Genomic DNA, 114,822 nt, shown 5'->3' with positions numbered 1-114,822 from the left:
CGATGTATGATCTGGAATTGGAAGGGATCAAAGTGAATGCCCCGATCCCCCCAGCCTATGAAGAAATTTTAACAGCAGGGGCACTTTCGTTTATTGGCAAATTAGCCAGGGCTTTTACCGCCCGGCGGGATCGGTTGTTATGTAACAGGATGAAACGGCAGGCTGATCTGGATCGCGGGATTTGGCCCGACTTCCTCGAGGAAACCAAAGCGGTGCGGGAAGGGGATTGGGCGATTTCCGATCTGCCGGAAGACTTGAAGGACCGGCGAGTTGAAATCACCGGGCCGGCCGGAGACCGAAAAATGGTCATCAATGCGCTCAACTCCGGGGCGAAGGTGTTTATGGCCGATTTTGAAGACGCCAGTTCTCCCACATGGAAGAACATGATTCAAGGTCAGATCAATTTGCGCGATGCGATTCGCGGGACGATTCAATTTACCAGCGAAAACGGGAAAACCTATCGCCTGCAGGAAAATCCGGCGGTACTGGTTGTCAGACCCCGCGGGCTTCATCTGGATGAACACCATATTTGGGTTGACGGCCAGCCGGTTCCGGGAGGATTGGTGGACTTCGGTCTTTATTTTTACCATAATGCCAGCCTGCTCATAAAAAGGGGATCCGGGCCCTATTTTTACTTGCCCAAGCTGGAAAGCCATCTGGAGGCGCGTTTCTGGAATGATGTCTTTTTGTTCGCCCAGCACGAATTGGGCATTCCGCGCGGAACGATCAAGGCCACTGTTTTGATTGAGACGATCATGGCTGCGTTTGAAATGGATGAAATTCTTTACGAACTGCGTGAGCATTCAGCCGGTTTAAATTGCGGGCGCTGGGATTATATCTTCAGTTTTATCAAAAGATTAAGGAATTTTCCTGAGGTGATCTTGCCGGACCGGGCCAGTGTGACCATGACCGCACCCTTCATGCGGGCGTACAGTTTGCTGGCGATCAAAACTTGCCACCGTCGTAACGCCCCCTGCATCGGCGGAATGGCTGCGCAAATTCCGGTCAAAAACGACCCCGGGGCAAATGAGCGCGCGAAAAACTCGGTCCGGCTCGACAAAGAGCGGGAAGCGAAAGACGGGCATGACGGCACCTGGGTGGCTCATCCCGGTTTGGTTCCCGTCGCCAGGGAAGTATTTGACCGGTTTATGCCCGGACCGAATCAGATCGGGAAGCAGCGGGAGGATGTCGCCGTTTCCGCGAAAGACCTGCTGAAAGTTCCCAAAGGCAAGATCACGGAGAAGGGATTGCGCACAAATATCCGTGTGGCCATTTTATATCTCGAAGCCTGGATTCGCGGATTCGGGGCGGTCGGAATCGACCATCTGATGGAAGACGCGGCAACCGCGGAAATCTCCCGGGCTCAGGTGTGGCAATGGATTCGCCATGAAAAAGGGGTGCTGGAGGATGGGCGGAACATCAGCCCGGCATTGGTGCGCGAGATGATCGGTGAAGAGATGGAAAAATTGAAAAATGAAGTGGGTGAACAGCAGTGGCCGGATCGGAAATTCGAGGAAGCGCGCCGTCTGTTTTCTGAATTGGTGTTCGATAGTGAATTTGCGGAATTCCTGACACTCCCGGGTTCCGGACTTCTTTTCCAATTCGATCAGAAAGGATGACGATCAATGAGATATGCTGAACAGGCAGAGATGTTGCGAAAAGATTGGAAGGAAAATCCCCGTTGGAAAGGGATTTCCCGTACCTACACGCCGGAGCAGGTGCTGCGTCTGCGCGGATCGGTTCAAATCGAATACACATTGGCCAGAAGAGGGGCGGAACGTCTTTGGGATTTGCTGCACCGCGAGCCCTTTATCCGCGCATTGGGTGCCTTGACCGGGAACCAGGCAGTACAACAGGTAAAAGCGGGGTTAAAAGCGATTTATTTGAGTGGATGGCAAGTTGCGGCTGATGCCAATCTGGCCGGACAGATGTATCCGGATCAAAGTCTCTACCCGGCCAACAGTGTTCCCGAGGTGGTGAAACGGATCAATCGGGCGCTTCAGCGGGCCGACCAGATTGAGCATGTGGAAGGCAAAACGGACCGGGAATGGTTTGTTCCGATCGTGGCGGATGCGGAGGCGGGATTTGGAGGGCCGCTCAATGTGTTTGAGCTGATGAAAGCGATGATTGAAGCCGGGGCTGCCGGTGTTCATTTTGAAGACCAATTGGCTTCCGAAAAGAAATGCGGGCATCTCGGCGGGAAAGTGCTGATTCCCACCTCACAAGCAGTGCGCAATCTGATTGCGGCGAGGCTGGCCGCAGATGTGATGGGGGTGCCGACCGTGCTGATTGCCCGCACGGATGCCAATGCCGCCCAATTGATTACCAGTGACATCGATCCACGTGATCACGAGTTTATCACCGGTGAACGAACGGCGGAGGGATTCTACCGGATTCGCAACGGACTGAAAACAGCGATTGCCCGCGGGCTTGCTTACGCACCGTATGCCGATCTCATCTGGTGTGAAACGTCGGAGCCCGATCTGGAGGAAGCACGGCAGTTCGCTGAAGCGATTCATGCCAAGTTTCCGGGGAAAATGCTGGCTTACAACTGCTCTCCGTCGTTCAATTGGAAAAAGAAATTGGATGAAAAAACGATTCTCCGCTTCCAAGAGGAGCTCGGGAAAATGGGATACAAATTCCAATTTGTGACCTTGGCCGGCTTCCATGCCCTGAACCACAGCATGTTCCGGCTGGCCAAAGAGTACAACAGAGAGGGAATGGCCGCCTACTCCAGGCTGCAACAGGCCGAATTTGCACTGGAGAACGAAGGGTACAGCGCCACGCGCCATCAGCGGGAAGTGGGTACGGGCTACTTTGATGAAGTTTCCATGGTCATCTCCGGAGGAACCTCTTCAACCACTGCCATGTCAGGTTCGACAGAAGAAGAACAGTTTACGGCGTGACCGGGAGATTGTCTGGAAGAAAGCCGTCCGGGTTGCTGCGGGCGGCTTCTTTGATGTGTCCGGCAGGCAAGAGTTGATCCCGGATCGAACAGTTTATAGAAGAGTTCCTTAGGGGGATGAATCAATGAACCATTTTTCAACATGGCCCGAAGTGAAAAACGTGGAGATCGCCTTTTTGCCCATCGGTTCGCTGGAGCAGCATGGGTATCATTTGCCAATCGCTGCCGACAGCATCATTGCCGAAGCGATTGCACATGAATGCGCCAAAAGATTTGACCACTCGTTTGTCTGCCCGGTGCTTCCTTATTCCGCATCATTCGAGCATGCGGGCTTTCCTGGTTCGATCTCGTTGCAGTCCATTACGATTATCATGGTTGTCAAGGATATTATCCGCTCATTGGAGCGCATGGGCGTGGACAAGATCGTGATGATCAACGGGCACGGCGGAAACTATTTGTTGGGGAATATTGCACAGGAGATGAATGTGGATCATTCACGCATTTTGCTTGCGCCCAGCCGCAAACATTGGGAAAAGGCGTATGAACAGGCCGGGATTTCGGCCGCTCCTTCGCGTGACATGCATGCGGGGGAGGGAGAAACATCCATTCTCATGTACTTGGATGAGGCATTGGTGAGGATGGAGCAGAGGGTGGATGTGGATTCGCCGGAACGCGATCTGCTGACGGCATGCGGAATAAAACCTTATACGGAAACGGGAGCGATTGGATTTCCGACCCGGGCCAGTGCAGACAAAGGGAGAATCCTCCTGCAAGCTTTGGGGGAGCAAATTTCAATGACAGTTCGGAAATTCATGGAAGGAACATGATAAGCAAGACTTAAAGCCAACCAAAACAAAGAGCGACACAAAACCGGGGCAAACCCCGTTTGCGTCGCTCTTTGTTTTGGATTCTCATCCGGTTCATCGCATCCTAATCGTGGTGGCCATTTTCCGCTTTGATCGATTCATAGATATCATGCAAAAGCTGTTGTTTCGTCTGCCATAAGTTTTCTGATAGATCCACATGGTATTCTTCTGGATTTAATATGCGCAAATGCTCCTCCCAGAAGAGAGAGAGCTGCTGTTGATGATAACGGCGGATTTCGTCCAATGAAGGCAGCTCGTAAACCCGTTCGCCGTTTTTAAAAATCGGTTGCAAGAGGGGAATGGCCCGGAAATGTTTCACCTTTTTGCGTCGGAAAGGTTGCAGCGGGTGAAACAGAACCAGCGGTTTGGATTCATCCACTTGTTCTTCAAGCAGGGTGAGCAGATCGCCGCGGGCTTTTCCGTTCTTGCGGTCCACAATGCGATAAATGTTTTTGAGGCCCGGAGTCGTCACTTTCGACGGATTGGAAGAAATTTTAATCGTCGGTTTCCATTCGCCGTTTTCATAACGGGAGACCATTTTGTACACAGCGCCCAATGCCGGTTTGTCATAGGCGGTGATCAATTTGGTGCCGACGCCCCATGCGTCGATCTTCGCCCCCTGCGATTTCAGATTTAAAATGGTGAATTCGTCCAAATCGCTGGAAGCGACGATTTTGGTTTCCGTAAGTCCGGCTTCGTCCAACATTTTCCGGGCTTTTTTGGAAAGGTAAGCGAGGTCGCCGCTGTCCAGACGGATTCCGGCCAGGGTTTTTCCTTGCTGTTTTAACTCCAGTCCCACCTGAATGGCGTGCGGAATACCGCTTTTCAAGGTGTCGTAGGTGTCGACGAGAAGCACCGCTTGATCCGGAAAAGCAGCGGCATAGGCCCGGAACGCTTCCAACTCGCTGTCAAAGTCCTGCACCCAGGAGTGCGAATGCGTGCCCGATGTGGGAATGCCGAACACATTGCCGGCCAGTGTGTTGGAGGTGGCGTCAAACCCGCCGATATAGGCGGCCCTGGCTCCCCAGACGGCGGCATCCATTTCCTGGGCGCGGCGTGTCCCGAATTCCAGAAGCATGTCGTCTTTGGCAATATGGCGAATACGGGCTGCCTTGGTGGCGATCAGTGACTGGTAACCGATGAAATTGAGGAGCGCCGTTTCAATCAACTGAAGCTCGATCACCGTTCCCTCCAGCCTGACCAGGGGTTCATCGGGAAAAACGATGGTTCCCTCCGGCATGGCATGGATATTTCCGGTAAAGCGGAACGAACGTAACAGATCAAAAAATTCCGGTTCAAAGTGTTCATTCATTGAACGCAGGTATTCGATGTCTTCTTCGGTGAAACGCAGATTCTCCAGATAATGAACGGCTCTTTCCAAACCGGCGAAGACAACATATCCGTTGCCGAACGGCAGGCTGCGAAAATACAGGTCAAATGCCCGCCGGTGATGATGCGTTTTGTTTTTGAAGTGTGCGTACATCATGGTGATTTGGTATTTATCCGTATGCAGTGCGGAAATCGGTGGCAAATTCATTTTTTGTAAACTCCTGTCTGTCTGTATTGCCATGGGATTAATCAGTGATTTTATAAATGATCGGGATCGCTTGGTTTTTCTTTATATAGTAAGCGCCTAGTTGCACTTGTTTATCCTTCAGGGAAAGAATCCAAAAACTTTTGTGGACAAAATGCCAGCCTGAGCGGTCGCGGGCCGATGGATAAGCATCGCTGAGCGGATGGGAATGCAAAACGCCGAGCCATTCCAGCTGAAGGGAACGGATTTTTTTGACGGCTTCAAAGTAGGCACGCGGTTCAAAATCAAGGAAACAAGGGCCGCTGTTTTGTCCGGGGATTGGAAAAAAATGCGTGATCACGGACCCGTGGCCGGCCAAAAAACCGTATCCCTGATGCGGATACTGATTCAGGCAGTACTCCTTCATCTGTTCAATTACATAAGAGTAAATGGTAAGAAAGGATGGCTTCATCCCTCAGCTCTCCCCGCCGGATTTGATCAACCCAATCTATGAATCTCCCATTATTTTATATTTCTCTGAAGATGAAGTCTATGGGCAACTTGCGTGATTGGGAGAAAACGATCAGGGATTTCCGGCATAAGCGGTTGATGGAACAAGCTTAAGCAAACTTGCAACACACTTTTGAAGAATACGCGACCTGACGTTTTTTTCCGATATCACTAATGGTAGAATGAAGGGAGAAGCTCATTATTTACGGAATTTTACCAGAAAGGCAGATTTCTGATGAGTAGAATAGTAAACCCGGTTCAAGTGGGTTTATGCGGATGGGGAGATCATGATTTGTACCCGCCGGGAACGGGATCGCGGGAGAAGCTGGCGATTTACGCCGGTTATTTTCCTGTAGTGGAAGTGGACAGCACCTATCATGCGATCGCCCCGAAGGAGCGGATGGAGCGATGGGCAGAGGAGACACCGGAGTCATTTCGCTTTGTCGTCAAGGCTTACCGCGAATTGACCGGTCACGGGCGAACGGAGCGGGCGCCGGTACGCTCCTGGACGCAGCTGGTCGAAGAAATGATCGAATCGGTTATGCCGATGATGAAGTCGGGCAAACTATCAATGTTACTTTTTCAGTTCCCTCCTTGGTATGATTGTAGCCAAAAACATGTGAAATATATTCGCCGGGTTCGGGAAGCGTTTCGCGATTTTCCGGTGGCGATCGAGTTCCGCAACCAGAGCTGGTTCCGGGCGGAGTTTCATGATAAAACGCTGCAATTTTTGGAGCGGGAAAAATTGATACACGTTATTTGCGATGAACCCCAGGCCGGGGAAGGTTCGGTTCCGGTTGTACTGGCGGTGACGAATCCGGAGCAGGTACTGATTCGCTTTCACGGACGCAATCGGTCTGGATGGAATAATACCGGCCAGCCCAACTGGCGGGACGTCCGTTATGCATACCGTTATTCCGATCAGGAGCTGGAGGAATGGGTCGGGCCGATTCGGGAATTGCAGAAAAAAGCGAAGAACATTACGATCCTTTTTAATAACAATTCGCAGGGGGATGCCAAGGACAGCGCCATGAAAATGATCGGGAAATTGGGATTGCAGTTCGAGGGGTTGGCGCCGAGACAGCTGGCCTTTTTTGAATAACCGGATGTGAAAGCCGGCCGGCAAGAGAGCCGACTTAAGGGAGGTTTTTTGTGGGCTTGATAAAACGATTCCACCTTTTGCATACCAATGATTTGCACAGCCGTTTGGACGGGGCGGCGCAAATTCACCATCTGGTCACTTCGCTTCGGGAGAAATGGGCCGCGCAGGGAGAAGAAGGACTTTTAATCGATGTCGGCGATCATATGGATCGCATGCGCATGGAAACGGAAGGGACGGATGGGTGGGTAAACCGGGCGATTTTGGAGAAAACCGGCTATGATTTGTTTACATTTGGCAACAATGAATTGCTCACTTTTTCCAAGGATCATCTTGATGCTCTCTTCCGTGATGCTTCTTTTTCGGTGATCAGCAGCAATGTTTTTGAATACGGAAGCGATCGCCAGCCCGGTTGGCTTTCGCCGTACAAGATCAAGGAAGTAGCCGGGGTGAAATTTGGTTTCCTGGCGGCGACGATTCCGTACCCGCTGGTGTATGAGCAAATGGGCTGGACCGTGAAAGATCCGCTGACCGTTCTGAAAGAGGCCGTTCATTCTCTGCGGGGGCAGGTGGATTTGCTCATTTTGCTGTCGCATTTGGGATTGCCGAACGACCGGTTGCTGGCAGGCCAACTGGAGGGAATTGATATGATTCTCGGTGCGCACACGCACCATTTGCTCCCCGAACCGGAGCGGGAGAAGGGGACATGGATCGCGGCGGCCGGCAAGTTTGCCGAGTATCTCGGCCATGTTTCCTTGGAAATCGATCTTGAGCAGAAGCGTTTAATCCGTGTGGAGGGGCGCTGTTATGAGCTGAAAGGCCAGGAGGCATCGGCTGAAATTCTCCGTTTGATTGACCGCTACCGGGAAGAGGCGGAACGTAATTTGTCCGAACCCATCACTTATTTGCCCGAACCGTTGATTACCGACTGGTATGGTGAAGCGCCATTTGCCAATCTGCTGGCTGACAGCCTGCGTGACTGGGTGCAGGCCGACATCGCCCTGGTGAACAGCGGCCAATTGCTCAAGTCGGTCCGTTCCGGCCTGATTACCCGCAAAGATTTGCACCGGGTTTGTCCGCACCCGATCAACCCGGCTTTAATCAGGATTAAAGGAAAAGCAATCAAGGAGACGCTGGAAGAATCGCTGTTGCCCGAATTTCAGGAACAGCCGATTCGCGGATTTGGCTTTCGGGGAAAAGTTCTCGGATCGATGGCTGTGTCAGGAATGAAGGTAGAGTATGATTCCCGTGCTAAACCGCATGAAAAAATTCTTCGCATCATGGTAGGGCCGAGGGAACTGAATGAGGAAGAAGAATATGAGCTGGCCACCATCGACATGTTTACCTTTGGTGCCGGATACCTCGGCTTGAAAGAAGGGGAGATCATTCGCTTTTATCTGCCTGAGTTTTTGCGGGATTTGCTGGCAGTGCAGCTCAAAAAAACAGATGCGCTCCAAAGATGCAGGGAGCCGAGATGGATTGATGAAACAAGGAAACATTCATGTCTTTTCGGCACAACCCAAGTGTGAAAGCACAAGCAAAATCAGGTGGGGTGCGGGAACCGCGCTTCGGATTGCGATGGCTCTTTCTGAGATGGATTCCGTGGATCATTCTTGAAACGCATTAATAAACCATTTATTGTTAACCTAAAGGAAAAACCTCGCAAAAGGATAAGCACTGTTCTACAATATACATAAGGGAGGTTGCCGCGATGAGTTTTGTGGATGAAGTATATTCGCTATACAGGGATCAGTTAAATGATGATGAAGAAGATGCGGTTGCGATCGTTCTCAGCATTCTGGAAGAGCAGTCACGCGAGAATGTACTCCAGTTGATTGATGAGATGAGCGATGATGAGATTATGCAGATGCTGGGTGTCTATTTGGTGGAGATGCTGAAAATGAAAATGATTCAGGATGGAAAGCTCCAGCCGCACAGGTCGTTGTTAACTCCGTCCCGGTATCATTGATTCATAAAAAAATTGGCGCATTCTCTCACTTTTTTGGGCGTTTGCTCATACTTTGTTGTAAGAAGTAAGGGCTGAGGAGGGAATGCGCTTGATTGAGATGAAGCCGATTGACATCGATGGTCGCCAGGTTCTCGGAATCGAGGTTAAGTTGCCGAAAACAACATTGCTGGTGATCACAACCGATAAGGGATATATCATGTGTGGAGCATTGGATATCGCTTTATTGAACGAACGTCTTTCCGACCGCAACATAATTGCGGCAAGGGCAGTGGGAGTCCGTACATTGGAACAGCTGCTCGATGCTCCCCTCGAATCGGTTACGCACACGGCCGAGTCGATGGGAATTACTTCGGGAATGACGGGCAAAGAAGCACTGGTCAAGATGATGTGAAGAATACCTTTGTTGATTTTTGTCTACAGCCTCACCTTCGGATGTGATGTTCCGAAGGTTTTTCATTTTCCGCGAAAGTGGATTGCCGGTCAGGCCGTCCTGTCTCACGGATCAGTATGGCAGCAAAGCCGCAATCGATCTGCCGCCTGTTTCATATCGTCCGGAAGCGGGGAGGTGAAACGCATTTCTTTCCCCTGCAAGGGATGGAGGAAAGAGAGCACGCTGGAATGAAGCGCTTGCCTTTTGATCAGGGAAAGTTCCCCTTGATACAAGCTGTCTCCCATAAGGGGAGCTTGTAAATGAGCAAAGTGGACGCGAATTTGATGCGTTCGTCCGGTTTCCAGGCGCACCTCGACCAAGGCTCCCTGTTCATTTTGGTCTCGCACTTGATAATGGGTAACCGCATGCTCTCCGCCCTTCTTTATCTTCCGGCGGGTGGGGTGGCCGGGATCACGACCGATCGGGGCATCAATCGTGCCGGCAAGACGGGGCAGAGGGCGGCCGAGCAGCGCCAAATATCGGCGTTCGATTTTTTTCTGCCGCAGTTGCCGGTCGAGCAGCTGGTGCATGTATGCATTTTTGGCAATCAGGATCAAACCCGAGGTATTCCGGTCGAGGCGGTGAACGGGTCTCGGTACGCCCGAAAACCCTTGCTGTTCCCATACATGCAGGATGCCGTGAACCAGAGTGCTCCTGTCATCGGGACGGACGGGATGAACGGTCACCCCGGCCGGTTTGTCGATTACCATCAGATCGAGATCTTCATAAACGATGGTGAACGGCACCGGCTCGGGTTGCAGATCGGATTTCTCGAGCGGGCGAACGGCAGCCTTGATCTGATCGCCTGTTTTCACTTTTTGTTTCATCCAGGGGGAACGTCCGTTTAACAGAATTCCCTTCCGCCGGGTTAACCGATTGATCATGCGGCCGGACAGCTGGAGGGGGCCTTTGAGAATTTCTTCAACGGTCATCCCTTCCAAATCGGCCTTGATCGTATAGGTAATCCATTTATTGTTCATTGTTTTCACCATGGCGTTTTCCCTTTTCCAAAGATGTGATAAAGAATATGGTTTAACTACAGTTTAACTCCATTCAAACAAAAGGCAAATGTACCATGAAACATAAATGTGAATGTCTTTTTGGGAAAAACCGGGGATGGAAGAAAAAATGAGCGGAGAGTGCTGCCCCTTGACTGATCATTCGGAACCGGGGGAGCTCAAGGCGGAAGAACAGAGAGGGTGGGTAAAATGAATGGGAGGAATTTCCCGTTTGCGGTGATTTTTTTCGACGGGGTATGCAACTTCTGCAATCATTGGGTGCAATTTTTGCTTAAAAAGGATAAGGCCGGTGTTTTTCGTTTTGCCTCGTTGCAATCCAAAGTGGCCTGTTCCGTTTTGCCTGGATATGGAATTGAACCGGGGGCGCTGGAATCGATCGTTTTACTGGAAAACGGACGATGTTACACAGAATCTGCAGCAGTCCTGAGGATTTGCCGGCGGCTGAAAGGAGGATGGAGATGGTTTTCCCTCCTTGGAGCGATTCCGCGTCCGTTTCGCGATTATCTGTACCGCCAGGTGGCCAAACGGCGTTACCGTTGGTTTGGGCGTACCGAGAGCTGCATGGTGCCGGACAAGGAGATGCGGGACCGCTTTCTTGAAGATTTTTAAACCAATTCGATCGGCCGCACCACATCCCTCTGTCGAAAAATCGCCTTCCGATTTTTTCACGAATTGCTGAAGGTGTCCGGAGATCGGGGAGGGCGGGAGGCGGTCGGAAAATATGCGTTCGCCAGGGAATGTGTGAAGTCGTTAACAGGTGAGAGAAATTGATGCAAGGGGAGATTACCGAGATGTCATCCTGAAGCGATGAACCCGGAGGCGCGATTGATCCGAAAGTCTCCATACCAAGGGAAAAGTTGCCGCAAACGGATAAAGGGAAGGCTCCCTTTCATGATGGGAATGGTTCGGTACCCAAGAGCACCAAAATTTTTCTTTCACACACGAGTAAGGAAGCCCTCCATTTTTTAATCAATCGGTTCGGTATCACTTGGAGGATCGCCGAAAACGCCGAGATACACCACAGGAAGCCCCTCCTTTTTCAACTTACCCCTTGGCCAGTTGGAAGTATTGCTTCGAGTATTTTGCGTAGTTGGGTTCATCATTGAGTGCCAGATAGGCTTGTGCCAGTCCAAACAATGCTTCAAGCTTGCTGCTGGTATCCGTATCTAACTCATAGACTTTTAATAAATATTTGATTGCATCGGATGTTTTTTGTTCTGCAAGTAAGATTTTTGCTATATATAGCAATGTTTTAGAGTATTTTAACATATCATTTTCTCTATTTGCAATTTTCGATGCTTTCTGTAATATGTCGTGAGAAAGCTGGAATTCTTTTTTCTCAAAATAGACAATTCCGAGCTTTTGATATGCTTCCAGGAGGAGCCAGTGTCTTCGCGAGATTTTGCTTTTCAAATCAATGGCTGCTTTCAGGCATTTTTCGGCGCGGTCAAGTTCTCTACGCCCGCGGTAAATGTCGGCCAAGGTGATGTACAGCTCGAGTTGCCGTTCAAAATTATCGTTAATTCTCGCAATTTCCAGTCCTCTTTGCGCACAGGCGGCCGCTTCGTCATAGAGTTTGATCTCCATTTTCAGTTTTGCCTGCAGATCATAGATGCCGATCGCTGTTTCGATATTGATATCAAGTGAATCCACGGTGATTTGCTCCAGGGTTTTCAGTGCTTCCTCCGCTCTCCCCAATGCGCGCAGATAGATCGCCTTATTGGTTAAAAGGATGGTGTAATAATATTTTCGCTCCCCGCCAGGATCAAAACTTTTGATTCCTTCTTCCACATAGCGCAAGGCTTTCTCTTTGTTTTTGGTGTGTTTAAACTCGATGACCGACAGGTTGTTCAAAATGCAGGGTTTTAAATTATGCGGTTGATAGTCGACAGTTTTTTCGATCTCCTGCAAGGCCTTGTGAAAATACTCAACGGCTTTGTTGTTTTGCTTTAATTTGAAGTGACATCTTCCTTTTAAAAAGTGAAGAAGTGGGCCATCGTAGGAAGGGGGGAGGTTGGAGAGTTCTGCAAGGGTTTTTTTGGGGTCGGCGTACAGCTTGTTCTCCAGGATCAGCAAATCCAGCCGGCGTTCTTCGGCTTCTTCCTGATCTTTTTTGGAAAGTTCGCTGAGAGACAGATCCAGCTTACGGAGAAGGTAGCGAACCTTGACATGATTTTGCGTCAATCCGCGTTCAATTGAGGAGAGAGTGGCCCGGGGAATATAGTCATCAGCCAGATCGTCAAGGGTCATCCCGCGTTCCTTGCGAGTTTTGCGGATCAGTTGCCCGACCTTGACAAAATCCATTAAGCTTGGATACCTCCTTCTCTACTATTCGCATTTTTCTAACAAAATATATCACAACGTGTGTGGCAGTTACAACATGATTTTTGATATTTTTTGCAGTATAAAATTAATTATTACTGCACTTCCAGAAATATACGAGATATTTTTTTTATTTTTTGGCAGAAAAAATACCATAGAAGAATATTTCCGCAATATAGAAAATATTTATCTAATTCTAATAATTGATTGAATCAACCTTCAGCTCTTCTTTATACTAAGTTTGTAAGGGAAGAAAAGAAGCAAGAGTCCCAAAAAGATTGGATCCAGACAAAAGAAAAAGCGAATTCTTGATCGCCTCTTCCTTCCGGGAAGAGAAGCGAATGGATAAATCCGTTCCCGATTTTTTGGTGAAAGGAAGTGTCACGGGTGAAAAGGATGATCTTTTTAAATTTGAATAATGACCTTAAACGGGTTTTGTTGCAAGCGCTTCAGAAACAGATGGAATATTTTTATAACAAGAGTTTGCAAGAACCCCGCAAATTTTTGTCCGCCGTCTATTATGAAGAGGCGAAAATGCTGGAGGAAGCCATGTCACAAATTCAGACACAATGGACGGAGGCTCTTCCCAGCGCACAGGTGGTATCTCCCCCGCCCTCCGATTTGTGTGCGGAAGATGAGCGCCAATTCTATGTATCCTTTTGTGAACTGAAAAACAAAAAAATCGGCTCTCTGTTTGCTTTTACAGAGGAAGCGGAGCCGATCGAGGTCACGTACGACAACAAAAAGGGATTTACGATTAAGGTAAATAATTGCATTTCTGCACAAACTTACGATCTGGATACCGCCTTTTTCACGTTCCTGGACTTGATTGAGGAATAACCTTGCCGGTTGCATGATTAAAAAAGCACTTTCCCTAAGGAAAGTGCTTTTTTGTGGCTTGAGTTTAGCGGACTTGGTTCAAGCGAACAACGTTGGCGGATTGGGGTCCGCGTTCACCCTCTACGATATCGAACTCAACCGGTTCGCCTTCTTCGAGGGTTTTGAATCCATCGGCTTGGATCGCGGAGTAGTGTACGAATACATCGCCACCGTCTTCGCGCTCGATGAATCCATAACCTTTTTCAGCATTGAACCATTTAACCTTACCCTTCATCTTAGGGCCTCCTTCTTCCATTAAAAAGCGGTCAAACTCAAGCACTTGAAAACCTTTTGTTACGCTAAACAAGAGGCCACAAGATGAAACTTGACTTGCATCCGACTTTTTAACGCTTAATTATAAACACATCATAACACGCCCGTCGAAACGGTTCAAGTTTTTTCCTTCCTTATTGGAATAAATGTTGATAGGCGGAAAGATCGATCTGTTTTTTTTGCAGTGTTTTGATCAACCACTTGTGATCCCGTTTGGGTGTGGCCAAAATGTAACCTTTCACGATATGTTCTTCCGTTAATTTTTCAGCCTGTTCATGAAAAACCAGTTCACCGATTTTTCCGGCAATTTTTTGTTTGGCCACATCGCGGAACAGTTTGGGCACGGGTTCAACCAGTTCATTTAACAGCGCTTTTTGTTCATCCGACCAGAGATGCAGCGTTTGGTTTATATAATACTCCTGCCAATCGAGGATCGATTTCCCGTCTTCCTTGGGCAGTGCTTTTAAAAACTTGCGGAACATGAAGTAACCGCCGATTGCCAGGAAAAGGAGAAACACGATCCAGAAGAACAGATAGAACCATTCAAGCCATGCAGGTACTGTCACAGAAGGCCACACCTCTTTTCTCGTTCTCTTTCAAAAATTCATTATAACGAAGGGGAAAGTACAGCTGCAAGTCGGAGCCGAGACACACGCCGATTTCATGACGGGAAAAAGGCATAAAAAAACGCCTTCTTCCATTTATTTGGAGAAAGCGTTCCTAGGTTTTCCGCTTAGAAAAAAGTGTGGATGGCATAACCGATCAGTCCCCAGCAAGGAATACTCAAGAGAGAAGCATTGATTAAACCGACAAGTGCATTGTTCATCTGAATGACCTCCTGTGTGATTTTTTGATTTATGGCAATTCCGCTTGGAAATGATGATCCTTATCCAATCAAGAGACGAACTGCGAAATAAATGATTCCCCATACCGGAAGGCTCATGAGCGTTGCATTAAACAAACCGATTGAAGCGTTATTCATGGCTGTTTCCCTCCATCAATCTCTTGATGAGTTTATTATAGAATGGCTTTTTGCGTTTGTCCGCGATTTTACGCAATTGAAAACGAAATGTAATCTTGCGGTTACGTTAAGACGCTTTTTGAAACAAAAAAACATCCTGACAAATGAGGGCATTGCGCATCAAAAAGACTGATTTTCAAGGCTTGCAGTGGAGGTCACACCATCGTGCGCCTGTGCGGGCCCGGTAACATAAAACCGGGCTCTGAAATATTGTTGTAACATTGCCGGAAATATTGACGTTACTTCAGCGCTGGGCTATACTCTCACCCGTGCCTGTTTTTTGAAAAAATGCATGTCTTTTCGGTACAACCCAAAGGATGAAAATCCGGTAAACCCGGATGGATGAGTGCGCCCCGCCCCGACATGTGACGGCACTTTGACAGAAGAAAAAAGGAGAGCGTGAAATGCAACCAAATCAAAAAGGGATAAGACCGGTCACTCCGCAATATGATCCTTGGGATGCATGGATGACGAGAGCCGCGACAGGAAAGTACGAATTGACCAGTGTGGAATTTACGGTAACCAACCTTTGCAACTTGCGATGTGAGCATTGTGCGGTTGGAGAGACACTGGTGGAAAGGGAAGGACTGCCGATCAGCGTAGATCAGTTGATCCGTCGTCTTGATGAAGTGGAGACATTAAAAACATTAAGCATTACAGGGGGAGAGCCGATCTTAAATCCCCGTGTCGTAAAAGAAACGATTCGTCCGTTGCTTAAATATTGCCGGGAGAGGGGGATTTATACCCAGCTCAATTCCAACCTGACCTTGCCGTTAAGCCGGTACGAGGATTGGATCGAGGATTTGGATGTCTTACATATTTCCTATAACTACCGGGATGCGGAGGATTTTTACCGTATCGCTTTTCAGAAAGCAAAAAAAGACGTGGATTTTAAAACGGCGGAGACCCTGTTTAACCGGTTGAAAGAAAATGCGCGCCAATTGTCCGCACAAGGTGTTTTCATTTCAGCCGAGTCGCTGTTAAGCCCGTTTACTTCCCGCCATATCGTGAAGATGCATCAGGATATTGCGGAAATGGGCTGCAAGCGGCATGAAGTTCACCCCCTTTACCCGAGCGATTTTGCAAGGGGAATGGAGCTGCTGACACTGGATCAGTACCGGGAAACGGTGCACCGCCTGCTCGATGGACACCATCCGGAAGTATGGATCTTGTTTGGCACCCTTCCATTTTACCCGTGCAGCGACAAAGCGGAGGATCGCGAGCTGTGGCAAAGGCTTCATCGTGAGCCGAATGTGACGGTCAGACAGGATCCCGATGGACGCAACCGCCTGAATGTCAATGCGTTTACCGGAGATGTCATCGTGACGGATTTTGGGGATGTTCCCGCTCTGGGAAATATCAAAACAGACCGGCTGGACGATATTTTTCAGCAATGGCTGGAACATCCGCTGGCCAAGAAAACCCATTGTTTCTGCCTGAAAGCGAAATGTGCCGGCCCCAACCTGTTGGTCGCCCATGCTTATTATGCCGATTGGGATTTCAGCAAACGCCGTGCCAAAATTGAAATACAGTGAAGGGGAAGAGATCTGTTTTCAAGTTGCTGTCACATGACGGGGAGAGGGGCTCCTCCCCTGCTTTCCGTGATGTCGGTTTTGACTTTCTTCAGGCTGTGCCGGAAAGACATGAGTGTTTTTTGGGGAGTCAGACAAAATACGGGGAGTACACGTTTGCTCGCAACCTTTTTACCAAAATCGAAGTAAAAATATAAATATTTGAATATAATGTTCTGTATATTTATACTATTGAATATAAAACAAAAAAGGAAGTGAGATCGTTGAGCTATTCTTCTCTTCGTCAAGCCGCGCGAGATTCTTTGCGGGGGAAATGGGGCATCGCGGTCGGAGTTACAATTTTATATCTTATTTTAGTTAACGGTGTTCCGACCATTATTGATCTGTTTTTGAAGCCGAGTGATCCGCAGAACGAATTGGACGGGGTGTCGCTCCTTAACACACTGATTCAATTACTGTGGTGGATCTTTGTATATGCTCCGCTCATTATTGGATATGTCGTGTTTATCATGAAGTTGGTGCGCCGGCAAGAAGCAGAAACCGGGGATCTGTTTTCACGTTTTAAAGGGGAGTGGTATCTCCGGTCCATCGGTGTGGTTGTGTTGCAATCAATTTATATTGCATTATGGAGTATACTGTTGATCATTCCCGGGATTATCAAGTCCTATTCTTATTCCATGGCTTATTATATCCTGCTGGATCATCCCGAATATTCGGCATTCCAAGCGATTACGGAGAGCCGGAAGCTGATGAACGGCCACAAGTGGCAGCTGTTTGTGCTGCATCTCACGTTTATCGGCTGGTTCCTTTTGTCCTTCATTTCGCTGGGAATCGGGTTTTTCTGGTTAATTCCCTATTTCAATGCGGCACAGATGCAATTTTATTTGAAAATCAGCGGCCAGTCTACGGAAGCATCAATTCGCTGACAAAGAGAAACCCATCCGTCCGGTTTTCCTGGCGGATGGGTTTGTCGTGCGATTGTCGCCTGCCCGTGAGTCTTTAAATTGCGTTTCTTGATCTTATTGCCCGCGTGACGGCGACACGGGACGCAGGCGTCTGCGGGGGTTTTCCGGATCGGTACGGGGTGAATCCGTTCGGTCAAATCGAGGGCATCGGCCACTCTTCCGAGGTGATGGAATAAATTTCGTGGTCCTCCCATTTGCCGTTGATGCAAAGATAACGTTTCGAGAGGCCTTCATAACGGAATCCCGCTTTTTCGACCACGCGTTTGGAGGGGAGATTGCGCGGCATAATGGCGGCTTGGACACGGTGCAACCCGGCCGTCGCAAAAGCGTATTGAACCGCTAATTTGACTGCCTCGGTCATATATCCCTTTCCTTGCATCCGTTCATCCATAAAATATCCGATTGTGCAGTTTTGCCAGGCCCCGCGCACGACATTGCTCAGGTTGACCCGGCCGATGAGGGAATGGTTTTCCAGCAAAAAAATGCCGAAGGGATATCCCTGATCTGATTTCCATTGCCGGATCGCCTGCTCGATGGCGGAATGTTGTCCGGCGGCAGTGAAGTAGGATTCCGGCCGGATCGGTTCAAAGGGTTGAAGAAAGGAGCGGTTTCGCTGCACCAATTCCAGCATCGGTTGTACATCGTCCAGCGTCAATGGGCGAATGCGGATTTTTTCTCCGTTTAACATATCTCCCTCCGTTGCTTTTGTATTTCTCTGCGAGCAAAACATAATAACCCTTTATTTGGAACTTTGTCAACAGGCTGCTTTTTATTAATATTGTTTTTTCTGTGAGTAAAAATTCGGTGGTGTGAAAATGGAACCCGGATTCCGGACCGTTTGACAATGGGTTATGGAAATGGGTGATCCAAACAGAATATAATGAACTTAGGACGTTTATTCTTTTTACTGTGTGTGGTTGTTGACAGCAAGGTTGTAGTCATCGGAGGAGTGCATATGGATCTGTTTCAAAAATTTGTCCGGGAAAACGTGGACGGGCCGGAGCAATCGAAATCGGAACGCATTCTTTTGGTGCCGCGTCCGTTGGAAAAAGAGTTTGAGCACTTTTGCCGCAAACGCAATCTCAGTTTTAATGAAGGGTTGATCATGCTGATTGAAACAGCGCTCAACCAGGAGAAGAAGCCAAAGCAACCGGAAGAGGAGGCTGTACAGCCGAATCCGCAAATGTTTATGAACGATGCTTTGTAACCTTCGTTGTAAAGAAGCCGGAACCCGTCTGTATCCGGCTTCTTTCCGTGTGAGTGCATCGCTGGACAGGGCCGTGGGGGGCTTCCTTCGCATTTTGTTTTCTGAATTGAGATACGATTGGAACCGCTTTCCTACGCAATCATGTCCGCTTTTGCCATCCATGATTTCGCGTTTTTTCACCCGGTCTAGCACGAAAAGGAGGGACAGCATGATCGTCAGGAAGAAGGAAAACGGGTTTGTCTTGATCAAACAGCACGATCACAGTTTAGTCTCAGGGGAATTTGCTGCGCATGTAAAGCAGGAGATCGAACCGCGGGAAACAACCCTCTATGCCATCTCCCATCATGATATCGGATGGAGGGAATTGGATCAATCAGTGTTGTGGAATGATGATGCGGATGCTCCCTATTCATTTGATCAGTATCCGATGTTGCCGAAAGTGAAAGCCTACAGCGAAGGAATTTCCAAGGTAGAATCGTTCTCACCCTATGCCGGATTTTTATGCAGCAAACATTTTGCTTCGTTTTTTCAAGATGCCAAAGATCCGGTCGGACAGCAATTTCGACAGCAGGAACTGACCCGGCAACATCGTTTGCGAAAAGGTTTTACCGGGACGGAAGAAAGAAACAGCGACGCCAACTTCCGATTGTTGCAGTTCTGTGATGATCTGTCGCTCTTCCTCTGTTTGAACGATCCGGGGACCAATGAGCATCCTTGGTACAGAAACGGGATTCGCTATGGGGGAACAACATATCAATGGGTGTGGGAAGGGGAAGAGCAGCTTCGCTTGGCTCCTCAGTTCTTCAGTTCTTCCTTTGACATTGAGCTTCCGTATCAAGTGGTGGACAAGAACCGGGATATCATCGGGCGGGGAACGTATCGCTTTCGCATATCCGTTTGAACATTGGACGGGCTGGTTGACTTTTTTTCCGGGGCAGACCAGCCCGATTCGCTTTTGAGAAACATTTTGCTTCTTCGCCCGAAGGCCGCTGCAAAAAAGCCAGTCCCCATCTGCTTGCAAAAGACAATGAATCTTCCGTGTATTGTGAGTTTTGCTTGCGGCCGTTAAGGGAAATTTTTCAAAGAAAAAAGGAACAGGTGAGAATGACCGATGAAAATTACAGGATTTAATCATTTGACAATACGGGTGAACGATTTGCGGCAAAGCCTTCCCTTTTACCTCGATGTTTTGGGAATGAAGCTGGTTCATCGCGGGCGGAGCGATGTTTATCTGGAGTGGGGAGAGGCATGGATCTGCTTGATAGAGACGAAGCAGCGGCGGAGACAAGAGGGAACGGGAATCGACCATGTCGCTTTTACGATTGCGGAGGAGAATTTTTCCGAAGCCGTTTCCCGATTAAAGCAGCATGGAGTGCCCTTTGTCAGGGAACCTGTGTTTCGCGGAGGGGGATGGTCTGTCCAATTTACTGATCCGGATGGGACAGTGTTGGAATTATTTACGGGGACTTTGGAGAAGCGGATGAAAAATTGGCGATAATCGCATAAAAAAAGTATGTTGGCTGCCCTGATCACGGTCGGTCAGGGAGATGAATAATTATTAATTTTTTTGTATAAAAATTAATTGTGGGAGGGACGGTTTGAAGACATCGGTAATATGTTTGACTGGGAGACGGATTTCCGGCCGGTTTGCTTTCCGCTTAAAATTCACGGAGTGAAAGATTGTTTTTGCTGATATCCTCGGCAAAAGGAGGGAGATGTCCATTCGGGCAATGGGAATTTTTAAAATTTTAAAAGCAAAAAGTCGCCTTCTCTGCCGTTTAAAGATTCATCTTTATAGTGGAAATGTTGCTTCTTATACAGAGGAATAAAAATATATTCGTGCCGGTTTAAATAGTCGATAAAAAAAATATATCAGGAAATTTTACAAAATTGTGTTGAAAAAAGTACGATTTGTGTAATATTATAGGGAAAAGAAATGGATATTGTACATGATCTTTCCAATTGAGGCGGACCACTTTTTTCCATTGGAAGGCGGAAAATCGGACTGACAGCGTGTTCTCCTGTTGCCGGCTTTTTTGCAATGAATAATTATAAATGGAATTGCTTGTCGGCGGATTGCACCGCCTTACCCTTAAGGAGGGGGATAAAGTGAAAGATCCCAAACAAATATTGGATTCCTGGCGTACTGATATAAAGTCGCATAACCTCTTTTCCAATTTGCTCATGCAATTCGATTTGGAGTATCCCAATTCGGGCAAAAATCGTAAAAAACCGGTTCCCAAGCGGCATCTCAACCGGACGGTGGCGACTCTTTCCCTTTGCCTGGTCACTGGTTTGACCGTTGGCGCGGGTTCAGCCTTTGCGGAAAGCGAGTGGGGCAAGGATACACCGCCGCTTGACCAGCCGGCTTCTAAGGTGGGCGTCCAAGCTCAGCCTCCCCGGGCGGAGGATCGTTCAGTGGAGCAGATCATTCAGGACCGGCCGACCGAAAACGGCACAGGAAAGGATTTTCAGCAATTAAAGCCCGATGTGCCCGTTCAGGAGAAGCAGACTGAGCGGAGAAGCCTGAATAATGCGAACTCTGTGCTTGATCGGCCATCCGAATCCAGGGAGGATCAGTCCCGGGAAACCCAAACAAAACAACCGGATCACCAGCTTCAATCAGGTCAGCATCAGGAATTGCCTCCGAAGTCAAATACATCACCCCATGCGACTGACCAATCCAAAGAGGCATTATCCAAGGCGGCCAAGCACAGCCAGACCCATCATTATGTTCCGCCTGTGAGGACGGTTCAGGGACATGAACAGTCTGAAGGTTCCAAATACAGTGCTTCCCGATCCGAGATGCAGTATGCTTCAGGAGCAACCCATTCTCCAGATGTCACGGCGAATTCCAAACAGCCTTCAGAGAAACTCGCAGCGGAGCCCAAAACAGTAAACGGCGGTGCTCTTCCGAAAACAGCCAGCGGTGATTTAAATGGTGTAGTGTTCGGTGGTGCAGCTGCTCTGTTGGGGTCCGCTTATACCATGTTCAGAGGCAGGAAGGATCAAGCTTGAAATGGGATCGGTGGCTGGCTTGTCTCCTGGTTACGCTCGGTTCCGCCTATGCCGGTTATTCGGGTATCCAGTATTATGAAAAAATCAGAGCGGTTCAACATGTTTCCGCTGATCCGGCAGCGCTGGCAGGCGACCGCAAAACAGCGGATGCGACACAGAAAGCGGCAACGGATGGAGGACACGACCGGGTTGTCGTTCCGTACAGGGAACGTCCAAAGACCGGCCAACATTTTGCTGATTTGATCGTACCAAAATTAAAGGCGAAAATGCCCGTTATTGAAGGAACCGACGAAGATGAGCTTGCTGTCGGAGTCGGGCATTATGCGGGAAGTGTGCTTCCGGGTGAACCGGATAACTGCGTTTTATCCGGTCACCGCGATACAGTTTTCCGGCATGTCGGGGAGTTGAAACAGGGTGACGAGTTGCAGGTCGTTACTTCGCAAGGAACATTTGTCTATGAGATTACCAGGACATGGGTGACGGACCCTGACGATCGGTCGGTGATCGTTCCACTTGGAAGGGCTGTTCTCACATTGACCACATGTTACCCATTTTCATATATAGGGCCGGCTCCAAAGCGGTATATTATCCAGGCACAGCTGAAGGAGAAAATAACGATTCCGCAATGACGGTACAAGGAGGATGAACAATGGAACGGCCGATAATTCGTCGAAAGGTGCTCCGGTTTCTGTTTTGGGCTTTGCTTCTTTACACGGCGCTGAGCACCACCGTTGTCTGGGCGATTCAGTTTGGGTTTATTGCTGTGCCGCCCAGGGCAGCCGTCGTCGCCGGTCCGGCGAAAAACACAAGTTCCGCTGCTCCCTCATTGAGCGAGGTCGCTTTCAGCGAGCAGTTTGCCAGAGAGTATTTGCTCTGGACACACGGAAAGGAGGAGTCCCGGGCCGAAAGGCTCAAGCTGTTTTGGAAGCCCAACCTGAATGTACAGGGAGGATTGGACTTTTCAAAGGCCGGCTGGGATTCCTATGCACGAAATGTCGATGTCTGGTCAATCAAAGACCGGCCGGATCAGTCGGGAATCAAAGATGTCACCATCTATGCAGAAACCATTTTGACCAATGTCAACAACCCGAAAGAGGAAAAGCGGGTGGATCGCTATCTTGTGGTGCCGATTAAAAAAGCGGGCGATTCATACATTGTTGTCGATATCCCGCACTTTATCGCACCTCCGGTCGCGACTGTACAAGATCAGAGCGGGGATGAACCCGATCAGGATCAAGGGGAGATGGTAAATGATTCTACGCGGAGACAAGTGGAAACATTCATGAAATCTTTCTGGAAAGTATATACAACCGGTGAACCAAATGAAATTGCCTATTTTCGCAAAGATGGACAGCCGGCCTCCGGCTTGACCGGGATCATGGGATTTGTCGACTTGAAGAATTTGGCTGTCTACCGCAAGGACGACACTTATCATGCCGAATGCGATGTCACATTGCAGGATCTGGCCTCGGGGGCGCAGCTAAATTATCATTATGATTTTGATCTCGTACAGGTAGGCGACCGTTGGTATGTATCAAGAATGGGACAAGGAGAGGTTTAGTGTGATGAAATCCTATCTGCTGTGGCTGATGGTTGCGGGTCCGGGTGAGAAACTGGAGCAATCGCTGGGAGGAGAAATCGGTTCGCTGTTTTTGCTGGCGGTGATCTTTATCAGTTTGACCCTGTTTTGGAAGCGGGCCTTTACGGCTTTTATCGGATTTGCCCTGTTCGCGATGCTGGTGAGTGTCTTTATTTTCCAACCTCAACTCATTACACATCTGGGTTCCGACGGATTTCGCTGGTTGTTTGAGGCTTATCTGAAATGAAGCAGATCCGCGTCTACAATAAGGTCTTTCGCATTGAGAAAACAGTCTACTCCATTCAGGGGGTTCACCTGCCGCTGCCCGTTTCTTACCGGCAGATGGCCTTCTTCGTCGGAACCTTGATGGTGATGGTGGTCTTGAATAAATTTCCGCCCCTGTCATGGGTGGATTACTTCCTGATCAAGTTTATCGGGATTCCGGCGCTCGTCGCCTGGTTTTTTACGCGAAAGACGCTGGACGGCAAGGCGCCGCACCGCTTTCTCATGCGCGTGATCGAGCATTTTTTCAGTCCGCATCATTTTGCGCGTTACCAAGAAATCGCACGGCCCAAAAATCATGTTTACGTTTATGAAGGAGAAGTTACATATCGGAAATCCGGGGGGGATACCCAGTGACGCGCGTTCCGTTTCCGGTCAAATACTTTGAACGAAATCTGGTGTTTGGCAGTGATGAGTCGGTTTACGCTTATTATGAATTGCAACCGTTTAATTACGATTATCGGTCAACCGACGATAAGCTGAGCCTCCATGCGAATTTGGAGGCTTTTTATTGGAACATTCTCGCTGATACGCACGCTTTGGTCGTACCGGAATTCCAAAGCCTGGAGGAGCATGAGGAAGCGATGGTCGGCCGCTTGAACGGGAACGATGCACTCCGCGAGGCGGGCGTTCATCAGATCCGCGCGGTGATTGAGCATCTGAGGGGAAAAGAAGTGCACCAACACCGCTTTTTTATCGGTGTGAAGCTAAAAGAGGCGAGCGTGCAGGGATTATCCTTTTTTAACGAACTCGCTTACCTTTTGAAAGATTTTAAGCGATTCCTGCTTAATCAGTCAGGAACCGACTCACCTGAGATTTATGAAGAAGAGATTCAGGCTTATATGGTGCAGGAAGAGTTGATTTTCTCCCGCATCAATGGATTTTTGCGGGTTCGCCGGGTGACTCCGGCCGATTTGGAATGGTTGATTCGCCGCGGGTTTTACCGGGGGATTGGTGAGACGCCGCGGCGGCACAACTGGAAACCGCAGGCGATTCCGGTCACGGTAAAAGGCAAAAAAGCGCGCCGGCCGTCCCGGGATATCCTCACCCTGGCGGAAGGGAGATTCAATGATTCGCACGGCCGGCAGCTGATTGTAGAACAGCATGTGGGCGGCAAAGTGAAGAAGGGCTATATGGCTTTTTTAACGTTGTCCCATATTCCCGACAAAGCACCCTTTCCCGGACTGGAATGGCTTTACTGCCTGCAACGCCTCTCTTTTCCGGTCGAGGCTTCGGTGCGGACGGAAACGATTGAGTACAGCAAAGCCCTGACACAGGTGTTGAACAAGAAGAAGGAATTAAAAGCGGAAGATGAACATGCCTTGGAAAGCGGAGTGGAAACTTCTTACCATATTTTGCACAGCCGCCAGGAAGCGAACGAACTGGAAAGCAATTTGCGCACGGATAAATTTCCGCTGATCACAACCTCCATCGTTTTGTGTGTATCCGCGTCAACCGAGGAAGAACTCCATTTGCGCATTCAACTGGTGAAAGATTTGTACAGCGACATGCTGATCCAGGTGGAGGTTCCGTTCGGTGATCAGTGGCGGGCTTTTAATGAATTTCTGCCTGGAGCGAAACGGTACATCACGGATTATATCCATTACATGGATCCTGCGGCGGTGGCGGCCAGCATGATCGGAGCCACCCGCCAGCTGGGGGACGGGCAAGGCCATTTTATCGGGATGTCGCAAAATCTTCCCGTTTTCTTCCAACATGACCGGGGACCAAAAGATAAAAAATTGAGTTCAACGGCATCTGCGGCATTTATCGGGTCGCTGGGGGCAGGGAAATCTTTGGGGGCCAATCTGCTCGCCTATCAAGCGCTTTTAAACGGGGCTAAGGTGTTAATCTTCGACCCGAAAGACGAACGGGCGCATTGGCCTGATTTTTTGCCGGAACTAAGGGAGATCACGAGCATCGTCACTTTGCGCGCCACTCTTGAAGATCGCGGGAAATTGGATCCGTTGATGGGAGCGGCCAGCACTGCGGACCGGTTGGCGGCAGCGGAAACGGCGAAACGGATTCTGCAATTTTTGGCGCGGGCGGCTGATGGAACATATGAAGCGATTGTGATCGGAAAAGCGGTGGATCAAGTGGCCAAGGAGGATCGCCCTTCGATGATGCGGGTGATCGACCGGTTGCGTGAAGGGCTCAAATCGGCGCCGGAGAAACGGCAGGACAGCCTGGAAGAGATCGTTGATGTCTTGAGCTATCTCGCCACTTCCGGACAGGGGCAGCTGTTGTTTGGGGATGGAACGCAAAGGGCGATCGATTTGTCGATGCCGCTGACCATTTTGCAGGTGGAGGATCTGAAGCTGCCGGAAGAGAGCCAGACCGATTTCGGCCGGATGGGGATCGCGTTGTTAATGGCGATTTCCGACTTTTCGCGTCGTTTTTCCAATCAATCTTCTGATGAGTTTAAGCTGGTACTGTTTGATGAATCCTGGCGCTTGGCAAAAGTTCGCGAGGGCCGGGCGATTCTGGAGGAGCTGGTTCGTACCGGCAGAAGCAAAAATGCCGCCATTTACTTAATCAGCCAAAACGCAAAAGATATGTTGGGCGAAGAGATTCGTTCCAATCTGGGATGCCGGTTCGTCTTCCGGTGCCGGGATTTGAAAGAGGCGGAGGCGGCCTGCCAAATTCTCGGAATTGAACCCAATGAGGGAAACATCGAAACCATCAGGAATCTGCCTACGGGTACGTGTCTGATGTCGGATTTGGAAAAGAGAGTGAATGAATTGGAAATCCGCGTTCTGGAGGAAAGGCTTTTCATCGCATTTGATACCCGCCCTGGTTCGCGCGCAGAGAAAAATGCGGATCTGGTATCTCTGCCAACCCAGGAACGGAAGAATGGAATGCTGCCTGCCCGTTCGTTCCAGTGAGGAGGGCTTATCAACGAGAATGAAAAAGAAGGGGAACGGTTCATGAATCTTAGGAAAAGAAAGTGGGGGGCCGTCATCGCCCTGGTTTTGGCCATGGCGATGACCGTGAACGCAGGGGTTGTCTTTGCTGCCGACAGCACGTCCCAATCGTCGGACGGATATAGCCTGATCAGTGACCTGCTGACCATTTTTCCGCAGGATGAGATCAAAAAGGCGCGGGCCCAAGGGTATGACGTGAAGTTTGCCAAGTATTTTCCGAGTCAATATAAATTGGAAATTTACACCGAAGATGCTTCGTTTCTGGATATTGATAAGAATGTATCAAATGGCGCCTATACCTTGATGAATGAAGTGAATAACTTTATCTGGCAGGCGCTCCTGTCGTGGAACTTTACCGTGATTTTGGTTGTGGAAAACGCTTTTTCCCTGAATGTGGTGGATCAGTTTGCCACTGCGGTGCAAAAAGCGGTGCAGCAGTTGGCCGGCTTTACGGGCACGGGCTATGGAAGCCAAGGGTTGATGGGGAATTTTCTGCTGTTGATGATCATTCTCGCCGGTGCGTACATCGCCTACAAAGGCATGATCAAAAAGAAGACGACCGAAGCGCTCAACGGGATGTTGACCACGATTGCCGTATTGATTCTGGGTCTTGTCTTCTTTGCCAACGCCGGAGGAGTGATGCGGTATTTTAACGATATCAGCAGCGGTTTGAGCCAGGAGGTGATGGGAGTCGGGCTTGATTTTCAAAGCGAGCTGTCCGGCAACCAGGTTACCTACCCGGCCGATGTCTCGTCAATGGTGATCGCCGACAAATTGTATAACATGATGGTTTATGAACCTTACATCATGTTGCAATATGCCAAAACATCAAGCGACCAGCAGATGACCCCGGAACGCGTCAACAAGATTTTGGCCCACCAGCCGGGAAGCGAGGCGCGAAAGCAGGCGGTAATGCAGGAGGCCAAGGGAGATCCGACGGCAGGGATCAAACCAAATCCCATGGTGACCACTGATGGGGTATTTCAGCGGTTAACTTTGCTCCTGCTGTTGTGCGTCGCCCACTTTATCCTGGGATTGCTTTTTTTCATCATTGCCGGCGCGATGATTGTGTATCAGTTTATGTTTGTTCTCACTGCCTTATTTGCGCCGTTTGCCTTTTTGATGGCCCTGTACCCCGCCTGGTCCAGCGTGGCTGTCAACTGGTTTAAAAGATTTGTCGGATATCAGTTGATCAAGCTGATTATCGGGATTTTTTTCAGCATGTTGCTCACTATTTCGCAATTCCTCTATCAGATGAGTCCGCCGCAAAAGGTCGGATATGTCTGGACGATCGCGATGCAATTGATTTTGGTTGTCGGCGTCATCTGGAAGCGGAATGAACTGTTCAGCATCATGAAAGTCCCGGTGGGTAAGGTAGAAAACTTTACGGGTGAGCTGAATATCAAGATGCCGATGGATTATGTCAATAAATATACAACGAACTTAAGGTCTAAAGTGGGCAAAATCAAATTCCGAAGATAAAAGGCGATCGAACCGGATGGGATTGTGAAAGGAGTGCCGGCAAATGTTTCAGACGGATTTGCCCAGCCACCGCCGCCGTCTCCTCGTTTTTGTGCTGGTTGTGTTTCTCGTGGTTGGTTTTGCCGTGCGCTTTGTATTGGTGAAGCTGGGCTGGACAGACCAGCCCCGGCCGACTGCAACGGAACCAAGTGCACCTTCGGCAGAACCGTCGGAACCGGCGGCAGTCTCCTCACTGCCCCCGGAGGAGCTCAGTGCCGTGACTGAAACAGCCAATCGCTTTATCCGAGCTTACACGACGATCGATTTCAGTGACCGGTCCAAGTGGCTGCACGCTTTGGATGGATTGACCGGAAAGGAATTTTATCAGTATTTGCAGGAAGAGGCGACAGCCCGTCCTGCCGATGGTTTGACAGCGACTTCCTTTGGCAAGATTGAACGCCTGCAATGCAGCGGAAGCGGATTGACGGCTTCCTGCATCGGCGCAGTGGTTGTACAGGAACAGAAGGGGCAACAATTCACGCCTGTCGAAAGGGTGTATCAACTGTCACTCGCCAAAGAGGGTGAGCATTGGGTGGTGGAGGAGGCGGAAGTACGTGGAGACTTCGACTGAATCCGCTGTGCTGACCGAACGGATCTACGGGGCTGTTCATGACCGGATTTCTTCCAGGGTCAAGTGGGTGATCCTGAGCGCGGCGGCCGTTTTCGCGGTTATGTTCTTTTTCGCTGTCGCCGTGTTTGGCACGATTTTCACGAGTTTGTTCATCAGCCAAAACAGAGCTTCATCCGCTGATCCTTATGCGCAGTGGGAAGTGTCGCAGGGGTTCCCGCAGGCAGCCAAAAAATATTTGCCGATATACCAGGCGGCAGGCAAAAAGTACGGTGTCCCCTGGCAAATTTTAGCAGCAATTCACAAGGTGGAGACGGATTTTGGCCGGAATCTCAGCACAAGTCCGGTTGGGGCCAGAGGACAAATGCAGTTTATGGATAAAACCTGGCTGGGTTGGCGCTATCCAGGCGGAAGCAAATTGGGGGATTTGCCCGACTCCGTCAACCTGACCGATCCGCGCCTGATCCAAAAGTATGGCGGATACGGTGTGGATGCCAATGGTGATGGAAAAGCCGATCCCTATAATCCTGAGGATGCGATTTATGCGACGGCCAAATACCTGGCTGCCAATCATCAGCCTGGAGAAGACTGGTTTGCGCGCGGAGGTGCGGTTTGGCAGTACAATCACGATTATGAAAATTATGTATTGAAAGTGAAAAGTTATGCCGAACAGTTTGCCCATCCGGTGGTGACCGGGGCAGGATCCGGCTTGGCGACCGGGCAATTGGCCTGGCCGGTGTCTGGAGGGCGGATCACCTCGACATTTGGAACCCGGTTTGATCCAGTCAAAAAGGTGGTTCAGCTGCATAAAGGAATCGATATCGGAGCGCCGCTGGGAACACCGATCTTGGCAAGTGACGGAGGAGTGGTCATTGAATCGAGGGTGTCCAGCGGTTACGGCTGGATTATCGTAATCGATCACGGAAATGGTTGGCAGACTCTTTATGCCCATATGTATCCCGAGCATGTGAAAGTGCAGGTCGGGCAGAAAGTGGGTAAAGGGCAAGTGATTGCCGAGGTTGGTTCAAACGGATGGAGTACCGGGCCGCATTTGCATTTTGAAGTGCATAAAAACGGACAGTTGATTGATCCGCAACTGCTTTTGAGACGATAAAAGGGATGAGACACAGAGAGGGAGAATTTTCCTGTATCATTTATTAGGAAAGGCGGGGTTTTGTTGTTCCCTTGGAATAATGTTCCAAAAGGCGGAGACGATATCTTCAGCAAAATAGCCAAATGGTTTTTTTATCTTCTCGTCGGTTTTGCGGTGTTCATCGGTGTCTTGTATCTGTGGAAGTTATTGGCGAACCTCTTCCATGAACAGAACCATGCAGAGCGAGCGACATCAGCGATCGGAAATTTGTTTTCATGGTTGGGAACGGCTCTTTTGGCATTGCTTCCGATTTTGCTCATCCTGGCGATTCTGGGTCTGCTGGCCCTTTTTGGCAGCCAGCTGTTTACACGGTCCCATTACCGCAAACGGGCTGAAAAAGGGGTGAAGTATCTCCGCATTTTGCCGGCGGACGATACGCAGTTGGATCTGGACAAAATCTCCGAGCTGACACGGACGTTTGGCGGGATGATCCGCCCGATCCGCATGCGCCTGAAGTACGGACGGCCTTGGTTTCGCCTTCGCTTTGCCATTCCGCCGGACAGCAACGAAATCGGCATTTACATGGCGTATCCGATTGACAAGGAAAACAGCGTGAAGGATACCCTGCGCAGCGTCTATCCATCGGCCGAACTGCACGATATCACGTATGACCAATTTCCGCAGCCGCAAAAAGGCGGATCAGGCGGGCATTTCATCTTTCAACTCGGAAGGAGCAAAGGATTGCCCCTGGCCTCTTTGCAGCAAACCAAACAAAGTCAGCTGGGCAGTATTTTAAACTGTTTGCGCCCCGGTTCGTATCTGGATTTGCAGTTTGCTCCGGTCAGCTGGAAAGAGTTGGAGGAACGTTCGGAAGATGCAGTGGACAGTCTGAAAAACAAGAGGATGAAGGATATGGATCCGGAAGAGCGGATGCGGCGGGTCAGTCTGATGCAGCGGTTGACCGGTCGGGAATTGACATTCCATGTTCGCCTGTCCTTGTGGTCGAACAGCAAAAACGCGGTGTCGGTCATCCGTTCAACCGCCGAATCGGTGGAAACGGCAATGAAATACGACGGATCGATTCGCTTTATCCGCCATGACTGGTGGAATCCGCTTTCCGATGCCAATCTGATTCCCATCCCTTTTCCCTTTACGATCATGACGTGGACATGTGATGAAATCGCCAACTTATTCCATCTGCCGCCGGCCAATCACTATATTTACCAGGAACCCAAGGAAGAAGGACCAGATGCGCGCGGTTTTATTGTTCACCTTCAAGCAAACCAGCGTTCCCTGAAAGCCGATGAATTGAATGAAGGCGTGCTGATCGGGAAGGTTCATCACCCGCTGGAAAAACGGGAATTGCGCGTTTCGTATGATCAATTGAGTAAACACTTCATCCTGACGGGGGCAAGCGGGATGGGGAAATCCAGTCTGGCAGTCGAGATGATTCAATCGATTTTGGATGAATGGTTTGAAGATCCGGAGCAGAATCCGGGTTTTACCATTATCGACCCGGCGCGGGAGATCATTCCCATCATTGAAAACCGCTTGCGGATCGCTGAGCGGTTCGGTGTCAAAATCCCCCGTGAGAAAATCCATCATTTTAATTTGTCTCATGACACCACTCATGTTCCTGCACTCAATCTGTTTCACAGGGTAAAGAATCTGCCCACGAACCAGATCGCCCAACAGATCGCCACCGTTCTGGTAACACGGGAAGAGGATGAAGAAGCCTTGATGCGTACCAAGCGTTTGATGGGCATGGCCGTTCAAAGTTTGCTGGAAGATAACCAAACCCACACGATTCTCGGAGTGGACGATCTGTTTCGAAATCGAGACTTTCGGAGAAAAGTGGTCGGAAATGTGCAAGATCCCTATGTAAAAAGGTTTTGGGTAAACGTCGATGAAAATGAGCTGAAAAAAGAAGCGGAACCCGTTTTGGACCGGGTGGAGCGGATCTTGCAAAACCCGACGCTGCGCCGTTTGTTCTGCCAGAAAGAAATGAGTCTGGATATTCGGAAATATATGGAAGAGGGACATATCGTTCTTGTTGACATGTATGGACTGAAAGATTTTGATCTGCGGGTAACAGCCGGTCACTTGCTCAATCAGTATTATCAGGTGGCACGAACGAGGCCGACCGGGTCCAAGTTTCACCTGATGCTGATCGATGAAGCCCATATGGTGCAGATTCCTCTGATTACTGAAATTTTGATGGAAGACCGCAAGTATTCATTTGGCATCGGTTTAATCACCCGCGAGATCGACCAGTTTGAAGATGAACAACTGATGCAGGCGATTCGCTCCAATATCGGCATGGTGCTCAGCTGCGGCCAGACGGAAGGTTCCGACGAAGTGGAAAGCCTGACCCGCAAACATGTCAAAGCGTCGTTCGTGGAGCGATTGCCCGTACGGCATGCGGCTGTTTACATTCGTACGAAACGCAGGCAGCGGAGCGATGTCACAACCTGCGTTGTCTCCAATGAACCTCCTTATGTTTATCGGATTGACGGCAAGAAAGCCGATCATCGCACGCGGGAGAAAGATGAGGCGATGAATTGGGGGCTGGAATGGGGACTGGAAATCATGCAGGCTTCGGATGAAGTCCGTCCTATCGAGAGCGTGGACAGGGAGATCTATGACTATATGAACGAAAATCTCAACTTTGACAACTTAAGGGACGAGCGGGATGACCGCTCGCAAACTGCCAACTAGGATTTTTCTTTGATCAGCCGGCCTGAGACAGGAACCTGGCTATTTACACTTTGCCTGGCACAGGCCGGTTTGTCTCTATTTTACTTAGAAAGGGAGAGGAGCCGATTGTTTCATGTTTTTAGAAATATATTAGGTCTACTTAAAGACTTGTTTCATATAATTGAGATCATATTTTTGGCCTTTGTGTTTTTTGATTTGATCAATTCTCTTTCATTGGGAATAATCGTCTTGTTGATTTTGTTAATTGCCGCTTTCTTTTTTCATAATATTAGTAAAGCAGTGGCATGGGGGATTGTCGGCTTTTTAATTATCCCTGGCGGGGTTTTACTGAAATTGGTGATGGCTGTGTTGTTTGGCGGTGTTCGGTATCTGATCGGACATGGCTTTCGCTTTTTTAAAAAATAGTTGGCCGGTGGCTGTTATGATCGCAAAAGGCATCCGGACGGGATTTGATCCGGGTGCCTTTTTTTGATTTTTAAAAGCAAAACGATTGACTGCATAATTAGCAGAGGAAGGAAAAAAATAACATTAAAGACGGAGTTGAAGGTGACACGAAATGCCCAGATTGATTGCGATTGGGACGGCGGTTCCCGAGTATGAAGTGAAACAGGAAGAGGTACGCGCCTTTGCCAAAAAGTTGTTTGGTCCGTCCTTCCAGAATATTGACCGGTTTTTAACTGTATTTGAAAATGCCGCAATCGATCGGCGAAAGTTTTGCAAACCGCGGGAATGGTTTGAGCGCAACCATTCCTTTGCCGAAAAGAACCAAGCTTATGTGGAATCGGCCATCGCTCTGGGAGAGAAGGCCATCCGCTCCTGTCTGGACAAGGCCGGGATCGGACCGGAACAGATTGATCATCTGTTTTTTGTGTCGACGACCGGGATGTCCACACCCAGCATTGATGCTCATTTAATCAACCGCCTGCAAATGTCCGGCTCCATGAAGCGAACGCCCATCTGGGGATTGGGATGTGCCGGCGGTGTAGCCGGTTTGGCACGTGCGTATGAATATACCAAGGCGTTTCCGGAGGCAAATGTTCTTTTGCTCGCTGTGGAGTGCTGTGGTTTAACATTCCGGAACCGGGATCAGTCCAAAAGCAATTTGATCGCCACCTCGCTTTTTGCCGATGGAGCGGCAGCAGTGCTGGTGGCCGGTGATCAGGCCGCAGGTTGCTTTTCCGAAGCCGGGCCGGAGATTTTGGACAGTCAGAGCATGATGTGGCCCCATTCCCTTGACGTAATGGGGTGGGATGTGGAGGATGACGGATTAAAGGTTGTGTTTTCCCGGGATATCCCTGCATTGGTGCGGGCAAGGGTGCGTCCGGTCGTCGATGCTTTTTTGCTGCGCCATGAGCTTGATTTGAGCAATATCGGCACCTTTATCATGCATCCGGGCGGCAGGAAAGTGTTGGAGGCGTATACAGAAGCGTTTCATACAGAAAAAGAGAAGCTGAAAATGTCTTATGAAGTTTTACGGGATTATGGGAATATGTCATCCGCCACCGTGCTGTTTGTCCTGGAAAAAACGGTGACGCAAGGAGGGTGGACGGGAACGAACGGATTGATGGCAGCGATGGGGCCGGGCTTCAGCCTGGAGATGGTGTTGCTGAAATGGGAACCGAACCTGCCGAACCTGTCCATTTCCGGACGATTGGTTGCAGAGAATGAAAAGATGAAGGAAGAGGTTAAATGAAGTTGGACGGATCCCTGTTACTGCTGATTATTTTGCTCGGACAACGATGTTGGGAACTGCGGTTGTCCCGGAGAAATGCCCGTTTGCTCCGGGAAAGGGGGGCGGTGGAAATGGCGGGAAGCCATTATCCGCTCATTGTGCTGATGCATCTGCTCTTTTTTGCCGGAATTCTGGTGGAGCATTTTTATCTTGGGAGCAGAGCGCCGCAATGGTGGCCGATCCCTTTTTTCTGCCTGGTGCTGGTACAGGGACTGCGCTTCTGGAGCATTTGCTCGTTGGGAACGTTTTGGAATACGCGCATCTTTGTCATTCCGGGAAGCCGCCCGCTAACAACCGGTCCTTACCGCTGGATGCGGCATCCCAACTATGTGGTGGTAATGCTCGAATTCATTTTGATCCCCATTTTGTTCGGTGCGTATGCCACCATGGTTTGGGCTTCGCTTCTTAATGCTTTTATTCTGTTTCACATTCGCATTCCTGCAGAGGAAAAAGCGTGGAAAACACTGGGAGGTCAATCTTTGAGCAGGGGGTGACCCTTATGGCCGGACCGGCAAGGGAATGGAAAGAGACCGGCAGAAGCTGCTTGTCACTTTTTTGATGGATGGAAAAGAAACATTGCCAATGAAAGCACTTTCAGGTTACAATCATAATCAACTCACCAAAGGAGGGGGCAGACATGGCCAAGCCATATGATTTGGATGAACGCATTTCAGAATATATAAAAAAATCTTCGCCGTCGAAACTGGTGCCGCAATATCAAGTCGGCAGTAAAGTAAAGGTGAGGATCACCCGCCTTGTTGATTTTGGTGCCTTTGTTGTTACGATGGACCCTTTTGCCTTGTCGGGATTAATCCATAACCGCCATATCCCCAAAGAGCAGGAATTGCATGTTGGACAGGTAATCGAGGCAAAGGTAAAGGAAGTGAAGGAAGATAATAAGATTGAATTTCGCCTGGATGAAAATCTGACGGTTCATGAAGCTTTTGCTGACCTTGAAGTCCTTAAGGAGAAGCTGCCCGACCATAGCTCGAAGGTGAAGCCGCCTGATGAGACAAAGGAAATTATTCATTTCCTGTCCAAGGAATTCGGCATTATCTCCGATGAATCAAAAAAGAAAGTAGAAGAAATGGTTAATGAGGTGGGGGTGTTCCGGTTTACATTGTCGATGATGAAAATATTGCCGGTTTTTAAGCGGGATTTGGTTTATCATTTTCTTAAAGAAGTGGAACAAGTGAGGGATTCTCTTTAACAAACGAAAGATCGAATTTTCCCGTCATATGCGCGAGCGTTTGGCCCAGCGTTTGGGAAAGGATTGGAGCGGGAGGGAGATCGAACAAGTCATTCGGGACAGCCGTGTGCTCTTGGAAACCAAAACGCATCTCTATCTTTATCACGAAGGGTTGGATCTGAGATTTCCCTGTGTCAAGGATGGTGAGACTTGGGTTGTGAAATCGGTCATCGTTCAGGGCATGGGGATGGAAGCGCAAGAAGAATAAGCAAAGAGACAAAATCCGCCTGACAGGGCTCCTGCCGGAGTGTTTTCAGGCGGATTTTATGCTTTTTGATTTGCTTCCGTCCGCATTTTGTCATTCCCCCCAATCAATCAGATTCCGTTTTCGGGCGCGTTGGTAGACATCGTGTGGATTTTGCGGCCGTTGGGCGAGGCGTAAGCCGACTGCGAGAAAATAAATCGTGTTTTCTTCGGGATTGAAGCGGTAGATCAAGCGAAGATCGGGGCGCTGTTTTCTGCGGGGGCGGGCGACGGAAAAAAATTTTTTCTTGTAATATCCGGTTAAGGGTGCATATTTAAGCGGCGCAGCTTTGAAGGGATGACGGATGACCTGGTCGATGGCGCGGTCGATCTGTTGCAGGCATTCATTAAAACGCTTTTTGTTCATCATGGATGCCAACAAGGAAAGGTCTTCGGAAAAAAGGGGATGATATACCTCTTTAATCATGTAGAAGATCCTTTCTCCATTGAACGTAAGAATTCCATTCTCGGCGTATGATTCGGTTTCTCCAGCCAATTTTCTTTCGGCAGTTGCAAGCGTTCGCTCAGGTTATGGGCCAGTTGGATATCCTCCTGCATTTCTTCCAGTTCCTCCAGACGGTCCACCAGCTGTTCATAGGTATCAATATCAAGAATGACGGCTTTGAGCTCATTATTATGGGTGAGGCCGAGTTTCTTGAAGGAGCGGAGCATTTCGTTGAACAATTTATTCTTGTTGATCGCCTGAAGGTCGTTGGCTGATATAAATGCTTCAAATAATTTTGACATGGAGGGAAGGCCTCCTCTCTGTTCTCATTACTTATATTATAGCGTTTGGCAGGGAAAAGAGGCAAAGCGGAAGGAAAAAATCTGTTTTCAACATTCGTCTTATAAAGGGAAGGGGGTGCCTCTCTGCACCCGTCTTCCCTCAGGCGGAAGGCATCCGCCGTTGTGCATACTTGGCGAGAATCGGTTGGTTTGCCTTCAGTTCTTTCAGAAGCTGTTCAAAGGTCGCCCGGATATCCCATTGTGCTTCCGGAGAGGTGCGCAAATTGATCAGATGGTACAATTCCCACAGGCTGACTGTCGCAAAGATTTGCCGGTGATGGCTGTTTGTAACCAGATAGGGAGCCGCTTCCGGACAGACAGAAGCGATCGCGTTGAATCCTTCTTCCACTTCTTCGAGCAGGGCTTGGAACATTTCGCTGAGACCGGCTTCGGACACATGAGGGGGAATGGTCCGGCCCAAACGGATCGTGGGCTCGCCGAAGCTGAAATGGGTGCGGCGGTTGTGGCGCAGCAATTGATGCCAGTTGGCTTCGGAAACGACCATTTCCATTTGGTAGGTGAGATGGTCAAATTCGCCGATCGGATTGTCGAAAAAGCGCAGGTGAACGAGGGCCTCTTCGGCGATCTGTTCCAGTTCAGCCGATGTGTACCTGTTTGCGCGGGCGCTCGCTTCTTCATACGAGAGCGGACTCTGGCTGATGAGGAGCGCAGTCGCCAGTTTGCGCAACGCGTCTTCGTAGGCCGGCATCGAAATGAAACGGGCATGGGGACCACTGACCGGATGCCGGGGGAGCTTGCTTTGCGCAAAACGCAATTGGAGTGCTTCCCTGGTTTTCAGCAGATATTCGTTCGGTTTTACGTATTTGAGCAGGGTGGGGATCACCTGGCTGATCTCTCTCTCCATTGCCCGCGCCAATTGACGCGATTCAGCATGAGGGCTGGATAATAGCCGAACCAGCGTATCGCGGAGAGCGCGTCCGTTTCCAGTCAGCCCCAGGTTGGTCAGGGTGGCTAACGTCAACACATAACGGGCATCTTCAAATGCGATTTTTTCAATGCGGGAGCGATAGGCCCGCTCGGATTCATGTTCTGACCGCGGAAATTTTTGCGGCAGGAACTGCATCAGACCGTGCATCAGTTTTTCATAGGTGTCATATGCTTTTTCGTTGATGGAGATGAAACGCGCTTCGAGATCGGGATGGGCCCTGAGCTCTTGCGGGATATAAAAATCGCCTCGTTTGGGACGCTGATAGCGCTGGCTGTATTCGGTAAAGCTGTTAAACGAGTTGGCCAGTTCCAGTTCGGCCGAAGCAAGGCGGCTGATTTTTTCGATTCCGATATGGGCGACAGCGTGTTCCGCCACACTCGAATGCCCGTAGCCAACCACCCATTTTTCGTGGAAACGGGCGGCTTTTTCAGAATAAGTGCCCGCAAGTCCGCCTGCATTTACGCCGACCGCCAATTCGTCGTCGGCCAGCAGTTTGGCCAAATTTTCCCGGAAGCTGGCCGGGCTCCGGCTGACATAAGCAAAAATGACGGCGATCACTTCTTCCGGCAGGTTGTAGATGGCATAAACGTTTTGATCCAAATTTGAGACATAACGTGAAAGATCGATTTTGTCGCTCATTTTTATCCCTCCATCGTCCATGCCTTTCATTCTATCACGCCCATCAGGATTGGGGAATCGCCAATCGCGGCCGGAACCGGAGGAGGATGGATTTCCCATAGCGGGGAAATGCATGGTTTACGTTGACGGAATCATCGATTATGATGGGGTTAAATGATAATAGACAAACATGAGGTTACAGCATGGAAAGGGCGGATTTTGATGACTAAGCCAGTGAAAGCATTAACCATTGCCGGTTCGGACAGCAGTGGCGGAGCAGGCATTCAGGCCGACTTGAAAACATTTCAGGAACGCGGGGTCTATGGCATGACTGCGCTGACCACGATTGTGGCAATGGATCCTGACCAGGATTGGAACCATCAGGTATTTCCCGTTCCGATCCCGACCCTGAAAGCTCAGTTGAAAACGATATTGCAGGGAATCGGGGTGGATGCGCTGAAGACGGGGATGCTCGGATCGGTTGAAATCATTGAGATTGCCGCAGAGGTGATCGCATCGCAAAATATTCCGGCCGTCGTCGACCCGGTGATGGTCTGCAAGGGAACCGATGAGGTGCTTCACCCTGAATTGGCGGATGCATTAAGGGAAATTCTCGTTCCCAAGGCGACTGTTGCCACTCCCAACCTGTTTGAAGCCGGACAGCTCAGCGGACTGGGGGCGCTGAACACGGTGGAGGATATGAAAGCCGCCGCGCAAAAGATCTATGAGTCGGGGGCGAAATATGTCCTGGTAAAGGGCGGCGGCAAATTGCAGCATGAGAAGGCCGTCGACGTATTTTACGACGGGGAGACGTTTGAAGTCCTGGAGAGCGAACGCATCGAGACCACTTATACACATGGGGCGGGGTGCACTTATTCGGCCGCAATTACGGCAGAACTGGCCAAGGGCAAATCGGTCAGGGAGGCAGTGTTCACGGCCAAAGCATTCATTACGGAGGCAATTCGCCATGGTTTCCCGCTGAACCGGTTTGTGGGCCCTGTTTTGCATATGGCGCACCGGTTGCACCAAGGAAAATAACATCCCGAGCCGGCACCGATTCTCCGATGATCTGGGGATCGGTGCTTTATGTTTTGCCCGGGTGAAATGACTGTGATCATTCGCGGACTTTCCGGGAAAGCCGTCAAGGATCGAAAACGGTACGGTTTTGAAGATTAGCACCCGCCATTTTCACAGCTTAAGGGAAGAGCAAAAAAATGATGCCGGGGGAAGCTCGTCCAGTTATGTTTAACAAATGATGGCTGGCGACGGTTGGCAGCCGCTGGCTTTATGACGCGGGTAAATAAACTATTTTCCTACAGAAGGTTTTTTTGATTTGTAGATAGAATATAATTAATTGACATTATTTTTATACATTATAAAAAATGATTAATAGATAAATGGTTCAAACTATAATCCGAGGTGATCTCTTTGGCCCAACCTGTTTTGGAAATTAAGCACCTGAAGTTGCATTTTTTTACGGATAAAGGCGTGGTCAGGGCGGTGGACGGGCTGGATCTTACCGTGCAAAAAGGCGAGATTGTCGGCTTGGTTGGAGAATCGGGATGTGGAAAAAGTGTAACCTCACTGGCGATTATGGGGTTAGTGCCAAAGCCCCCGGGCAAAATTGTTGATGGTTCCATTATTTTTGCGGGGCAAGATTTGACTAAGTTAAACAATAAACAGATGCGTCAACTTCGCGGCAAAGAGATCGCCATGATTTTTCAGGAACCGATGACCTCGCTCAACCCGCTGTTTACAATCGGGAACCAACTCATCGAAGCCATTCGCACCCATGAGAAGATCTCCAAAAAAGCCGCCAGGGAGAGGGCGCTGGACATCCTGAAAAAAGTGGGCATTGCCCGCGAAGGGGTATTGGATGAGTATCCGCACCAGCTGTCCGGGGGAATGCGCCAGCGGGTGATGATCGCCATGGCCATGGTGCTGCGCCCGCGCCTGCTGATTGCCGATGAACCGACGACCGCGCTCGATGTGACCATTCAAGCGCAAATTTTGGATTTGATGAAATCCTTGAATGAGGAATTCGGCACCTCGGTTTTGTTGATCACCCATGATTTGGGAGTCGTGGCGGAAATGTGCGACCGCATTATCGTGATGTATGCGGGGCAGGTGGCGGAAGAAGCAGACCAGAGGCGCCTGTTTAAAAATCCCGCTCATCCCTATACACAAGGCCTGTTAAAGTCGATTCCCAAACTGGACGAGCAAAAGAAGCGGCTATACGCCATCCCCGGGCAAGTCCCCAGTCCGTTCAATTTGCCCGCCGGTTGCCGCTTTGCCCCGAGATGTGAATTTGCAATGGAGATCTGCCGCAAAGAGGAACCTGAAATCGTGAAAGTGGATGAAAAGCATTTCAGCCGCTGTTTCTTGAATCAAAAGGAGGCAATCGATCATGGCGCTCATGAGCGTTCGTAACCTGAAGAAAACATTTCCGATCCGCGGCGGCATTTTCGGCAAAAAGATTGGAGAAATAAAGGCCGTTGACGATGTCAGTTTCACTGTGGAAAAAGGGGAGACACTCGGGCTGGTGGGGGAGAGCGGTTGCGGCAAATCCACCACCGGACGGACGATACTCCGACTGTATGAGCCGACGGCGGGCGAGGTTGAATTTGAAGGAAAGTCGATCTTGCAATACTCTCCGGAAGAGATGCGAAAAGCGCGGCGGGAAATGCAGATGGTGTTTCAGGATCCGTTTGCTTCTCTGAATCCGAGGCAGAGAATTGGGAAGATTTTGGAAGAACCGCTTATCGTTCATGGACTGGGAGGAGCGAAGGAACGAAAAGAACAAGTGGAGGAACTGCTGAAGGTGGTCGGGCTGGACAAGTTTCACATGAACCGTTACCCACATCAGTTCAGCGGCGGCCAGCGGCAGCGGATCGGCATTGCCCGCGCGCTTTCCACCAAGCCGAAACTGATCGTTGCCGATGAACCGGTATCGGCATTGGATGTGTCGATTCAGTCGCAAGTGCTTAATTTGATGATGGATTTGCAGGAGCAATTTGAACTTACCTATATCTTTATCGCTCATGATTTGAGCGTGGTGAAACATATCAGCACCCGGGTCGGCGTGATGTATCTGGGACGGATGGTGGAACTGGCCGGACGGGACGAGTTGTATCGCAATCCGCTTCATCCTTACACCCAGGCCTTGATGTCCGCCGTGCCGATTCCCGATCCGGATGCCGGGAAGGAGCGAATCATCCTGTCCGGCGACGTGCCCAGCCCGGCCAATCCGCCGCTCGGTTGCGCGTTTCATCCGCGCTGCCCCTACGCCATGGATGTCTGCAAAGAAGTCCGTCCGGAGATGAAAGATGCAGGCGGCGGCCATCAGGTTGCCTGCCATCTGCTTGATCAATAGTTTGAAAAGGAGGTGAGTCGCCAAAGGGATCGTCCGGCAATCCAAAAACATGATGAATCCATTTAAAGGAGGATGCTTATATGCCAAAACGGCTTTGGATATTCTGTTTCACTTTTATTCTGGTTTTATCATCATTTTTAGCGGGATGTTCCAACAATAAAGCGGGCAGCCAGGAAAAAACCTTGATCTATGGCCGCGGAGCCGACTCCAAACTGCTTGATCCGATTCAAGTGACGGACGGCGAATCCCTCCATGTCACTGAACAGATTTTTGATACGCTGGTCAGATATGAACCGACATCGACCAAGGTGGAGCCGTCTTTGGCGGAGAGCTGGACAACTAGCCCTGATGGCTTAAAGTGGACGTTCAAACTGCGCCAAGGCGTCAAATTTCAGGACGGAACCCCGTTTAACGCTGATGCCGTCGTGTTTAACTTCGAGCGCTGGATGGATAAAAACAACCCCTACCACAAAGGAGGGGAATTCCCTTACTTCGGTTATATGTTTGGCGGATTCAAAGGGGATAAAGGTGCAGTTATTAAAGATGTCAAAGCATTGGACGAATACACGGTTGAGTTTGATCTCAACTATCCGCAGGGCCCGTTTTTGAGCAACCTGGCCATGTCCCCGTTTGGCATTGCTTCGCCGACCGCCATCAAAAAGGAAGGACCTGAACAATTTGCACAAAAACCCGTGGGAACCGGTCCCTTTGTCTTCGTGGAATGGAAAAAGAACGATCATATTACATTGAAGAAAAACAAGGACTATTGGCGAAAAGGTTATCCCAAGCTGGAACAAGTGATTTTCCGCTCCATTCCGGATAACACCGCTCGCTTGACCGCGCTGAAATCGGGAGATATCGATATCATGGACGGCCTGAACCCGAACTCGGTCGGACTGGTGAAAGGGGACAGCAACCTGCAACTGTTTAACCAGCCGGGGATGAATGTGGCTTATCTGGCTTTTAACACTCAGAAGAAACCGTTTGACAATCCGAAAGTGAGACAGGCGCTCAATTATGCCGTCAACAAAGAAGGGATTATCAAAAGCTTTTATTCCGGTCTGGCCGAACCGGCGGTCAATCCGATTCCTCCGTTTATGTGGGGCTATAACGGCAAAATCAAGGATTATGAATTCAATCTTGATAAAGCGAAAAAACTCTTGGCTGAAGCGGGCTACCCCAATGGTTTTGAAGTCGATTTCTATGCTCCGACCGAACCGCGCCCCTATCTGCCGGACGGCAAAAAAGTAGCGGAGTATATGCAGGCCGACTTCGCCAAAATCGGCGTAAAAACGAAAATCGTCACCTATGACTGGCAGACGTACCTGGACCGCACCGGAAAAGGGGAGCATTCGATGGCTCTCTTCGGGTGGAACGGGGATAACGGCGACCCGGACAACTTCCTGTACGTGCTCCTCGACAAAGACAATACGCGTACGCCCGATGCGGGAAACATCGCCTTCTATAAAAGCGATCCGTTGCACGATCTGTTGATCAAGGCGCAGCGTTCCAGCGATCAGGAGGAACGGACGAAACTTTATCAGCAAGCGCAGGAAATCATTAAAAACGATGCGCCGTGGGTACCGCTGGTTCATGCGACCGTACCTTATGCAGCCAAAAAAGAAGTAACCGGGTTTATCCCGCACCCGACCTCAACGCTCTACCTGGAAAATGTGGATTTGAAGTAAAAGATCGGGCCAGGAGTGGCATTGCTCTTGCGTGGGGCAATGCCACTTTCGACATAGCCAACAACGAGGTGGAAGGAAACGATGTTAGCCTATACAATTCGCCGGATTTTCATGCTGATTCCCGTCCTCATCGGGATGTCGCTCGTTACGTTTGCCATCGTCCATGCGATTCCCGGAGATCCGGCAAAAACCATTGCCGGGGAGAAAGCGTCTCCGCAGGAGTTGGCGGAAATCAGGCATAATCTGGGACTGGATCAGCCTTTTTACAAACAATATTTCCTTTATGTCAATGATTTGCTGCATGGAAATTTGGGTACTTCCCTCATCACCCATGTCCCGATTTCCGAAGAGATTCAGCCCTATCTGGCTGCGACGGCAGAGCTTTCGCTGGCGGCGATGGCGATTGCCATCTTTTTTGGTGTTAATCTGGGAATTTTATCGGCCTGGAGACAAAATTCATGGCTGGATTATTCCGGGATGGTGGTTGCTCTCCTCGGTGTCTCGATTCCGGTCTTCTGGCTGGGTTTGATGGAGCAGTGGCTGTTTGCGCAGAAGCTGGGAATATTTCCTTCCAGCGGACGAATTGATCCGCGCCTCGGCTTTGAGGGATTTTCGGGATTTTATGTGCTTGATTCCCTGTTCAGCGGAGATTTCACCGTCTTGGGAGATGTGATGATGCATTTGATTTTGCCGGCAGTCGCGCTGGGAACGATACCGATGGCGATCATCGCCAGGATGACCCGGTCCAGTGTGCTGGAGGTGCTCCGCTCCGATTTTGTGCGGACAGCCCGCGCCAAGGGATTGTCCGAATTTTGGGTGGTGTACAAACATACGTTGAAAAATGCCTGCATCCCGGTATTGACGGTGGCCGGCTTGCAAATGGGGTTGCTGCTCGGCGGTGCGGTCTTGACGGAGACGATTTTCAGTTGGCCGGGAGTGGGGCGGTATATTTACGATGCGATTGGGCAGCGCGATTACCCGGTTATTCAATCCGGCATTCTCGTGCTGGCGACGATTTTCGTGGTGATCAACCTGCTGGTCGATCTGATTTACGCTTGGATCGATCCGCGCATTCAATACGGGAAGGATTGATGTTCCATGCCATCATTGCCGGAGATGAATGAAAATTCTTCTGTCACATCGATCGATTATGCCCCCTCCATCCATGAATCGCCAGTCAGGTATTTTTTGCGGGCATTCTGGCGGCATCGTTCGGCCGCGATCGGCAGTGTCATCATTATCCTCTTTATTTTGCTGGCTGTGTTTGCTCCTGTCATCACCCCGTATCAGTATGACCAGCGCAGCAGCGCCTTATTGGCTTCACCTTCGGCCAGCCATTGGTTCGGGACGGATGATATGGGGAGGGATATTTTTACCCGCGTCATTTACGGAGCGCGCATCTCACTTCAAGTCGGTTTTTTTGCGATTGCCGGTTCGATTGTGATCGGCAGCTTCCTCGGCCTGATTGCCGGTTACTACGGCAGATGGCGGGATACGATTATCTCCCGCATTTTTGATATTTTGCTCGCCTTCCCCAGCATTTTGCTGGCCATTGCCATTGTGGCCATCTTGGGGCCGGGGTTGAACAATGCGATGATTGCCGTTGCCGTCATCAATATTCCCGCCTTCGGACGGCTGATGCGGTCACGCGTGCTGTCGGTCAAGGAAGAAGATTTTATCCTGGCGGCACGGGCCATGGGGATGAAAAACAGCCGGATTTTATGGAAACATATTTTGCCCAACTGCTGGTCGCCGATCTTGGTGCAGGGCACATTGGGATTTGCGACAGCCGTCATTGAAGCGGCCGCTCTCGGCTTCCTCGGATTGGGTGCACAGCCGCCGCAACCCGAGTGGGGGACGATGCTGTCCGATTCCCGCGAATTTATTCAATTGGCTCCTTGGACGATGATTTTTCCGGGACTGGCGATTGTGTGCACCGTACTCGGTTTCAACCTGTTGGGAGATGGCCTGAGGGACTTGTTTGATCCGAGAATGAAAGAATAGGGAATGAAGCGGTGAAATAGGTTAAAATAATAGCGTGAAAAATGCAGGCAAAGGGGCGGAACAGCGGAGGTTCCATTGCCGTTCTCAAAAAAGATCGCGATTTCAAGGAGCTGACTGAATTGGCCCAATCACATGAGATCGAATACCGCATTTATGGCGATGACATGCAGTGCGTGGAAATCGAGCTGGACCCGGGTGAAAGCGTGATCGCTGAAGCGGGCGGTTTAATGATGATGGAAGACGGAATCGAGATGGAGACCATCTTTGGCGACGGGTCTTCGTCCAGTAAGGGGCTTGTCGGCAAACTGTTCGGTGCGGGCAAAAGGCTGTTGACGGGCGAAAGCCTGTTTATGACTGTGTTTACCAATGCGGGGCAGGGGAAAAGGCATCTCACCTTTGCTGCCCCGTATCCCGGAAAAATCGTTCCGTTTGACCTGGCTGCCCTCGGGGGCAAGGTAATTTGCCAGAAGGATGCCTTTCTCTGTGCGGCGAAGGGGGTCTCGGTCGGTGTTGAATTTCAGCGGCGGCTGGGAACCGGATTTTTTGGCGGGGAAGGCTTTATTATGCAAAAACTGGAAGGGGACGGACTCTCATTTATTCACGCCGGCGGCACGATTGTGGAGAAGGAACTGGGGCCGGGTGAACTGCTGCGTGTCGATACGGGATGTCTGGTTGCGATGACGCCGACGGTCGATTATGACATCCGCTTTGTCGGGGGATTCAAAACGGCCCTGTTCGGCGGGGAAGGCCTCTTTTTCGCGACATTGAAAGGGCCGGGGAAAGTGTGGATTCAATCGCTGCCGTTCAGCCGGCTGGCCAGCCGCGTTTTTGCTGCCGCCAATTACGGAAAAAAAGATGAGGGAAGTATTCTTGGAGGTCTGGGTAACCTGTTTGAAGACTAGAAAAGCTTGTGCCGAAATCGGGCACAAGCTTTTTTTATGAACCAAAGTATTCTTTCCAGCGATCATCAACAAGTTTTTTGACTGCCGGATCAGATTCCAGTTCATCCGGATAGCCCGGTTTCATCCGGGCGTCGACTACAATGGGGAGGCGGTAATGCGGGCGGTGCTGCTTCCAATCCGACCGCGCATACAGGTCGTGGGCCGGGTCAAACCGTGTGAAGACCGTCCACAGAAACGCCGTCTGCCCCGAAGCGGCGGCAAGGTCGTCAACAAGGAATATAAACGGCCATTCCTGCAGGGCATCCCCGTATTGCTCCAGCAGATGTTCCGCCAGCCGGGGGTTTTGCTCAAACGGGTCGGCTTCCAGGACGAGCGCCCCTTTGCAGTAAACAGCCACACCTTGCACCCCTGGGAGATCGGGGCCGTGATATTCCGCGGGCAACGTGCGCCTGACCTCCCCGGTTCCAAGCAGTACCGCCTTGCTACCGTGATTGAAGCGGCGTCCCGTGTAGTCGAGCGTATCCATTGAGGTATCATGGAAAATGAACAAGTCCGATGCAGGTTCAAACCGCTCCAAAACCGTTTCAAACAAGCGGTCAAATGCGTCGAGCGAAATGCTCCGGTCAGTCAGGATCAGGAATTTTGTCAGCGAGAGCTGCCCTTCGCCCAAAATGCGGAAAGCGTGGGCCATGATCTCCCGTTTGTAACTCTCCCTGACGATGGCCGCGGCCAATGGGTGGAAGCCGGTTTCCGCATATGTCCACAAATCGCGCACACCCGGCATCACCATGGGGAAAGCGGGGGAGAGAAGGCGCTGCAAAAATTCACCGAGATAGTAATCTTCCTGGCGTGGTTTGCCGACTACTGTCGCGGGATAGATCGCATCGCGGCGATGGCGGATCTCTTTCACATGGAAGACCGGGAACGGGTGCTCCAACGAATAGTAACCGTAGTGGTCGCCAAACGGACCTTCGGGACGGCGCTCATGTGGTGGAACCACGCCGGACAGGACGAATTCCGCTTCCGCGATATAAGGGTAACCGCCATCAGACGGTCTGACGACGGGCAGCTTTTCTCCGAGAATCAGGGAAGTTAAGAGCAGTTCGGGCAAAAATTCAGGCACAGGTGCAATCGCCGAAGCAATGAGCGCGGGCGGCCCTCCCAGATGCACCCGCACAGGCAGGGCTTGATTGTGCGATTCCGCTTCATAGTGGTGAAATCCTCCGCCCTTCTGGATCTGCCAGTGCATGCCAGTGGTTTGTTTGTCGAAAATTTGCATGCGGTACATACCGAGGTTATGCTGTCCCGTAACCGGGTGTTCCGTATACACAAGAGGCAAGGTGATAAACGGCCCTCCGTCTTCTTGCCACGAAGTGATGACGGGCAACCGGGTCAGATCCACTTCAGCTTGCTTTTGTTCCAGTACAGGTGCTTTACCGGCAGAAACGGGCTGACATCCCACTTTCATCAGGTCAAACAGGATGCGCCGTTCTTTCCACAGTGCACCAAGTGTGGGCGGCATTAAAGTATGGGCCAGGGAAACGATTTTTTTCATCAGTTGCTCCGGCCGCGGGCCAAAAGCCAGTTCCACCCGTCGGGAAGTACCAAAGAGATTGGTGACAACGGGAAACGAACTTCCTTTTACGTTGGTGAAGAGCAGGGCGGGACCTTCTTCGGCGATCACGCGCCGATGAATTTCCGCCAGCTCCAGATGCGGGTCGACGGGAGCCGCTATTTCCACAATCTCTTTTTCTTGACGCAATTGTGTAAGAAAACTTCGCAGGTTTCTGTGCAAGTCGATCATCTCTCCCGAATCAGGCATGCAGATCAAACGGATGAAAATCCGCAAGCCTGCGTCTATTCAGTGTTTGGTCAAATGCCCTGATATTTTTCGTTTCTCTGTGACAAAGATAGCATATCGGGTCAGGGAAGCCAACACATCCGGATGCGGAAAACATCAATGGCCTGTCGAAGAGATTCAGGGGTCGATAAGAAAGCACTCGAAGGAGGGACCCGCCTGTCCGAGAAACTGTGGTATATTATGGTTAAGTCATCCCGGTATGGGAAATGACAGGGAGAGAGTTTTTGCCCCGCATGAAGGGAGTGTCGAACAATGAAAGTGATTGTATATTCCCGGCCGCATTGTATTGAATGCAATGTTTTGAAGCGATTTTTAAATGATTATAAAATCGAATACGAAGTACGCGATTGTGCAGAAAACCCCGCCTTTTTGGAAGATGTAAAAAAACTGGGTTTTCTGGGCGTTCCTGTTACAGTCATCGGGGATACGGCGATTCAAGGCCTGAAGCCGGACGCGATTTTAGAAGAATTAAAGAAACAAAAAGCCTAGTTTTTGAGATAACCTGCCGGAATTGGCAGGATTTTTTATTTATTTTCTTAAAGAATTTATATATAATAAGTACACATCCGATTTTTCAAAAAAATAAAAATCGGCTTATCCGAAGAGGAGGTTTTGCCGTGCAGCTATTCCGTAAAAAGAGTATTGACGCCTCGATTCAAACGAGCCGTCAGGGAACTCAGCTCAAGAGGGAGTTAAAAGCGACTGATTTGGCCATGCTGGGGATTGGTGCCATCATCGGAACCGGGATCTTTGTTCTGACGGGTGTTGGTTCGCTGACAGCGGGTCCCGCCTTGATTTTATCTTTTGTGATCGCAGGTTTGGCCTGTTTGTTTGCAGCTTTGGCCTATGCTGAATTTTCCTCGCTGGTGCCGGTTTCCGGGTCGGTGTACACTTACAGCTATGCCACGTTGGGAGAATTTGTCGCTTGGATTATCGGATGGGATTTGGTTTTGGAATATTTGTTGGCGGTTAGTGCAGTATCGTCCGGTTGGTCCGGTTATTTCAAATCGCTGTTGGAAGGGTTCGGCATACATCTGCCTGCGGCGCTAACCAATGCACCAGGGGGATCAGTGCCCGGAGCCATCGTCAATTTGCCTGCACTTGTCATTGTCTTAATTATTACTTTTTTACTTTCAATCGGTGTAAAAGAGTCAAAATGGGTTAACAACATCATGGTTGCCATTAAGTTGATTGTCGTTGCATTATTTATAATTGTTGGAATTTTCTATGTAAAACCGGCCCATTGGTCTCCGTTCATGCCTTTTGGTTTCTCCGGAGTCGGTTTGGCTGCCGCGACCGTCTTTTTCGCCTACCTCGGTTTTGATGCTGTCACCACCGCGGCGGAGGAAACGCGTGACCCGCAAAAAGATTTGCCCAAAGGCATTTTGTGGTCGCTCGGCATCTGCACGTTCCTCTATATTATTGTGACGGCCATTCTGACGGGGATTGTGCCCTATCAAAACTTTGCCAGCCATCAAGATGCTCCGGTCGCTTTCGCGATGCAATTCGTCCATCAAAACTGGCTGGTCGGACTGATCAGCCTGGGGGCATTAGTCGGGATGTTTACCGTGATGCTGGTCATGTTGTACGGACAGATTCGCATCATCTTCTCCATGTCGCGTGATGGTTTGTTGCCCCCGATTTTTTCCCATGTTCACCAGCGATATCGTACGCCTTACGTGACCACCTGGTCATTTGGGATCTTCGCTGCGTTGCTCGGAGCTTTTGTGCCGCTTGACGAATTGGCCCAATTGGTCAATCTGGGGACGCTGGCCGCATTTGTTCTGATTTCGATCGCCGTTATGGTCCTGCGCTACAAACAGCCGGATCTGCCGCGGAAATTCAAAACGCCTTTGATGCCGTTGGTGCCGATTTTGGCGATTATCTTCTGCGTCTTTTTGATGGTTCAGCTTCACGAAGCGACATGGATTCGCTTTCTGATCTGGCTGGCAGTAGGTTTGATCATCTATTTCATCTATGGTTACCACAGCTCCAACCTGAATAAAAGAAAAAGCGATGAACAAAAAGCTGGGTAAATCACAAATGGAAAAAGCATGATGGAGGGACTTAGCCATCATGCTTTTTTTTGGTTGAGGAATGGATCGGGTGAGTGGTTTCGGAACTGGCCGAACGGTGGCGGCGTTTCTTCCGTTTCCATTTCAGATAGGCCTGCCGTTCCCATTTTTTCAGCAATGGATAGGGATCAAATGAGTAGGTGCTTTTTCCGTTGAATTTGTATATTCCATAGTGAAGGTGGGGCGGGAATTTGCCGGCAGTTCCCGGCGGCCCGTAACCGGAAGAACCGACGCTGCCGATCAGATCGCCCGGTTTGACGACATCTCCTTTTTTCAGCCCTTTGCGGAAGCCGTTCAGATGGGCGAAATAGTGATAGTTATTGTTGACGTCGCGGATTCCGATGCGCCACCCCCCATAGCGGTTCCAGCCAATCAATTCAACATAGCCGTAGCAGGTGCTCAGTACGGGCGTTCCGTAGTTGGCGAAAATATCCGTTCCTTCATGGATGCGCAGACCTCCCCAGCCGCGGCGGTCTCCCCAGGTATTGTGATACGTGTAATTATATTGAAGCGGGATCGGGAAGCGGCGTTCTTCCAGATGGAGCGTTTGGTATCTGGCGTAGATTTTCGCGATGTGCGTGATCACATCCACCGTGGTCGGATGTTTGTAATAGTCCCAGATCCGTTCGCGGATTTGTTCTTCTTTCAAACCTTTTTGCGCCAGAAAGGAAGCGACGGAGTAGAGAACATCAAGGTCATCCTGTGGATCTGCCTTGCCGTCACCGTTGGCATCCTTTCCGATTCCCTGAAAAAAGGCAATCGATTCAGGCACCCGGTCATCAGGGTCAGGATTGATCCGGCCTGCCCACAAGGAGGAGGGAACCTCAATTGAAGTGAGCCTTTTCTTTCCGCTTTTTTCTTTTTTGTTTTTGGCAGCATGTGCATTTTTCTCATATTGGTCCATGGCTGCCAGATATACCCACGGCACGCCGGTTAATGTTTCCATGGTTTCATACAGGTGAAGTTTGTCCGACGCTTCCTGATCTTTGTCCGACGCGTCAACAGAACATGGAAAAGCGGAAAACAACAAAAAAAAGCTTAGCAGGATTTTACAGCTTTTTACCATCATGACCACCGATTTTTGGTTTAAAAGGTTTTACAGATAGTTTGCCTGGCATTCATCGAAAACATTTTGGCATTTTCAGGGAGGAATTCGGAAAGGGGAGACCGACGCTCGGGACAGGATACAAAAAAGGCATGATCCTGGGGAGGTCATGCCTTCACGGGAGGAGGTTATGTTGTTTGTGCTTTGATTTTGCTTATATAGGAATTGAGTTGATCCAACATCAAAAAGGCTGCTTTGACGCCGCCGGCCGTATTCCAGATCACATCATCCACTTTAAACGCACGATGTTTTTTAACCGCCTGGAGATTGGCCCAAAGCGGATCGCTTAAAAACGTCTCTTCCTGTTTATTTCCTTTTTTGTCGCCTGTATCATAGGTGAAATAGAAGATAATGTCTCCGTCGGCTTGTGGAATTTGTTCTTTTGTGATCGTGACCGCAAAGGAATTTTTATTTTGCAGCGGCGGGCGCTGAAACCCGACATCTTTTAAAATCACGCCGGAAAAGCTGTCCAGTTGGTAGAGTCTCGTTTCCCCGGACAAAAAGCGAACCATGGAAACTTTCTGATTCAGAAGGTCTCCGGCGTTTTTCCGCACTTCGGCCACCTTTTGCTCATATTCCTTGAGGACTTTGTTGCCTTCTTTTTCTTTATTGAGCGCTTTGGCATACAGGGAGAAATTGACTTTCCAATCCCCGCGCAAGGTTTCAGCAAACACGGTCGGGGCGATTGCCGACAATTGTTCATATACCTTTTCCTGGCGCATTTTATTTCCGATGATCAAATCCGGTTTTAAACTGGCGATCGTCTCCAGATCAGGCTGGCTCTCCGTTCCGACTACAGTCACACCTGTCAGTTCTTTTGCCAGATGAGGGTACCAGGGATGGCCGGTAAAACCTTTAACCGCTCCCACCGGCTTGACTCCCAGAGCAAGGCAGGCTTCCAGACCTTCATTGGTAAGGACGACAACGCGTTTCGGATGGGTCGGGACGATGGATTGCCCCATTGCATGTTGAATCGTGCGGCCGCTCTCTTTGGTTTGATCTGATGAATCAGATGAGCTGCATCCCGCAAGCACAAGGGAAAAGAGAGCGAGTGCAAGGAACGGGGGAAGAATTGCTTTTATGGAACGCACCGAATATGCTCCTTTCGTTATAAATGATAATGATTATCATTTCCTGATTTCTTCTTTACTATAAAAATAAAGAAGCCGGGTGTCAATTATTTTGATAATGATTTTCAACCTCATTGACATCATCTTTTCCTTTTTCTAGACTTAAGTTGGTCTGGAAGAAAGAGAGGTAGTGGATATGGGGGGTTTATATACCGGGCGGTTCAAATGGGCCGGACTGCTCGCCGGAGTGGTGTTGGTTGCTGTTTTGGCCATGATCAGTATCAGTGTCGGCGTTACCCGGGTTCCGCTTTCAACGGTGGTGGAGTCATTTATTCATTATCAGCCGACAAATAATGAGCATTTGATTATTCGGACAACCAGAGTTCCCCGAACGGTGTTTGCGCTCGTCGTCGGAGCAAGTCTGGCCGTGGCCGGGGCACTCATGCAAGCTTTGACGAAAAACCCGCTCGCATCACCGGCGACACTCGGGGTAAATGCCGGAGCCAGCTTATTTATTGTCGGAGGGGTGACGCTTTTTTCGATCACTGCCGTCCCGTCCTTGATGATTCTTGGCTTTATCGGGGCAGCTGTCGCGGCGGCAATCGTTTATTTTCTGGGATCCGTCGGCCGGGAGGGACTGAGTCCGTTGAAACTAACCCTGGCCGGAGCCGCAATTGCCGCTTTTTTTGCTTCGATCACACAGGGAATGTTGGTGATGAATGAAAAGGGACTGAATGAGCTGTTATTCTGGCTGACCGGCTCAGTTGAAGGACGGAGCCTGGAAAGTGCCCTGCCGGTGTTTCCCTTTATGTTGGTCGGATGGTTGCTGGCGTTGTGGATGGCACCCAATATTGACATCTTGACGATGGGAGAAGATGTGGCCAGGGGACTGGGAATGAAAACTGGTTTGATCAAAGGAATCGGCGCGCTGATCGTCGTTTTGCTGGCCGGTGGCTCGGTTGCGGTGGCCGGTCCGATCGCTTTTGTCGGGCTGGTAGTTCCCCATTTTGTTCGTGCCTGGGTCGGAGCAAGCCACCGGTTCATCATTCCTTATGCCGCCGTTTACGGAGCCGCTTTGCTTATGGCGTCCGATATTGCCGGACGATTGGTGATGAATCAGCAGGAGATTCCGGTTGGGGTGATGACGGCTATTCTTGGAACCCCGTTTTTTATTTATCTTGCGGGCAGAAAGGGGAGTGAGGAAGGATGAAGCGGTACACTTCCCTCCGCCTTGGTTCGCGCTTCTCCGCCTTGATTGACTGGCGAGCCGTCTCGATCTTGTTTTTGCTTGCCGCATTCGCTTTTCTTGTCATGGTGCTCAGTGTCGGAGTAGGTCGGGTTCAGCTTTCTCCGCTCGATGTGATCCGGGTCTTTTTGGGGATCGGGTCCAAATTTGATCAATTGATCGTTGAGACATTCCGTCTGCCGCGCATCCTCCTGGCGCTGATTGCCGGAGCCTCGCTGGCCGTTTCCGGCGCTCTTTTGCAGGCGGTGATCCGAAATCCGTTGGCCTCACCAGATATGGTCGGGGTCACGGGCGGTGCCTCAGTCGGAGCGGTTACGGTGATCACTTTTTTCAGCGACCGTTCCACCAACCTTTCAGTTTCATTATTTTGGGTGCCGGCCGCATCGTTTATCGGGGCGGCTGTCATTGTGGGACTGTTGCTCTTTTTCTCCTGGGGAAAAATCTCCCCGTTCCGGCTGGTGCTCCTGGGGATCGGTTTCACGCTGGCTACCCAGGCGGCAACCAATTTCATTATTCTGATCGGTCCGCCGTTTAGTGCCTTGCAAGCGAAAACCTGGCTGACCGGAAGTATTTACGGGAGCAATTGGAACCAGGTTGCTGTTTTGCTCCCCTGGCTTGCCCTTTTGCTACCGCTGGCTTTCGTGTTTTCCCGCCATCTCAATGTTTCGCAAATGGGCGATTCGTTGGCAACAGCTCTTGGTGCCCGTCCCTCCCTCCAGCGGCTGTTGGTTTTATTGATTGCGACAGCGCTTGCCGGAGCTGCCGTATCCTTTGTCGGTACGATCGGCTTTGTCGGATTGATCGCTCCTCATGCGGCGCGCAAATTGGTCGGAGCCGCCTACGGTCTTTTGTTGCCGGCGTCGGCACTGTTGGGAGCCATCATGGTCATGGGTGCCGATTTGCTGGGGAGAACTTTATTTGCACCACTGGAAGTGCCGGCCGGTGTGCTGATAGCCGTGATCGGCGCCCCCTATTTCCTCTTTTTGCTCTATTGGAGTCGGAAAAAGTAAGAGGAAAAGGGATGATTTGGCGTAAGTTGATCTACTTTGTGGTAATATAATCTTGTTGTATTGTTTGCAGCCAAGGTACAGCGGGCGATCGTACCTGCAGTGAGGAGGGAGCATTATGGCAGAAAGCCAATCTCAGGCTAGAGAACGTAAACCGGAATGGTTAAAAATTCGTCTAAATACAAATGAAAACTATCAAGAGCTTAAAAAGATGATGCGGAGCAAAACCTTGCACACCGTATGTGAAGAGGCTCGTTGCCCCAATATTTTTGAATGCTGGGCCAATCGGACGGCCACATTCATGATCCTGGGGGACATTTGTACGCGGGCTTGCCGTTTTTGTGCCGTCAAAACCGGTCTTCCGACGGAACTGGATTGGCAGGAACCGGAGCGCGTCGCTGAGGCAGTGGAACAGATGGGGGTACGCTATGCGGTTGTGACCTCCGTTGCGCGTGACGATTTGAAAGATGGCGGCGCGGCGATCTTTGCGGCGACCATCAAGGCGATCCGCAAACGCAATCCCTTTACCAGTGTCGAAGTGTTGATCCCGGACTTCATGGGGAATTGGGATGCGCTGAAAGTGGTGATGGATGCGAAACCGGATGTGCTCAATCACAATATCGAAACCGTAAGGCGCCGCTCTGACCGCGTTCGCTCCAAGGCAAAATATGACCGTTCGCTCGAGCTTCTGAAACGGGCCAAAGAGATGCAACCGCAGATCCCGACCAAATCAAGCATCATGGTGGGAGTCGGTGAAACATTTGATGAAGTGGTTGAGGCAATGCAAGATTTGCGGGCGCATGATGTGGATATTGTCACGATCGGTCAATATTTGCAACCGACCAAAAAGCATTTGAAAATCGACCGCTATTATACGCCGGACGAATTTAAGCAGTTGAGAGAAATCGGACTGAGCATGGGCTTTTCCCATGTCGAATCGGGGCCGTTGGTGCGCAGCTCGTATCATGCGCATGAGCAAATGGCATCCGCTCAGAAAAAAGAGGAGAAAATGGCATAAAACCGACTGGCAGGTGATAATGGCAGATCATTATCGCCTGCTTTTTTTATGGAATATGGTCACACAAAAAACCAGCCTTCCAAGCCGAAAAGCTGGTTTTCCCGCTTAATCCTGCCTCGGGTTCATTTGGCTCCGCCTGTTCGGTTGTGATGATTCATTCACTTCCGGAGGGGTGGTATCGCCCATTTCCCGGAGAAGCTGTTCCAAATCCCCTCTGATCCCTTCTACATCATAATCGCTCGTCATCCGCATGCCGATGGAATTGATCTGCGACTCCAGGGTGCGGTTTTCCGTCACGTGAACCTTAAAGTAGCGGGGAGTAATACTTTCCGCAGTACGCTTTGCCTCTTTTACCGTTTTTGGATCCATGCGTCCGTTTTTCGTTTTAATCCCAAGAAATACATGATCATCTGTAACAAGTGCGGTGGCTTCCTTTACATTGGGCAAAACCGTGACCATTTGCGCGATATGCTTTGCCAGGAGGGGGCGGTCCACAAAGACATCGGGTCCTGCGGCACGACCGTTTTGATGATAATTTTCCGGTGTGTATTTGAAATATCCGATTTCGTTCTGCCCACCGCCGCGTGCATTTTCCTCACCGTTAATTTCATCATTTCGCACCATCCCGATCCGCGAATCCTGATCTTTTTCCCGGTACAGCGGTTCATGGGTTTGTTGTAATCCCTGATCTGCCTGCTGCTGGTCATCATTGTTACAGGCGGGGATGAGAAGAAGCATCGCCGCGAACAGAATTAGGTATCGTCGTTTCATCGAAGTTTCGGCACCTCCTTTTTTTAACGTGCCCAAACAACGGCAATCCATACGAAAAAGGATGAAGATGTTAACGGGAGGATATGGTAACATATAAATGTAAAATTGGAATAGAAAAGGTAGGACGTTTATGGAGCGAATTCATATAAATGGGTTGGAGTATGAACTCCTTTCCAACCATCGCAACGGTTGGAATATGGAAGCTTTTCGCAAACGGTTCAGTGAGATCCTGGAAAAATATGATTATGTCGTCGGCGATTGGGGATATGGTCAGCTGCGACTGAAAGGTTTCTTTGCCGATGATCACACCCGGGCCACAACAGAAACCAAGATCAGTTATTTACAAGAATATCTAAATGAATTTTGCAACTTCGGATGTGCCTATTTTGTGCTCAGAAAGGTGAAAAGTGCAAAGCCAGCCCGGAAGGAATAGGGCTGGCTTTTTTACGGGTTCGGTTGATCGTGTGTTGGATGGCTTCCCGGAAATTGGCGTTCAATCCCTTCATGAAATTCGCGCATTTCGTAGGTGAATTGCGGTCCGGCATGTTGACCGGGGCGCCATGGTGTGGATTTCCCCAAGCGATATGAGGTTGCCGCTCCGTAAGGGCCGTCGGGGAATTCTTCGGGCACAAGTTCGCTGCGATGCGACTCGACGGTGCCAAGTTCTTTGCTTTTATTTTGCCGGCTCATGCCTCATCTCCTCCTTCCTTTCTAACGTGCGGAAGAAAGAGGAGAAATATTCGTCAGACAACCGTATGTAAAAATTGCTTTAATTCCTCTGCTTCTGCTTCCGAAATCTGATAGACGTGTTCCAAATAACCGGGTTCTTCCAGATCATCCGGCCCGATGATGGCAAAACGGTTGGATTGCAGGTCGAGAACCAAAACTTTTCCGTAAAAGCGTTCGGTTGTCACAATGGCGAGGTCAAAACGGTTGGATTCACCGACAAAGCTGATAAAGCGGGTATGGGTTTTTTCCGATTCATCGTATAAAAACATCAGATCTTGGTTTGACATGCGAATGGCTCCTTTTTGCTCAACTTCCTTCCATTATACAATAACGATCATAACTTGTCGGTACAATCCGGACGGAAGCATTGGCAAAACCGGAAAGTGCCCCGCCACCTGCAGATCCGATGATTACGTTCACGGGGGCAATCCCGTTTTTGCGGGCTATAAAAGGCCGAAAAAGCGCGTTTTTTTCTGGCGACGCGGAAGTAACCCCTGTTCGCTGGTAGCAGCGGTCAGTCGCTGGGTAAAGGTCACATTGCGCAATTCCATTCGGAGTTGATCCTGTTTTTTGCGGACTTCGTCGAACATCTGCTGCACCTCATTGGCGGAAACGGAATCGATGCTTACGGCGACCAGTTTATGCTCCATTTCCTCCAGGGTGGTGAACAGCCCGAAGATGTGATTTTCCAGCCGGTCCATCCGGTCAAACAGCTCTTCAACCATTTCCCCGACGCTGTCGAGTGTTTCCGTGATCTGCTGCAGGGTTTCGTCCGGCAATTCCGTGTCTGTCAATTCAGACTGATCGGGTCTCAGATGAATTTTTCCCTCTTTGATCAAGTCCATGCGCACTTGCTTCATCGATTTTTGCGGTTCCGAAAGACGGTTCTGGATGTCGGACAGCCGTTTCAGGCCCTCCTCAGTCAAGAGATAATGCCCTCTTTCATTCCAATCCGGTTGAATATAATCTTCAAACATATCAATCCACTTGCGAACCGTTCGAGCCGTCACTTGTAAACGTTCGGCGGCTTCTCTCGTCGAAATGCCCGCTTCCTGATTATTCATTGCCAGACAGCCCTCCTTGCAAGAATATTATTACTTTTACGATTTCGAGGGATGTAAATAAATTCCTTCTCGCTGACAAAGGAAGTCAGGAGCTGACAAAACCTGCTGTCCGGCAACAATTGTGACCACCCGCTCCACAGAAAGACCCCTCCGCATTTGTTCCTTGGAGGGGGTACGCTTTTACTGATAGGGAAATTGTGTGCGATAGTTCGCGAATTGCTGCGCTTTTTGCGCGATCTTGCCGGCAGGCGCCGCCTCCAGTTTGTACCATCCTTTTTGATGCATCAAGTCGAATAGTTGATGCTGCGCCTGGTGAATCTCGTTTAACAGTTGCATTTGCGTCTGAAACAGTTGCGGATTGCTCGCTTCATTGACAGCGGCATTGTAACCGTATGAGATATATTTTTCCGTGGACAAGATATCGTTGATAAAGTCACGGTCGTTCATTTGCGGCCCTTTTACCTTTGGCAAACCGGTTGATTTTTGCGATGTATCGGCATTCGATTGAAACTGCATCGTCTTCCCTCCTCATCAATTCATCTGTCGGTTGGCGGCGTTCGGTTGGCTTGTTGAAGCGGCGCCGGTGGAAGATTGTATTTGCGATAACAGCATTTCATAATGGCGCTGATGCATTTGTCCGATTTGATTGATGAGTGATTGCACGGATGCATCTTGGCACAGGCCGGCATAATGGTTGCATTTTTTCATTGCCAGCAATTCCCAGGACATTTCATCGGTCAGATAATGAAGATCTTTGTCGGAAAGCTGCACCTTACTGTCCCTCCTTTTCAGATCAACAACAGCTGCTCCTTTTAGCATCTATTCTTTGCGATTGCAGGAGGGTTTATTCTGAACAGTCTTGGGCTGATGTTTCCTTTCATTCCGGACAGGCGTTATAATTTATCACGTGAAAGCATTAATGAATTTCAACAATTTGGCATCTGATTGTGTGACACTTCTCCTGCCTTATTTTCGTTGTTGTAAATGGAAAGGTCAGGTTTTACGGAAGATTGGGGGAACGCGGTGTGATTTATGATGTAAACGTAAACAGGATTAAGGAGCAATTATCCCATCTTGAGCTATGTGCAGACCTGCTGGAGCGTCTGGCTGTCGGAAAAAGGGAGCTGGAAGAGCGATTTGCCGCGGAACGGGCGCTCCATTTGGCATCTGAATGCATGATTGATGTGGGGAGTGTGATGATCGACGGATTCATCATGCGAGACCCCGGAGGATATTTCGATATTGTCGACATTTTGGAAGACGAGCGGGTGATCGATCGCGAAACCGGAAGCAAGCTCAGGAATCTGCTGTCCCTGAGGGAGCGTTTGGTTCGCCGTTACACCGAGACGGCATGGACGGATCTGATCCCGTATGTGCAGGATTCCGGCTGGTTCGCGGATTTTGCCAAACAAGTGAAAACTTATCTACAAAAGGAACTCGGTGAACAAAGTATACGATAAAAAAGGGTATAGAAGTAAAAAGGGGCTTTTTGTGGCCGAGGGAAGGTGAAGGGCATGAATGGAGCGAGTTCTACCCGCAGACAGATTATGATGATGTTAAAAACCGAGGGAGCTCTTACCGTCGGGGAAATCGCCGAGCGGTTGGGTGTTACGGAAATGGCCGTTCGCCGGCATATCAATACGCTGGAACGGGACGGTTTGATCGCGGCCAAATTGCTCCGTCAGGCGATGGGACGTCCGACGAATCAATATTATTTGACGGAAAAATCGGAGGACTGTTTTCCTAAAAGCTATTCCAATTTCACCCTGGATTTGTTGCAGGATCTCGAGGAAAATCACGGGTTGGAAATGATAGAACAAGTATTTCGCAGCCGGGAAAAACGGCTGACGGAAGAGTACCAGGCCGATTTCTCCGGCAAAAGCCTGGATGAAAAAGTGGAACTTTTGGCGAAGATCCAGGATTCCAAAGGCTATATGGTTGAAGTGAACAAACAAGAGGACGGAAGTTATCGGCTGGTGGAATACAATTGTCCCATTGCCCAAGTGGCCAACCGGTATAACCATGCCTGCAAGTGTGAGATCAATTGGTTTAAAAAGCTGCTCAATGCCGATGTCGAACGGATGGAGTGCAAGGCAAAAGGGGGACAAAACTGCATATACACCATCCGGGCACGGCAAATGGCCAAAATATGATTTTTTACGCAGCATCAGGCGGGCGGCACGTTCCTTGTGCCGTCAGCTTGATTGCGAATTGAGAAGACCATGGGGGTTGGCGCTTTTCTTTGCTCCCGGCTCCTTCGTCGAAAGGCCGCTGCTAAGCACCAATCTCCTTCTCCTTAATTGTCAACAGGCTTGCGGCACATTTCTTGTGCCGTTTTCATTTGTGGTACAATCAAATGGAAGCAACCGCGACTGTGAATTGAAATGAAGCGGGGAATGAGGTTTTTATTGCGGGAGGGAAAGAGATGCCGTCTTGGTACGAAGAAAGTTTTGGCGAAGATTATTTGATCGTATACAAACATCGCACTCGCGAAGATGCAATATGTGAAGTCGGAAAAATAAGCCGGTGGCTTCATCTGCGCGAGAATGACCTCATTCTGGACTTGTGTTGCGGAACCGGCAGACATACACTCAGCCTGGCCAAGCGTGGATACCATGTGGTGGGGCTGGATTTGTCAAAAGTTTTGCTGACTCATGCCGTGAAAGATGCCGGTGAGTTGGCGGTTCCCTTCATTCACGGGGATATGCGATATCTCCCCTTTGTCGACGAAATGTTTGACGTGGTCCTGAATTTGTTTACCTCTTTTGGCTATTTTTCCGATGATGAGGATAATCAGCAAGTGCTTCGGGAGATTGCTCGCGTATTGAAGCCGGGAGGGCGTTATCTCCTCGATTTTCTCAATAAATCATATGTGGTGCAAAATCTTGTTCCCAAATCGGAACGGGAAGAAGACGGTGTCCGCATCCGGGAGGAACGCTGGATTGACGGGGATTTTGTGTGCAAAGCGATCACGATCACGGATGAAAGTGGAACACGCCGGTATCAGGAACGAGTCAAAATGTACGATTCCGGGCAATTGGAGCAGATGCTGGAGAAAGCGGGTCTCAATGTGGAAAAAAGATATGGCAGTTTTGCCGGCGAGCCGATCCAGTCTTCCAGCAAGCGAATCATTTTAATAGGTTGTGTGAACAAATGAAGGAATATAAAGGATACTTTATTGATTTGGATGGCACGTTGTACCGGGGTACTGAATTGATCCCGGAAGCGCTCGAGTTTGTCCGCGAGCTGGACCAAAAGGGAATCCCTCATCTTTATCTGACCAACAATTCGTCCCGCACACCGGAGCAAGTTGCGGATAAGCTGCGGCAATTTGGATTTCCGGCCCGGCCCGGGCAAGTTTATACAACTGCTCTGGCGACTGCTCAATATGTGCAGGAAAACTTTCCTGATGCGCGCGTCTATGTGATCGGGGAAGAAGGACTGTTGCAGGCGCTGAAAGAGAAAGGATGCCGCATTACGGAGGAGCATCCCAATGCTGTTGTGGTCGGAATCGATCGCGGGTTTACATATAAAAAGATGAAAAAAGCTTGTTTGGCGATTCGGGCGGGGGCGACGCTGATCGGTACCAATGCGGACCGGGCCTTGCCGACAGAGGAGGGGCTTTTGCCCGGAAGCGGTTCACTGGTGGCCGGCATTTCTGCCGCAACCGGAGTGAAGCCGTTATTCATCGGGAAACCGGAGCCGATCATTCTCCGCTATGCCTTGAAAAAATTGGGGGTTGCTCCGGAAGAAGTGCTGATTGTCGGTGATAACCTGGATACGGACATCCGTGCCGGGATCGAAGGCGGAATGGACACGCTGCTGGTCTTTACGGGAATTACAACGCCCGAGATGGCGGAAAAGGCTGAGATTAAAGCAACCTACACTGCCCGAAACCTGAGGGAATGGATGAACCGGGCAAACGAAGAGAGGCGAGCGCATTGAACGATATCCGGGAAGATATTATCGAAGTTCCGTTGCCATTGCCTTTTGCATTGAAAGTGGTCAACTGTTATCTGATCAAAGGAAAAAACGGATTCACAATCATTGATACCGGCCTTCATACCGATCAGGATTTGCAGGTCTGGGAAGAAGCGCAAGCAAAGCATGGCTGGTCGTGGAACGATGTTGAAAAAATTGTGCTGACCCATTATCACCCGGATCACTACGGACTGGCGGGAACATTGCAGCAGCTGACCAATGCCCCTGTTTATCTCTCGCGAACAGACTGGGAGCAGGCTCAGTTCTTTTTCGGGCGGAAAAGCGATATGCCGGAACGGATGGCCGCTTTTTTTGCCGAACATGGCTTGACGGAAGACTGGGTGAAAAAAATCCCCGGCCACTTGCGCAGTTTTCACAGTTGGGTTGAGCCGCATCCAGAGCCGACATGGATTGCTCCGGGGGAAACGATTCGGATGGGGGATCGCGATTATCAGGTGATTCATACCCCGGGCCATGCGGACGGTCATCTCAGTTTTTATGATCCCGAACGCCAAATCATGATCGGCGGTGATTTCCTGTTGCCGAAAATTACCCCGAACATCAGTTTATGGCCGGGGGCTGATCCCAATCCCCTCGCCACTTATCTGTCCACCCTGGATAAGATGAAAAAAGTGCCGGTAAAGCGAATATTTCCGGCTCATGGCAACGCCTTTACTCATTACCGGGAGCGGATTGCCCAATTGGAAGAACACCATGAGGCGCGTCTGCAATTGATTGCGAAATACGTCCGGGACCTGGGAGAGCCGACGGCATATGATGTGTGCAAGTGCCTGTTTGGAGACCGCCTGTCCATTCACAACCTGCGGTTTGCCCTTTCCGAAACGTTGGCCCATCTGGAGTATTTGCGGGTAAAAGGGAAGATGGATCTGTTTGAAAAAGAGGGAACTAAGCGATATCGCTGCAAAGTGGATTAAGATGAAATCCTGAGTGACTCGGAGGGACGCTGGGGAACCATTGAGCGACCATCTCGGGACACAGGGAGGTCTAGGGGGGGCATACCGGCCCGTCTGGAAATGCGCTTTGACGGAAACAAACGTTGACAGAAAAGGCGGTTTCTCCATGGATGAGTGTGATCCGGAAGGAAACCGCCCCATCTGGTGGAACTTGTTGTGGATGTGCCGGTCAATCCGGCGGAGCTTGTTTGCGGTTATGGGCGAGCCGGGAGGAGGCGGAGGCCGCGATCGCTCCGACGATATCATCCAGGAAGGTATGGATTTCCCCGTCGTGCTTGTCATTTAAACGTTTCAATACACCCGGTTTGACGCGGTCGATATAGCCGTAGTTGGTCAGACCGATACTTCCGTAAACATTGAGAATGGCCATTGACAACACTTCATCAATTCCGTATAAACCCTCATCGCGAACCAGCATATCCAACAGCGGTTCTTCGAGCTGCCGGCGCTCCGCCAGCATATCGAGTTGTATTCCCGTCAGCACCGCGTTTTGCACTTCTCTTTTTTTCAGCACTTGCTTTACATTTTCCAGGCATTCCTCGAGGGTTAAGCTTGGCAGATAATCTTTCTGCAAGAAAAACGTGAGTTCAGCGATTTCTTTCAGTTCGACCCCGCGTTTGGCGATCCACTGCAAGGTCGTTTGATACAGTTCCTCTTCCGATACACAATTCTGGGTTGACCCGGTCATACGGCGATACTCCTTTAAATCAGGTGAAATTCTTGAATAACTGCAACTGGGAATGATCCTTATGATGGACCCCGAATACCCCAACAATCCAGGGATGAAAGACTGGGAAAGTCAGGAGCGGGCATTGCGCTCCAAACTCGCAACGGAAGGCGGCAAGAGCCCGGCATACCAAAAAGCCCCCAACATTTTCTGCTGACATGCAAGGCAGCCTGTTTTTCTATTTTCTCCTGACATGGTGAGTTTATGAAAAAGAGAGGTGATGGAGATGGAGAGAAAAGTGGCACTGGTTACCGGCGGTTCAACGGGGCTGGGCAAAATGGCTGCGGCCCAGTTGGGAAAAGCCGGATATCGATTGGCGGTAAATTCGCGGACGGATCGCGGGCATGCGGACGGTCTCTCCCCAATCCTGGGGCCGGAAGAAGGAGAAGTGCTCCGTGTTTACGGCAATGTCAGCCGGAGAGAAGAAGCTGAACAGGTTGTCGCTGAAACCCTGGCACACTACGGCCGGCTCGATGTCCTCGTTCATGCGGTTGGCCCTTTTATTCGCGAGCGCAAATGGTTTGTGGAGCATTCGGCGGCGGAAATTGAGGAGATGATTGCAGGCAACCTCCTGAGCGCCATGTGGATCACACGTGCGGTTCTTCCCGGGATGCGCAAACGAAAATGGGGCCGAATCATTTTTTTCGGGTTTGGCAGAGCGATGGAGGCACCGGCATGGCCGGATCGTTCCGTATACGCCGCAGCGAAAACCGGACTGGTTTCCTTTACGAAAACATTGGCTGTTGAAGAAGCACCGTTCGGCATTACCGTCAATATGGTTTGTCCCGGGGATATCGTCGGGAATAACAAGGAAATGCTGATAGATCAGGTGCGGATGCTAAACGATGAAGAAACGCCGCGGGGACGACCGGGCAGTGGCGAGGATGTGGCACGGGTCATCCGTTTTCTTGTCGAAGAAAAGTCTGATTTTGTGACCGGAAACTTGATTAATGTGACAGGAGGCCTCGATGTCATTCACCCTGTTTCCAAGAGGAAACACCCTGATTTCTAGGCACCTCACCCTCACGTCGCGAATAGAATAACACGACGAGGGGTGAGGGATTATGTCATCTGATTTTCAGCCCGGATATTTGTCCGAACTTACCGGAGAAGAGCAATTGGAAATGCTCCTCCACTACCATTACGGTTTTCACGTGAAAGAGGCCAAGCCGATTCGCGGCATTGTTCGTTTGCGAACCGATCAGGGCACTTATGTGCTGAAAAGGGTGAAACCGGGAGAGAAAGATCGTTGGCACTTGATCAAGCAAGTGGCGGAACACGTCAACGGGAAGCAAGAGAAGCGCGTAACTCTTCCGGAACCGCTTGATACAGGAGCGAAGAAACTCTATTTTGACGGGTTTCGCTATGCCTATGTGCTCTTGCCCTGGATGGAGGGGGAAACGGTATCGCTCTCCGGCCTGAATGAGTGGGCCCGTCTCTCAGAGTCACTTTCCCTCCTGCATCAGGCGACAGCAGATTTTCAACCTTCAAAGGAGCATGCGGAATATTCCCGGCTGTCCGCCAAAGAATCACATCTGAAAAAGGCTTTGCAACAGATTGAAATTTTTCATTTGGCTGCTAAATTAACTTCCTATCCAAGTGATTTGGACCGGACATGGTTGGACATTTCCGGCTATACCATCGGCATGATGGAAAATATGATCAAATATTATCAAAAAATCAACGGCGACGAGGCATGCCGGGAAACGGTCAAATTCGGCAAGATCTGCCATTCCCGGCTGCATCGGCATAATTTGTTGCAAGCTGGCGAACAATCCGTTTTTCTCGATTGGAATGAGATGACCCTCGACGTGAGAACGGCCGATCTGGCCGATTGGTTGATGTATGCCTATGGATGCACGGGCAGCCCCGGGGTTTTGCAGGCGATTCTTGCAGGTTATCAGCAGGTGGCTCCGCTGGATGAATCCGAGTATTCACTCATTTATGCCCAGTTTTTGTTTCCCGGAAAATTGACACGACTTCTGCAAAATGTCTATTTGAATCAAACATTGTCGGAAACAGCCGCTGTTTCCCGCGTCCGTACGGCGATTGATATCGAGGAGAAAAAAGAAGGGCTGCTAAAAATGTACGCCAATGTTGTCAAAGATCATTTCGGAGTGACTATTCCGCAGTTGGACTGGTTGGAAACGAAGAAATCATAACGGATGTACAAAATTATGAAAGGCAGCAAACGACGGATTCGCCGTAAATATTGAGAATCGACAGATCCGGTCCCTTGGGGCCTTTTTTATTTGATTTTGATAATCTATTGCACAATATGAAATCGTTTACAATTTAATAAATTTAATTTATCATTATAACAAGATGAAGCTGATGAACCAAACTTGTATAATCGCTGAAACAAATGCAGGAAGGAGCGAATCAAATTGCGCCGAATCCTGAATAATCTGACCTTCCAAGTGGTTGTGGCCATTATCGTGGCAGTGGCGCTCGGGGTTTTGTGGCCTGACGGGGCAAAGCAGATGAAACCGCTTGGGGACATGTTTATCAATCTTGTAAAAATGGTGGTGGCCCCGATCATTTTCCTGACCATTGTCTTGGGGATCGCCAAGATGGGGGATATGAAAAAAATCGGTCGTGTCGGAGGAAAGGCGATTTTATATTTTGAGCTCGTCACCACCTTTGCCTTGATAATCGGGGTGCTGGTCGCTCATCTGCTTCACCCGGGGGCGGGAATCGATGCGAGCAAGCTGGACAAAGGGGATATTTCGCAATATACGAAAAGCGGGGAAGAAATGGATTGGGTCGGGTTTTTTGTCAATATCGTTCCTTCCAGCATGATCGGCGCTTTTGCCGAAGGGGATACCCTGCAAGTGGTCTTTTTCGCCGTGATTTTCGGTTTTGCCTTGGCCGGTTTGGGGGATTACGGAAAAAACATCATTGATCTGTTTGAACGGTTTTCCAAGGTTTTTTTCAAAATTGTCTCCTATGTTATGAAGGTGGCTCCGCTCGGCGCTTTTGGCGGAATGGCCTATACAATCGGGAAATTTGGGATTAAATCGCTGTTGCCGCTGGGAAAATTGATGCTTTCCGTCTATTTGACGATGATCCTGTTTGTTTTTGTCGTTCTGGCGCTGATTTGTCGTATGTATCAATTCCGGATCTGGCATTATCTTCGATTTATCAAGGAAGAATTGTTAATCGTCCTTGGAACTTCTTCCTCGGAGGCGGTCCTGCCGCGCATGCTGGACAAAATGGAGAAGTTCGGATGTTCCAAATCTGTTGTCGGTCTGGTGATCCCGACAGGATATTCATTTAATCTGGATGGCACCTCCATTTATCTCTCGATGGCTGTTATCTTTTTATCACAGGTTTTTCACGTTCACCTTTCCATCTGGCAACAAATCACCATTATTGCAATTTTGATGTTGACTTCCAAGGGGGCTGCGGCCGTCACGGGTGGGGGATTTATTGTCCTCGCTTCCACATTGGGTTCGATGAATTTGATTCCGGTCGAGGGATTGGCGCTGCTGATCGGGGTGGATCGCTTTATGTCGGAAGCTCGGGCGATTATCAACTTGATCGGAAATGGGGTGGCAACCATGGTTGTCGCCAAGAGCGAGAACGAATTTGATGAAGAAAAATATAAGGAAGCGGTTCTCGCTATGAACAAGAAAGAATCGAAAATATCGGCTTGACCGATGGCATGGAAAAGCCACGGATCCCTTGTGACAGGGGAAACGGGGCTTGTTTTTTTTGCGAAAGTTTGTTGCAGGCCGGGGTGTGGTGTCCTTGGAATTCTGCTTAGTTTCATCTTATGATTGTGTCAGACAAGGCAGAATCTAGGTGCTGTTTTGCCTGTATCATTCATGGCCGGGATGTTTGTCATGCCAGTTATTGAGGAAAGATTTTTATACAGTTTTGTCAGAGTTGAACGTGAAATGATAAAAATTTGAGATAATTAGATGAAAATAGTTAATGTTTCATGTTATTATGATGAAGGATTGTATAATAATTGAATAATTGTCAAATAATTTTAACTCGGAGGAGGGAAAGTCAAATATGAGTAAGGACAAGCAAAAATTTGTTCCTTATGTGCCTGCGACGAAGTCACTTCCGGAGTTGACGGGATTTGCCATCGTCCTGGGAATTATCTTGGCCATTGTCTTTGGGGCGGCCAATGCGTATCTCGGGTTGAAAATCGGTTTGACGGTGAGTGCGTCGATTCCGGCGGCCGTAATCTCACTGGCTATTTTACGGGGAATTTTCAGAAGGAAATCGATTTTGGAAAACAACATTGTGCAAACGATGACCACTGCGGGTGAAGCGGTGGCCGCCGGGGCAATTTTTACGTTGCCGGCGCTGTACCTGTGGCATTTAAATCCGAGCAACTGGTTGATTGCGTTTATCGTGTTGACCGGTGGTTTCCTCGGCGTGTTCATGATGGTCCCCTTGCGTCGCCTGCTGATTGTGAATGAGCATGAAGTCCTTCCTTATCCGGAAGGGACTGCTTGTGCAGAAGTACTTAAATCCGGAGAAACCGGCGGCAGCCATGCCCGCAAGATTTTTTCCGGTTTTCTGGTGGGAGGGATATTCAAGGCGTTGGGAGATGGATTCCATTTATTTAAAACTTCCATCTCCGCGATGATCCCGGGGTATAAAAATGCGGCGATCGGGATGGATGCAATGCCCTCTCTGCTCGGGGTCGGCTATATTATCGGACCGCGCATCTCCGGGCAGATGATCGCCGGCGGATTACTGGCTTCCATCGTGTTTGTTCCGTTGATTTCCTTTTTTGCCAGCGGAAATCCCAGTGTCTTTTATCCTGCCGGCCAGCCGGTCGGAACATTGGATGCAGGCGCGATTGCCGATTATTACATCCGTTACATCGGGGCTGGCGCCGTGGCCATGGGAGGATTGATTACCTTAATCCGCACGCTTCCCATGCTGTTCAGCTCGATCCGTGACACAATTGCCGGTTTGGCCCGACAAAAAGAGAAGGGGTTTAAAATTACGCGGACTGATTTTGATATTCCTATTCCCTATCTGCTGATCGGGGCTGTTCTGTTGATCTTGTTGATCGCCTTTACCCCGGTGGTTCATGTCGGGATCATCGGTGCAATTGCAATTGCCGTTTTTGGCTTTTTGTTTGTGGCTGTGGCTTCGCGCATTGTGGGGATTGTGGGCAGCTCCTCCATGCCTGTTTCCGGGATGACCATTGCCACCCTCCTGATCACAACCCTGATCTTCAAAGCGCTGGGCATGCACGGGATGACGGGGATGGTTGCTTCCCTGACAGTCGCGGCCATTGTCTGTGTATCGCTTGCAGTTGCCGGCGATATTTCCCAAGACCTGAAAACAGGATACCTCGTTGGTGCGACTCCGTGGAAACAACAAGTGGCGATGATGATCGGGGTTGCAGCAAGTGGCCTACTGATCGGCTGGGTATTATATCTGTTTAACCAGGCTTATGGTATCGGCGGCGATGTGCTTTCCGCTCCCAAAGCAGTTTTGATGAAAATCATTGTTGAAGGATTGATGCAGGGGCATTTGCCTTGGCAGCTGATTATCATGGGTGCGGCTCTCGCCATTTCCATCGAGTTTCTCGGGTTGAACTCTTTGACCGTAGCTGTGGGTTTCTATCTGCCTGTCTCAACGAGTGTGCCGATCATGATCGGCGGCCTGATCCGCTGGGTGACGGATCGCTTTGCCAAAACAGAGGAGGAGAGAAAAGAGCGGGAAGAAACGGGTACTTTGTTTGCCTCCGGTTTGATTGCCGGTGAAGCATTGATCAGTGTCGTAATTGCACTGTTAATCGTGCCGGGACTGATCAATCCGGATGCACCGGCCAAATTTGCCAGCAACTGGCTGCCGCTCATCCTTTTCCTTGGTTTAACAGCGGTGTTGTGGGCAGTGACTGTGAGAAAATCCAAGTCGAATAAGGCGTAGATGGGTATGTTCAAACGTAAAAACAAGGAAAACTTGCTCCAGTTTACTCCTTTTTTAAAACCGGCTTACCGTCTCGAACCAATCCCAGGCGAAGAAGGTCTGATGCAGGTTGTCATTCCGCGGACAAATCCGATTGAACGTTTTTCCGTTCGCTTTTTGAAGCAACCGGCTTTCATCTGCGTGCGTCTGGATGAACTGGGGAGCTTCGTTCTCTCTTTGTGTGATGGGCAAACGACAGTAAGCGAGATGGAAGAGAAAGTGGGGGAGAAGTTTGGAGAAAAGGCAGAGCCGGTTTTACCCAGGCTGGTGAAGTTTTTGGAGATCTTGGAAGCAAACGGTTTGATCGGCTGGAAAAAAGAATGATCATGATCGCTTTGAGGCTGTTGACTCTTCTCCGTCAACAGCCTCTTTGGTAATTTTGCTCTTTCATTTCACCTCAAATATTCTTGATTTATATTATACATAATATTTGACATATAAAAAATATTAACTTATTATTAAATTATTGGAGTCATATTTTGGTGTTTTATCATAAAAGGATTTAAAATTGAAAAAACTTTATTTTCATTCTTAATACAGCCTTGTCTTTGTAAGGCATGACATCATCAGGGTAACCCGGAGAGGTGGAAATTAGTTTGAGAATTTTTATTATTCTGATCGCGATCGCGCTGGTCTTGGGTGGTTGCGACTTCAATGACGAAGCGGGTAAGCCAAACCAAGTGCTCCATGTTGTCAATCATGTGACAAGCGAGCCTGCGAGTTTGGATCCGTTATTGGTGAATGACATTGGATCCGGGGAAGTACTGTATCATGTGATGGAAGGGTTGGTTCGCCTGGACAGGGAAGGAAATCCCCGGCCTGGTATGGCGAAAAGCTGGAAAGCCAGCGCTGACATGAAGAAATTCACATTTGAACTCAGAGCGGCAGAGTGGTCGAATGGTGATCGTGTCACAGCTCATGATTTTGAATACCAGTGGAAGAGAATGTTGAGCCCCGAAAATAAGGGGAAATCCATGTTTTCTTATAAGCTGTATTGCATAAAAAACGGTGAAAAGTTTCAACAAGGTGAAGCTGAAGCTGACGATGTGGGGGTGAAAGCGCTGGATGATGACACATTGGAAGTCACGCTTGAACAACCTGCGCCATACTTTCCCAGTCTTGTTGGAAATTATGCATTCTATCCGGTCGACAAAAAGGTGGTGGAAAACAATCCGGATTGGAGTCGTGAAGCAACCAGCTATGTAGGAAACGGCCCTTTTAAATTAAAAGAGTGGAATCATGACGAAAAAATTGTACTGGAGAAAAATGAGCGATTTTGGAATGCAAAAGAAGTGAAATTGGAAGAGATCGAATTCCCGTTCATTTCCTCGCCGACAACGGCATACCAGATGTTTTTGAGCAAAAAATTGAATTATCTTGGCTCAGGTGCCATACCAACTGATTTGCTCCCCGCATTGACGAAAGAGGGGAAAGTGCAAAACCACCCGATTTTGGGGACCTACGTGTACAAAATGAATGTGGAGCAACCTCCATTTGACAACCAAAAAATCAGGTTGGCCTTTTCCATGGCCATTGACCGTGAACAGCTGTCGGAGAATCTCTTGCAAAGTGGACAACAGGCCGCTGTGAGCTGGGTGCCATGGAAGATGCCGGATCCCGTAGAGAAAAAAGAGTTTTATCAGGTAACGAAACCGGTTTTAACTCCCCGGGCTCAGGCAGAAAAAGCGAAAAAATTATTGGAAGAAGGAATGAGAGAAGAGGGGATCCGTCAATTGCCCGAAATTACTTTGGACTACAGCAATTCCGAAACAAACAAAAAGATTGCCGAAGCGGTTCAGCAGATGTGGAAAAAGACTCTTCAAACAGAGGTGAAGTTAAGGGGTTCGGAATCAAAAGTGTATTTGGCCAAATTGGCTTCCAAAAACTATCAAATAGCGTCAATGGGCTGGGTATCGGATTTTAATGATCCCGTTGTGTTTATCGATTGCTTTGTGACGGATGCAGGTGCAAATGAAACCAATTGGTCCAATAAGGAATATGACCGGTTGGTGGATACCGTCAAGAGCAGTCCGGATCAGCGCATACGCATGCGAGCGATGCACAAGGCGGAGGAAATCCTTATGAATGAAGCGCCAATCATGCCTATTTTTTATTTGACGGAGAGTTCGATGGCAGATAAATCGGTGAAGAATGTTGTCGTGACCATAGGGGGGACGACGGATTACACATACGCCTATATAAAGGAATAAGATTCAAACGATCGGTTTGAAACTTTCCGGCAAGAGGACGCTGAATGAATGAGAGAGTGGGGGATTGGAATGGCGATAAATGCTTGGCTTCCCACGTTAAAACAACTGTCGGAGTTGCCGGGACCGGCGGGGCGTGAAGGCCCTGTCCGCGATTGGTTGCGACAGAGATGGAAAAGGCATGTGGAAGAGTGGGAGGAAGATTCGTTGGGGAATATTTTGTGCAAAGTGGGTGGTCAGGGTCCGAGAGTCTTGATTGCGGCCCATATGGATGAAATCGGGTTCATTGTCCGCTATATTACCGATTCAGGTTTCATTCTGGTTGAATCGGCTCAGGAACCGCGTGATGTTCCGCTGGACAAGCTTTATATGATTGGATGTCGGGCTCAAGTGATCGGGCGCGGCGGGGTGGTTGCGGAAGGGATTTTTGCTGCGCCGGCCGGACATGTTCTGTCACAGTCGTTTGTGAACCGCACTCTCACCTACAAAGATTTTTTTGTTGATATCGGAGCCAATTCCAGGAAAGAAGCGGAGGAAAAAGGTGTCCATATCGGGGCGCGTGTGGTATGGTATCGCCCTTTGCTGCAAATGGGGACAAGAGTGATCGGGAAAGCGATGGATGATCGGGCCTTGCTTGGAGTTATGGATCTTTTGTTGAAGCAGCTGATACAACGCAAAGAATCGCTGGCGTATGAAGTTTGGTTCGGCGCAACCGTTCAGGAAGAAAACAAGGCGCACGGGGCCTATGCGATCGGTCGCAAGCGGGAGTTCGACTTGGCCATTCCTTTGGACGTGGGATTGGTGGGGGATATCCCCAATATCAGTGAAGATGATTATCCCGCCCGTTTGGGAGGCGGTCCCATCCTGGTTCACAGGGATTCAGTTGTCCATTATGATGAAGGGCTTCTGTGGAAAATGGCGGATGTTGCCGAGCAACATCATATTCCCTATCAACATGGTTTGTTCAGCAACTATGGTTCCGACGGCATAGCTTTCGTTGACAGCGGAATTCGCTCCATTCTGGTCACGATTCCCACGCGGTATACACATACGCCGTTTGAAATGATCGAATTGAGCGACATTGGGCATACCGTGGAATTGTTGAGTTGTTTTTTGCAACAAAAACGCTGAAAAATCGCCTGAGCATGGATGAGGGGGAGAGTGCATGATGCTGGCAGGATTGACTTGGGAACAGTTTTTTCAAGAGTATTGGCGCAAGAAACCCCTTTTTATCAAAGGAGGGGCTCTCAAGTTGTTGCAAACGCAATGGCAGGCGGCGGAGTTTGAGGAAATGGCACGTCAGGTGGAGGAGTTGGACCCCCGGCTTGTTAAAAGAAATGCCAATGGCCTCACTTTCGTGCAAAAGGTGAGCATCGTGAATGAACGGTTGAGTGAATTGGCCGTCCGATTTCAAAAGGAGATGTCCTGTCCCAGCATTTGGTTTGACGGAGTGAGGGCGAATCACGGACACAGCATCGGTTGCCATTTTGATGACAGCGATAATTTTGTTTTGCAACAAGAAGGGGTGAAAATTTGGAAACTGCACCCGCCTGACATCATTGCAGACGAAGTGCTTCAAAAAAGAATGCTGAAAAACCCGGATGTGGGGAATATCTTTATGCCGGATGAGTATCTGGAATTTATCCTGGAGCCAGGCGACTTGTTGTACATTCCGATATTCTGGCCGCATTGGGGTGTTTCCGAAGGTCCTTCCCTCAGCCTTTCCCTGGTTTGCAACGCTACGAACGGCTTGCGTGATCTGTTGCCGCTTGTATCCCGACAACTGGCGGAAGACCCGGAATGGTGGAAGCCGCTGCCGATGATGCGGCTGGATGAAGGCGGGCAAGACGATGAATTTGACCGGATGTTGGAACGGTTGCTGGCCCGCATGCAAGAGGATTCGTTTAAAGAGCGGGTAAAATCATTGTGGCGGAAACAGCGTTGCCGCCAAGTTTACGGAGAAGCGCAGGAAGAGACGAACAATCGGGGAAACAGCAGAGGCGGCCAGGAGGAACTGCTGATTGATATGGATCGTGTTCGGGAGATATATGGTCAGCCTGTTTCGTCATTTGACCTGAAACAAGTGGTTTTGCCGGGAGAGCCAACCGCATTCAACGCTTTCAGGGAACTAGTGTTTCGCGTTTATTTGAAACGGTTCTTGCTCGTCTGCTCCAAAGGTTTTCCCATGTTGGAAACAAGAGAATTGAAGGATTCAACTCAGACTTTGTTGACCCTCTTGTTGCAGTTGGATCCCAAACGATTGGCGCAAGCGGCGGTGCGCCCGGAATTAACCTCCTGGATCTGGCGGGCGCACGAGGCGATCAATTTTGGTTATGGCCCGCGAGTGGAGGAAATATTCTCATATTTAGGAACATTCTTTCTTCCGTTTTTTCTGCAATCGGACTTACCTGATTTGGAGGGGGAAAGTCTGGTTCTCAGGCGTTCCACCAAAGACACCATCCAGTTATGGCCCATTGGCAAACAGATACACGCAGCAAAAGGATTTGCGTCCCTTATGAGAGTGAACTTCAAAAATCGGGCCATCCAATTGCAAAATGATCAGGAGACGGTCGAAGTCCCGCTGGAGACATTTTGGAAAGAAGAGGGAGAGATGCGGATCGGTCAGGGGATGGAGATCACTCGCCTGGCCGTGCTCAGGAACACCTCCGCGGTCATTTGTGCGGGGCATGACTGGTATGAGAACTTTTTGCCCGGAGATTCAAAAAAGGATGTAACCGGTCTGCGACAAACATGCAGTAATGAAGAACGGACTGATTTGAATCGATGCCTTGATGAAGGGATCGGGCTGGTTCGTGCTTTTTGGCCGGAGGCTTTTGCCGAGTTGAACGAACAGATTTCATGCATTTTGCCCTTGAAGTCAAAAGGTTATCTTCCATATCAGACAACAATCAAAGCATTTCGTGGCATGATTGCGACAAGCGCACGCCCGTCCTACCTTGCTGCCCAAACGTTGGTTCATGAAACCGGGCACAACAAATTCAATTCCGTTTTGGATCTGTATCATTTGTTTGAAAATGATCCGGGTGTTTTGTTTTATTCACCGTTTGACGATGACCAACGGCCTCTGACATGGATCTTCCATGAAACCTTTGCATTCCTTCAGGATATTCACATTTCCGGGCGGTTGCTGGGGGCCGTGGAGCAGATTGAAGACCTTTCTCTCGAACGCTATTTGCGCAAGACATCAGAGCGGGTGGAGAAGGCGTTGGACATGATCCGGAAGCATGCCCGGCTGACCGCAGAAGGGGAACGGATCGTGGCAGGGTTCGAAGAGGCACTGCAAAAAAGGCCGTGAAATGAACTGTGCGAACAACCTGAAAAACAGACTGACACCTTGCACTTGGTGTCAGTCTGCTACCATCCCGGTTTATGTGGTTTTGTTCACGCCCTTTTCCGACTTGATGCCTGTTCGTTCCAGTAATAGCGTGGTTAGCGCGATCAATTGCAACGCGATCGCACAGGTGATCATCATTTGAAATCCGCTTGCGCTGATTTTCCCGATTTCCGGGCCTTCAACGAGACGGGAGAACAATCCGGCGGCAAATGCACCTGTACCGAACTGGATCATTTGGAAAAAACCGATGAATGCCCCGGTTTGTTCGGGAGGGACGGAGAGGAGGGCAATTTTATTTTGGGAAGGCATGGCAATGGTCCCCCCTATTCCCAATAACAAGTAAATGGCGATGAAAAGCAAAAGGTGATGAAAGTTGCCGCTGAACCAAAAGAAGACGGAACCGCCAAGTGACAGGATCATTCCGACGGCTAAAGTGAAACGCGGGTTTTTGTCGGCAGCACGCCCGGCAATACCGGAAAATGCCAAGCCCATGACGGAATCAATGAGAATGATCAAGCCCACGAGGTCAGGTGGGATGGCATGCACATCCCGCAAATAACTGGGGGCGTACAGAGAGATGGCGTTGCTTACCAGGTACAGGCAAAAGACGCGCAAGCACGCCAGGATAAATGTTTTGTTATGAAAAGCGCCGGGCGGGAAGATGGCCCCCTCTCCGTTGTTGCTTTTTTGGGACACAATGATGCCGATGATGCCCGCAGCCGCAAGGATCGCCCAGACCAGTTTGCTGGCTGTGGACAGATTGTTCATAAAAAGGCATTGAATGCCAATCACGGTCATTAATAAGCCGAATGCGCCGACGAACGGGATTTTGGATTTTTTTTCGGGCGAAAGTCCACGCGGAAGGTGGATCAACGCCATGATTAGCGAGATTATTGACAAACCGAACAGACACCAGAAAATTGAATTCCAATGATAATGCTTGATCAGGAGGCCGCCGATGGCCGGACTGATCAGGGTGGCTGTGGCCAGTGTGCCGGAGAACCAACCAAAAGCCCAACCGATTTTGTTCTCCGGAAAACTTTGACGAATGAAAATGACCTGAACAGGAACAATCATCGAGTCAGCCAGCCCTTGCAAGGACTGAAAGATGAGGAAGAAGTTCCAATCACGGGTCAACCCGCTGCAAAGTGTGGACAGCGCAAATAAAACAATCCCGGTGAAAAACTGGCGGCGGGCACCGAAATGATCGGCTGTTTTTCCGAAAAACGGCAAACCGACGGCGAATAGGGCAAAGAAAAGAATATTCCGCCACTGAAGCGTCTCATACGAGATGTTGAAATCCGACACGATATCGGGAAATGCGATCGTCAACATGGAAGTGCTCATGACACTGGCAAAGACACCCATCGAAATGGTTAGGATCAAAAAGTGGTTTTTGAATGTACTCTTCAAGTTCATACCCTCCCAAATGGCGTCTTCGGTATTTTCATAAAATCATTCAGGGAAAACGGCTTTGCGATCGAAAAAGGGTTCTGGTTTTCGTCCGGGGGATACACGTTTCTGTTGGGCTTTGATCAATATATCATAAGACTATAATTTATAAAATAGTATTATAAATTATTTTTAAAATAAAATTCAGAAAAGAAAATTGAAGAAGAGGGGTTTTGAAAGCATATTTATATCTTTATTGTTTCGCTTGTAGAGAGATGTCTTTAAACAGATTGCTTGATTTTTTGGCAGTATGGGGGCAGCTGTGGTGGATCGCTGTCTATCGAAAAAGGATTTTATATTCAATTAAAATTGGTACAAACGAGAGTGAAATAATATAAATTTAGAAAATAAAAAATATTGACAATTATATGATAATATTATAGATTAATAACAGGAGGTGATCGCCTTGAGCAAGGAAATCAAAAAAGAGCTCAAAAATGAACTCGAACAACTGACTGTTGTTGAGGCGAAGGAGTTGCAAGTGGGCAATGCGTTTCATGCTTTCCGTTTCTCTTCCGCCATTGAGGAACTGGACGTTGTGGAAGCGAATGAATTGAAAGTGGGCAATGCTTTCCATGCTTTCCGTTTCAATGCTTAATTGATAGTGCTTTGAAAGAGGTGTTGCAACCCATCGATCCGGATGATGCAACACTTCTTTCTTTAGTCCATTCAAGATCGGAGGTGAGTATAATGGGTGACGAGATCCTGATCGTTTTTCCCCCCACCACGGAAGCACGGTTATTCCCTTACCTAAGCTTGCCCATGATCACTTCGTATTTGCGGAAACGGGATGTTCCTGTGGTCCAGAAGGATCTGAATATTGAGCTGTGCCATCAACTTTTCTCGGCGGACAAGATCGGACAGTTTATTTCGTTGCTGGAAAAACAGGGGCGAAACGATTTACAACACAGATATCGTCTGGAAATGGCTAAATTTTTGTGGAAAAACCAGCGTGATTTTTTTTCGCAGGTTTTTGATAAACAATACTCCTCATTAAAGGTTGCCCACCGAAATACGAGATTTGTCCGCCAGGGAATTGAAATGTTGCTGGAAAACTCCATTTTGAAAGAGCAAATCACTTCGCTTGATGAGATCGGGAAAAAGGCTCTGGATTACCAGACCCCATCTGAAGAAGACATCGCTGCCCTCACTTTGTATGAATCTTTCATTCCGTTGATCAATCGATTGAATCCCAGGGTTTTTGCTGTCTCCATCGCCTATTACAGCCAGATTCTCCCCTCCTTGCTTTTAGCCAGATGGGTTAAAGATTGCATCCCGGATACGTTTGTGATCTTTGGTGGGCAACAAATCATGCTGAGACATGAAGATATGGCGAATATTCCGGCATTCCGCAGATATGTGGATGGTTTGGGAACAGGTGCGGGAGAGGAAACCATGCTTCGTCTGTGGCAATATTTGACCGGTGGGGGCGGGCAGGAAAAAGTGCCCGATGTGGTTTGGCTGCAAGACTCACCTCCATCTCAACCTTCACCCCGTTCAACCGTGCATATTCAAAATGTGCCTCCCCCTGACTTCAGTGATTTGCCATTTGACAAATATCTGAGTGAGGAAGTGAACCTTTCCCTGATCACCTGCATCGGCTGTTATTGGGGCAGATGCGCTTTCTGTTCCTACGGCAACCGCTCCCGCAAACAGCAAAACTACCAACAGAAAACAGCCAGGCAAATCGCTGACGAGTGTCAATATTTGCTGGACAAACACCAGGTTAAGCGGATCAATTTCATCGATGAAAACACAAATCTCCGTTTAGTGGTTCATGCGATGAGAATATTAAACCAGCGTGGATACCGGATGCAGTTCAGCACCCGGAATCGCATGGAAGAATGTTTGCTTGATCTGTCATTTTGCAAGGAGTTAAAGGAACGCGGTTGCGTATTGATGTCGGTCGGATACGAGACGAATTCGCAACGCCTGCTTGACTTGCTGGATAAAGGGGTGCAGGCTGCCCATTATCAGCAGATCATCGATAATTTGCACCAGGTGAACATTCCGCTGCGACTGTCGGTCATGGGAGGCATTTTGGACGAGACAGAAGAGGAATTGCGAGCATCGGAAGAGTTTTTGATACGCAATGCGCACAAAATCGGTATTGATGTGATGCAAATGTTGGTGGCCGAGCCCAAAACGTATCTCACGGAATCACCGGAAAAATACAACATAAAAATCAAATCGAAAACCAAGCTGCGCGGCAACCAATTGCTGAATTACGGCATGGGGCGGATGGGATACGATTTCGACTATGTGGACGGGGATACTTTTGAACCCAGACTTCAAAATTTCTTGACGATTTTCCGCAATGTCAAACCGCAGAAAAATGATGAATTGCCCCCGGATGCCCGTTTTTCCGGGCAGGATGATGATTGGGATGAAATCGGGATTAAAGAGATCGAGTTGTTGCCGTGGGTTAAGGTGATTCAAGCCCCTCTTCGTTCCGGACAACCTGTGCAAACGTTTATAGTCGACATGTTGTGGCAACGGTTTTTTCGGATTCCTGATCTGCTGCTGGAGTCATCCGGACAGGTTATGCGGACATCAACGGAAAATGCGGAAGGCATGGAATTACTGAAACGTTTGGTCAAGGCGGGTATGGGCAGAGTTATCACTCAAGCATAAGGAGAGATCAGTTGATGAGTCCTGTTGCATCGGTCCGTTTTCCTGAAGTGAATGAAAAACTGGGGTTGGGTTTGGGGATGGATCTGCCCTGGGGAGAAGAAATCGGTTTTCAAAGAGATTCGGGACAAGGGGATTCAATCACCCCGAAAATGAAAAAATTTTTTGACCAGTACCGCGGTCAATTCAACTACATTTTTATCGCTTTCCAGCCGAAAAACCGAAACCGGTTGAACGCGGAGGAATATTTTGAGGCTTATGATTGTCTTTTTGCCGAAGTACCGGAAATCAAGGCGCGAGCTTTCCATCAAACCATTTTGAACATGGGAACGATGGAGAATTACCGCAAGGGGGAAATTATCGAATTTACCAACCGGTTGATTGAGCGCTACGATTTCAAATGGATTGTGGAAGACTTGGGCCTGTGGTCAGTTGAAGGGAAGTCGGTGCCGTTTCCGCTGCCCCCTTTTATGACGATGGAAGGTTTGAAGGCCTGTATTCGGAACATCAGAGAATACCAAGAAAATTTGCTGGCTCCTTTGTCGGTGGAATTTGCGGGATTTACGGAAGGAACCAACTTTTATATTGGCGATATGGACGCATATGACTATTTTCGGATTATAGCGGAAGAGACGAATTCCCCTGTTACGATTGATATCGGGCATATTCTCAGCTACCAGTGGTTGATGGGCCGCACGGGAGAACGGATGTATGAAGAGCTGGACCGTTTGCCTTACGAATACTGCTTTGAGTTCCATCTGTCGGGATGCCAAATCATCAAAGGGAAATTCCGGGACTTGCATCATGGTGTTTTATTGGATGAACAAATTGATCTGCTTGAGTATATGCTTCCGCGTTGCCCCAATCTGAAAGCCATTACGTACGAAGATCCCAAGTATACGGATGAGGGAATTCTCATTCCCAAATCGCAACCCAATTATCAACGCATGAAGGAGGTAGTGGAAAAATGGATGGGGCAATAAAGGGAGAAAGCATCGGTTTGCATCGGGCTTTATATGGTTTGCTTTACCATCGTTCATATCGGCAGGCGTTTTTGGAAGGAAGGTATGACAAGTTGCAGTTGTCCGACGGGGAGTTGCGGCAGCTTGCCACCATCGATCATGAGGAACTGTGTGCGACGGCCAAAAATATCTGCCGAAACCTGCTGTCGGGAAACCTGGAAATCAGCGGTGGCTTAAAGGGTTCTTATCCGGGCGTTTTTCAGGAACTGGAGCGGATGGGTTATGATCGGTATGAGCTGATGTATCAATTTATGGAATCGCCCCATTTTGAGGAATATCGCGAACTCCCGTTTAGCGGTGTGGGTTTATGTGTTGAGGAAGCTTTTTACGGCTTTATGATGGAGCAGGAAGATTTTCTGAGGGAATCACCCAATAACCGGCTTCTTCTTACTCATGAATTTTTAACTGTGATGCTTTCGATTTTGGTTGTCAACAAGCACCCCAATTTCTGCATCAAGACGAACTTGATTCGCAAAAACGATTCATGTTTCTACGCCATTCAATCCTACCCTGATCAAATCGCGTCGGCTTTGGCCAATAGAAAGGTTCACGGAGATTCGCAAGGACGGACTCTCTATTTGTACGCTGCAGCGAAGGATCAATTCATTAAAGGACCGATTAACCCGTTCATCGCCCGGCTTATCGAACTGGGGAGAGCGGAGGAGATCACAAAATGGGCCAATGAATGGATGGAGACTTATCAAATATCAGAAGAAGAACTGAATGATGCGATGGAGAAATTCTTGCGGCTGGGGTTAATTGGATGATGGGGAAACGGACGATTTATACATTTGAGGAGCATGGAGAGGTGTTGGCGCATTGGCATGAAACAGGATATGACAATGAAACGCTCATTTACTTCGATCGCCATCTCGATCTGAAAAAAATAGAAAAGGCACAGATGAGGCGGATTCGGGAACAGGGTTTGAACCGGAAAGATTTGCGGTTATTGAACCGAGATATCCCGTTTCGTGATGACGACTTGTTTGCGTATGGTTTGGATAATTTTCTCTACGCGACCACCGCTTTGAACCTGGTCAAACGGGTCATTTGGGTTTATCCCGAGCCCAAGCCCGTTTCCGTTGCTGCGCTGGGGCATGTGTTGTGGGACTTGTTGTCACTTGTTCCGGGGCACGGAGAAGAAGTGAAAAACACTTTCAAAGTGAATCCGCATTCGGCATCGGCACAAGTGGCGGGGATGCAGGTGGAGATTACCACTTTGCGCCGGATTCACAAGCTTGGGTTGGATCCGGATGCTAAAATCGACATTGATTTGGATTATTTTTATGAAGAGAAGGGACAAATTGTTCACGGTGTAGACGAAGTGGTTGAGACATTAAGAAGAGAGGGGATGGGCAACGGTGAACCGACGATGACATATTCCATTTCCAGTGGTTTTCTGCCTCGTTCCTGCAGATGGTTGGGGGAAGCTGTCGCCAATAAGTGGGGTTGCACGCTTCGTTCGCTTAGCCGACGGCGATCAAGTCAAGGACATGCGGAGCAAAGCATGAGCGTAATCGCTGGCAAACGCTCATTGGATCGGGCGCTGTTTCAGCGTTTGTGCCAGGACGAATTGCAACCGTTGGAAGGGCCCGGTTGGTCACTTCGGGCGCTTCTGGCGCTGGCCTTATCGGACATCGCAGAAGCTGAAAGGTGTTATCAAAGAGCAGTGGAATCGGGAGATCGCGCCACTTGGGCAGCGTACTCGATTGGGCTGTTCCATATGGGGCGGAAACAGTATGAGCAGGCAATTCAATGGTTCAGCAGGGCGGAAGGCCAATTGGTTGATACGATTCAGGCCCACAGTCTCTCGCTCCGGGCTTTGTGCGAATGTAAGTCGGGCCAGTTTGAGCGGAGTTTACGTACGGTTGAACGCTGCCTGAAAGAATTGCCTTTGCGCCTGGAAGCATACAAGGTTGGAGCTGTGGCCGCGGGCGAACTCGGGATGTTGTCGGAGGCAGAAAAGTTCAGGGAGCTGGAAAAAGAGTTATGCGGCGTGAGGAACCCGGAACATTGAGGGGATCAGCGGCGAACCATTGGCGTTTTTACAGAACGGTTTATTTTGAATCGCAAACGAAGCGCATCACCCGGCTGCAATCAGATCCCCGGCAGGGATATCAAGGGCTGAAATCGTTTGCATGGCTGGAAGAGAAGCTGACCTCGTGTGCAGAGGCTTTGGATGTATCTCTCCGTTCTGTGCGGAAGAAGATTGAATACTATAGAATCACCATCCGGTCACAGCAGAGTTTACTTTGGCATATGGAAAGGCCCCACTTTTCCCCGCGTGAAATTGGCGTGCTCATTCATCTTTTCGTCCGGGGACGATCGGCGTCGATACCGGTGATTTGGCAGTCCACTTGTGTCAAAGAATGGAACCTGAATCTAAACAGAGCGATTCATGAAGATATCCTGCCTGAGATCGAAGCGGCAGTGGTTGGAGAAGCGCTGAAAGAAGCTGTTAAGTTGCCTCTGCTGTTGGACCCGTGGCTGGCCTCACAGTTGATCCATGAGTGCATTGGCCACTCCTCCGAGGCGGATAATTATCTGGATTATATGTTGCCGCATGGATACCGGCTTGGTTACCAATGGACGACATACCCGTTGGATGTGTATGATGATCCCACATTGCCGGGGCATCGTGCTAGTTATGAAATGGACCACGAGGGTGAACGGGCGAGACGTGTCCAGTTGGTTAAGCAAGGCATTTGGAATGATCTGTTGCACAACCGGGAAACGCAGAAGCGATGTCAGGCACCGGGGGCCGGGCATGGAAGGCGCACCCCTGATGGAGAAAAAACATTGCCCAGGATGTCAGTCACGTATGCGGATCAGGGCAATTGGACGTTTAAGCAGTTGGTTGAGGGGATTGAACATGGGATTTATTGTATCGGGACATGGGGAGGAGGTTCGTTGGGCCTGAACTTTATCATCCGCCCTGCCTATGGAAGGATCATTCGCAACGGCCGGTTAACGGATGAGATTGTGCGTCGTTTTGATATTAAAGGAAATAAGATGGACGTTATGATGAAAGTTGAGAAATTGTCCAATGAGTTGAGGTTTTACAATCCTGTCTTCGGATGCGACAAGAACGGTCAAAACAACTTGCCCGTGACACTCGGTTCCCCGCATATTCTCCTGCAACCGTTCACGATCCACCCTGTCAGCTGAAGGATGTCAGCCTGACCCGGTCAGCGGATGCTTGTGCAAACAGGCAAAACCCCTCTTAAGCGAACGTGATCCCGACAATGCTGTGATTTTCGCTTCAGAGGGGTTTTGGTATTGTTGATTTAAATTCACCCTCCTCTGCAATCAAAAAATGATACAATGAAATTAATCCCTGAAAAAAAGGGGAAGATGCCGTGGAAAAAAGGGAAATCGTAGTGGAATTTTGCATCTCCAATTTGGTCAGTGGCTCCTTATCGGCATATTATCAACTGAAAAACCATAAACATCCATACATAAAAGTCAAAGCGGAGCGGTGTTTGGGCTACTGCGGCCGCTGTGGAAGTTCGTTTTTCGCCTTGATCGATTACAAGCCGGTTGAAGCGGACACCCCTGAGGAACTGTATGAAGAGATTGTCCGCGAACTTTCAAATTATCTGGAATAAAGCAGCAATATGGATAAACCGATGAGGATGAGTGCGACCAAAAAAGAGCCCGTCTGCACGGTACGCAGTCCCGCATCGCGCCTGGACATTGCCTTTTCATCCGGTTGCGTTGCGAATTCATGCTCGCGGCCGATACGGTTGAATTTTTTGAAAGCCTTGGCAAAGTTATGAAAAAAACCGCCACGGATTACAAAAATAGATGCGGAAATAGTGAGAAACAATAGTCCGAATAGAAATAAATGGTTACTCCATGCCAGCTTGTTTTTCGGGGCAATGACCAGGGTGATGATGAAAAAGATGGCCATAACCGCTGTCATGTAGCGGACGATGGCTTTTTTTTGTGTCATTTTTGCTCCTCCATCTGTCGGATCTTTTTGTATATTATGTGAAACGTTAATGCTTTTATTTCTATTATTAAGTTATTGTCTTTTCTATTACAACTAATTAATTTATAATGTGAAAGTCAATAATACGATAGCGAGGCGATAAGGGAATTATCTGAAAAGTACTGAATTAACTGTAAAGGAGGGTTTAATTTGATCAGTAAGAAATGGAAAAGCATTGTTGGAGTTGCCGCCTCGATCAGTTTAGCGCTAACCGGTTGCTCTTTTCAACAAAACGGAGCTTCCGGCAGTGAACAATTGAGCAAGGATCAGATACTCCGCATTGCTGATACCGGTGATATTCCCATCCTGGACAGTGCGCGGGCTACTGACGTTTCGTCGATGAACATCCTCAATAACATTCAGGAAGGGCTGATGCGCGAGGGTCAGGACAATCAGCCTGAAAATGGAATTGCCACGAATTATGAAGTGAGCCCCGATAAAAAAACCTATACTTTCCATCTTCGGGACGATGCGAACTGGAGTGACGGTCAGCCGGTGACAGCGGATGATTTCCGATATGCCTGGCTTCGCGCACTTGACCCGAAAACAGCTTCCCAATATGCGTATGCCCTCTACCCCATCAAAAACGCTCAAAAATATAATGAGGGGAAAGCAAGCGCTTCGCAAGTAGGGATCAAAGTTTTGGACAAACATACGCTTGAGGTCACGCTGGAAAAGCCGATGCTCAATTTTATCAGCATGATCACAATGACGGTATACCTGCCGCAGCGTCAGGATATTGTGGAAAAATACGGATCGGAATACGGGACCGAAGTGGACAAGATGGTATTTGACGGCCCGTTTGTTGTGGAGAGTTGGACTCCGCAGAAATTGGTCTTGCAGAGAAATGACAATTATTGGGACAGCAACAGCGTCAGCCTGAAAACGGTGGAAATCAACATCATTAAGGATTTGGCCACCGGAATCAACATGTACAACGCCGGACAGCTTGACATTGTACCGCTCAATGACGCATTTGTCGATGCCTATAAACAAACGCCGGATTTTGTCAGTGTCAAACAGGCAGGCGTTTACTATATTCTATTAAACCAAAAAAATCCATTTTTCAAAAATGACAAAATACGGAAAGCGATCACCCTGGCGCTTGACCGCGACCAGATTGCCAACCGTATTCTCAAAGACGGATCGAGCCCGGCCGGTTCACTGGTTCCGCCTTCGATGAAAGGCGAGGCGAACAAATCTTTCCGCGCCGGCGGCGAAGTAGTGGGAACCAATGTGGCACAAGCGCAAAAACTGTTTAAAGAAGGTTTGCAAGAATTGGGGCTCAGCCAGCCGCCAAGAAATATTGTGATGATTGGATATGATACGACGGCCAGACGGAATGTGGCGGTCAATATCAAAGAACAGCTGCGGCAAACACTGGGCTGGGATATCAATTTGGATTCCCCGACATGGAAAGTGCACCTGCAACGGGCGGAGACGGGCAATTATGATATGATGATGCTCGGTTGGAGTGCGGATTATGATGATCCCATGCAATTCTTTGAGATTTTCGAAAGCAACAACCCGATGAACTACTCCCATTTCTCCAACGCCCAATATGATCAATTGGTGGAAAAGGCGAAGCAGGAAACGGATGAACACCAAGAGTATCAGGATCTGAGCCAGGCGGAGAAGATCCTGGTCGGGACTGACGGGGAAGGACAGGCCGCTTTCATTCCCCTCTTCTACGGTGGCAAATCCTATATTCAGAAACCGTATGTGAAAGATGTTTACCGTCATCCGTTTGGCGCCGAATACAGCCTGAAGTGGGGTTATATTACCAACAAAAAATAGTAAAACACAAATGGGGACCTGGTCAGGTCTCCATTTTTTATTAGCAGAGTTTCATGTCAATTATCAAAACATAACCCTTTACAAATCGTTGAATTATGGGTTAAATATAAATATGCGGCTAAAATTTGATAAGTATTGAAGAGTAAATTGTCTGAAATGAGGCAATTACGTTGCGATAAACAGAAGAGGAGCGGAGGAGAGCATGGAAGAGCTTGATAAGCGGAATGTTGAAGCCGAATTGTTTATAAGATTTAGATCATACTTCCTAAAGATGGGTTTACGACCATTTTTTGGTCTAAACTATAAATTATTTTAACTTTGAAAAAAGGGGGCAATCGGATGAACAAGAGGTTCAAACTATCCTCCTTGTTCGCACTCCTCCTCGTAACCGCATTGGCCTTATCTGGTTGTAATACATTCAGCGGTACGAGCGGCGGCGGAGGCAAACAAGTGCTCAATCTCGTTGAATTGCAAGAACCGCCCAATCTGGATAGCGCGAAGTCCACGGACACAGTTTCAGCTACATTGCTGAACAATATCATGGAGGGTCTTTATCGCGTCGGTAAAGACGGAAACCCGGTGCTTGGCATTGCCGCGGCCGCCCCGCAGGTAAGCCCGGACAAAAAAACGTATACCTTTAAACTCCGCGATGCAAAATGGAGTGACGGCAAACCGGTAACGGCCCACGACTTCGAGTACGCTTGGAAGCGGGCGCTTGACCCGAAAACGGCATCAGAGTATGCCTACATCCTCTATCCTGTGAAAAACGCTGAAGCGTTTAACATGGGCAAAGCAAAAGCTGACGATGTCGGGGTGAAAGCACTTGACGACAAAACGCTGCAAGTGACGTTGGAACAGCCGATCCCGTACTTCCTGGATCTGTTGACCTTCCCGACCTATTTGCCGCAGCGCCAGGACATTGTGGAAAAATTCGGGGAAAAATACGCGCTCGAAGCGAAAAATATGGTTTACGATGGTCCGTTTGTCCTGACTTCCTGGGTGCACAACCAAAGCTTCAGTGTGAAAAAGAACGACAATTATTGGGATAAAAATACGGTCAAACTGCAACAGGTAAATTGGCAGATTGTCAAGGACGGCGGAACCCAGATCAACTTGTACAACACGGGTAAACTGGATTTCACCTATCTGCCGACTGAATTTACCGCCAAGTACAAAAACAACAAAGATGTTTTCAACATCAAGGAATCTTCATCCTGGTATCTGGAAATGAACCAAACCGAAAAGCTGTTCCAAAACCCGAAAATCCGGGAAGCGATCGGCTTGGCCATTGATAAGAAAACGCTGACTGACAAAGTGGAGCAAAACGGTTCGATTCCGGCCGGCGGCATTGTTCCTCCATCCATCAAAGCCAGCGGTTTCGATGATAAGAAAAAATATCGTGAAGTCAATCAGGACAAAGTGCAGTATGATCCGGCAAAAGCGAAACAGCTCTGGCAAGAAGGTCTGAAAGAATTGGGCATGACTCAGGATCAAGTGCCACCGATTCACATTTTGGGTGACGATACGACCGGGGCGAAAAAAGACTTGGCCTATCTCCAAGACCAACTGCAGCGCAACCTGGGCGCCAAAATCGTCATCGACTCGGTACCCTTCAAAGAACGCTTGGAGAGAGGAAAACATCAGCAATTCGATCTCCTTTATTCCGGTTGGAACGCAGACTATAACGATCCGATGACCTTCTTGGATCTTTTCACGTCGGATAACAGCTTTAACCGCGGAAAATGGAGCAATAAAGAATTTGACGAATTAATCGCAAAATCGAAGCAAAATCCGGATTTTAAACAACGTTTCAATGATTTGACCAAAGCAGAACAAATCTTGATCAATGACCACGGTATTGTACCGCTTTACTACAGAACCCGACTGGGTCTGAAACAACCGAAAATCAAAGACTGGTACTGGAATTCAATCGGATTTGAATACAGCCTCAAGTGGACTTACATCGAAGAATAAGCCGTGTGTATTTGATGAAGGTATGTGTCGGTTGCGACATATACCTTCATCCTTGCTTTTTTCCGTCATTAAGAAAGGAGTGAATCAAGGTGCTGAAATATACGCTAAGCCGGCTGGGCTATATGGTGGTTACCTTATGGGTAATCGTAACAATAACCTTTTTTCTCATGCATTTATTGCCCGGTACCCCGCTGAAAAATGAAGAGAAGCTCCCGCCGGAGATCAGAGAACAAATTATCGCTTCCTATGGCTTGGATAAACCGCTGATGGTCCAGTACGGACTGTTTTTGGAAAAGTTGGTTCAGGGTGATTTGGGCAATTCCATGAATCTGGACGGCCGTTCGGTAACAGATTTGATCTTGCAAGGCTTCCCGGCCTCGGCCTTGATCGGGATTCAAGGCGTTATTTTTGGGGTGATCATCGGGTTGGCACTCGGGATTATTGCCGCCCTGAGGCGTGGAACCTGGGTGGATAACCTTTCAACCGTCATCGCCATCGCCGGTGTTTCGGTTCCCAGCTTTGTCGCCGCCGGATTGCTCTCTTTTTGGGTTGGCGTGAAATGGGGCATTTTGCCGGTGGCCGGATGGGAGTCCTGGGAGTATTCCATTTTGCCATCATTAGCTCTTTCCTTCTTTGTCATTTCACAGATGGCTCGTTATGTTCGTTCGGAAATGGTCGAAGTGTTGGATCAAGATTATATGAAAACGGCCAAGGCGAAAGGATTGAAGCGCTCAGCGATCGTTGTCCGCCATGCCATGCGAAATGCGCTGATTCCGGCGATTACGGTACTGGGGCCGCTGACCATTAACATCATTACCGGGTCGGTTGTGGTCGAACAGATCTTCAACATCCCGGGGGATGGGAAATATTTTGTGGATTCGATTACCACTAACGACTACACGATGATTATGGGGATCACGATTTTCTATGCAATCCTGTTTATTGTCGCCATCTTCCTGGTTGACTTGCTTTACGGAGTGATTGACCCGAGAATTCGCATTGCCAGTGCAAAGGAGTGAGACACAGATGAGCGCAAACGCAGCAAAAGAATTGTCGCCGGAGCTGTTTGAGCCGGTAGCCAGTGAAGCTGGGGCGGAGGAGCGAATCCTGCGGGAGCGGATGGGCTTCTGGAAAGATGCGTGGCGTCGCTTTCGCACCAATCCGGGAGCGATGGCCGGCCTGATTGTTCTAGCACTCATTGTTTTTTTTGCTATTTTTGGCCCGATGATGAATAAGTATGACGACCATACAAATAATTTGACGATCTCCAATCAGGAGCATATAGGTGACCATTATTTCGGTACGGACAACTTGGGCCGGGACCTGTGGCAGCGTACTTGGCACGGGGCGCAAGTCTCCCTGCTCATCGCACTGTTGGCTGCCTTGATTGACTTGTGCATCGGGGTGACGATCGGCAGTATCTCCGGTTATTTCGGGGGCAGGGTCGATGATATTTTGCAACGGATTATTGAGATCTTGTATTCCATTCCCAACCTGATTGTCGTTACCTTGATGTTGTTGGTTTTCGATCCGGGAATAGTACCGATTGCGGTGGCGCTGTCGATCACCGGGTGGGTTCCGATGGCCCGTGTGGTGCGCGCACAGATCATGAAGCTGAAGTCACAGGAGTATGTGTTGGCAGCCCGCACACTGGGAGCCGGACATCGCCGCATACTGTTCAAGCACCTGATTCCCAATGTGATGGGGCCGATTATCGTGGCAGTAACATTTGCCATTCCGTCGGCGATCTTCTTTGAAGCGTTCTTGAGCATGATCGGCCTGGGAATTCGTCCGCCGCAAGCCAGTCTGGGATCGCTGGTGTTTGATGGTTATAACTATCTGCAGATTTACCCATACCAATTGTTTTATCCGGCCGCGATTCTCTGTTTGATCATGCTGGCCTTCAACCTGGTCGGAGATGGTCTGAGAGATGCACTTGATCCGCGGATGCGCAAATAGGGGGTGAATGAGGATGAGCAAATTGTTGGAAGTGCGTGATCTGCACGTTTCCTTTAAGACGTATAACGGCGAAGTAAAAGCGGTGCGCGGTGTCACTTTTGATCTTGAGAAGGGGGAAACATTGGCCATCGTCGGGGAGTCCGGTTGCGGCAAAAGCGTAACCTCGCAGACGATTATGCGCCTGATTCCCAATCCGCCGGGCTTTATCAAAGAAGGGGAAATTTTGTTTGAAGGAGACGATTTGGCCAAGGCGACAGAAAAACAGATGGAAAAAATTCGCGGGAAAGAGATCGCGATGATTTTTCAGGACCCGATGACTTCGCTCAATCCGACCATGACGGTAGGGGCACAAATCATCGAAGGACTGGTCAGACACCAAAAAATGAGCAAAGCCGAAGCAAGGAACAAAGCGATTGAAATGTTGCGCCTTGTCGGCATTCCCAGCCCGGAATCAAGGCTTGCGCAATATCCTCACCAGTTTTCCGGAGGGATGAGGCAGCGGGCGATGATCGCGATCGCGCTGGCCTGTCAGCCGAAAATTTTGATCGCTGACGAACCGACGACGGCGCTCGATGTGACCATCCAAGCGCAAATTATTGACTTGATGAAAGAGTTGCAGAAAAAGACGGGAACTGCGATTATTTTGATCACACACGATTTGGGTGTCGTGGCCGATATCGCTGACCGGGTTGTCGTCATGTATGCGGGCATTGTGATTGAAACAGGAAAACTGGACGAAATTTTTTATAACCCGCGCCATCCGTATACATGGGGATTGTTGGGTTCGATGCCACGTCTCGATTTGAGAAGCGACCAGGAGCTGCTCCCGATTCCGGGATCGCCCCCTGACTTGATTTCACCCCCGAAGGGATGCCCGTTTGCGGCTCGCTGCAAATATGCCATGAAAATTTGTAAGGAACAAATGCCGGAGCGGACCGATATTTCTTCGACGCATCAAGTTGCCTGCTGGCTTGAGCACCCGATGGCGCCGGATGTGAAGCCGCCTGTGGCAGCAGTAGGGGGGACGAAAGATGAGTAAAACCGAAACACAGGACAAAGAAGTGATCCTCTCCGTCAAAAACCTGAAAAAACACTTTGTTGTCGGCGGAGGACAAGTTGTTCAAGCGGTTGACGGAGTTACCTTTGATGTTTACCGTGGCGAAACGCTCGGTCTGGTAGGGGAATCGGGTTGCGGCAAATCAACCATCGGGCGCACGTTGATCCGGTTGTACGGTGTGACTGACGGTTCAGTCGAGTTTAAAGGAAAAAATGTTCATGAGTTAAAAGGTCAGGAGTTAAGAGCATTTAACCGCCAGATGCAGATGATTTTCCAGGATCCCTATGCCTCCCTCAATCCGCGCATGACGGTGATGGATATCATCGCGGAAGGAATTGACATTCACGGGTTGGCCAGTGGAGAGGAGCGCCGCAAACGCGTGATCGAACTGCTCAAAGTGGTCGGGCTGAACGAAGAACATGCCGATCGCTTTCCTCACGAGTTCAGTGGAGGGCAGCGGCAACGGATTGGCATCGCCCGCGCGCTGGCAGTGGAACCGGAGTTTATCATAGCCGATGAACCGATTTCCGCTCTGGACGTCTCCATTCAGGCACAAGTAGTGAACTTGATGAAAAAATTGCAAAAAGAACAAGGACTGACCTACTTGTTTATTGCCCATGATTTATCCATGGTGAAATATATTTCCGACCGGGTAGGCGTGATGTATCTCGGAAATCTGGTGGAATTGGCGGGCAGTGACGAACTGTATGAGAATCCGCTTCATCCCTACACCGAAGCACTTCTTTCCGCCGTGCCGATTCCCGATCCGAAAACGGCGAAAACGCGGGAACGCATCATTCTTGAAGGAGATGTCCCAAGCCCGATCAATCCGCCAAGCGGTTGCCGTTTCCGCACCCGTTGCCCCAAAGCGATGGAGATTTGTGCGAAAGAGATCCCGCAGTGGAAAGAAGCACAGCCCAACCACTTTGTGGCATGCCATCTTTATAACGAATAATCATCTGAGAAGGGATCATTCTCTGCGCGATGTCGAAAGGGAATTATCCCTTCTCTTATAAAATTCCTCAAAAAGGGGGACGCAGGATGCAGGCTTTTATTTGCAACACTTGCGGGACTCAATATCCGCCAACAACTGAACCGCCCGCAAGATGTGCAATCTGTGACGAGGAGCGCCAATATGTCCATCCTGACGGGCAAACCTGGACCACTTTGGAGATGATGCGAAAAAGCGGACGATATCACAACGAGATCATCCACGATGAAGAAGGTTTGTACAGCATTACGACCAACCCCCGATTTGCCATCGGGCAAACGACCTATCTCGTGCAAAATCAAGGTTTTAATGTTCTCTGGGATTGCATTGCTTACCTGGATGAAAAAACGGTGGCAGAAGTGAAGAAATTGGGTGGCGTTCAGGCGATTGCCCTGTCTCATCCCCATTACTATTCGACAATGGTGGAGTGGGCTGAAACGTTCGACGCTCCGATCTATATCCATACAGATGATAAAGAATGGGTGATGCGCCCCAGCGATTATATCCAATTCTGGACAGGGGAATCTTTGCAGCTGTCAGAAGGGATGACTCTTCATCGTCTTGGCGGGCATTTCAAGGGAGGCGCTGTTCTTCATTGGGAGACTGGCAATGCCGGAAAAGGAATCCTGCTTACCGGGGACATAATTACAGTGGTTGCCGACCGCCAATGGGTCAGCTTTATGTACAGCTTCCCCAATCTGATCCCCCTTCCGGCCCGAAAAGTGGCAGAGATAGCGGAGAAAGTGGCCGGTCTGAAGTTTGACCGTATATACAATGCGTTCCATCGCGTTGTTCTCCGGAACGCCAATCAATCCGTGCAAAAATCGGCGGAAAGATACATCGCAGCGCTGGAAGGAAGATTGTTTTCAACTTGATGAGATAAAAAACATCCCATCCGGGCCGGGAATTATCCGGCGGATGGGATGTTTGTATGTACAGGGGATTCTTCCCGGGCTTGGCCCGTAATTTTCAGATAGAAATGGGCTTTTGCCGCATTGTAATAAGGAATCAGCCAAAAAAAGCCGATAAAACCAAAGGGGACAATACTGCATAAAAGAAACCATCCCAGGAAAGTGAGTTGCAGCACAAATAATTTTGCTTTGTGCCCGTCCATGATTTCCCGGCTTTTGGTAATTGCTTCATTTACCGTATATTCCGGATGATCCAGCAAGATGAAATAGGTCATGGAGTAGGAATAGCTCTTGATGATCCCTGGAATAACGAAAAGTAATGTCCATAAAAAAGTATAGATGGCAGTGAGCAGGCTTGCGCCAACACTTTTCAGATAAAGGCCGCTTTTAAATTGCGAAAACAGATCGCCCAATTCGGCGTGTTGGCCGCGAACCTTTTTTAATATGAATAAGGTATAGCCGATCGTGATGGTGCCGGACATAAAAATACCCCAGAAAGGGATATAACTGAGAGGTCCGACCAAAATCAGAAACAGAAGGGTCACTCCTGCAGCAGAGCCCCAGGTTCCGCGCAAGGACTCGCGGGCGTATCGCCGAAGAGCAGCGTAATTCAAAAACATCACTTCCTTTATGTCGATTTATATTCAACATTATAAAGATAAGTCTATTAAATTGAAACATTTATATTTGGAATTTTTATTAACAATTTTTAACCAATAAAAAATCCCTCTTCCATCTTCGGAAAAGGGATGATCAGGATTAAAGCACCTGTTCCACTTCACGGACCTCCGGAATTTCTTCCATCAAGGCCCGTTCAATGCCGGCTTTCAATGTGATCGTCGAACTGGGGCAACTTCCGCATGCACCGAGCAGGCGGACACGAACGATGCCGTCTTCGACTTCAACCAATTCCACATCGCCGCCGTCACGTTGAATGTAAGGACGCAATTTATCTAATACTTCTTGTACGCGTTCTTGTACAGACATGCTGAGAACCCCTTTCTTTTTACAGGGTAGAAATCCTTATCAAAAGGAAGTAAAAGCAGGAAGTCAAGTTCATTGTAGGTTTTTTTATCGAAAAAATCAATGGTTATTTCCCGGAGAGCGGGTTGCCAGCGATTTTACCTTTAATTTGGAAACAAAAATTGCTAAGATGAATTTGGTGCTTTTCTTCAGCCTGTTTGACTATCTTGTCAAAGGAGAATAAGCGATGAAAAATAGATACGAAGATGTTAAGGAATTGATTGGGAACACCCCGTTGGTGCGAATTCAGCGCATGGGCATTCCGGAACAGGTAGAGCTGTATGCGAAATTAGAATACTTTAATCCCGGCGGAAGCGTGAAGGACCGTTTGGGAATCGCTTTGATTGAGGAAGGGGTGCGCACCGGGAAATTGAAACCGGGCGGAACCATCATTGAGCCGACAGCAGGCAATACGGGAATCGGCTTGGCCATGGCTGCTGTCGGAACGGAATACAAAACGATTTTTGTTGTTCCGGAGAAGTTTTCTGAAGAAAAGCAGGAATTGATGCGCGCTTTGGGAGCAAAGGTAATCAATACGCCGACGGAAGAAGGAATGAAAGGCGCGATCAAAAAGGCGCTGGAATTGGAACAAGAAATTCCGGGAGCATGGTGCCCCCAACAATTCAGCAATCCGGCCAATCCCCGGGCCCATTACCAAAGCACGGGACCGGAAATTTGGGAACAGACGGACGGGAAGATTGACATCTTTATTGCCGGTGCGGGTTCAGCCGGAACATTTATGGGGGCGGCACGTTATCTCAAAGAGAAAAACCCGCAGTTGAGAGCGGTCATTGTCGAACCGGAAGGATCAATTATCGCAGGAGGAGAGCCGGGTCCGCATAAAACCGAAGGAATCGGCATGGAGCTTTTTCCCGAGTATTTCGATCGACAATTAATAGATGAGGTGTATACTGTAAAAGATGAAGATGCGTTTGCGCTGGTGAAAGAATTGGCGCGAAAGGAAGGCTTGCTTGTCGGAAGTTCGTCCGGCGCTGCCTGCTATGCTGCGCTCAAAGAGGCGGAAAAAGCGGAACCGGGAACCAGAATCGCGGTCATTTTCCCCGACAGCAGTGAACGCTATCTGAGCAAAAAAATTTACCAAGGCGGTGTATGATACAATGAAAATCGATACCAAACTGATTCACGGGGGCACTTTTGGCGATCCGCATACAGGTGCCGTCAGTGTTCCGATCTACCAAGTTTCCACTTATAAACAAAAACGCGTGGGTGAACACGCGGGCTACGAATACTCCCGGACGGGCAATCCAACCCGGGCCGCGCTTGAACAATTGATGGCCGAACTGGAAAACGGTGCGCGCGGATTGGCGTTTTCATCGGGAATGGCGGCTATTTCCACTGTTCTTTCCCTCTTTCATCAAGGAGATCACCTCGTCGTCGGAGATGATGTTTACGGTGGAACGTTCCGCGTTTTGACCCGCGTCTTTAACCGGATGGGGCTGGAAGCCACCTTTGTTGACACCAGCAATTTGGAAGCGATTGAAGCGGCGATCCGTCCGGAAACAAAAGCAGTCTATATGGAAACCCCGAGCAATCCGCTGCTCAAAGTAAGCGACATTACCGCGATCTCCGGCATTTGCCGGCAAAATGGGCTCCTTTTGATTGTGGATAACACCTTTTTAACCCCTTATTGGCAAAATCCGCTTGAATTGGGAGCCGATATCGTTGTGCACAGCGCGACCAAATATCTCGGCGGTCACAGCGATGTTGTGGCGGGCATCGCTGTCACCAAAGAGGAGAGCCTTGGCGAGGAGATCCATTTTCTGCAAAACTCGATCGGCGGGGTTTTGGGTCCGCAAGATTCCTGGCTGTTGATCCGGGGAATCCGCACACTGGGGCTGCGCATGAAACAGCATGAGGCGAATGCCCGCAGGATTGCGGAATGGCTGGCTGATCATGAGCGTGTGAAGAAAGTGTATTATCCCGGGCTTGCCACCCATCCCGGCCATGAGATTGCCGCTAAACAGGCCAGAGGATTTGGCGGAATGATTTCGTTTGACGTGGGCAGTGCTGAACTGGCAGAGCAAGTGTTGGAGAGAACCAAACTCTTCACCCTCGCAGAAAGTTTGGGAGCCGTGGAAAGTTTGATTTCGGTTCCCGCCCGCATGACCCACGCTTCTATTCCGGTTGAGAAAAGAGAGAGGCTGGGAATTACGGATGGGTTGATCCGCATTTCCGTCGGGGTGGAAGATATAGAGGACCTGCTGACCGACCTGGATCAAGCTTTAAGCTGATGTCAGGAGGGGAAGAAACATGAAACCGATCGAAGTGCTTGTTTACGGTGCGAAGGAGTTGTGCGCAAGCTGTGTCAATCTCCCGTCTTCCCGCGAAACGGCCACCTGGCTGCGGGCGGCACTGGGACGCAAGTACGGTGAGCAAGTGAGTGTCCGCTATATCGACATCTTTAACCCGCAAACCGAAGAAGAAGCAGCATTTTCCCGCAAAGTGATCGATGAGGATCTGTGGTATCCGGTGGTCGTGATCGCTGAACAGATAGTGGCTGAAGGAAATCCCAAACTGAAAGAGATTGTCCGCATCATCGAAGAGCGGGGTGCGGTGCAGATCGGATCATAAATGATAAAAGGCTTCCGCATTATGCCGGAGCCTTTTTGTTTTTTTGAAGAAAAAAAGAACCTCTTTTTTTGCGATTGGGCAAAATAAAAGAGTCGATGTATAATGGCTATGTAGATCAGTTAGGCCAATAATGGAGTGAAGATAGATGTTCCCGTTGGTGGAATTTTGTCTTAACAATTTGACGGATGATGTTTTGGAAATTAAAAAGAAACTGGAAGCCGATCCGGAAATTGATGTGCTTGAATACGGTTGCCTCGGCAACTGCGGAATTTGTGCAAGCGGACCTTATGCCTTGGTCAACGGGGAACTGATTACCGGGGATACGGCTGAGGAATTGCTGAAAAACATTTACAAGGCAATTGAGGAAACGGAAGTTCGCTTTTAACATCAATTATAAATGAAGAAAGCATCCGGGATTGAGCCGGATGCTTTTTTTGCCTGCAAAAGTCCCCAAAACAGGAGATCAGCCGGTGCATTGCTTTCTTACTCATAGATTTTAATTGGGTTATAGAAAGTATCCCGTTCCACAGGCGTGCGGTTCGCCCCTTTGATCAGCCAGATGAGTTCGTCTTTGGTAAGAGCCTGCTGGGTTAATGCTCCGGCTGCGTGACTGATTCGCTCTTCTACAAGGGTGCCGTGCAGGTCGGATGCCCCGAACTGGGTGGCAAGCTGCGCCAGTTGGGTGCCGATATTGATAAAATATGCCTTGATGTGCGGGAAGTTATCCATCATCAACCGGCTGACGGCAATGGTGCGCATATCATCCATCGCGGACGTGCGCCGTTTGATCGATGCGTTTACATTGCGCGGCTGCATGGCCAACGGAATAAAGACCAAAAATCCATTCGTCTCATCCTGCAATTCACGCAGGCGAATCATATGAATCAGGCGCTCTTCCAGGGTCTCGATCGAGCCGTAGAGCATCGTGCAGTGCGTTTTTAGCCCCAGCTGGTGGGCGATGCGATGAACTTCCAGATATTGATCTGTGCTCGCTTTATCCGGGCTCATTTTCAGCCGGTAACGTTCGGTCAGAATCTCGGCGCCGCCACCCGTGAGAGATTCCACACCGGCAGCCATCAACTCTTTCAAAACCTCTTCAATGGAGAGGCCGGAGAGGCGGGAAAAAAATTCGATTTCCGCAGCGGTATAAGCTTTGATCGTAATATGGGGGTAATGTTTCTTTAAGATGGATACCGTATTCAGATAGTAATCAAAAGGAACGGTGTGGTTATGACCACCCACGATGTGAAACTCGCGCATTCCCTCACTGTAGCGCTTTTCTACATACTCCAGGAGCTCTTCCGGCGACATGGTGTAAGCTCCTTCTTCGTCCGGGTCGCGACGGAACGCACAAAAGGCGCACTTGGCTTCACATACGTTTGTCGGATTGATGTACAGATTTTGGATAAAATAAACGCGATCCCCGTTTTTTCGCTGGTTGACAAGATTGGCCAGCTGGGCGACAGTCAGCAAATCCGGTGTATTGTACAGGGTTAAACCGTCTTCCAGCGTAAGGCGCTCCCCGTTTTGAACCTTTTCCACGATCGGTTCCAGAGCGTGGTCAGTGATGGTGGAAAGTAACATCATAAGTTCCTCCTCTCCACGATGTGGAGATTTTTATGTTTTGGGCCGGTTTTGCCCAGGTATCATTCAAGCGATTTAGCTTTGGTTTGTGCTTATTGAGAAAAATTCGATACTCTAAATAAAAGTTGCCATGATCTATTTCATCATATCACAAAACGAAGTTAATAGAAAACGGCACGAGAGCTCTGTCGAATCCAACACCTGCCGGGGTGCCACCTTTTTCTGTCAAGCTTCGGGGATGGGCGACGGCGTTTTGCTCTCCGGATTTGCCGGATTTCAACGTATAAAGGAGATTGATGGGAAAACGCATCCCATCATTTTACAAAAATAATTTTGGTTTTCGTAAATTGTCAAGAGCTTGGAAGACAGGTTGTCTAAAAAATAGGTTTACTTGAAAAATTTGTAAAAATACCATCTTTCATTTTCACCTTTGTCATTGTATACTGAAAATAGTAAGCAAATTCGAACAAATGTGCTTAACTTTAGAGAAAAACAAACCAAGGGTCAAGTTTTGAGGAAAGGGAGGAGTTGTGGATGAACTGGTTTCGTTCGTTGGAGGACAAGATCGAGGCGGTTCGGAAGCGGATGGAGGAAACTGCACTTCGCTTGGGGATCAGTCATCCGAAGGTCTATCAGCTGAGTCGTGAATTGGATCTGCTGCACAACCAATGGGAACAGGAAAATGCCAGGTCGGAGAAGAATAAGAGCAATGTTTATCCCTTGCGCACCCACACACGGCCGGATGAATCGGGCAAAAACCTCAATATGTTTAAAGCGATCTGAATGTTCGCCGCGTTTGCTCGGTTGTATCGGCAACGGATTCCCTTGTATACTAAGAATGAAGGAGGGGATCGCCGATGATCACATTGACGAAGCAAGCAGCGTTAAAGGTAAGGGAAATGCTTGCGGAGCAGGAAAATCCGGAGAAACTGTATCTTCGTGTCGGTGTACAGCATGGAGGGTGCAGCGGTTTTTCATACAGCATGGGTTTTGATGAAGATAAGCATGTAAATGATGTCGAATTGGAATTTGATGGTGTGCGCACCTTGATTGATAAAGAGAATGAACCCTACCTCAAAGGAACGATCATTGACTACAAAGAGTCACTGATGGGCGGTGGTTTCAGCATTGAAAATCCCAATGCTGTCGCTACTTGCGGCTGTGGATCTTCTTTCCGGACGGCAACTGATGCCGGAAAACCAAGTGATTGCTGATTGCATGGGCCAACACCCGTCTCACGTTTACAAAGAGGCGGGTTTTTTATTTAAATTTCTATTTCCGAAACCATCTCGACATCGGAAAAACCGCAGGCGGGACAGAACAGATGGTGGGGACAGCGATGGGTGGCGACATCGATCCATCCGTCGGTCATCTTCAAGTCATCAATGGGACGGTACGGGCTGTAATCGCCCAGCAGGTCGCTGAAGCGCCCGTAATCCATCAAGGGAGTCGTGCATTTGGGGCATAAAATGGACAGTGCCGAAAAACCGTTGCAAACGGGGCAGGCATAAGAAATTTTCCGCATGACTTCTCTTCAACCTCCTGTGTTTAACCTGCCACTGCTCCGGTGTTTTCATGCAGCGATGAAATGCACAACCAAATTAAAAGGTCCCCGGCCTAAGCGGATGGGGACTCTTTTCATTGTTACAGTTTGAGATTGGAACTGTGTCCGGGTTGAAGGCGGGCATCCGGGTCAATATATTGTTTTGCGTTATTTACCGCAGTGGGGGCTTCGCCGAAACCGACGGCGATCAATTTGACTTTCCCCGGATAAGTGGCAATGTCGCCGGCTGCGTAAATGCCGGGGATGTTGGTTTCCATCCGGGAATTTACCTTAATGGCTCCTTTTTCAATCTCCAACCCCCATTCGACAATCGGGCCCAATGACGAGATGAAACCAAAACTGACGATCACGGCATCGACGGCCAATTCTTCCCGTACACCGGATTTCTTGTCGACGATCGTCACTTGTTCAATCCGGCCCTTGCCGTGAAGAGATTCAATTTCTCTGGGAGTGATGATGCGGACGCGGGATTGTTTCATCAATTCTACACTGTGTTCATGGGCGCGGAATTTATCCCGGCGGTGGATCACCGTCACACTTTTGGCAATCGGTTCCAGCATGAGGGCCCAGTCGACGGCTGAATCACCTCCACCCGCGATCAAAACGTCTTTGCCCGCGAAGGTTTGTTTATCCTTCACGAAATAAAACAAATTGCTTTGTTCATATTGTTCTGAACCGGGTACGTTGAGCTTGCGGGGTTCAAAGGCCCCGTTACCCGCTGTGATGATCACTGATTTCGCCAGATGGACTTGTTTTTGCGTGACAATCTCAAACAGGCGTTCCTCTTTTTTATTAATTTGCAGTACTTTTTCATCCAGGCAGTAAATCGGGTTAAAATGGTTGGCCTGTTCGATCAGGTTATTGACCAGATCTTGCGCTAAAATCTTGGGAAAACCGGCAACATCATATATATATTTTTCCGGATAAAGCGCAGAGAGCTGGCCGCCGAGTTGCGGCAAACTTTCAATCACCTTGACCGATGATTGGCGCATTCCGGCATAAAAAGCAGCAAAAATACCTGTCGGTCCTCCGCCGATCACGGCAATATCCGTGATTGAAGACGGATTTTGAGCGATGTTTGTCATGATGCCACCTCCAGAAAATTCTTAAAAGATAAACTTGATTTTATGTTGATATTTTATATATTACCTTATGTGTATAAAAAATCCCAATCAAATTGCTGGAATTCAATCTAACTCTATTCGATCTTGGGGCACTCTGCAAACACAGACCGATGTTCCTGCCTTCCTCCATCACCCGTTTTTTGAAATAACTTCTAGCTTCACGGCGGATACAGGCAAAAGAAGTGGATAAAATGTGAACAAAGAAAAGGACTTGCCAAAAGTTCGTGAAAATCATATCATAATCATTGGTATCATTCAATAAGAGCGAAGGTGCTTGGTTCCCCCAGATTGTGATAAAGCAATCAATATTAGTTAGATGGATGTGATCAGCGATGAGTGTACCAAAAGTCGTTATTCTGGGCGCGGGATACGGCGGATTGATGACCGCCAAAGGGCTGGCCAAGGAACTGGGTTACAATGAAGCCGAAATTACACTGGTCAACGAAAATAAGTATCACTACATTACGACCAAATTGCACGAACCGGCAGCAGGTACAGCCCATCCAGATCATGCCCGCGTCTCGATTCCGTCGGTAATCAACACGAAGCGGATTAACTTTATTCAAGACCGTGTATCAGCGATCAAGCTGAATGAACAGGAAGTTCAGCTTGAAAACGGTGAGCCTCTCAAATACGATTATCTCGTCATCGGTTTGGGAAGTGCGCCGGAAACGTTCGGGATCAAAGGGCTTCTTGAAAATGCCTTCTTTATCCGCAACATCAATTCCGTGCGCCAGATCCGCGAACATATGGAGTATATGTTCTCCCGCTACGCAAGCGAGAAAAAAGAAGAATTGATTACCATCGTGGTCGGCGGTGCCGGATTTACCGGGATCGAATATGTAGGTGAACTGGTTGACCGCATGCCTGAACTCTGCCACGACTATGATGTTCCGATGGAAAAAGTGCGGATCGTGAACGTCGAAGCAGCCCCGACGGTTCTTCCGGGCTTTGACAAAGAGCTTGTCGATTATGCCGTCAAGTATTTGGAAGGAAAAGGGGTTGAGTTCCTGGTCAATACGCCGATTGAGGAGTGTACAAAAGAGGGGGTTATCCTCAAAGGCGGTCAGGAAATTAAAGCTGCTACCGTTGTCTGGACCGGTGGGGTTCGGGGCAACAAACTGGTTGAAGAATCGGGGATTGAAACCATGCGGGGCCGTGTGAAAGTGGATGAGCAACTGCGCGCACCCGGATACGAAAATGTCTTCATCCTCGGTGACAGCTCTTTGGTGTTTAACGGTGAAAGACCTTATCCGCCAACGGCACAAATTTCGACACAACAAGGCCAATATCTCGGCAAACAATTAGCGAAAGTGATTCGCGGCGGACAGATTACAGAGCCGTTTGTTTACAAGCCGAAAGGTACAGTTGCTTCTTTGGGAAGAAGAGAAGCGATTGGTGTTGTCGGAAACAAAAAAATGACCGGCGGTTCCGCTGCCTTCATGAAAAAAGTGATCGACTTGCGCTGGCTGTTCCTGCTCGGCGGCGTCGGCCTTGCATTGCGCAAAGGAAAACTATAAGAGATCAGTCTGCTCCAGCTTGAGCGTTGTCTGGCCGGACCTTGATGGAGGGCCAGGCAGCGTCCGCGCGGACATCCGTCAATAAAGGGAATGGTTCTTCCCGGCCTGACTCCTGTTTCAGGATTTTGTCAACAAACAGGGACTCTTCTGATGAAGGGTCTTTTTGTTTTTGAAAGGAAACCGGATAAATTCTATATAATGACGCGTATTACCCTTTTGTTACCGCTTTCATTGCTCTGCAGCACTTTTTATGCCTGATTTAGGGATTTTTATTTCTTGATAAAATACTATATAATTTTCAGAAAATATATTTTTATAGGAGGCGGTTATATGAAACTGCAAACAATGACCTGTTCTTACTGTGAAGGTGCAGGATATATCGATTTGGTTCTCGGCGGATCAGAAACCTGCTATGCTTGTAACGGAACGGGCCAGGCAAAGAAAAGCGCAAAAGATAAAACACAATATAACAAAAATTCATAATTTTTATTCAAATGGAACGAGTCCCGTTAGAAGCGGGACTTTTCTTCTTTTACAGGGTATGAAGAGCATCGAGGACATCATCATGGCGAATGCAAGTAAACATGGGAACATCGCGCAGAGTATACCGGCTGGCTTCCGTTTCGCGCAATTCCTGCACGAGATTGAGGAAGTCTTTGGGATCATCGGTTTCAAACGCGACAACGAATTCCTGGTCGTCGATTCCGAAGCTGTAAGTCGTGTTTAATTTGACGGACGGATACTTGCTTCCCACCTGGATATGCTCATCCATCATTCCTTGGCGGGCAGGGAATGAAAGTTGGTACCAGTCACGGGTTTTTACAAACGGATATATGAAGAGATATTTACTTCGCCCCGGAATGATATGCGTGCGCGGGTTTTGGTGTTCCGGATCCATCTTATCAACATAGACGCTGCGTTTGGTCAGGGACAGATAAGAGTAAGTAATCTCCAAATATTTGCCAAGACCTGTTTTCATAAGTTCGCTCGTCATTTTTTGGAATGTTTCCAGGTCATTGGCGATTCTCCACAGCATGAGTTCCGCATCGGAACGGATTCCGACAAGGGAATAGCTGAGGACAAAGGTTCCCGGCTTGCCCTGATATTCTTTCACCACCGCCGCGAATTCCTGTTTTCCTTTTTCCTGTTCGGATTCGCTCAGCCGGCGCCAGGCGGGGTCCACCTTGAAAAAGGAAAAGTTGACAAATTGGGTTGGCAGACTGGGACGGCCTTGGGCACTGCTTCCGCCGGTTTCCGTTCCGGGTCTGCCTGTAAATGATGGTCTGCCTTGTGGACGCATGAAGTGCTTCCTCCTTTACTTCGATTCTTTTTTATTGTAGCGGAAAGAGAAGAGAAGAAGCAAACAGGGGAAGATGCCGAGAGATCCTATTCATTAAATTGCCATGTTTCTGTCCTTTTATTGACCTTGATTTCGATTTTCAGTAAAATGGGTGCGAACTTATCAGAGACGGAGGCGATGGGCAATGAATGTCGCCCAGTTGATTATCTCCATCCCGCTCTTGTTCGTGTTGTTTTTCGGGTTGGGGTTTATTCTCAATATGATTTTGAAAACCACTTGGTTGCCATTGGTGCTTTTTTTCGCCGTCGTTTTGTATGTAGGATGGGATGTGACGCATATTGTCACCCTGGTTAATGGTGTCCTCTTTTTTTCGGGGCTGGCCGGAGCGATTTCCGGTGTTTGGACAATTAAAACTCTTCGCACGAAAGGATATCGGATGTTTTAGCAGGCAAGAAGATTCAAGCGCGTTGGCCGCTGTGAGGCTATTGACAAACCCAGCAGTTTCTCCGCTGGGTTTTTATGCTAAATCGGAAAAAACTAGAGAAAAACAGGCGGAGATCACGGAGGAAAGATCCGCCGTCGGGCCCCTTGCTCCTTCTCCTGAGGAGAAAGGCGATAGAATATACAGCGCGATAGAAAGTTTCCTGAGTCAGTTCTTCCGCCGTATCCGCAATGTGACACAGGGCGAGCAAGAATTTGTACACGCTTCGGGCGTTCTTCAATGCGGTCACCCACTGCATCGCCTCCTTCAATCGGTTCTACTTATATATCCCGAAAATCAGTATTTCGTTACAGAGGAAAAAATAATTTTGACCAAAAGAGGAGAGTACTATTCCTTCCATTCAAAATCCCGCCTTTTTTGCACAGATTCCCAACATCCGAACAGCAGCAGAAATGAACGTTGCTTTTGGTTCAGAGATTTCCCGTCTCGGCCATGTTCAGACGAATCATGAAAAAGAGGAGGCCGGCCTGTAGGAGCTCACGGAAAAAGTACCGTTGGGTTTCTTGTTCCTCTTAAGTGGACGGCCGCTTGCCGTGTGTTTCACGATCCTGTCAATGGCGCGATCCCATTCCGCCGTGTACTTCACCGCGGATTGGCGAACCATCTGACAGGTGAATCTGTTCTTGTTGGCGTTTGCCTTTAAAAACGTCGGGTCCGTAAACAGTTCTTTCCCTTTGATCAGTCCGTGGCGGATGGCTTGCAAAACGATTTCGTCGAAGCTCTCCCGGAAGATGGTCGTATCGTTGAACCTGCTGCGTCGGTTCTTGCTGAATGTGGTGGTGTGAGCGACCTTGTCCGTCAAGGAAGCAGTATGCCACGTTGACCTGTATTTCTTCCACCAGGCGCCGTTCCGAGCCAAATACCCGATGAACAAACCGGGTCCATGCAAAGACGCCCGTTGTCCTCGCAGTATAATGGTCGGGTCATTTCTGCGATGAACGAAAAGTCGATGGCGGCATCAATCTTGCGAAACCGGTGATCCTGTGGTACCAGCTCCCCGATATTGACCGATTCAATACTGCCTTGCCGATGGACGTGGATTTGAAACATACAATTCCGTCCTGATCTTTTTTGTTATCTTCTGATTTTGACCAAAAATTGCTGACCTGCTTGCCTTTGTCAGCAGTCTCTCAGCTGTGTTGGCTGCTGTTTTTTTATTGGACAGGGAAGAATATTTTTCCATATGCATGGCGAATAATAAGGGTTGAATTTGAGAAGAGGTGATTTAGATGCAATCCTTTGCCATTGCAGGAGATTGGAGACGAACCTCAACACTGGAACAATTTGCTGATGGATTAAAACGGGAAATGGAGGCTAATCATTACCAGCACGTACCGTCGGATGACCCTTTTGTCCAATTGGTGTTTAACTTCGTGAATCCTGATGAGCCGCAGCATTTTCGGCGCAACGGGAAAGGCACATTTGTCGTCACAATCGCTGAATCAGACCGTCCGGAGAATAATATCCTGTTTGCCGGCTACCCGGTCTTGGTCCGGTCCCTGGGCAATTTGCTGATTTATCTCGATCGCTCCGGCGGCAGCTTGAAAACTTATTTTGTTACGTTGGAGCAAGGTTGTTACAAGATCAAAAGGGAGGAGGGAGAAGAAGGCTATTTCCGTGAAGTATTTGAACGGCTGAAACCATTGGCCACCTCCAAGCTGGTGATCGACAATGTTTTTATTCCCGACTTGCCGGAGGAGTTATGGGAAGGAAATCAAACGACGCAAAGCATCTATCAGGCCGGCAAGAAGCTGGATTCCCTCAACCTGCTTCCCGCCCCGTTTCCAATCGACGAGCTTCTCTCCCCTAAAGAATTGCGACATATCCACCGTTTATACGGAATTGGGGGGTTGAGCTACGGGAACTTGAGCGCGCGCCATGAGGACAACTCTTTTTGGATGAGCGCGAGCGGTGTCAACAAAGCGAACCTCAAAGAAATCGGGCGGGACATCCTCCTTGTGAAACGGTACAATGACCAAAACACCGCGATGGAGATCAGTGTTCCTCCGCATGTAACCCCGAAGCGTGCCTCGGTTGATGCGATTGAACACTGGATGATTTATTCAGAGCATCCCGAGGTTGGAGCAATCGTCCATGTTCACGCTTGGATGGAGGGAGTGCCGTCGACGGAGATTAACTACCCTTGCGGAACCGTCCAGTTGGCGGAGGCGGTGGCCGGACTGATCCGTCAGGCAGAAGATCCGTCACGCGCTGTCGTGGGGTTGAGAAATCACGGGCTTACCATCACGGGGCGGAATTTGGAGGATATTTTTGAGCGGATCGAAGGGAAAATCATTCCACAAGTTCCCATGAGCTGAGGGGAGGATTGCATGAACAAACGGTTTGTGCTCGTTACCGGGGCTTCGAGCGGAATCGGGGAAGCCATCGCCAAGCAGCTGGTAAAACAGGGGGATTATCCCATCCTAGTTGCCCGGAATATGGAGAAACTTCAAGCGTTAAAGCGGAAGTTAAAGGATTGTTTCATTTATGCCTGTGACGTCACCAGGGAAAATGATGTGAAACAGATGGTGGATGCGGTAATCCGGAGGTTCGGCAAAATCGATGTGCTGATCAACAATGCAGGAGTGGGTGAATTTGGCGGGACACTGGACATCCCTCTCTCCGATTATGAGAAGATGATTGACACCAATTATTTGGGCGCTGTCCGCCTCACTGCCCACCTTTTGCCGCAGATGCTGCTGGCCGGGGGCGGGCGCATTATTAACATTGCATCAATGGCCGGCCTTACGGGTATCCCGAATCTGGCCGGTTACTGCGCTTCCAAATTTGCTTTGCTGGGGTTTTCTGAGTCGCTCAGGATGGAGTATTCCCCGGTGATCCGGGTGGGAGTGCTCTGTCCGGGACCGGTGTTGACCCCTTTTTTCGGGGAAAAGGATCCTGCCGCCTGTTTTCCTCCATTTATCGCCAAAAAAATGCTGGATGCCGATACAGTTGCCCGTTATGCCGTGCGCCTGATAGAGCGTCCGCGGGTTCTCGTCATTCCGCGTTCCCTCAGATGGGCATTGCGGTTGCGTCAGCTTTGTCCTGAACTGTATCTTTTTGTCACAAGAAGGTTATATGGTTCGTGGATGGGAAAAGGAAGAGACAAGGCAACGGCCACGATAAACGGTTGAGGTGGAATGTGCGATGTACCTGTTTGTTGTCAATGAAGTATCGGGCAAGGGGCGCGGCAGGGAAGTTTGGGCTTATGTGCAAAAGCGGCTCCAAGAGATGAGAGTCCCGCATGAAGCTGTGTGTACAGAAGGGCCTGGCCATGCAGAAGAGATTGCCAGGGACGCGCGAGAGGGAAAAATGTTCAAGGCAATTATTGCTGTCGGCGGGGATGGAACCGTTAACGAAGTGGGGAACGGCGTGATTGGCAGTGATTTGCCGATCGGGTACATTCCTGCCGGAACTGGCAATGATTTTGCCTTGGCTCATCGCATTCCCCTCGACCCGGAATGGGCATTGGAGCGGATTTTGCGCCATCAGGTTTACCAGGTCGATACCGGGATGTTGAAAGAGCGCCATATGATCGGCTTTATGGGGATCGGATTTGACGCGAAGGTGGCAGAAGCGGTCAATATGTCGCAGCGCAAAAGATGGCTGGGGCGGCTTACCTACGGGATTGAGGCGATCAAAACATTAAAATCGTTTAAACCGCAACCGGCGGTGATCACCGTAGACGGACGGCGGTATGAATACGACGGGGTATGGCTGGTGGCGGTCGCCAATATTCCCAACTACGCAGGCGGGATTCGCATTTGTCCTCATGCGCAGATGAACGACGGGCTTTTGGATCTTTGCTGTGTGCGGAACCTGACCCCCGGGCAGTTTTTGCGCGTTTTCCCTTCCGCCTATCGCGGCAAACACATTCATCATCCTTCTGTTGTTTTTCACAGCGGGCGGGAGATCACCATTGAAACGGATGCCCCCTTTATCGCCCATGTGGACGGTGAGGTGCTTGGCGGGGCTCCGGTGACGGTTCGCGTTGCACCAAAGTCACTGTCAATCCTGTAAAGGCTGCGGGGTGCCCCTTTTCTTCCTTTGTGAAGATGGTTCAGGGGTGCCCCGCTCTCGGGTTTGCTGAAATTTTCATCTTTGCGGTTATTCTCCGGTTTGCGGGGGGAAATGTTCCGGGTAGAGAATATGGGCGAGGTGTTTGATTCCGGTTAAAATGCGTGGGGAAGGGCGGCAATACCAGCCTTCTTCCAAGATGTATATATTTTTTTCGTTTGCCAAAGGGTGTCCTTGCCAGCCGGGCCGGGAACAGATGAGGTTTTTTTTGACGCGCCGGATGGGAATGCCTGTCCAAACGATCAGCGCCAGATCGGGATCTTTTTTCAGCACATCGTCCCAATCGGTCTGCACGCTGTCCTGGGGAACCTCGCCGTATACATTGACAGCTCCGACCAGCTGGCTGATTTCTGTCAACCAGTTTTTCGCCCCGGGGGTGAATACGGGTTTGGGCCACCACTCCCAATAAAGGCGAATCGGTTTCTCCTGATGCGGAATCTTTTGCTTAATCGCTTCAATCTCCTGTAAAAATCGTTCAGCAGCTCTTTCTCCGGCTTTTTTTCTTCCGATCGCTTCGCCAAGAGTTTTCAAATCACCGGCAATCCCCGCGAGCGTTTTTGGATTTAAAATGATGTGGGGAATCCGCTCCTGTTTCAGCCGTTCAATATTTTTTTCCATGCCTGGAACACTCAGAGAAGCGATGACCAAATCTGGTTGAAATAATTTTACTTTTTCAATATCAATATCCAGATCGGGGCCGACTCTGGGCAAATCCTGCCAGTGGGGCGGCCAGTCTGAATAATTGTCCACAGCTGCCAGCTCATCCGTCACGCCGAGGAAGTACAGCAACTCCGTGTTGCTCGGGCAAATGGAGACGATTCGCAATTTGATGATCCCTCCGTCTCTGTGCTAATACCAGATCCAATACATCAGCAGGGCGAACAAAATGCCAAACCAAGCCCCGATAAATACTTCAATCGGTTGATGTCCCAGGATTTCCTTTAAACGGATGCGCGCTTCGGGCGAAGGTTTGTTTTTGTTGAGATGGCGCAATTCCGTTAACAGGGCGGAAAAATCATCGACTAACTGGTTTAACACTTGGGCGTGCATGCCTGCCTGACGGCGGACCCCGGTCGCATCATACATCACAATAATCCCGACGATGGTGGCGATGGCAAAATCGGGTGAATTAAATCCCTGGCTCAGGCCGATCGAAGTTGCCAGTGAAGTGACGGCAGAAGTATGGGCGCTCGGCATTCCGCCGGAATTGATCAGCCAGCCCCAATTCCATTTGCGCGTAATAAAAAAATTCCAGGGAACCTTAATCAACTGGGCGAGAGAAATAGCAATTAATGAAGTCCAGAGAGGAAAATTTGCCAGAATTTTATCCAGCATCAATGGATGGACACCCTTTCATTCAAGTCGTTTGCTTGATCCAGGCAGGGGACTGCCTTTTATCTTTATTATTTTCTCCTGTGTGATAACGTTAAACTATTTAATTATATCCTATTGTAATCTTGTTTTAAAAGACAAAAACGCGAAAGTGACCGATCCGGAGATTAAAGTTTTTATATATGCTTTAATGCAAGGAAGCGGATTTGCTTTTCGGCTGAATTTGCAACAGCCGTATTAAAACGGATCAGAATGGGTTTTTGGGAGTACGGAATTCAACAGTGGGAATACAGCCGCAAGTTAATTTTAATTAAAAATAAAATAACTCAAAAGTCTTGTGAAAAATCAGGTTCGGATGGTAGAATTTTATTAACTTTTAAAATGGTGATAGGGAGATAGGAAGATATGTGGGATCATTTGCCGGACCCATTACCGTTCTTCTATGATTTGGAATGCCCGGAATGCAAAAAGCGGTTTCGATTGACGGAAAAGGACCCGATTCTGATGGAATTGATTTGTCCGAATTGCGGGCATCAGTGCCCGATAAATGATTTTGTTACTCAGGATGCAATCCTGTACGAACTTACCCTTGCCCGCAAAAAGTTGGAAAAAGCGTTTTTTCAGGCGCAACGGACCGGCATGAAAAAGGATGGAAAGAATCAGGAAGGCTGATCCCGGAAAAAATTGGCCGAGGGGTTGTCAAATGCACATAGTTATGATATATTGTCTCTTGTCGTTATAATTTGCCGAAGTGGCGGAATTGGCAGACGCGCACGACTCAAAATCGTGTTCCCAAAAGGAGTGTGGGTTCGAGTCCCACCTTCGGCACCAACCTCTTGCTGGGGTGGCGGAATAGGCAGACGCACAGGACTTAAAATCCTGCGGTAGGTGACTACCGTGTCGGTTCAAGTCCGACCCTCAGCACCAAGCATGCGGAAGGCCTTGCCCGGAAGGAGCAGGGTCTTTTTTTGTGATAAGTGCGTTGCGATTTGGGCTTGGTTTCCCTTTCTCCCTCCTGATCCTCCCGGCAATTCCTCAATCTTTGCCTCTCTGAAGTCAAATAAAGGAAAGTGGTGTATAATAACGGAGGAGGGGTTGCGATGAAATCTCCGGCTTATGAGACAAATACCCGTTATTCCTACCGGGATTATTTAAGTTGGGATCCGGATGAGCGCTGTGAATTGATCGATGGTCTCCCGTATAACATGACTCCGGCCCCCTCATCGAAACACCAAGAGATTTTGGGCAATATCTTCGTTCTCTTTTACCAGTATTTGAGCGGAAAACGGTGCAAGGTTTACTTGGCTCCGTTTGAGGTGCGCCTTTCGGAGAAAGAGGAGGATGAGCACACCTTTAACGTTGTGCAACCGGATTTGTCCATTATCTGTGATCCGCGGAAAATCGATGAGCGCGGGTGCAAAGGCAGCCCGGATCTGATTGTGGAAGTGCTCTCGCCGGGTATCGCCGCGAAGCGCGACAAAACCGACAAATTTGAGCTTTATCAAAAATATAAGATCAAAGAATACTGGATTGTTGACCCGTTTAATGAAAATGTGGAAGTTTTTCTGCTCGAGAATAACCGTTTTGCCAACCGGCAGGTTTATGTCAAGGGCGATGTTTTTACGGTCAGCATTTTCAGCGATCTCTTAATTGATCTGAACCGGATCTTTAAAGACGAGTCTTTCGAATAATCGGGAGGCTATTTTTTTTGCATAAAAACATGAGCCAATAAACCGTTTGTTGACGGAGGCATGATCAAGTATCCCGGATTCCCCGGGGCGGATTATTTATGTAAAAAGGGTTGCTGACCTGAACGAGGGCAAGGGACTGGAGGCGTCAGGATCAGCAACCCGTTTGTTTGTTATTTACAATGGCACTTGTGATGACGGTGACGGTGGTGGTGGCGACGGCGCGGGCAACAGATCAAGAAGCATCGACGGCGTCTTCTTCTTCTGCAGCACATACCCATCACCTCCTTTCAAACGGGGTAAGAACCTGGATAAAAGATTGAAGATCTATGAGAAGGAGTAAAGAGGGGAGTGCATCGGAGAAGAGATGATCAGAATCTATCATATTATATGAACGGGGAGAAGATAGAGTAACGGACAAGTTGCTCAGTTTGGCACAAACAGGCTGAATCGGCGAAAAATTATGCATAAATGGACTGTGTTTGATTAATTTTTAATAATATTACCATTTTCGCTTGCCATTTGTTTTAAAAAGGTGTATTTTATTATAAAGCCAGTCGGAATACACGGGATTTAGTCGAGTAATATTCCGACTCCTTGTAAAACTTTATTTACATAGAGGAGGTCTTGTCTATGGCTGATCTGGACGCCAATGTTCTTGTGACCACTGAGTGGGTAGCGGAGCACAAAGATGATCAAAATGTGCGTTTGGTAGAAGTTGATGTGGATACAACGGCTTATGATACAGGGCATATCGAAGGGGCGATCGCCTGGAACTGGACGACACAATTGAACGACCAAGTACGCCGGGATATTCTTACCCCTGAGCAATTGGCGGAACTGTTGGGAAAATCCGGCATTACCCCTGATACGGAAATCATTCTTTACGGTGATAACAATAACTGGTTTGCAGCTTATGCTTATTGGCAACTGAAAATTTTTGGTCATGATAAAGTGAAATTGATGAACGGCGGACGCAAAAAGTGGGAATTGGAAGGACGCCCGTTTGTTAAAGAGGTGCCGTCAGTAACGGCAGTGCAATATCCGGTCAAAACGGCTGATCAGTCGATTCGTGCTCTCTATCAGGATGTGAGATCGGCCATTGGCAGCGATTCCACTGTACTGGTTGACGTTCGCAGCCCGCAGGAATTCAGCGGTGAAGTAATCGCACCCCCGGGCATGACGGAAACGGCCCAACGCGGAGGACACGTACCGGGAGCCGTGAACATCCCCTGGGCAAAAGCGACCAATGAAGACGGTACCTTCAAATCCCTTGATGAGCTGAAAGAACTTTATAACTCGCTTGGTGTTACTCCGGACAAAAACGTGATCACCTATTGCCGGATCGGCGAACGTTCGGCACATACCTGGTTCGTCCTGCGCGAATTGCTCGGCTTCAAAAATGTCCGCAACTATGACGGCTCCTGGACCGAATGGGGCAGTATGGTCGGAAACCCGATCGAGCGGTAAACAATGAAACTGGAACCTCAATCCATTGCAGGCGAACCGATTTTACGGCAATTATATGCGACGGTCTTCACGGGGACGAAATTGGAAAAACTTCCCCTGTTTTTCGATGCCAAGGTGCTCGATCATTATCGGCAAAATCCCAATTTCCAAATCATCCGGACGGATACTTCCGGAAGATTAAAGAAAACCGGGGGCTGGTCACTCGATTTCGGCATCAGCGGCGAGGGCGATTCCATTATCCAAGTCGCGCTGGAGAGTTTGGCCGGACGCCTTCCGGAGTCGGAACATGAGCATTGGCTTTCCCATGTCATAACGCTTCCCCTCAGCAGCAACTATGTAAAAGGATTAATTCGGCCCGGTTGCCTGGATGATGGTCCGATCCGGCCGTGGTAACAGGCAAAAACCGTCCGGTTCAGCGGAACATGCCGCTCGAGCCGGACGGTTTTTTAGGATGAACGCAGAAAAGTATGCTGGTTTTTATAGAAAAATACGGCTTTTTGCCGACACCGAATTGCAGCGAAGGGTTCGGGTTATCCGCATGTAACAGTCGGGCCGCGGAAAGTGATGTTACAGCAGAATTAGGATGTTTTGCACAACGGTTAAAAGGGGATTTTCTCCTTGTCCGCAGCATTGCCTGTGGCTACGTCGGGATGAGTGGGGAAAATCGGAGACCCGGGAGGGAACCAGGATGAAAAGAGCATTGGAAAAAAGAGAGATTCCGAGGATCGGTGCCGCGGTCACCTTTTTGGGCTTTGGCGCTTTGGAAATCGGACGGGACTGGGGATTGGGAGACGGCAGGGAGAGGCAAAAGCCTGACGACAGACAAGCGGAAAAAGTACTGCATGCGGTGCTTGATGCCGGCATCAATCTCATCGATACAGCCAGCGCGTACCACCGGAGTGAAGAGCGGATCGGCAAGTTTTTGTCCTCCCGCCGCCATGAATTTATTCTCGCCACCAAATGCGGAGAACACAGCAAAGAACCGGACACCTACTACGATTTTTCCTACCGCGCCGTCAAAGAGTCGATTGACCGCAGTCTCAAGCAGTTGCAAACCGATGTGATCGACATTATGCAAATCCATTTTGGACCTGACCCCGAACGGGTAATTGATGAGGGGGAAACGCTGGCCGCGATGAAGGATGCGCAGAGGGAAGGAAAGATCCGTTACCTCGGTGCCTCGATCGACGGGGAATTGGCCACGCGGTTAATCGAATCGGGCGAATTTGACGTAATGCAAATGGGATATAATCTTCTTGATCAAACCAACGAAAAAAACATTGCCCTTTGCCGTGAAAAAGGAATTGGCGTCTTCATCCGTTCCGGCCTGGCCGCCGGCCTCCTGTCCGCCCGTGTCCTGCCTCATCTGAACGAGCAATTCAAGCATAAGAAGAAAGTGCTCGCCCTGCTGGAACTCGTCGGCGGAAACGGTGACCAACTGACGGCTCTCGCTCTGCAATTCCTCTATCGGAATCCGGGTATCAGCTCGATCCTGGTCGGCAGCAAACGACCGGAGCGAATCGGGCAAAACATCGCATTATTGCAACAGGAGATTTCCGATCATTTGCTGGAAAAAGCGCTGGAGATCGTAAACGATTAAAATTAGCGAAGAACCGGCCCATAAAGAGTTAGAGGCCGGTTCTTTGTGCTGAGGGATGAGCTTTGGGGGTGTAAGAAATAGCAGAACTAATCGATTGGTTTAATCGTTGGTTTTTTTGCAGGAATTTGAATTTTGTAAATATATGATTAAAAATTTACTTTTATTTCTTGGAGACTTTTCTATATTTAAAATTGAACGCATTAGCATTAGGATCAAGAGGCTCAATTTTCCCTTGTTTTCTTAATCGTTGGAATGCCCTTTTTACTTTGTTCTCCGAGTTCTCTCCTGTCAAGTTTCGGATGATTTTGTTCGTTACAAACGAATGGTTTTCTAGATATTCCATAATCTGATCTTCGATTGAAGCAAGTTTTTGATGTTTTAATGTAACAACTACAGAATTTTCTAACTCCTCGATTTCCGGAGCCACAAGACCTGCTTTCATCATTGCATTCTTTGCAGTATTTAAACCTTCTCCAATATCATAATTAACTGGATCAGGTAGGTTATGGAGCAATCGGAGATCAAGTCCAAAATTATGTGTAAATTTCCACGGTCAGAAAAAGTCGGCGTTCAACTTATGCGTGTGACTTTTGGCTGAGGTTTTTCTTTGGATTTTCGCCACTCCAAGTACTCGGTCATGTCCAAGTACTTTCTACCACTGGACCATTTTTCGTCCACTTCCATCAGTAGTGCTCCCAGCAAACGCAACGCGGAAGCTCGATTCGGAAAGATCCGAATCACCCGTTCCCGGCGGCGTACCTC

General features: G+C 49.1%; 120 protein-coding genes, 2 tRNA genes and 1 pseudogene. 89 read left to right on the top strand and 34 right to left on the bottom strand.

What is annotated here, in order from left to right:
* Positions 1-2 precede the first annotated feature (2 nt).
* The 3 genes from aceB (at position 3) to I8U18_RS12270 (ending at position 3,732) form a co-directional block, all read left to right on the top strand.
* Positions 3-1,619, top strand: a complete 1,617-nt coding sequence (aceB, locus tag I8U18_RS12280; protein WP_198059491.1) for a malate synthase A — start codon at positions 3-5, stop codon at positions 1,617-1,619.
* Positions 1,620-1,625: 6 nt separating this feature from the next.
* On the top strand, positions 1,626-2,906 hold the full coding sequence (aceA, locus tag I8U18_RS12275) for an isocitrate lyase (protein ID WP_198059490.1): 1,281 nt from the start codon (positions 1,626-1,628) through the stop codon (positions 2,904-2,906).
* A 124-nt stretch (positions 2,907-3,030) separates the two neighbouring features.
* Positions 3,031-3,732, top strand: coding sequence for a creatininase family protein (locus I8U18_RS12270; RefSeq protein ID WP_198056089.1), 702 nt, complete (start codon positions 3,031-3,033; stop codon positions 3,730-3,732).
* Between the two features lie 103 nt (positions 3,733-3,835).
* Here the strand turns inward: I8U18_RS12270 and I8U18_RS12265 are convergent, their stop codons facing one another.
* Both I8U18_RS12265 and I8U18_RS12260 read right to left on the bottom strand, forming a co-directional pair.
* Positions 3,836-5,308: a nicotinate phosphoribosyltransferase gene (locus I8U18_RS12265; protein ID WP_198056088.1), complete on the bottom strand. Its 1,473-nt coding sequence runs from the start codon at positions 5,306-5,308 to the stop codon at positions 3,836-3,838.
* Between the two features lie 37 nt (positions 5,309-5,345).
* Positions 5,346-5,756: a M67 family metallopeptidase gene (locus I8U18_RS12260; protein ID WP_198064794.1), complete on the bottom strand. Its 411-nt coding sequence runs from the start codon at positions 5,754-5,756 to the stop codon at positions 5,346-5,348.
* A 273-nt stretch (positions 5,757-6,029) separates the two neighbouring features.
* Here I8U18_RS12260 and I8U18_RS12255 point away from each other — a divergent pair, with 273 nt between their 5' ends.
* From I8U18_RS12255 to I8U18_RS12240, 4 genes are all read left to right on the top strand, one after another.
* Positions 6,030-6,896, top strand: a complete 867-nt coding sequence (locus tag I8U18_RS12255; protein WP_198064793.1) for a DUF72 domain-containing protein — start codon at positions 6,030-6,032, stop codon at positions 6,894-6,896.
* Positions 6,897-6,946: 50 nt separating this feature from the next.
* Complete coding sequence (locus I8U18_RS12250) at positions 6,947-8,422, top strand: bifunctional metallophosphatase/5'-nucleotidase (protein WP_198064792.1); 1,476 nt, start codon at positions 6,947-6,949, stop codon at positions 8,420-8,422.
* Positions 8,423-8,604: 182 nt separating this feature from the next.
* A complete protein-coding gene (locus tag I8U18_RS12245; protein ID WP_033099539.1) occupies positions 8,605-8,862 on the top strand; it encodes a DUF6154 family protein in 258 nt (85 codons plus the stop codon).
* Between the two features lie 88 nt (positions 8,863-8,950).
* Positions 8,951-9,253, top strand: a complete 303-nt coding sequence (locus I8U18_RS12240; protein WP_198056086.1) for a YunC family protein — start codon at positions 8,951-8,953, stop codon at positions 9,251-9,253.
* Positions 9,254-9,357: 104 nt separating this feature from the next.
* Here I8U18_RS12240 and I8U18_RS12235 read toward each other — a convergent pair whose 3' ends face one another.
* Complete coding sequence (locus I8U18_RS12235) at positions 9,358-10,284, bottom strand: RluA family pseudouridine synthase (RefSeq protein ID WP_232336377.1); 927 nt, start codon at positions 10,282-10,284, stop codon at positions 9,358-9,360.
* A 216-nt stretch (positions 10,285-10,500) separates the two neighbouring features.
* Between I8U18_RS12235 and I8U18_RS12230 the strand changes: the two genes are divergently transcribed.
* The gene (locus tag I8U18_RS12230) at positions 10,501-10,920 is read left to right on the top strand and encodes a thiol-disulfide oxidoreductase DCC family protein (protein ID WP_198064791.1); all 420 of its coding nucleotides are present in this window, start codon (positions 10,501-10,503) and stop codon (positions 10,918-10,920) included.
* A gap of 435 nt (positions 10,921-11,355) precedes the next feature.
* On the opposite strand, the gene I8U18_RS12225 is transcribed toward I8U18_RS12230, so the two are convergent.
* Entirely contained in the window at positions 11,356-12,615 is a 1,260-nt protein-coding gene (locus I8U18_RS12225) for a helix-turn-helix domain-containing protein (RefSeq protein ID WP_033099536.1), read from the bottom strand.
* A gap of 405 nt (positions 12,616-13,020) precedes the next feature.
* Here I8U18_RS12225 and I8U18_RS12220 point away from each other — a divergent pair, with 405 nt between their 5' ends.
* Entirely contained in the window at positions 13,021-13,473 is a 453-nt protein-coding gene (locus I8U18_RS12220) for a hypothetical protein (protein WP_033099535.1), read from the top strand.
* A gap of 64 nt (positions 13,474-13,537) precedes the next feature.
* Here the strand turns inward: I8U18_RS12220 and I8U18_RS12215 are convergent, their stop codons facing one another.
* Both I8U18_RS12215 and I8U18_RS12210 read right to left on the bottom strand, forming a co-directional pair.
* Positions 13,538-13,747, bottom strand: coding sequence for a cold shock domain-containing protein (locus I8U18_RS12215; protein WP_033099534.1), 210 nt, complete (start codon positions 13,745-13,747; stop codon positions 13,538-13,540).
* A 172-nt stretch (positions 13,748-13,919) separates the two neighbouring features.
* Complete coding sequence (locus I8U18_RS12210) at positions 13,920-14,351, bottom strand: DUF2621 family protein (protein ID WP_033099533.1); 432 nt, start codon at positions 14,349-14,351, stop codon at positions 13,920-13,922.
* Between the two features lie 375 nt (positions 14,352-14,726).
* Between I8U18_RS12210 and I8U18_RS12205 the strand changes: the two genes are divergently transcribed.
* The 3 genes from I8U18_RS12205 (at position 14,727) to I8U18_RS12195 (ending at position 17,264) form a co-directional block, all read left to right on the top strand.
* Positions 14,727-14,939, top strand: coding sequence for a hypothetical protein (locus I8U18_RS12205; RefSeq protein ID WP_198059488.1), 213 nt, complete (start codon positions 14,727-14,729; stop codon positions 14,937-14,939).
* Between the two features lie 271 nt (positions 14,940-15,210).
* Positions 15,211-16,341, top strand: a complete 1,131-nt coding sequence (gene yfkAB, locus I8U18_RS12200) for a radical SAM/CxCxxxxC motif protein YfkAB (protein WP_033099531.1) — start codon at positions 15,211-15,213, stop codon at positions 16,339-16,341.
* A gap of 260 nt (positions 16,342-16,601) precedes the next feature.
* Positions 16,602-17,264 (top strand): DUF975 family protein, encoded by a 663-nt coding sequence (locus I8U18_RS12195; protein WP_033099530.1) that lies wholly within the window; start codon positions 16,602-16,604, stop codon positions 17,262-17,264.
* Positions 17,265-17,436: 172 nt separating this feature from the next.
* Here I8U18_RS12195 and I8U18_RS12190 read toward each other — a convergent pair whose 3' ends face one another.
* Positions 17,437-17,991: a GNAT family N-acetyltransferase gene (locus I8U18_RS12190; protein WP_198056084.1), complete on the bottom strand. Its 555-nt coding sequence runs from the start codon at positions 17,989-17,991 to the stop codon at positions 17,437-17,439.
* A gap of 267 nt (positions 17,992-18,258) precedes the next feature.
* Here I8U18_RS12190 and I8U18_RS12185 point away from each other — a divergent pair, with 267 nt between their 5' ends.
* The 18 genes from I8U18_RS12185 to I8U18_RS12100 all read left to right on the top strand — a co-directional run bounded on the left by I8U18_RS12185 (position 18,259) and on the right by I8U18_RS12100 (position 35,402).
* The gene (locus I8U18_RS12185) at positions 18,259-18,510 is read left to right on the top strand and encodes a hypothetical protein (RefSeq protein WP_033099528.1); all 252 of its coding nucleotides are present in this window, start codon (positions 18,259-18,261) and stop codon (positions 18,508-18,510) included.
* A gap of 208 nt (positions 18,511-18,718) precedes the next feature.
* Positions 18,719-19,411: a DUF3891 family protein gene (locus I8U18_RS12180; protein WP_198056083.1), complete on the top strand. Its 693-nt coding sequence runs from the start codon at positions 18,719-18,721 to the stop codon at positions 19,409-19,411.
* 210 nt (positions 19,412-19,621) lie between these two features.
* Positions 19,622-20,008, top strand: a complete 387-nt coding sequence (locus tag I8U18_RS12175; protein ID WP_198064790.1) for a VOC family protein — start codon at positions 19,622-19,624, stop codon at positions 20,006-20,008.
* Between the two features lie 611 nt (positions 20,009-20,619).
* Positions 20,620-21,528, top strand: a complete 909-nt coding sequence (locus I8U18_RS12170) for a hypothetical protein (RefSeq protein WP_198064789.1) — start codon at positions 20,620-20,622, stop codon at positions 21,526-21,528.
* Entirely contained in the window at positions 21,525-22,157 is a 633-nt protein-coding gene (locus I8U18_RS12165; protein ID WP_052153935.1) for a class D sortase, read from the top strand. Before I8U18_RS12170 ends, I8U18_RS12165 begins: the two co-directional genes overlap by 4 nt.
* Positions 22,158-22,177: 20 nt before the next feature.
* A complete protein-coding gene (locus tag I8U18_RS12160; protein WP_198064788.1) occupies positions 22,178-23,089 on the top strand; it encodes a conjugal transfer protein in 912 nt (303 codons plus the stop codon).
* A gap of 1 nt (position 23,090) precedes the next feature.
* Positions 23,091-23,354: a hypothetical protein gene (locus tag I8U18_RS12155; RefSeq protein WP_033099524.1), complete on the top strand. Its 264-nt coding sequence runs from the start codon at positions 23,091-23,093 to the stop codon at positions 23,352-23,354.
* Entirely contained in the window at positions 23,351-23,746 is a 396-nt protein-coding gene (locus I8U18_RS12150) for a TcpE family conjugal transfer membrane protein (protein ID WP_052153934.1), read from the top strand. Before I8U18_RS12155 ends, I8U18_RS12150 begins: the two co-directional genes overlap by 4 nt.
* On the top strand, positions 23,743-26,274 hold the full coding sequence (locus I8U18_RS18225) for an ATP-binding protein (protein ID WP_198064787.1): 2,532 nt from the start codon (positions 23,743-23,745) through the stop codon (positions 26,272-26,274). The genes I8U18_RS12150 and I8U18_RS18225 overlap by 4 nt, the downstream gene beginning before the upstream one ends.
* 42 nt (positions 26,275-26,316) lie before the next feature.
* The gene (locus I8U18_RS12140; RefSeq protein WP_198064786.1) at positions 26,317-27,795 is read left to right on the top strand and encodes a CD3337/EF1877 family mobilome membrane protein; all 1,479 of its coding nucleotides are present in this window, start codon (positions 26,317-26,319) and stop codon (positions 27,793-27,795) included.
* A gap of 43 nt (positions 27,796-27,838) precedes the next feature.
* The gene (locus tag I8U18_RS12135; protein ID WP_198056079.1) at positions 27,839-28,405 is read left to right on the top strand and encodes a hypothetical protein; all 567 of its coding nucleotides are present in this window, start codon (positions 27,839-27,841) and stop codon (positions 28,403-28,405) included.
* Complete coding sequence (locus I8U18_RS12130) at positions 28,389-29,516, top strand: peptidoglycan DD-metalloendopeptidase family protein (RefSeq protein WP_052153933.1); 1,128 nt, start codon at positions 28,389-28,391, stop codon at positions 29,514-29,516. Before I8U18_RS12135 ends, I8U18_RS12130 begins: the two co-directional genes overlap by 17 nt.
* 63 nt (positions 29,517-29,579) lie before the next feature.
* Positions 29,580-32,213 (top strand): helicase HerA domain-containing protein, encoded by a 2,634-nt coding sequence (locus I8U18_RS12125; protein ID WP_198059484.1) that lies wholly within the window; start codon positions 29,580-29,582, stop codon positions 32,211-32,213.
* A 105-nt stretch (positions 32,214-32,318) separates the two neighbouring features.
* Positions 32,319-32,618 carry a hypothetical protein gene (locus I8U18_RS12120; protein WP_033099520.1) on the top strand — a complete coding sequence of 100 codons (300 nt, stop codon included), beginning with the start codon at positions 32,319-32,321 and terminating at the stop codon, positions 32,616-32,618.
* Positions 32,619-32,769: 151 nt separating this feature from the next.
* Positions 32,770-33,906, top strand: coding sequence for a type III polyketide synthase (locus I8U18_RS12115; protein ID WP_198064785.1), 1,137 nt, complete (start codon positions 32,770-32,772; stop codon positions 33,904-33,906).
* Complete coding sequence (locus I8U18_RS12110; RefSeq protein WP_033099519.1) at positions 33,903-34,439, top strand: isoprenylcysteine carboxyl methyltransferase family protein; 537 nt, start codon at positions 33,903-33,905, stop codon at positions 34,437-34,439. The genes I8U18_RS12115 and I8U18_RS12110 overlap by 4 nt, the downstream gene beginning before the upstream one ends.
* 143 nt (positions 34,440-34,582) lie before the next feature.
* Positions 34,583-35,155, top strand: a complete 573-nt coding sequence (locus I8U18_RS12105) for a S1 RNA-binding domain-containing protein (protein ID WP_052153932.1) — start codon at positions 34,583-34,585, stop codon at positions 35,153-35,155.
* 28 nt (positions 35,156-35,183) lie between these two features.
* Positions 35,184-35,402 (top strand): hypothetical protein, encoded by a 219-nt coding sequence (locus tag I8U18_RS12100; RefSeq protein WP_033099518.1) that lies wholly within the window; start codon positions 35,184-35,186, stop codon positions 35,400-35,402.
* 90 nt (positions 35,403-35,492) lie between these two features.
* On the opposite strand, the gene I8U18_RS12095 is transcribed toward I8U18_RS12100, so the two are convergent.
* The 3 genes from I8U18_RS12095 to I8U18_RS12085 all read right to left on the bottom strand — a co-directional run bounded on the left by I8U18_RS12095 (position 35,493) and on the right by I8U18_RS12085 (position 37,811).
* Positions 35,493-35,864, bottom strand: a complete 372-nt coding sequence (locus I8U18_RS12095; protein ID WP_033099517.1) for a type II toxin-antitoxin system RelE/ParE family toxin — start codon at positions 35,862-35,864, stop codon at positions 35,493-35,495.
* The gene (locus I8U18_RS12090; protein ID WP_033099516.1) at positions 35,861-36,184 is read right to left on the bottom strand and encodes a hypothetical protein; all 324 of its coding nucleotides are present in this window, start codon (positions 36,182-36,184) and stop codon (positions 35,861-35,863) included. The genes I8U18_RS12095 and I8U18_RS12090 overlap by 4 nt, the downstream gene beginning before the upstream one ends.
* 139 nt (positions 36,185-36,323) lie before the next feature.
* Complete coding sequence (locus I8U18_RS12085; RefSeq protein WP_033099515.1) at positions 36,324-37,811, bottom strand: FAD-dependent thymidylate synthase; 1,488 nt, start codon at positions 37,809-37,811, stop codon at positions 36,324-36,326.
* Positions 37,812-38,012: 201 nt separating this feature from the next.
* On the opposite strand from I8U18_RS12085, the gene pdxK reads away from it, so the two are divergent.
* The 7 genes from pdxK to I8U18_RS12050 all read left to right on the top strand — a co-directional run bounded on the left by pdxK (position 38,013) and on the right by I8U18_RS12050 (position 45,757).
* Entirely contained in the window at positions 38,013-38,828 is an 816-nt protein-coding gene (pdxK, locus tag I8U18_RS12080) for a pyridoxine/pyridoxal/pyridoxamine kinase (RefSeq protein WP_033099514.1), read from the top strand.
* A gap of 390 nt (positions 38,829-39,218) precedes the next feature.
* Complete coding sequence (locus I8U18_RS12075; protein ID WP_198056074.1) at positions 39,219-40,220, top strand: ABC transporter ATP-binding protein; 1,002 nt, start codon at positions 39,219-39,221, stop codon at positions 40,218-40,220.
* The gene (locus I8U18_RS12070; RefSeq protein ID WP_033099512.1) at positions 40,198-41,163 is read left to right on the top strand and encodes an ABC transporter ATP-binding protein; all 966 of its coding nucleotides are present in this window, start codon (positions 40,198-40,200) and stop codon (positions 41,161-41,163) included. The genes I8U18_RS12075 and I8U18_RS12070 overlap by 23 nt, the downstream gene beginning before the upstream one ends.
* 80 nt (positions 41,164-41,243) lie before the next feature.
* Positions 41,244-42,851 carry an ABC transporter substrate-binding protein gene (locus I8U18_RS12065; RefSeq protein ID WP_198056073.1) on the top strand — a complete coding sequence of 536 codons (1,608 nt, stop codon included), beginning with the start codon at positions 41,244-41,246 and terminating at the stop codon, positions 42,849-42,851.
* An 81-nt stretch (positions 42,852-42,932) separates the two neighbouring features.
* Positions 42,933-43,943, top strand: coding sequence for an ABC transporter permease (locus I8U18_RS12060; protein WP_033099510.1), 1,011 nt, complete (start codon positions 42,933-42,935; stop codon positions 43,941-43,943).
* 24 nt (positions 43,944-43,967) lie between these two features.
* On the top strand, positions 43,968-44,855 hold the full coding sequence (nikC, locus tag I8U18_RS12055; protein ID WP_198059497.1) for a nickel transporter permease: 888 nt from the start codon (positions 43,968-43,970) through the stop codon (positions 44,853-44,855).
* Positions 44,856-44,896: 41 nt separating this feature from the next.
* Positions 44,897-45,757, top strand: coding sequence for a TIGR00266 family protein (locus tag I8U18_RS12050; RefSeq protein WP_081943668.1), 861 nt, complete (start codon positions 44,897-44,899; stop codon positions 45,755-45,757).
* A 34-nt stretch (positions 45,758-45,791) separates the two neighbouring features.
* On the opposite strand, the gene I8U18_RS12045 is transcribed toward I8U18_RS12050, so the two are convergent.
* The gene (locus I8U18_RS12045; RefSeq protein WP_370589256.1) at positions 45,792-47,552 is read right to left on the bottom strand and encodes a UbiD family decarboxylase; all 1,761 of its coding nucleotides are present in this window, start codon (positions 47,550-47,552) and stop codon (positions 45,792-45,794) included.
* A gap of 318 nt (positions 47,553-47,870) precedes the next feature.
* Between I8U18_RS12045 and I8U18_RS12040 the strand changes: the two genes are divergently transcribed.
* The gene (locus I8U18_RS12040; RefSeq protein WP_033099508.1) at positions 47,871-48,107 is read left to right on the top strand and encodes a glutaredoxin family protein; all 237 of its coding nucleotides are present in this window, start codon (positions 47,871-47,873) and stop codon (positions 48,105-48,107) included.
* Positions 48,108-48,235: 128 nt separating this feature from the next.
* A complete protein-coding gene (gene bcaP / locus I8U18_RS12035; protein WP_370589257.1) occupies positions 48,236-49,654 on the top strand; it encodes a branched-chain amino acid transporter BcaP in 1,419 nt (472 codons plus the stop codon).
* A 31-nt stretch (positions 49,655-49,685) separates the two neighbouring features.
* On the opposite strand, the gene I8U18_RS12030 is transcribed toward bcaP, so the two are convergent.
* Positions 49,686-50,762, bottom strand: coding sequence for a M23 family metallopeptidase (locus I8U18_RS12030; RefSeq protein ID WP_081943667.1), 1,077 nt, complete (start codon positions 50,760-50,762; stop codon positions 49,686-49,688).
* Between the two features lie 164 nt (positions 50,763-50,926).
* Positions 50,927-51,889 carry an ABC transporter substrate-binding protein gene (locus I8U18_RS12025; protein WP_198056070.1) on the bottom strand — a complete coding sequence of 321 codons (963 nt, stop codon included), beginning with the start codon at positions 51,887-51,889 and terminating at the stop codon, positions 50,927-50,929.
* Positions 51,890-52,064: 175 nt separating this feature from the next.
* On the opposite strand from I8U18_RS12025, the gene I8U18_RS12020 reads away from it, so the two are divergent.
* From I8U18_RS12020 to lipA, 3 genes are all read left to right on the top strand, one after another.
* Positions 52,065-53,078 carry a FecCD family ABC transporter permease gene (locus tag I8U18_RS12020; RefSeq protein ID WP_198056069.1) on the top strand — a complete coding sequence of 338 codons (1,014 nt, stop codon included), beginning with the start codon at positions 52,065-52,067 and terminating at the stop codon, positions 53,076-53,078.
* On the top strand, positions 53,075-54,124 hold the full coding sequence (locus I8U18_RS12015; protein WP_198056068.1) for a FecCD family ABC transporter permease: 1,050 nt from the start codon (positions 53,075-53,077) through the stop codon (positions 54,122-54,124). Before I8U18_RS12020 ends, I8U18_RS12015 begins: the two co-directional genes overlap by 4 nt.
* A gap of 115 nt (positions 54,125-54,239) precedes the next feature.
* On the top strand, positions 54,240-55,139 hold the full coding sequence (gene lipA / locus I8U18_RS12010) for a lipoyl synthase (protein ID WP_033099505.1): 900 nt from the start codon (positions 54,240-54,242) through the stop codon (positions 55,137-55,139).
* Between the two features lie 105 nt (positions 55,140-55,244).
* Here lipA and I8U18_RS12005 read toward each other — a convergent pair whose 3' ends face one another.
* Positions 55,245-55,910, bottom strand: coding sequence for a YhcN/YlaJ family sporulation lipoprotein (locus tag I8U18_RS12005; RefSeq protein WP_198056067.1), 666 nt, complete (start codon positions 55,908-55,910; stop codon positions 55,245-55,247).
* A 130-nt stretch (positions 55,911-56,040) separates the two neighbouring features.
* On the opposite strand from I8U18_RS12005, the gene I8U18_RS12000 reads away from it, so the two are divergent.
* Positions 56,041-56,343: a YutD family protein gene (locus I8U18_RS12000; RefSeq protein ID WP_033099503.1), complete on the top strand. Its 303-nt coding sequence runs from the start codon at positions 56,041-56,043 to the stop codon at positions 56,341-56,343.
* Positions 56,344-56,354: 11 nt separating this feature from the next.
* Here the strand turns inward: I8U18_RS12000 and I8U18_RS11995 are convergent, their stop codons facing one another.
* From I8U18_RS11995 to I8U18_RS11975, 5 genes are all read right to left on the bottom strand, one after another.
* Positions 56,355-56,600, bottom strand: coding sequence for a hypothetical protein (locus I8U18_RS11995; protein ID WP_033099502.1), 246 nt, complete (start codon positions 56,598-56,600; stop codon positions 56,355-56,357).
* 53 nt (positions 56,601-56,653) lie between these two features.
* Positions 56,654-56,926, bottom strand: coding sequence for a DUF3055 domain-containing protein (locus tag I8U18_RS11990; protein WP_033099501.1), 273 nt, complete (start codon positions 56,924-56,926; stop codon positions 56,654-56,656).
* 156 nt (positions 56,927-57,082) lie between these two features.
* Positions 57,083-57,703, bottom strand: coding sequence for a helix-turn-helix domain-containing protein (locus I8U18_RS11985; RefSeq protein WP_033099500.1), 621 nt, complete (start codon positions 57,701-57,703; stop codon positions 57,083-57,085).
* Positions 57,704-57,883: 180 nt separating this feature from the next.
* The gene (locus I8U18_RS11980) at positions 57,884-58,219 is read right to left on the bottom strand and encodes a spore coat protein (protein WP_033099499.1); all 336 of its coding nucleotides are present in this window, start codon (positions 58,217-58,219) and stop codon (positions 57,884-57,886) included.
* Between the two features lie 15 nt (positions 58,220-58,234).
* A complete protein-coding gene (locus tag I8U18_RS11975; RefSeq protein ID WP_370589393.1) occupies positions 58,235-58,474 on the bottom strand; it encodes a hypothetical protein in 240 nt (79 codons plus the stop codon).
* Between the two features lie 254 nt (positions 58,475-58,728).
* On the opposite strand from I8U18_RS11975, the gene I8U18_RS18000 reads away from it, so the two are divergent.
* From I8U18_RS18000 to I8U18_RS11950, 5 genes are all read left to right on the top strand, one after another.
* On the top strand, positions 58,729-59,163 hold the full coding sequence (locus I8U18_RS18000) for a DUF86 domain-containing protein (protein ID WP_052153930.1): 435 nt from the start codon (positions 58,729-58,731) through the stop codon (positions 59,161-59,163).
* Between the two features lie 54 nt (positions 59,164-59,217).
* A complete protein-coding gene (locus tag I8U18_RS11965; RefSeq protein WP_198056065.1) occupies positions 59,218-59,856 on the top strand; it encodes a helix-turn-helix transcriptional regulator in 639 nt (212 codons plus the stop codon).
* A gap of 272 nt (positions 59,857-60,128) precedes the next feature.
* A complete protein-coding gene (locus tag I8U18_RS11960; protein ID WP_033099497.1) occupies positions 60,129-60,860 on the top strand; it encodes a class I SAM-dependent methyltransferase in 732 nt (243 codons plus the stop codon).
* Positions 60,857-61,648, top strand: a complete 792-nt coding sequence (locus tag I8U18_RS11955) for a TIGR01457 family HAD-type hydrolase (RefSeq protein ID WP_198056064.1) — start codon at positions 60,857-60,859, stop codon at positions 61,646-61,648. Before I8U18_RS11960 ends, I8U18_RS11955 begins: the two co-directional genes overlap by 4 nt.
* Positions 61,645-62,619 carry an MBL fold metallo-hydrolase gene (locus I8U18_RS11950; RefSeq protein WP_198056063.1) on the top strand — a complete coding sequence of 325 codons (975 nt, stop codon included), beginning with the start codon at positions 61,645-61,647 and terminating at the stop codon, positions 62,617-62,619. The genes I8U18_RS11955 and I8U18_RS11950 overlap by 4 nt, the downstream gene beginning before the upstream one ends.
* Positions 62,620-62,827: 208 nt before the next feature.
* Here the strand turns inward: I8U18_RS11950 and I8U18_RS11945 are convergent, their stop codons facing one another.
* Positions 62,828-63,346 carry a phosphatidylglycerophosphatase A family protein gene (locus I8U18_RS11945; protein WP_033099494.1) on the bottom strand — a complete coding sequence of 173 codons (519 nt, stop codon included), beginning with the start codon at positions 63,344-63,346 and terminating at the stop codon, positions 62,828-62,830.
* 265 nt (positions 63,347-63,611) lie between these two features.
* Between I8U18_RS11945 and I8U18_RS11940 the strand changes: the two genes are divergently transcribed.
* The 8 genes from I8U18_RS11940 to I8U18_RS11905 all read left to right on the top strand — a co-directional run bounded on the left by I8U18_RS11940 (position 63,612) and on the right by I8U18_RS11905 (position 74,857).
* On the top strand, positions 63,612-64,397 hold the full coding sequence (locus I8U18_RS11940) for an SDR family oxidoreductase (RefSeq protein WP_198056062.1): 786 nt from the start codon (positions 63,612-63,614) through the stop codon (positions 64,395-64,397).
* A 52-nt stretch (positions 64,398-64,449) separates the two neighbouring features.
* On the top strand, positions 64,450-65,547 hold the full coding sequence (locus tag I8U18_RS11935) for a phosphotransferase (protein WP_198056061.1): 1,098 nt from the start codon (positions 64,450-64,452) through the stop codon (positions 65,545-65,547).
* A gap of 225 nt (positions 65,548-65,772) precedes the next feature.
* Entirely contained in the window at positions 65,773-67,044 is a 1,272-nt protein-coding gene (locus I8U18_RS11930) for a dicarboxylate/amino acid:cation symporter (RefSeq protein ID WP_198056060.1), read from the top strand.
* Between the two features lie 364 nt (positions 67,045-67,408).
* On the top strand, positions 67,409-69,295 hold the full coding sequence (locus I8U18_RS11925) for an OPT family oligopeptide transporter (RefSeq protein ID WP_198056059.1): 1,887 nt from the start codon (positions 67,409-67,411) through the stop codon (positions 69,293-69,295).
* A gap of 6 nt (positions 69,296-69,301) precedes the next feature.
* Positions 69,302-69,658, top strand: a complete 357-nt coding sequence (locus I8U18_RS11920) for a PqqD family protein (RefSeq protein WP_198059472.1) — start codon at positions 69,302-69,304, stop codon at positions 69,656-69,658.
* Positions 69,659-69,930: 272 nt separating this feature from the next.
* Positions 69,931-71,544, top strand: a complete 1,614-nt coding sequence (locus I8U18_RS11915; RefSeq protein ID WP_198056058.1) for a peptide ABC transporter substrate-binding protein — start codon at positions 69,931-69,933, stop codon at positions 71,542-71,544.
* Positions 71,545-71,613: 69 nt separating this feature from the next.
* Positions 71,614-72,672: a M42 family metallopeptidase gene (locus I8U18_RS11910; protein ID WP_232336376.1), complete on the top strand. Its 1,059-nt coding sequence runs from the start codon at positions 71,614-71,616 to the stop codon at positions 72,670-72,672.
* A gap of 34 nt (positions 72,673-72,706) precedes the next feature.
* Positions 72,707-74,857, top strand: coding sequence for an aKG-HExxH-type peptide beta-hydroxylase (locus I8U18_RS11905; RefSeq protein ID WP_198056056.1), 2,151 nt, complete (start codon positions 72,707-72,709; stop codon positions 74,855-74,857).
* Between the two features lie 72 nt (positions 74,858-74,929).
* Here I8U18_RS11905 and I8U18_RS11900 read toward each other — a convergent pair whose 3' ends face one another.
* Positions 74,930-76,309, bottom strand: a complete 1,380-nt coding sequence (locus I8U18_RS11900) for an MFS transporter (RefSeq protein ID WP_198056055.1) — start codon at positions 76,307-76,309, stop codon at positions 74,930-74,932.
* A gap of 445 nt (positions 76,310-76,754) precedes the next feature.
* Here I8U18_RS11900 and I8U18_RS11895 point away from each other — a divergent pair, with 445 nt between their 5' ends.
* The 7 genes from I8U18_RS11895 to I8U18_RS11865 all read left to right on the top strand — a co-directional run bounded on the left by I8U18_RS11895 (position 76,755) and on the right by I8U18_RS11865 (position 83,609).
* On the top strand, positions 76,755-76,946 hold the full coding sequence (locus I8U18_RS11895) for a hypothetical protein (protein WP_033099486.1): 192 nt from the start codon (positions 76,755-76,757) through the stop codon (positions 76,944-76,946).
* 92 nt (positions 76,947-77,038) lie between these two features.
* Positions 77,039-78,982 carry a radical SAM protein gene (locus tag I8U18_RS11890; protein WP_033099485.1) on the top strand — a complete coding sequence of 648 codons (1,944 nt, stop codon included), beginning with the start codon at positions 77,039-77,041 and terminating at the stop codon, positions 78,980-78,982.
* Between the two features lie 14 nt (positions 78,983-78,996).
* Positions 78,997-79,962: a multinuclear nonheme iron-dependent oxidase gene (locus tag I8U18_RS11885; RefSeq protein ID WP_198056054.1), complete on the top strand. Its 966-nt coding sequence runs from the start codon at positions 78,997-78,999 to the stop codon at positions 79,960-79,962.
* Positions 79,947-80,768: a hypothetical protein gene (locus I8U18_RS11880; protein WP_033099484.1), complete on the top strand. Its 822-nt coding sequence runs from the start codon at positions 79,947-79,949 to the stop codon at positions 80,766-80,768. Before I8U18_RS11885 ends, I8U18_RS11880 begins: the two co-directional genes overlap by 16 nt.
* A complete protein-coding gene (locus I8U18_RS11875) occupies positions 80,765-82,018 on the top strand; it encodes a tetratricopeptide repeat protein (protein WP_198059475.1) in 1,254 nt (417 codons plus the stop codon). The genes I8U18_RS11880 and I8U18_RS11875 overlap by 4 nt, the downstream gene beginning before the upstream one ends.
* Entirely contained in the window at positions 81,991-83,169 is a 1,179-nt protein-coding gene (locus tag I8U18_RS11870) for a TldD/PmbA family protein (protein ID WP_198064783.1), read from the top strand. The genes I8U18_RS11875 and I8U18_RS11870 overlap by 28 nt, the downstream gene beginning before the upstream one ends.
* A 191-nt stretch (positions 83,170-83,360) precedes the next feature.
* On the top strand, positions 83,361-83,609 hold the full coding sequence (locus tag I8U18_RS11865) for a YuzB family protein (RefSeq protein ID WP_033099481.1): 249 nt from the start codon (positions 83,361-83,363) through the stop codon (positions 83,607-83,609).
* Here the strand turns inward: I8U18_RS11865 and I8U18_RS11860 are convergent.
* Entirely contained in the window at positions 83,597-83,956 is a 360-nt protein-coding gene (locus tag I8U18_RS11860) for a DUF3899 domain-containing protein (protein ID WP_033099480.1), read from the bottom strand. The two genes, I8U18_RS11865 and I8U18_RS11860, sit on opposite strands and share 13 nt — an antisense overlap.
* A gap of 189 nt (positions 83,957-84,145) precedes the next feature.
* On the opposite strand from I8U18_RS11860, the gene I8U18_RS11855 reads away from it, so the two are divergent.
* From I8U18_RS11855 to I8U18_RS11825, 7 genes are all read left to right on the top strand, one after another.
* Positions 84,146-85,792: a peptide ABC transporter substrate-binding protein gene (locus I8U18_RS11855; RefSeq protein ID WP_198056051.1), complete on the top strand. Its 1,647-nt coding sequence runs from the start codon at positions 84,146-84,148 to the stop codon at positions 85,790-85,792.
* 339 nt (positions 85,793-86,131) lie between these two features.
* Positions 86,132-87,766, top strand: a complete 1,635-nt coding sequence (locus tag I8U18_RS11850; protein ID WP_198056050.1) for a peptide ABC transporter substrate-binding protein — start codon at positions 86,132-86,134, stop codon at positions 87,764-87,766.
* Between the two features lie 89 nt (positions 87,767-87,855).
* Positions 87,856-88,785: an ABC transporter permease gene (locus tag I8U18_RS11845; protein WP_198056049.1), complete on the top strand. Its 930-nt coding sequence runs from the start codon at positions 87,856-87,858 to the stop codon at positions 88,783-88,785.
* Between the two features lie 7 nt (positions 88,786-88,792).
* Positions 88,793-89,725 (top strand): ABC transporter permease, encoded by a 933-nt coding sequence (locus tag I8U18_RS11840; protein ID WP_198056048.1) that lies wholly within the window; start codon positions 88,793-88,795, stop codon positions 89,723-89,725.
* A gap of 13 nt (positions 89,726-89,738) precedes the next feature.
* Positions 89,739-90,764 carry an ABC transporter ATP-binding protein gene (locus tag I8U18_RS11835; protein WP_198056047.1) on the top strand — a complete coding sequence of 342 codons (1,026 nt, stop codon included), beginning with the start codon at positions 89,739-89,741 and terminating at the stop codon, positions 90,762-90,764.
* Complete coding sequence (locus tag I8U18_RS11830) at positions 90,757-91,737, top strand: ABC transporter ATP-binding protein (RefSeq protein ID WP_033099475.1); 981 nt, start codon at positions 90,757-90,759, stop codon at positions 91,735-91,737. Before I8U18_RS11835 ends, I8U18_RS11830 begins: the two co-directional genes overlap by 8 nt.
* 86 nt (positions 91,738-91,823) lie before the next feature.
* Positions 91,824-92,648, top strand: a complete 825-nt coding sequence (locus I8U18_RS11825) for an MBL fold metallo-hydrolase (protein ID WP_033099474.1) — start codon at positions 91,824-91,826, stop codon at positions 92,646-92,648.
* 32 nt (positions 92,649-92,680) lie between these two features.
* On the opposite strand, the gene I8U18_RS11820 is transcribed toward I8U18_RS11825, so the two are convergent.
* Together I8U18_RS11820 and I8U18_RS11815 are read right to left on the bottom strand one after the other, a co-directional pair.
* Positions 92,681-93,298, bottom strand: coding sequence for a DUF975 family protein (locus I8U18_RS11820; protein WP_232331070.1), 618 nt, complete (start codon positions 93,296-93,298; stop codon positions 92,681-92,683).
* Between the two features lie 145 nt (positions 93,299-93,443).
* Positions 93,444-93,671: a NifU family protein gene (locus I8U18_RS11815; protein WP_033099472.1), complete on the bottom strand. Its 228-nt coding sequence runs from the start codon at positions 93,669-93,671 to the stop codon at positions 93,444-93,446.
* A gap of 223 nt (positions 93,672-93,894) precedes the next feature.
* On the opposite strand from I8U18_RS11815, the gene cysK reads away from it, so the two are divergent.
* The 4 genes from cysK to I8U18_RS11795 all read left to right on the top strand — a co-directional run bounded on the left by cysK (position 93,895) and on the right by I8U18_RS11795 (position 96,684).
* Entirely contained in the window at positions 93,895-94,821 is a 927-nt protein-coding gene (cysK, locus tag I8U18_RS11810; protein WP_198056045.1) for a cysteine synthase A, read from the top strand.
* A gap of 4 nt (positions 94,822-94,825) precedes the next feature.
* Entirely contained in the window at positions 94,826-95,959 is a 1,134-nt protein-coding gene (locus tag I8U18_RS11805; protein ID WP_033099470.1) for a bifunctional cystathionine gamma-lyase/homocysteine desulfhydrase, read from the top strand.
* A 19-nt stretch (positions 95,960-95,978) separates the two neighbouring features.
* Positions 95,979-96,299, top strand: a complete 321-nt coding sequence (locus tag I8U18_RS11800) for a YuzD family protein (protein WP_198056044.1) — start codon at positions 95,979-95,981, stop codon at positions 96,297-96,299.
* A gap of 145 nt (positions 96,300-96,444) precedes the next feature.
* Positions 96,445-96,684: a DUF1450 domain-containing protein gene (locus tag I8U18_RS11795; RefSeq protein ID WP_033099468.1), complete on the top strand. Its 240-nt coding sequence runs from the start codon at positions 96,445-96,447 to the stop codon at positions 96,682-96,684.
* Between the two features lie 98 nt (positions 96,685-96,782).
* Here the strand turns inward: I8U18_RS11795 and mqnE are convergent, their stop codons facing one another.
* The gene (gene mqnE / locus I8U18_RS11790; RefSeq protein ID WP_033099467.1) at positions 96,783-97,883 is read right to left on the bottom strand and encodes an aminofutalosine synthase MqnE; all 1,101 of its coding nucleotides are present in this window, start codon (positions 97,881-97,883) and stop codon (positions 96,783-96,785) included.
* Positions 97,884-98,417: 534 nt separating this feature from the next.
* Here mqnE and I8U18_RS11785 point away from each other — a divergent pair.
* The gene (locus I8U18_RS11785) at positions 98,418-98,666 is read left to right on the top strand and encodes an aspartyl-phosphate phosphatase Spo0E family protein (RefSeq protein ID WP_198056043.1); all 249 of its coding nucleotides are present in this window, start codon (positions 98,418-98,420) and stop codon (positions 98,664-98,666) included.
* 74 nt (positions 98,667-98,740) lie between these two features.
* The gene (locus tag I8U18_RS11780; RefSeq protein ID WP_033099464.1) at positions 98,741-99,097 is read left to right on the top strand and encodes a HesB/IscA family protein; all 357 of its coding nucleotides are present in this window, start codon (positions 98,741-98,743) and stop codon (positions 99,095-99,097) included.
* A 50-nt stretch (positions 99,098-99,147) separates the two neighbouring features.
* On the opposite strand, the gene I8U18_RS11775 is transcribed toward I8U18_RS11780, so the two are convergent.
* Both I8U18_RS11775 and I8U18_RS11770 read right to left on the bottom strand, forming a co-directional pair.
* Positions 99,148-99,408, bottom strand: a complete 261-nt coding sequence (locus tag I8U18_RS11775) for a hypothetical protein (protein ID WP_232331071.1) — start codon at positions 99,406-99,408, stop codon at positions 99,148-99,150.
* A 119-nt stretch (positions 99,409-99,527) separates the two neighbouring features.
* Entirely contained in the window at positions 99,528-100,532 is a 1,005-nt protein-coding gene (locus I8U18_RS11770; protein ID WP_033099463.1) for an NAD(P)/FAD-dependent oxidoreductase, read from the bottom strand.
* A gap of 371 nt (positions 100,533-100,903) precedes the next feature.
* Between I8U18_RS11770 and I8U18_RS11765 the strand changes: the two genes are divergently transcribed.
* Positions 100,904-102,091 (top strand): NAD(P)/FAD-dependent oxidoreductase, encoded by a 1,188-nt coding sequence (locus I8U18_RS11765; protein ID WP_033099462.1) that lies wholly within the window; start codon positions 100,904-100,906, stop codon positions 102,089-102,091.
* Between the two features lie 330 nt (positions 102,092-102,421).
* Positions 102,422-102,574, top strand: coding sequence for a YuiA family protein (locus I8U18_RS11760; RefSeq protein ID WP_160173790.1), 153 nt, complete (start codon positions 102,422-102,424; stop codon positions 102,572-102,574).
* A 49-nt stretch (positions 102,575-102,623) separates the two neighbouring features.
* Here I8U18_RS11760 and I8U18_RS11755 read toward each other — a convergent pair whose 3' ends face one another.
* The gene (locus I8U18_RS11755; protein WP_033099461.1) at positions 102,624-103,391 is read right to left on the bottom strand and encodes a chlorite dismutase family protein; all 768 of its coding nucleotides are present in this window, start codon (positions 103,389-103,391) and stop codon (positions 102,624-102,626) included.
* A 184-nt stretch (positions 103,392-103,575) separates the two neighbouring features.
* Here I8U18_RS11755 and I8U18_RS11750 point away from each other — a divergent pair, with 184 nt between their 5' ends.
* Positions 103,576-103,836 carry a YuiB family protein gene (locus I8U18_RS11750; RefSeq protein WP_033099460.1) on the top strand — a complete coding sequence of 87 codons (261 nt, stop codon included), beginning with the start codon at positions 103,576-103,578 and terminating at the stop codon, positions 103,834-103,836.
* Between the two features lie 502 nt (positions 103,837-104,338).
* On the opposite strand, the gene I8U18_RS11745 is transcribed toward I8U18_RS11750, so the two are convergent.
* Entirely contained in the window at positions 104,339-104,695 is a 357-nt protein-coding gene (locus I8U18_RS11745; protein WP_033099458.1) for a hypothetical protein, read from the bottom strand.
* Between the two features lie 71 nt (positions 104,696-104,766).
* Positions 104,767-104,943, bottom strand: a pseudogene (locus tag I8U18_RS11740) (transposase); the annotation flags it as partial.
* A gap of 179 nt (positions 104,944-105,122) precedes the next feature.
* Between I8U18_RS11740 and I8U18_RS11735 the strand changes: the two are divergent.
* Genes I8U18_RS11735 through I8U18_RS11725 form a run of 3 tightly spaced genes read left to right on the top strand, consistent with a single transcriptional unit; the run spans position 105,123 to position 107,913 of the window.
* Positions 105,123-106,211 (top strand): class II aldolase/adducin family protein, encoded by a 1,089-nt coding sequence (locus tag I8U18_RS11735; protein ID WP_033099456.1) that lies wholly within the window; start codon positions 105,123-105,125, stop codon positions 106,209-106,211.
* Positions 106,212-106,223: 12 nt separating this feature from the next.
* Complete coding sequence (locus I8U18_RS11730) at positions 106,224-107,027, top strand: SDR family NAD(P)-dependent oxidoreductase (protein WP_052153922.1); 804 nt, start codon at positions 106,224-106,226, stop codon at positions 107,025-107,027.
* Between the two features lie 13 nt (positions 107,028-107,040).
* The gene (locus I8U18_RS11725) at positions 107,041-107,913 is read left to right on the top strand and encodes a diacylglycerol/lipid kinase family protein (protein ID WP_198056041.1); all 873 of its coding nucleotides are present in this window, start codon (positions 107,041-107,043) and stop codon (positions 107,911-107,913) included.
* Positions 107,914-108,000: 87 nt separating this feature from the next.
* Here I8U18_RS11725 and I8U18_RS11720 read toward each other — a convergent pair whose 3' ends face one another.
* Positions 108,001-108,795, bottom strand: a complete 795-nt coding sequence (locus I8U18_RS11720) for a cobalamin-binding protein (RefSeq protein WP_198056040.1) — start codon at positions 108,793-108,795, stop codon at positions 108,001-108,003.
* A 24-nt stretch (positions 108,796-108,819) separates the two neighbouring features.
* On the bottom strand, positions 108,820-109,305 hold the full coding sequence (locus tag I8U18_RS11715) for a divergent PAP2 family protein (RefSeq protein ID WP_198056102.1): 486 nt from the start codon (positions 109,303-109,305) through the stop codon (positions 108,820-108,822).
* 402 nt (positions 109,306-109,707) lie between these two features.
* On the opposite strand from I8U18_RS11715, the gene I8U18_RS11710 reads away from it, so the two are divergent.
* The 7 genes from I8U18_RS11710 (at position 109,708) to I8U18_RS11680 (ending at position 114,060) form a co-directional block, all read left to right on the top strand.
* A complete protein-coding gene (locus I8U18_RS11710; RefSeq protein ID WP_033099453.1) occupies positions 109,708-109,974 on the top strand; it encodes a hypothetical protein in 267 nt (88 codons plus the stop codon).
* A gap of 73 nt (positions 109,975-110,047) precedes the next feature.
* Positions 110,048-110,133 (top strand) — tRNA-Leu (locus I8U18_RS11705).
* 7 nt (positions 110,134-110,140) lie between these two features.
* A tRNA-Leu gene (locus I8U18_RS11700) sits at positions 110,141-110,229 on the top strand.
* A 173-nt stretch (positions 110,230-110,402) separates the two neighbouring features.
* The gene (locus I8U18_RS11695) at positions 110,403-110,993 is read left to right on the top strand and encodes a Uma2 family endonuclease (protein ID WP_198064782.1); all 591 of its coding nucleotides are present in this window, start codon (positions 110,403-110,405) and stop codon (positions 110,991-110,993) included.
* Positions 110,994-111,623: 630 nt separating this feature from the next.
* Positions 111,624-112,460, top strand: a complete 837-nt coding sequence (locus I8U18_RS11690; protein WP_198064781.1) for a sulfurtransferase — start codon at positions 111,624-111,626, stop codon at positions 112,458-112,460.
* Positions 112,461-112,463: 3 nt separating this feature from the next.
* A complete protein-coding gene (locus I8U18_RS11685; RefSeq protein ID WP_033099408.1) occupies positions 112,464-112,853 on the top strand; it encodes a hypothetical protein in 390 nt (129 codons plus the stop codon).
* A 295-nt stretch (positions 112,854-113,148) separates the two neighbouring features.
* Positions 113,149-114,060 carry an aldo/keto reductase gene (locus I8U18_RS11680; RefSeq protein ID WP_198056037.1) on the top strand — a complete coding sequence of 304 codons (912 nt, stop codon included), beginning with the start codon at positions 113,149-113,151 and terminating at the stop codon, positions 114,058-114,060.
* 160 nt (positions 114,061-114,220) lie between these two features.
* Here I8U18_RS11680 and I8U18_RS11675 read toward each other — a convergent pair whose 3' ends face one another.
* Both I8U18_RS11675 and I8U18_RS11670 read right to left on the bottom strand, forming a co-directional pair.
* Complete coding sequence (locus I8U18_RS11675) at positions 114,221-114,574, bottom strand: hypothetical protein (protein ID WP_198064780.1); 354 nt, start codon at positions 114,572-114,574, stop codon at positions 114,221-114,223.
* Between the two features lie 56 nt (positions 114,575-114,630).
* Positions 114,631-114,822: transposase (locus I8U18_RS11670; protein WP_198064779.1), on the bottom strand; the 192-nt coding region annotated here is incomplete at its 5' end.

Origin of the sequence: Thermoactinomyces sp. CICC 10522, from assembly GCF_016055075.1 — a bacterium.
Classification (GTDB): domain Bacteria; phylum Bacillota; class Bacilli; order Thermoactinomycetales; family Thermoactinomycetaceae; genus Thermoactinomyces_A; species Thermoactinomyces_A daqus.
This window is presented reverse-complemented; position numbering and strand designations above follow the sequence as displayed.

Coding starts and splice junctions, on each gene's coding strand:
- I8U18_RS11795 (WP_033099468.1), top strand. CDS start 96,445: ATGTTCCCGTTGGTGGAATTTTGTCTTAACAATTTGACGGATGATGTT.
- I8U18_RS12105 (WP_052153932.1), top strand. CDS start 34,583: ATGGCCAAGCCATATGATTTGGATGAACGCATTTCAGAATATATAAAA.
- I8U18_RS11875 (WP_198059475.1), top strand. CDS start 80,765: ATGATGGGGAAACGGACGATTTATACATTTGAGGAGCATGGAGAGGTG.
- I8U18_RS11990 (WP_033099501.1), bottom strand. CDS start 56,926: ATGTCAAACCAAGATCTGATGTTTTTATACGATGAATCGGAAAAAACC.
- I8U18_RS12245 (WP_033099539.1), top strand. CDS start 8,605: ATGAGTTTTGTGGATGAAGTATATTCGCTATACAGGGATCAGTTAAAT.
- I8U18_RS11925 (WP_198056059.1), top strand. CDS start 67,409: ATGAGTAAGGACAAGCAAAAATTTGTTCCTTATGTGCCTGCGACGAAG.
- I8U18_RS11805 (WP_033099470.1), top strand. CDS start 94,826: ATGAAAATCGATACCAAACTGATTCACGGGGGCACTTTTGGCGATCCG.
- I8U18_RS11935 (WP_198056061.1), top strand. CDS start 64,450: ATGTCATCTGATTTTCAGCCCGGATATTTGTCCGAACTTACCGGAGAA.
- I8U18_RS12225 (WP_033099536.1), bottom strand. CDS start 12,615: ATGGATTTTGTCAAGGTCGGGCAACTGATCCGCAAAACTCGCAAGGAA.
- I8U18_RS11980 (WP_033099499.1), bottom strand. CDS start 58,219: ATGCAGTTTCAATCGAATGCCGATACATCGCAAAAATCAACCGGTTTG.
- I8U18_RS11780 (WP_033099464.1), top strand. CDS start 98,741: ATGATCACATTGACGAAGCAAGCAGCGTTAAAGGTAAGGGAAATGCTT.
- I8U18_RS11955 (WP_198056064.1), top strand. CDS start 60,857: ATGAAGGAATATAAAGGATACTTTATTGATTTGGATGGCACGTTGTAC.
- I8U18_RS11850 (WP_198056050.1), top strand. CDS start 86,132: ATGAACAAGAGGTTCAAACTATCCTCCTTGTTCGCACTCCTCCTCGTA.
- I8U18_RS12175 (WP_198064790.1), top strand. CDS start 19,622: ATGAAAATTACAGGATTTAATCATTTGACAATACGGGTGAACGATTTG.
- I8U18_RS12265 (WP_198056088.1), bottom strand. CDS start 5,308: ATGAATTTGCCACCGATTTCCGCACTGCATACGGATAAATACCAAATC.
- lipA (WP_033099505.1), top strand. CDS start 54,240: ATGGCAGAAAGCCAATCTCAGGCTAGAGAACGTAAACCGGAATGGTTA.
- I8U18_RS12260 (WP_198064794.1), bottom strand. CDS start 5,756: ATGAAGCCATCCTTTCTTACCATTTACTCTTATGTAATTGAACAGATG.
- I8U18_RS11965 (WP_198056065.1), top strand. CDS start 59,218: ATGAATGGAGCGAGTTCTACCCGCAGACAGATTATGATGATGTTAAAA.
- I8U18_RS11735 (WP_033099456.1), top strand. CDS start 105,123: ATGCAATCCTTTGCCATTGCAGGAGATTGGAGACGAACCTCAACACTG.
- I8U18_RS12115 (WP_198064785.1), top strand. CDS start 32,770: ATGCCCAGATTGATTGCGATTGGGACGGCGGTTCCCGAGTATGAAGTG.
- I8U18_RS12135 (WP_198056079.1), top strand. CDS start 27,839: ATGTTTCAGACGGATTTGCCCAGCCACCGCCGCCGTCTCCTCGTTTTT.
- I8U18_RS12065 (WP_198056073.1), top strand. CDS start 41,244: ATGCCAAAACGGCTTTGGATATTCTGTTTCACTTTTATTCTGGTTTTA.
- I8U18_RS11690 (WP_198064781.1), top strand. CDS start 111,624: ATGGCTGATCTGGACGCCAATGTTCTTGTGACCACTGAGTGGGTAGCG.
- I8U18_RS11880 (WP_033099484.1), top strand. CDS start 79,947: ATGGATGGGGCAATAAAGGGAGAAAGCATCGGTTTGCATCGGGCTTTA.
- I8U18_RS11885 (WP_198056054.1), top strand. CDS start 78,997: ATGAGTCCTGTTGCATCGGTCCGTTTTCCTGAAGTGAATGAAAAACTG.
- I8U18_RS11870 (WP_198064783.1), top strand. CDS start 81,991: ATGCGGCGTGAGGAACCCGGAACATTGAGGGGATCAGCGGCGAACCAT.
- I8U18_RS12020 (WP_198056069.1), top strand. CDS start 52,065: ATGGGGGGTTTATATACCGGGCGGTTCAAATGGGCCGGACTGCTCGCC.
- I8U18_RS11695 (WP_198064782.1), top strand. CDS start 110,403: ATGAAATCTCCGGCTTATGAGACAAATACCCGTTATTCCTACCGGGAT.
- I8U18_RS11945 (WP_033099494.1), bottom strand. CDS start 63,346: ATGACCGGGTCAACCCAGAATTGTGTATCGGAAGAGGAACTGTATCAA.
- I8U18_RS12100 (WP_033099518.1), top strand. CDS start 35,184: ATGCGCGAGCGTTTGGCCCAGCGTTTGGGAAAGGATTGGAGCGGGAGG.
- I8U18_RS12050 (WP_081943668.1), top strand. CDS start 44,897: ATGCAGGCAAAGGGGCGGAACAGCGGAGGTTCCATTGCCGTTCTCAAA.
- I8U18_RS11715 (WP_198056102.1), bottom strand. CDS start 109,305: ATGCTGGATAAAATTCTGGCAAATTTTCCTCTCTGGACTTCATTAATT.
- I8U18_RS12000 (WP_033099503.1), top strand. CDS start 56,041: ATGGAGCGAATTCATATAAATGGGTTGGAGTATGAACTCCTTTCCAAC.
- I8U18_RS12005 (WP_198056067.1), bottom strand. CDS start 55,910: ATGAAACGACGATACCTAATTCTGTTCGCGGCGATGCTTCTTCTCATC.
- I8U18_RS12215 (WP_033099534.1), bottom strand. CDS start 13,747: ATGAAGGGTAAGGTTAAATGGTTCAATGCTGAAAAAGGTTATGGATTC.
- I8U18_RS11905 (WP_198056056.1), top strand. CDS start 72,707: ATGATGCTGGCAGGATTGACTTGGGAACAGTTTTTTCAAGAGTATTGG.
- I8U18_RS11770 (WP_033099463.1), bottom strand. CDS start 100,532: ATGACAAACATCGCTCAAAATCCGTCTTCAATCACGGATATTGCCGTG.
- mqnE (WP_033099467.1), bottom strand. CDS start 97,883: ATGTTACTTTCCACCATCACTGACCACGCTCTGGAACCGATCGTGGAA.
- I8U18_RS11750 (WP_033099460.1), top strand. CDS start 103,576: ATGAATGTCGCCCAGTTGATTATCTCCATCCCGCTCTTGTTCGTGTTG.
- I8U18_RS12150 (WP_052153934.1), top strand. CDS start 23,351: ATGAAGCAGATCCGCGTCTACAATAAGGTCTTTCGCATTGAGAAAACA.
- I8U18_RS12160 (WP_198064788.1), top strand. CDS start 22,178: ATGGAACGGCCGATAATTCGTCGAAAGGTGCTCCGGTTTCTGTTTTGG.
- I8U18_RS11830 (WP_033099475.1), top strand. CDS start 90,757: ATGAGTAAAACCGAAACACAGGACAAAGAAGTGATCCTCTCCGTCAAA.
- I8U18_RS12070 (WP_033099512.1), top strand. CDS start 40,198: ATGGCGCTCATGAGCGTTCGTAACCTGAAGAAAACATTTCCGATCCGC.
- I8U18_RS12230 (WP_198064791.1), top strand. CDS start 10,501: ATGAATGGGAGGAATTTCCCGTTTGCGGTGATTTTTTTCGACGGGGTA.
- cysK (WP_198056045.1), top strand. CDS start 93,895: ATGAAAAATAGATACGAAGATGTTAAGGAATTGATTGGGAACACCCCG.
- I8U18_RS12085 (WP_033099515.1), bottom strand. CDS start 37,811: ATGAGCGACAAAATCGATCTTTCACGTTATGTCTCAAATTTGGATCAA.
- I8U18_RS12235 (WP_232336377.1), bottom strand. CDS start 10,284: ATGGTGAAAACAATGAACAATAAATGGATTACCTATACGATCAAGGCC.
- I8U18_RS11910 (WP_232336376.1), top strand. CDS start 71,614: ATGGCGATAAATGCTTGGCTTCCCACGTTAAAACAACTGTCGGAGTTG.
- I8U18_RS11940 (WP_198056062.1), top strand. CDS start 63,612: ATGGAGAGAAAAGTGGCACTGGTTACCGGCGGTTCAACGGGGCTGGGC.
- I8U18_RS11840 (WP_198056048.1), top strand. CDS start 88,793: ATGAGCGCAAACGCAGCAAAAGAATTGTCGCCGGAGCTGTTTGAGCCG.
- I8U18_RS12255 (WP_198064793.1), top strand. CDS start 6,030: ATGAGTAGAATAGTAAACCCGGTTCAAGTGGGTTTATGCGGATGGGGA.
- I8U18_RS11825 (WP_033099474.1), top strand. CDS start 91,824: ATGCAGGCTTTTATTTGCAACACTTGCGGGACTCAATATCCGCCAACA.
- I8U18_RS11890 (WP_033099485.1), top strand. CDS start 77,039: ATGGGTGACGAGATCCTGATCGTTTTTCCCCCCACCACGGAAGCACGG.
- I8U18_RS11755 (WP_033099461.1), bottom strand. CDS start 103,391: ATGCGTCCACAAGGCAGACCATCATTTACAGGCAGACCCGGAACGGAA.
- I8U18_RS11800 (WP_198056044.1), top strand. CDS start 95,979: ATGAAACCGATCGAAGTGCTTGTTTACGGTGCGAAGGAGTTGTGCGCA.
- I8U18_RS11725 (WP_198056041.1), top strand. CDS start 107,041: ATGTACCTGTTTGTTGTCAATGAAGTATCGGGCAAGGGGCGCGGCAGG.
- I8U18_RS12185 (WP_033099528.1), top strand. CDS start 18,259: ATGGATCTGTTTCAAAAATTTGTCCGGGAAAACGTGGACGGGCCGGAG.
- I8U18_RS12040 (WP_033099508.1), top strand. CDS start 47,871: ATGAAAGTGATTGTATATTCCCGGCCGCATTGTATTGAATGCAATGTT.
- I8U18_RS12140 (WP_198064786.1), top strand. CDS start 26,317: ATGAATCTTAGGAAAAGAAAGTGGGGGGCCGTCATCGCCCTGGTTTTG.
- I8U18_RS12015 (WP_198056068.1), top strand. CDS start 53,075: ATGAAGCGGTACACTTCCCTCCGCCTTGGTTCGCGCTTCTCCGCCTTG.
- aceB (WP_198059491.1), top strand. CDS start 3: ATGTATGATCTGGAATTGGAAGGGATCAAAGTGAATGCCCCGATCCCC.
- I8U18_RS11860 (WP_033099480.1), bottom strand. CDS start 83,956: ATGACACAAAAAAAAGCCATCGTCCGCTACATGACAGCGGTTATGGCC.
- I8U18_RS12060 (WP_033099510.1), top strand. CDS start 42,933: ATGTTAGCCTATACAATTCGCCGGATTTTCATGCTGATTCCCGTCCTC.
- I8U18_RS11710 (WP_033099453.1), top strand. CDS start 109,708: ATGTGGGATCATTTGCCGGACCCATTACCGTTCTTCTATGATTTGGAA.
- I8U18_RS12090 (WP_033099516.1), bottom strand. CDS start 36,184: ATGTCAAAATTATTTGAAGCATTTATATCAGCCAACGACCTTCAGGCG.
- I8U18_RS11730 (WP_052153922.1), top strand. CDS start 106,224: ATGAACAAACGGTTTGTGCTCGTTACCGGGGCTTCGAGCGGAATCGGG.
- nikC (WP_198059497.1), top strand. CDS start 43,968: ATGAATGAAAATTCTTCTGTCACATCGATCGATTATGCCCCCTCCATC.
- pdxK (WP_033099514.1), top strand. CDS start 38,013: ATGACTAAGCCAGTGAAAGCATTAACCATTGCCGGTTCGGACAGCAGT.
- I8U18_RS12205 (WP_198059488.1), top strand. CDS start 14,727: ATGAGCGTTGCATTAAACAAACCGATTGAAGCGTTATTCATGGCTGTT.
- I8U18_RS11760 (WP_160173790.1), top strand. CDS start 102,422: ATGAAACTGCAAACAATGACCTGTTCTTACTGTGAAGGTGCAGGATAT.
- I8U18_RS11765 (WP_033099462.1), top strand. CDS start 100,904: ATGAGTGTACCAAAAGTCGTTATTCTGGGCGCGGGATACGGCGGATTG.
- aceA (WP_198059490.1), top strand. CDS start 1,626: ATGAGATATGCTGAACAGGCAGAGATGTTGCGAAAAGATTGGAAGGAA.
- I8U18_RS11775 (WP_232331071.1), bottom strand. CDS start 99,408: ATGCGGAAAATTTCTTATGCCTGCCCCGTTTGCAACGGTTTTTCGGCA.
- I8U18_RS12270 (WP_198056089.1), top strand. CDS start 3,031: ATGAACCATTTTTCAACATGGCCCGAAGTGAAAAACGTGGAGATCGCC.
- I8U18_RS11680 (WP_198056037.1), top strand. CDS start 113,149: ATGAAAAGAGCATTGGAAAAAAGAGAGATTCCGAGGATCGGTGCCGCG.
- I8U18_RS12030 (WP_081943667.1), bottom strand. CDS start 50,762: ATGATGGTAAAAAGCTGTAAAATCCTGCTAAGCTTTTTTTTGTTGTTT.
- I8U18_RS12095 (WP_033099517.1), bottom strand. CDS start 35,864: ATGATTAAAGAGGTATATCATCCCCTTTTTTCCGAAGACCTTTCCTTG.
- I8U18_RS11920 (WP_198059472.1), top strand. CDS start 69,302: ATGTTCAAACGTAAAAACAAGGAAAACTTGCTCCAGTTTACTCCTTTT.
- I8U18_RS12190 (WP_198056084.1), bottom strand. CDS start 17,991: ATGTTAAACGGAGAAAAAATCCGCATTCGCCCATTGACGCTGGACGAT.
- I8U18_RS11785 (WP_198056043.1), top strand. CDS start 98,418: ATGAACTGGTTTCGTTCGTTGGAGGACAAGATCGAGGCGGTTCGGAAG.
- I8U18_RS12180 (WP_198056083.1), top strand. CDS start 18,719: ATGATCGTCAGGAAGAAGGAAAACGGGTTTGTCTTGATCAAACAGCAC.
- I8U18_RS12110 (WP_033099519.1), top strand. CDS start 33,903: ATGAAGTTGGACGGATCCCTGTTACTGCTGATTATTTTGCTCGGACAA.
- I8U18_RS11985 (WP_033099500.1), bottom strand. CDS start 57,703: ATGAATAATCAGGAAGCGGGCATTTCGACGAGAGAAGCCGCCGAACGT.
- I8U18_RS11815 (WP_033099472.1), bottom strand. CDS start 93,671: ATGTCTGTACAAGAACGCGTACAAGAAGTATTAGATAAATTGCGTCCT.
- I8U18_RS11960 (WP_033099497.1), top strand. CDS start 60,129: ATGCCGTCTTGGTACGAAGAAAGTTTTGGCGAAGATTATTTGATCGTA.
- I8U18_RS11685 (WP_033099408.1), top strand. CDS start 112,464: ATGAAACTGGAACCTCAATCCATTGCAGGCGAACCGATTTTACGGCAA.
- yfkAB (WP_033099531.1), top strand. CDS start 15,211: ATGCAACCAAATCAAAAAGGGATAAGACCGGTCACTCCGCAATATGAT.
- I8U18_RS11995 (WP_033099502.1), bottom strand. CDS start 56,600: ATGAGCCGGCAAAATAAAAGCAAAGAACTTGGCACCGTCGAGTCGCAT.
- I8U18_RS11835 (WP_198056047.1), top strand. CDS start 89,739: ATGAGCAAATTGTTGGAAGTGCGTGATCTGCACGTTTCCTTTAAGACG.